This window comes from Actinomyces sp. Marseille-P3109 (genome assembly GCF_900323545.1).
Taxonomy (GTDB): Bacteria; Actinomycetota; Actinomycetes; order Actinomycetales; family Actinomycetaceae; genus Actinomyces.
Genome location: NZ_OOHN01000008.1, coordinates 1,555,376 through 1,670,718, shown reverse-complemented (window position 1 = coordinate 1,670,718; position 115,343 = coordinate 1,555,376). Strand labels below are relative to the sequence as shown.

At 68.2% G+C, this 115,343-nt stretch carries 94 protein-coding genes and 3 tRNA genes (2 of these 97 running past the window's edge); 53 read left to right on the top strand and 44 right to left on the bottom strand.

The genetic code is table 11. The features are described 5' to 3' along the window. The 6 genes from BQ8008_RS07395 to glgX form a co-directional block, all read right to left on the bottom strand. Positions 1 to 177, bottom strand: the beginning of a protein-coding gene (locus tag BQ8008_RS07395) for a phosphotransferase (RefSeq protein ID WP_108833451.1). The gene continues 1,437 nt to the left of window position 1, outside the view; only the first 177 of its 1,614 coding nucleotides appear in the window; it begins with the start codon at positions 175 to 177; the stop codon falls past the left edge of the window. Next, positions 177 to 2,117 carry a maltose alpha-D-glucosyltransferase gene (gene treS / locus BQ8008_RS07390; RefSeq protein ID WP_108833450.1) on the bottom strand — a complete coding sequence of 647 codons (1,941 nt, stop codon included), beginning with the start codon at positions 2,115 to 2,117 and terminating at the stop codon, positions 177 to 179. The genes BQ8008_RS07395 and treS overlap by 1 nt, the downstream gene beginning before the upstream one ends. Continuing rightward, positions 2,114 to 4,288, bottom strand: a complete 2,175-nt coding sequence (locus BQ8008_RS07385) for an alpha-1,4-glucan--maltose-1-phosphate maltosyltransferase (RefSeq protein ID WP_325048128.1) — start codon at positions 4,286 to 4,288, stop codon at positions 2,114 to 2,116. The genes treS and BQ8008_RS07385 overlap by 4 nt, the downstream gene beginning before the upstream one ends. A gap of 143 nt (positions 4,289 to 4,431) precedes the next feature. Further along, positions 4,432 to 5,544, bottom strand: coding sequence for a tryptophan--tRNA ligase (trpS, locus tag BQ8008_RS07380; protein ID WP_108833449.1), 1,113 nt, complete (start codon positions 5,542 to 5,544; stop codon positions 4,432 to 4,434). 59 nt (positions 5,545 to 5,603) lie between these two features. After that, on the bottom strand, positions 5,604 to 7,331 hold the full coding sequence (locus tag BQ8008_RS07375; RefSeq protein WP_108833448.1) for an alpha/beta hydrolase: 1,728 nt from the start codon (positions 7,329 to 7,331) through the stop codon (positions 5,604 to 5,606). A 29-nt stretch (positions 7,332 to 7,360) separates the two neighbouring features. Further along, the gene (gene glgX, locus BQ8008_RS07370) at positions 7,361 to 9,778 is read right to left on the bottom strand and encodes a glycogen debranching protein GlgX (RefSeq protein WP_108833447.1); all 2,418 of its coding nucleotides are present in this window, start codon (positions 9,776 to 9,778) and stop codon (positions 7,361 to 7,363) included. Positions 9,779 to 9,981: 203 nt separating this feature from the next. On the opposite strand from glgX, the gene BQ8008_RS07365 reads away from it, so the two are divergent. Together BQ8008_RS07365 and BQ8008_RS07360 are read left to right on the top strand one after the other, a co-directional pair. Further along, positions 9,982 to 10,740, top strand: coding sequence for an electron transfer flavoprotein subunit beta/FixA family protein (locus BQ8008_RS07365; protein WP_108833446.1), 759 nt, complete (start codon positions 9,982 to 9,984; stop codon positions 10,738 to 10,740). A gap of 112 nt (positions 10,741 to 10,852) precedes the next feature. Then, positions 10,853 to 11,851: an electron transfer flavoprotein subunit alpha/FixB family protein gene (locus BQ8008_RS07360; RefSeq protein ID WP_108833445.1), complete on the top strand. Its 999-nt coding sequence runs from the start codon at positions 10,853 to 10,855 to the stop codon at positions 11,849 to 11,851. A 72-nt stretch (positions 11,852 to 11,923) separates the two neighbouring features. On the opposite strand, the gene BQ8008_RS07355 is transcribed toward BQ8008_RS07360, so the two are convergent. Beyond that, positions 11,924 to 14,227, bottom strand: a complete 2,304-nt coding sequence (locus BQ8008_RS07355; protein ID WP_108833444.1) for a hypothetical protein — start codon at positions 14,225 to 14,227, stop codon at positions 11,924 to 11,926. A 317-nt stretch (positions 14,228 to 14,544) separates the two neighbouring features. On the opposite strand from BQ8008_RS07355, the gene BQ8008_RS07350 reads away from it, so the two are divergent. The 3 genes from BQ8008_RS07350 to BQ8008_RS07340 are packed head-to-tail and all read left to right on the top strand — an operon-like array spanning position 14,545 to position 16,498. Further along, the gene (locus BQ8008_RS07350; RefSeq protein WP_108833443.1) at positions 14,545 to 14,940 is read left to right on the top strand and encodes a GntR family transcriptional regulator; all 396 of its coding nucleotides are present in this window, start codon (positions 14,545 to 14,547) and stop codon (positions 14,938 to 14,940) included. Next, entirely contained in the window at positions 14,937 to 15,683 is a 747-nt protein-coding gene (locus BQ8008_RS07345; protein WP_108833442.1) for an ABC transporter ATP-binding protein, read from the top strand. The genes BQ8008_RS07350 and BQ8008_RS07345 overlap by 4 nt, the downstream gene beginning before the upstream one ends. Continuing rightward, positions 15,683 to 16,498 carry a hypothetical protein gene (locus BQ8008_RS07340; protein WP_108833441.1) on the top strand — a complete coding sequence of 272 codons (816 nt, stop codon included), beginning with the start codon at positions 15,683 to 15,685 and terminating at the stop codon, positions 16,496 to 16,498. Before BQ8008_RS07345 ends, BQ8008_RS07340 begins: the two co-directional genes overlap by 1 nt. A gap of 46 nt (positions 16,499 to 16,544) precedes the next feature. Here the strand turns inward: BQ8008_RS07340 and BQ8008_RS07335 are convergent, their stop codons facing one another. Both BQ8008_RS07335 and mnmA read right to left on the bottom strand, forming a co-directional pair. After that, positions 16,545 to 16,853, bottom strand: coding sequence for an AbrB/MazE/SpoVT family DNA-binding domain-containing protein (locus BQ8008_RS07335; RefSeq protein WP_108833440.1), 309 nt, complete (start codon positions 16,851 to 16,853; stop codon positions 16,545 to 16,547). Between the two features lie 108 nt (positions 16,854 to 16,961). Beyond that, positions 16,962 to 18,149, bottom strand: a complete 1,188-nt coding sequence (gene mnmA / locus BQ8008_RS07330) for a tRNA 2-thiouridine(34) synthase MnmA (RefSeq protein ID WP_108833439.1) — start codon at positions 18,147 to 18,149, stop codon at positions 16,962 to 16,964. A 285-nt stretch (positions 18,150 to 18,434) separates the two neighbouring features. Here mnmA and BQ8008_RS07325 point away from each other — a divergent pair, with 285 nt between their 5' ends. Together BQ8008_RS07325 and BQ8008_RS07320 are read left to right on the top strand one after the other, a co-directional pair. Next, positions 18,435 to 18,641, top strand: coding sequence for a hypothetical protein (locus BQ8008_RS07325; protein WP_199907954.1), 207 nt, complete (start codon positions 18,435 to 18,437; stop codon positions 18,639 to 18,641). Positions 18,642 to 18,689: 48 nt separating this feature from the next. Continuing rightward, positions 18,690 to 18,986: a hypothetical protein gene (locus BQ8008_RS07320; RefSeq protein ID WP_108833438.1), complete on the top strand. Its 297-nt coding sequence runs from the start codon at positions 18,690 to 18,692 to the stop codon at positions 18,984 to 18,986. Positions 18,987 to 19,319: 333 nt separating this feature from the next. Here BQ8008_RS07320 and BQ8008_RS07315 read toward each other — a convergent pair whose 3' ends face one another. From BQ8008_RS07315 to BQ8008_RS07300, 4 genes are all read right to left on the bottom strand, one after another. Beyond that, entirely contained in the window at positions 19,320 to 20,306 is a 987-nt protein-coding gene (locus tag BQ8008_RS07315) for a DUF418 domain-containing protein (RefSeq protein ID WP_108833437.1), read from the bottom strand. 114 nt (positions 20,307 to 20,420) lie between these two features. Further along, entirely contained in the window at positions 20,421 to 21,119 is a 699-nt protein-coding gene (locus BQ8008_RS07310) for a response regulator transcription factor (RefSeq protein ID WP_108833436.1), read from the bottom strand. 1 nt (position 21,120) lies between these two features. Next, complete coding sequence (locus BQ8008_RS07305; RefSeq protein ID WP_108833435.1) at positions 21,121 to 22,491, bottom strand: sensor histidine kinase; 1,371 nt, start codon at positions 22,489 to 22,491, stop codon at positions 21,121 to 21,123. A gap of 141 nt (positions 22,492 to 22,632) precedes the next feature. Next, entirely contained in the window at positions 22,633 to 23,868 is a 1,236-nt protein-coding gene (locus BQ8008_RS07300) for a cysteine desulfurase family protein (RefSeq protein WP_108833434.1), read from the bottom strand. A gap of 161 nt (positions 23,869 to 24,029) precedes the next feature. On the opposite strand from BQ8008_RS07300, the gene BQ8008_RS07295 reads away from it, so the two are divergent. From BQ8008_RS07295 to BQ8008_RS07270, 6 genes are all read left to right on the top strand, one after another. Beyond that, positions 24,030 to 25,007 (top strand): sugar-binding transcriptional regulator, encoded by a 978-nt coding sequence (locus BQ8008_RS07295; RefSeq protein WP_108833433.1) that lies wholly within the window; start codon positions 24,030 to 24,032, stop codon positions 25,005 to 25,007. 393 nt (positions 25,008 to 25,400) lie between these two features. Next, positions 25,401 to 26,780 carry an L-fucose:H+ symporter permease gene (fucP, locus tag BQ8008_RS07290; RefSeq protein WP_108833432.1) on the top strand — a complete coding sequence of 460 codons (1,380 nt, stop codon included), beginning with the start codon at positions 25,401 to 25,403 and terminating at the stop codon, positions 26,778 to 26,780. 4 nt (positions 26,781 to 26,784) lie between these two features. Then, positions 26,785 to 27,804, top strand: a complete 1,020-nt coding sequence (locus BQ8008_RS07285) for an aldose 1-epimerase family protein (protein ID WP_108833431.1) — start codon at positions 26,785 to 26,787, stop codon at positions 27,802 to 27,804. A gap of 1 nt (position 27,805) precedes the next feature. Then, positions 27,806 to 28,774, top strand: coding sequence for a ribokinase (gene rbsK, locus BQ8008_RS07280; RefSeq protein WP_108833430.1), 969 nt, complete (start codon positions 27,806 to 27,808; stop codon positions 28,772 to 28,774). A gap of 111 nt (positions 28,775 to 28,885) precedes the next feature. After that, positions 28,886 to 30,001 (top strand): NAD(+) diphosphatase, encoded by a 1,116-nt coding sequence (nudC, locus tag BQ8008_RS07275; protein ID WP_108833429.1) that lies wholly within the window; start codon positions 28,886 to 28,888, stop codon positions 29,999 to 30,001. 124 nt (positions 30,002 to 30,125) lie between these two features. Beyond that, positions 30,126 to 32,246, top strand: coding sequence for an ATP-dependent helicase (locus tag BQ8008_RS07270; protein WP_108833428.1), 2,121 nt, complete (start codon positions 30,126 to 30,128; stop codon positions 32,244 to 32,246). Positions 32,247 to 32,277: 31 nt separating this feature from the next. On the opposite strand, the gene BQ8008_RS07265 is transcribed toward BQ8008_RS07270, so the two are convergent. Further along, positions 32,278 to 33,258: a hypothetical protein gene (locus BQ8008_RS07265; RefSeq protein WP_108833427.1), complete on the bottom strand. Its 981-nt coding sequence runs from the start codon at positions 33,256 to 33,258 to the stop codon at positions 32,278 to 32,280. A gap of 269 nt (positions 33,259 to 33,527) precedes the next feature. Further along, entirely contained in the window at positions 33,528 to 34,775 is a 1,248-nt protein-coding gene (locus BQ8008_RS07260; RefSeq protein WP_199907953.1) for a YlbL family protein, read from the bottom strand. A gap of 210 nt (positions 34,776 to 34,985) precedes the next feature. Between BQ8008_RS07260 and BQ8008_RS07255 the strand changes: the two genes are divergently transcribed. Next, positions 34,986 to 36,536 carry a zinc-dependent metalloprotease gene (locus BQ8008_RS07255; RefSeq protein WP_108833426.1) on the top strand — a complete coding sequence of 517 codons (1,551 nt, stop codon included), beginning with the start codon at positions 34,986 to 34,988 and terminating at the stop codon, positions 36,534 to 36,536. A gap of 101 nt (positions 36,537 to 36,637) precedes the next feature. Here the strand turns inward: BQ8008_RS07255 and BQ8008_RS07250 are convergent, their stop codons facing one another. Then, a complete protein-coding gene (locus tag BQ8008_RS07250) occupies positions 36,638 to 37,264 on the bottom strand; it encodes a PPA1309 family protein (RefSeq protein WP_442778235.1) in 627 nt (208 codons plus the stop codon). A 246-nt stretch (positions 37,265 to 37,510) separates the two neighbouring features. Here BQ8008_RS07250 and BQ8008_RS07245 point away from each other — a divergent pair, with 246 nt between their 5' ends. From BQ8008_RS07245 to ppk2, 3 genes are all read left to right on the top strand, one after another. Then, on the top strand, positions 37,511 to 40,690 hold the full coding sequence (locus BQ8008_RS07245) for a UPF0182 family membrane protein (RefSeq protein ID WP_108833425.1): 3,180 nt from the start codon (positions 37,511 to 37,513) through the stop codon (positions 40,688 to 40,690). Positions 40,691 to 40,810: 120 nt separating this feature from the next. Continuing rightward, positions 40,811 to 40,887 (top strand) — tRNA-Met (locus BQ8008_RS07240). 129 nt (positions 40,888 to 41,016) lie between these two features. Beyond that, positions 41,017 to 41,856, top strand: coding sequence for a polyphosphate kinase 2 (ppk2, locus tag BQ8008_RS07235; RefSeq protein ID WP_108833424.1), 840 nt, complete (start codon positions 41,017 to 41,019; stop codon positions 41,854 to 41,856). Here the strand turns inward: ppk2 and BQ8008_RS07230 are convergent. From BQ8008_RS07230 to BQ8008_RS07215, 3 genes are all read right to left on the bottom strand, one after another. Continuing rightward, complete coding sequence (locus BQ8008_RS07230; RefSeq protein WP_108833423.1) at positions 41,853 to 42,608, bottom strand: NAD-dependent protein deacylase; 756 nt, start codon at positions 42,606 to 42,608, stop codon at positions 41,853 to 41,855. The genes ppk2 and BQ8008_RS07230 overlap by 4 nt on opposite strands. A 346-nt stretch (positions 42,609 to 42,954) precedes the next feature. Beyond that, complete coding sequence (locus BQ8008_RS07220; RefSeq protein ID WP_108833422.1) at positions 42,955 to 43,551, bottom strand: sugar O-acetyltransferase; 597 nt, start codon at positions 43,549 to 43,551, stop codon at positions 42,955 to 42,957. Between the two features lie 357 nt (positions 43,552 to 43,908). Continuing rightward, the gene (locus BQ8008_RS07215; RefSeq protein WP_108833421.1) at positions 43,909 to 44,124 is read right to left on the bottom strand and encodes a DUF3107 domain-containing protein; all 216 of its coding nucleotides are present in this window, start codon (positions 44,122 to 44,124) and stop codon (positions 43,909 to 43,911) included. A 251-nt stretch (positions 44,125 to 44,375) separates the two neighbouring features. On the opposite strand from BQ8008_RS07215, the gene BQ8008_RS07210 reads away from it, so the two are divergent. The 3 genes from BQ8008_RS07210 (at position 44,376) to BQ8008_RS07200 (ending at position 52,329) form a co-directional block, all read left to right on the top strand. Then, complete coding sequence (locus BQ8008_RS07210; protein ID WP_108833420.1) at positions 44,376 to 47,993, top strand: PD-(D/E)XK nuclease family protein; 3,618 nt, start codon at positions 44,376 to 44,378, stop codon at positions 47,991 to 47,993. Further along, complete coding sequence (locus tag BQ8008_RS07205; RefSeq protein WP_108833419.1) at positions 47,990 to 51,493, top strand: ATP-dependent DNA helicase; 3,504 nt, start codon at positions 47,990 to 47,992, stop codon at positions 51,491 to 51,493. Before BQ8008_RS07210 ends, BQ8008_RS07205 begins: the two co-directional genes overlap by 4 nt. Positions 51,494 to 51,597: 104 nt before the next feature. Further along, positions 51,598 to 52,329, top strand: a complete 732-nt coding sequence (locus BQ8008_RS07200; protein ID WP_108833418.1) for a hypothetical protein — start codon at positions 51,598 to 51,600, stop codon at positions 52,327 to 52,329. Positions 52,330 to 52,354: 25 nt separating this feature from the next. On the opposite strand, the gene BQ8008_RS07195 is transcribed toward BQ8008_RS07200, so the two are convergent. Next, on the bottom strand, positions 52,355 to 53,623 hold the full coding sequence (locus BQ8008_RS07195) for a phosphotransferase (RefSeq protein ID WP_108833417.1): 1,269 nt from the start codon (positions 53,621 to 53,623) through the stop codon (positions 52,355 to 52,357). A 299-nt stretch (positions 53,624 to 53,922) separates the two neighbouring features. Here BQ8008_RS07195 and BQ8008_RS07190 point away from each other — a divergent pair, with 299 nt between their 5' ends. The 7 genes from BQ8008_RS07190 to BQ8008_RS07160 all read left to right on the top strand — a co-directional run bounded on the left by BQ8008_RS07190 (position 53,923) and on the right by BQ8008_RS07160 (position 58,846). Continuing rightward, positions 53,923 to 55,173 (top strand): CpaF family protein, encoded by a 1,251-nt coding sequence (locus tag BQ8008_RS07190; protein ID WP_108833416.1) that lies wholly within the window; start codon positions 53,923 to 53,925, stop codon positions 55,171 to 55,173. After that, positions 55,173 to 56,024: a type II secretion system F family protein gene (locus BQ8008_RS07185; RefSeq protein WP_108833415.1), complete on the top strand. Its 852-nt coding sequence runs from the start codon at positions 55,173 to 55,175 to the stop codon at positions 56,022 to 56,024. Before BQ8008_RS07190 ends, BQ8008_RS07185 begins: the two co-directional genes overlap by 1 nt. Continuing rightward, positions 56,021 to 56,974, top strand: coding sequence for a type II secretion system F family protein (locus BQ8008_RS07180; protein WP_108833414.1), 954 nt, complete (start codon positions 56,021 to 56,023; stop codon positions 56,972 to 56,974). Before BQ8008_RS07185 ends, BQ8008_RS07180 begins: the two co-directional genes overlap by 4 nt. A gap of 82 nt (positions 56,975 to 57,056) precedes the next feature. Continuing rightward, positions 57,057 to 57,287, top strand: a complete 231-nt coding sequence (locus BQ8008_RS07175) for a hypothetical protein (protein WP_108833413.1) — start codon at positions 57,057 to 57,059, stop codon at positions 57,285 to 57,287. A gap of 31 nt (positions 57,288 to 57,318) precedes the next feature. Next, entirely contained in the window at positions 57,319 to 57,747 is a 429-nt protein-coding gene (locus tag BQ8008_RS07170; RefSeq protein WP_108833412.1) for a TadE/TadG family type IV pilus assembly protein, read from the top strand. 128 nt (positions 57,748 to 57,875) lie between these two features. After that, positions 57,876 to 58,310 carry a hypothetical protein gene (locus tag BQ8008_RS07165; RefSeq protein WP_234415278.1) on the top strand — a complete coding sequence of 145 codons (435 nt, stop codon included), beginning with the start codon at positions 57,876 to 57,878 and terminating at the stop codon, positions 58,308 to 58,310. Next, on the top strand, positions 58,307 to 58,846 hold the full coding sequence (locus tag BQ8008_RS07160; protein ID WP_234415277.1) for a glycosyltransferase: 540 nt from the start codon (positions 58,307 to 58,309) through the stop codon (positions 58,844 to 58,846). Before BQ8008_RS07165 ends, BQ8008_RS07160 begins: the two co-directional genes overlap by 4 nt. Here BQ8008_RS07160 and BQ8008_RS07155 read toward each other — a convergent pair. Beyond that, the gene (locus tag BQ8008_RS07155; RefSeq protein ID WP_108833411.1) at positions 58,738 to 59,094 is read right to left on the bottom strand and encodes a CBU_0592 family membrane protein; all 357 of its coding nucleotides are present in this window, start codon (positions 59,092 to 59,094) and stop codon (positions 58,738 to 58,740) included. The genes BQ8008_RS07160 and BQ8008_RS07155 overlap by 109 nt on opposite strands. A 73-nt stretch (positions 59,095 to 59,167) precedes the next feature. Here BQ8008_RS07155 and BQ8008_RS07150 point away from each other — a divergent pair, with 73 nt between their 5' ends. The 7 genes from BQ8008_RS07150 (at position 59,168) to BQ8008_RS07120 (ending at position 67,128) form a co-directional block, all read left to right on the top strand. Beyond that, complete coding sequence (locus BQ8008_RS07150; protein ID WP_108833410.1) at positions 59,168 to 60,079, top strand: LysR family transcriptional regulator; 912 nt, start codon at positions 59,168 to 59,170, stop codon at positions 60,077 to 60,079. A 93-nt stretch (positions 60,080 to 60,172) separates the two neighbouring features. Next, positions 60,173 to 61,294 carry a peptide chain release factor 2 gene (prfB, locus tag BQ8008_RS07145; protein WP_108833409.1) on the top strand — a complete coding sequence of 374 codons (1,122 nt, stop codon included), beginning with the start codon at positions 60,173 to 60,175 and terminating at the stop codon, positions 61,292 to 61,294. Positions 61,295 to 61,537: 243 nt separating this feature from the next. Beyond that, positions 61,538 to 62,377: a CPBP family intramembrane glutamic endopeptidase gene (locus BQ8008_RS07140; protein ID WP_108833408.1), complete on the top strand. Its 840-nt coding sequence runs from the start codon at positions 61,538 to 61,540 to the stop codon at positions 62,375 to 62,377. Positions 62,378 to 62,804: 427 nt separating this feature from the next. Next, on the top strand, positions 62,805 to 63,488 hold the full coding sequence (locus BQ8008_RS07135; RefSeq protein ID WP_159086780.1) for a CPBP family glutamic-type intramembrane protease: 684 nt from the start codon (positions 62,805 to 62,807) through the stop codon (positions 63,486 to 63,488). Positions 63,489 to 63,713: 225 nt separating this feature from the next. Beyond that, positions 63,714 to 65,396: an energy-dependent translational throttle protein EttA gene (gene ettA, locus BQ8008_RS07130; protein WP_108833406.1), complete on the top strand. Its 1,683-nt coding sequence runs from the start codon at positions 63,714 to 63,716 to the stop codon at positions 65,394 to 65,396. Between the two features lie 354 nt (positions 65,397 to 65,750). Then, positions 65,751 to 66,173, top strand: coding sequence for a peptidase inhibitor family I36 protein (locus BQ8008_RS07125; protein ID WP_087942227.1), 423 nt, complete (start codon positions 65,751 to 65,753; stop codon positions 66,171 to 66,173). Between the two features lie 250 nt (positions 66,174 to 66,423). Then, positions 66,424 to 67,128 carry a M23 family metallopeptidase gene (locus BQ8008_RS07120; protein WP_108833405.1) on the top strand — a complete coding sequence of 235 codons (705 nt, stop codon included), beginning with the start codon at positions 66,424 to 66,426 and terminating at the stop codon, positions 67,126 to 67,128. A 397-nt stretch (positions 67,129 to 67,525) separates the two neighbouring features. Here BQ8008_RS07120 and BQ8008_RS07115 read toward each other — a convergent pair whose 3' ends face one another. The 4 genes from BQ8008_RS07115 to ptsP form a co-directional block, all read right to left on the bottom strand. Beyond that, positions 67,526 to 68,305, bottom strand: coding sequence for an alpha/beta fold hydrolase (locus tag BQ8008_RS07115; protein ID WP_108833404.1), 780 nt, complete (start codon positions 68,303 to 68,305; stop codon positions 67,526 to 67,528). 226 nt (positions 68,306 to 68,531) lie between these two features. Then, positions 68,532 to 68,795, bottom strand: a complete 264-nt coding sequence (locus tag BQ8008_RS07110; RefSeq protein WP_234415276.1) for a hypothetical protein — start codon at positions 68,793 to 68,795, stop codon at positions 68,532 to 68,534. A gap of 127 nt (positions 68,796 to 68,922) precedes the next feature. Beyond that, positions 68,923 to 69,903, bottom strand: coding sequence for an acyl-CoA thioesterase (locus BQ8008_RS07105; RefSeq protein WP_108833403.1), 981 nt, complete (start codon positions 69,901 to 69,903; stop codon positions 68,923 to 68,925). Continuing rightward, positions 69,900 to 71,597, bottom strand: coding sequence for a phosphoenolpyruvate--protein phosphotransferase (gene ptsP / locus BQ8008_RS07100; RefSeq protein ID WP_108833402.1), 1,698 nt, complete (start codon positions 71,595 to 71,597; stop codon positions 69,900 to 69,902). The genes BQ8008_RS07105 and ptsP overlap by 4 nt, the downstream gene beginning before the upstream one ends. A gap of 426 nt (positions 71,598 to 72,023) precedes the next feature. Here ptsP and BQ8008_RS07095 point away from each other — a divergent pair, with 426 nt between their 5' ends. Together BQ8008_RS07095 and malQ are read left to right on the top strand one after the other, a co-directional pair. Further along, positions 72,024 to 72,251 carry a glucose PTS transporter subunit EIIB gene (locus tag BQ8008_RS07095; protein ID WP_108833401.1) on the top strand — a complete coding sequence of 76 codons (228 nt, stop codon included), beginning with the start codon at positions 72,024 to 72,026 and terminating at the stop codon, positions 72,249 to 72,251. Positions 72,252 to 72,655: 404 nt separating this feature from the next. Then, positions 72,656 to 74,875, top strand: a complete 2,220-nt coding sequence (malQ, locus tag BQ8008_RS07090) for a 4-alpha-glucanotransferase (RefSeq protein WP_108833400.1) — start codon at positions 72,656 to 72,658, stop codon at positions 74,873 to 74,875. Positions 74,876 to 75,008: 133 nt separating this feature from the next. Here malQ and BQ8008_RS07085 read toward each other — a convergent pair whose 3' ends face one another. The 3 genes from BQ8008_RS07085 to BQ8008_RS07075 are packed head-to-tail and all read right to left on the bottom strand — an operon-like array spanning position 75,009 to position 76,644. After that, the gene (locus BQ8008_RS07085; protein ID WP_108833399.1) at positions 75,009 to 75,470 is read right to left on the bottom strand and encodes a PTS sugar transporter subunit IIA; all 462 of its coding nucleotides are present in this window, start codon (positions 75,468 to 75,470) and stop codon (positions 75,009 to 75,011) included. Then, positions 75,467 to 75,952: a PTS glucose/sucrose transporter subunit IIB gene (locus tag BQ8008_RS13985; protein ID WP_325048127.1), complete on the bottom strand. Its 486-nt coding sequence runs from the start codon at positions 75,950 to 75,952 to the stop codon at positions 75,467 to 75,469. The genes BQ8008_RS07085 and BQ8008_RS13985 overlap by 4 nt, the downstream gene beginning before the upstream one ends. Further along, positions 75,895 to 76,644: a GntR family transcriptional regulator gene (locus BQ8008_RS07075; protein WP_108833398.1), complete on the bottom strand. Its 750-nt coding sequence runs from the start codon at positions 76,642 to 76,644 to the stop codon at positions 75,895 to 75,897. Before BQ8008_RS07075 ends, BQ8008_RS13985 begins: the two co-directional genes overlap by 58 nt. A 211-nt stretch (positions 76,645 to 76,855) precedes the next feature. Here BQ8008_RS07075 and BQ8008_RS07070 point away from each other — a divergent pair, with 211 nt between their 5' ends. Next, a complete protein-coding gene (locus tag BQ8008_RS07070; protein WP_108833397.1) occupies positions 76,856 to 78,364 on the top strand; it encodes a PTS transporter subunit EIIC in 1,509 nt (502 codons plus the stop codon). A 104-nt stretch (positions 78,365 to 78,468) separates the two neighbouring features. Here the strand turns inward: BQ8008_RS07070 and pepN are convergent, their stop codons facing one another. From pepN to BQ8008_RS07045, 5 genes are all read right to left on the bottom strand, one after another. Beyond that, the gene (pepN, locus tag BQ8008_RS07065) at positions 78,469 to 81,066 is read right to left on the bottom strand and encodes an aminopeptidase N (RefSeq protein ID WP_108833396.1); all 2,598 of its coding nucleotides are present in this window, start codon (positions 81,064 to 81,066) and stop codon (positions 78,469 to 78,471) included. 186 nt (positions 81,067 to 81,252) lie between these two features. After that, on the bottom strand, positions 81,253 to 82,944 hold the full coding sequence (locus BQ8008_RS07060) for an LPXTG cell wall anchor domain-containing protein (RefSeq protein WP_199907951.1): 1,692 nt from the start codon (positions 82,942 to 82,944) through the stop codon (positions 81,253 to 81,255). Positions 82,945 to 83,166: 222 nt separating this feature from the next. Beyond that, complete coding sequence (locus BQ8008_RS07055) at positions 83,167 to 84,255, bottom strand: LCP family glycopolymer transferase (protein ID WP_108833395.1); 1,089 nt, start codon at positions 84,253 to 84,255, stop codon at positions 83,167 to 83,169. 161 nt (positions 84,256 to 84,416) lie between these two features. Further along, positions 84,417 to 85,370, bottom strand: coding sequence for a peptidase (locus BQ8008_RS07050; protein ID WP_108833394.1), 954 nt, complete (start codon positions 85,368 to 85,370; stop codon positions 84,417 to 84,419). A 208-nt stretch (positions 85,371 to 85,578) separates the two neighbouring features. Next, positions 85,579 to 87,765, bottom strand: a complete 2,187-nt coding sequence (locus BQ8008_RS07045) for a M13 family metallopeptidase (protein WP_108833393.1) — start codon at positions 87,763 to 87,765, stop codon at positions 85,579 to 85,581. A gap of 98 nt (positions 87,766 to 87,863) precedes the next feature. On the opposite strand from BQ8008_RS07045, the gene BQ8008_RS07040 reads away from it, so the two are divergent. From BQ8008_RS07040 to BQ8008_RS07030, 3 genes are all read left to right on the top strand, one after another. Next, positions 87,864 to 88,376, top strand: coding sequence for a ribose-5-phosphate isomerase (locus BQ8008_RS07040; RefSeq protein ID WP_108833392.1), 513 nt, complete (start codon positions 87,864 to 87,866; stop codon positions 88,374 to 88,376). A 14-nt stretch (positions 88,377 to 88,390) separates the two neighbouring features. Further along, positions 88,391 to 89,416 (top strand): Fpg/Nei family DNA glycosylase, encoded by a 1,026-nt coding sequence (locus BQ8008_RS07035; protein WP_108833391.1) that lies wholly within the window; start codon positions 88,391 to 88,393, stop codon positions 89,414 to 89,416. 180 nt (positions 89,417 to 89,596) lie between these two features. Next, a complete protein-coding gene (locus tag BQ8008_RS07030; protein WP_108833390.1) occupies positions 89,597 to 90,895 on the top strand; it encodes an alpha/beta fold hydrolase in 1,299 nt (432 codons plus the stop codon). 55 nt (positions 90,896 to 90,950) lie between these two features. Here the strand turns inward: BQ8008_RS07030 and cysE are convergent, their stop codons facing one another. The 3 genes from cysE to BQ8008_RS07015 all read right to left on the bottom strand — a co-directional run bounded on the left by cysE (position 90,951) and on the right by BQ8008_RS07015 (position 93,915). Further along, entirely contained in the window at positions 90,951 to 91,526 is a 576-nt protein-coding gene (gene cysE, locus BQ8008_RS07025; RefSeq protein ID WP_108833389.1) for a serine O-acetyltransferase, read from the bottom strand. Between the two features lie 125 nt (positions 91,527 to 91,651). Further along, complete coding sequence (gene cysK, locus BQ8008_RS07020) at positions 91,652 to 92,581, bottom strand: cysteine synthase A (RefSeq protein WP_108833388.1); 930 nt, start codon at positions 92,579 to 92,581, stop codon at positions 91,652 to 91,654. 548 nt (positions 92,582 to 93,129) lie between these two features. Beyond that, positions 93,130 to 93,915: an IMPACT family protein gene (locus BQ8008_RS07015; RefSeq protein ID WP_108833387.1), complete on the bottom strand. Its 786-nt coding sequence runs from the start codon at positions 93,913 to 93,915 to the stop codon at positions 93,130 to 93,132. Between the two features lie 155 nt (positions 93,916 to 94,070). Between BQ8008_RS07015 and rpmF the strand changes: the two genes are divergently transcribed. The 5 genes from rpmF to tig all read left to right on the top strand — a co-directional run bounded on the left by rpmF (position 94,071) and on the right by tig (position 96,397). After that, a complete protein-coding gene (rpmF, locus tag BQ8008_RS07010; protein WP_108833386.1) occupies positions 94,071 to 94,235 on the top strand; it encodes a 50S ribosomal protein L32 in 165 nt (54 codons plus the stop codon). Positions 94,236 to 94,269: 34 nt separating this feature from the next. Next, a tRNA-Gly gene (locus tag BQ8008_RS07005) sits at positions 94,270 to 94,340 on the top strand. Between the two features lie 49 nt (positions 94,341 to 94,389). Continuing rightward, a tRNA-Pro gene (locus BQ8008_RS07000) sits at positions 94,390 to 94,463 on the top strand. Positions 94,464 to 94,558: 95 nt separating this feature from the next. Then, complete coding sequence (locus tag BQ8008_RS06995; RefSeq protein ID WP_159086779.1) at positions 94,559 to 94,858, top strand: FMN-dependent dehydrogenase; 300 nt, start codon at positions 94,559 to 94,561, stop codon at positions 94,856 to 94,858. Positions 94,859 to 95,026: 168 nt separating this feature from the next. Then, entirely contained in the window at positions 95,027 to 96,397 is a 1,371-nt protein-coding gene (gene tig / locus BQ8008_RS06990; RefSeq protein ID WP_108833384.1) for a trigger factor, read from the top strand. A 136-nt stretch (positions 96,398 to 96,533) separates the two neighbouring features. Here the strand turns inward: tig and BQ8008_RS06985 are convergent, their stop codons facing one another. The 6 genes from BQ8008_RS06985 to BQ8008_RS06960 form a co-directional block, all read right to left on the bottom strand. After that, positions 96,534 to 97,667 carry a glycosyltransferase family 2 protein gene (locus BQ8008_RS06985; RefSeq protein WP_108833383.1) on the bottom strand — a complete coding sequence of 378 codons (1,134 nt, stop codon included), beginning with the start codon at positions 97,665 to 97,667 and terminating at the stop codon, positions 96,534 to 96,536. A 572-nt stretch (positions 97,668 to 98,239) separates the two neighbouring features. Then, positions 98,240 to 98,608 carry a cupin domain-containing protein gene (locus BQ8008_RS06980; RefSeq protein ID WP_108833382.1) on the bottom strand — a complete coding sequence of 123 codons (369 nt, stop codon included), beginning with the start codon at positions 98,606 to 98,608 and terminating at the stop codon, positions 98,240 to 98,242. Between the two features lie 91 nt (positions 98,609 to 98,699). After that, a complete protein-coding gene (locus tag BQ8008_RS06975; RefSeq protein ID WP_108833381.1) occupies positions 98,700 to 99,473 on the bottom strand; it encodes an ABC transporter permease in 774 nt (257 codons plus the stop codon). Further along, positions 99,470 to 100,552 (bottom strand): ABC transporter substrate-binding protein, encoded by a 1,083-nt coding sequence (locus BQ8008_RS06970; protein WP_108833380.1) that lies wholly within the window; start codon positions 100,550 to 100,552, stop codon positions 99,470 to 99,472. The genes BQ8008_RS06975 and BQ8008_RS06970 overlap by 4 nt, the downstream gene beginning before the upstream one ends. A gap of 84 nt (positions 100,553 to 100,636) precedes the next feature. Further along, on the bottom strand, positions 100,637 to 101,311 hold the full coding sequence (locus BQ8008_RS06965) for an ATP-binding cassette domain-containing protein (protein WP_108833379.1): 675 nt from the start codon (positions 101,309 to 101,311) through the stop codon (positions 100,637 to 100,639). Next, entirely contained in the window at positions 101,308 to 102,312 is a 1,005-nt protein-coding gene (locus BQ8008_RS06960) for a class I SAM-dependent methyltransferase (protein ID WP_325048126.1), read from the bottom strand. The genes BQ8008_RS06965 and BQ8008_RS06960 overlap by 4 nt, the downstream gene beginning before the upstream one ends. 362 nt (positions 102,313 to 102,674) lie before the next feature. Here BQ8008_RS06960 and BQ8008_RS06955 point away from each other — a divergent pair, with 362 nt between their 5' ends. The 4 genes from BQ8008_RS06955 to BQ8008_RS06940 all read left to right on the top strand — a co-directional run bounded on the left by BQ8008_RS06955 (position 102,675) and on the right by BQ8008_RS06940 (position 105,862). Continuing rightward, on the top strand, positions 102,675 to 103,313 hold the full coding sequence (locus BQ8008_RS06955; protein ID WP_009404125.1) for an ATP-dependent Clp protease proteolytic subunit: 639 nt from the start codon (positions 102,675 to 102,677) through the stop codon (positions 103,311 to 103,313). Between the two features lies 1 nt (position 103,314). Further along, positions 103,315 to 103,989 (top strand): ATP-dependent Clp protease proteolytic subunit, encoded by a 675-nt coding sequence (locus tag BQ8008_RS06950; protein WP_075408649.1) that lies wholly within the window; start codon positions 103,315 to 103,317, stop codon positions 103,987 to 103,989. Positions 103,990 to 104,210: 221 nt separating this feature from the next. Beyond that, a complete protein-coding gene (gene clpX, locus BQ8008_RS06945; protein ID WP_108833378.1) occupies positions 104,211 to 105,509 on the top strand; it encodes an ATP-dependent Clp protease ATP-binding subunit ClpX in 1,299 nt (432 codons plus the stop codon). Next, the gene (locus BQ8008_RS06940; protein WP_108833377.1) at positions 105,506 to 105,862 is read left to right on the top strand and encodes a chorismate mutase; all 357 of its coding nucleotides are present in this window, start codon (positions 105,506 to 105,508) and stop codon (positions 105,860 to 105,862) included. The genes clpX and BQ8008_RS06940 overlap by 4 nt, the downstream gene beginning before the upstream one ends. 444 nt (positions 105,863 to 106,306) lie before the next feature. On the opposite strand, the gene BQ8008_RS06935 is transcribed toward BQ8008_RS06940, so the two are convergent. After that, on the bottom strand, positions 106,307 to 108,208 hold the full coding sequence (locus BQ8008_RS06935; protein ID WP_108833376.1) for an AMP-dependent synthetase/ligase: 1,902 nt from the start codon (positions 108,206 to 108,208) through the stop codon (positions 106,307 to 106,309). 37 nt (positions 108,209 to 108,245) lie between these two features. Beyond that, complete coding sequence (locus BQ8008_RS06930) at positions 108,246 to 110,135, bottom strand: AMP-dependent synthetase/ligase (RefSeq protein WP_108833375.1); 1,890 nt, start codon at positions 110,133 to 110,135, stop codon at positions 108,246 to 108,248. A 324-nt stretch (positions 110,136 to 110,459) separates the two neighbouring features. Between BQ8008_RS06930 and BQ8008_RS06925 the strand changes: the two genes are divergently transcribed. From BQ8008_RS06925 to BQ8008_RS06910, 4 genes are all read left to right on the top strand, one after another. After that, a complete protein-coding gene (locus tag BQ8008_RS06925; RefSeq protein WP_108833374.1) occupies positions 110,460 to 111,752 on the top strand; it encodes an ABC transporter substrate-binding protein in 1,293 nt (430 codons plus the stop codon). A gap of 94 nt (positions 111,753 to 111,846) precedes the next feature. Further along, on the top strand, positions 111,847 to 112,884 hold the full coding sequence (locus BQ8008_RS06920) for a carbohydrate ABC transporter permease (RefSeq protein WP_108833373.1): 1,038 nt from the start codon (positions 111,847 to 111,849) through the stop codon (positions 112,882 to 112,884). Then, positions 112,881 to 113,744: a carbohydrate ABC transporter permease gene (locus BQ8008_RS06915; protein ID WP_009404148.1), complete on the top strand. Its 864-nt coding sequence runs from the start codon at positions 112,881 to 112,883 to the stop codon at positions 113,742 to 113,744. Before BQ8008_RS06920 ends, BQ8008_RS06915 begins: the two co-directional genes overlap by 4 nt. A 148-nt stretch (positions 113,745 to 113,892) precedes the next feature. Then, positions 113,893 to 115,343, top strand: partial view of a glycoside hydrolase family 13 protein gene (locus tag BQ8008_RS06910; protein WP_108833372.1) — the 5' portion only. Its footprint extends 310 nt past the window's final position; only the first 1,451 of its 1,761 coding nucleotides appear in the window; it begins with the start codon at positions 113,893 to 113,895; its stop codon lies beyond the right edge, outside the window.

Here is a 115,343-nt window from a genome sequence, read left to right as displayed (position 1 = left end):
CAGGGGCGGTGCGGCGTCCCCCTTGAGTGGGAACCAGCGGCGCTCAAGCATCCACGGGCCCAGGGCCGCCAGGATCTCGGCATTGGTGGGCCAGGTCGACGGGGCCTGGGCGCTGCGCAGGGAGTGTGCCGGCACGGTGGCGGGCTGCGGTGCGGCGGAGATCGGTTCGTTTGGCATCAGACTTCCTCGGTCGGGTGGTTGTCGTGGTCGCCCTGGGGGGCGTCGTCGGGCTCAGTCCGGTCAACGGACAGCCAGTAGTATCCGCGCGCTCCCAGCGTCAGGGTGAGGCGGCCGCGCTCGTCAACGGGCGGGAAGGCGCAGCCCCCGAACAGATCCGTGGTGCCCCTGCCCGCCAGCTCAGGAACCTCGATCGTCACCGACCGGGGGGTGGCCGAGAGGTTGGAGACGCACAGAAGGGTCTCTGCCCCCTCCACCGGCGCCTCGTCGCAGCGCGTGTGCGCCAGGACGGCGTCATCGCTGGTGGGGCGTAGGAGGAAGTTCCCGCGACCCAGCACGGGATGGGCGCGGCGCAGGTGCAGGATCCGCCGGGTGAACTGCAGCAGCGAGTCGGGCCGGGCCATCTCAGTGGCCACCGTCAGGTGCGCGTAGCCGGGGGCCTGGATGAGCGGAAGCGTCAGGGCGCCCGGGTCGACCACTGAGGAGAAGCCCATGTTGGGGGAGTCGTCCCACTGCATGGGGGTGCGCACGGCGTCGCGGTCCTCCAGCCAGATGTTCTCGCCCATGCCGATCTCGTCGCCGTAGTAGAGACAGGGACTTCCCGGCAGCGACAGGAGCAGGGCGTAGGCCAGCTCCACCTCGGCGCGCGAGGCGTCTAGGAGTGGGGCCAGGCGGCGCCGGATCCCGATGTTGGCGCGCATGCGCTCCTCGGGGGCGTACCAGGCGTACATCTGGTCGCGCTCGGCGTCGGTGACCATCTCCAGGGTCAGCTCATCGTGATTGCGCAGGAAGGTCCCCCACTGCCCGTGGGCGGGGATGTCGGGGGTCCTCTCCAGCACCCAGCGGATGGCCTCGGCCGAGCCCTGCCGCAGTGCGTAGAAGATGCGCGGCATGACCGGGAAGTGGAAGCACATGGTGCACTCGGGCGCCTCCTCGGTGCCGAAGTACTCCACGACGTCCTCGGGCCACTGGTTGGCCTCGGCCAGCGTGATGGTCCCGGGGAACTCCCGGTCGAGCATCTCGCGGATGCCCGCGATGATCTCATGGGTGCCGGGCAGGTTCTCGCAGTTGGTGCCCTCCGACTCGGTCAGGTAGGGGACGGCGTCGAGGCGGAAGCCGTCCACCCCGGTGCGCGCCCAGAAGCGGATGACGTCGTGGATCGCCTCGATGACCGCCGGGTTGCGGTAGTTGAGGTCGGGCTGGTGGGAGAAGAAGCGGTGCCAGTAGAACTGGCCGCGCTCGACGTCGTAGGCCCAGTTGGACTCCTCGGTGTCCACGAAGATGATGCGGGCGTCGTCGTAGCCGGAGTCGTCGTCGGCCCACACGTAGAAGTCCCCGTAGGGGCCCTCGGGGTCCGAGCGGGAGGCCTGGAACCAGGGATGGGCGTCCGAGGTGTGGTTGACGACCATATCGACGACGATCCGGATCCCGCGCTGATGGGCCTGGTGGACCAGCTCGCGGAAGTCCTCCATCGTCCCGTAGCGCGGATCGATGGCCGTGTAGTCGGAGATGTCGTAGCCGCCGTCGCGGATGGGCGAGGGATAGAAGGGCGGGATCCACACGCAGTCCACACCCAGCCACGCCAGGTAGTCCAGACGGGAGATGAGCCCGCGCAGGTCACCGATCCCGTCGCCGTCGGAGTCGGCGAAGGAGCGCAGCAGCGCCTCGTAGAAGACGGCCGTGCGGAACCACTCGGGGTCCGCGCTGATGCCGGGGCGGGCCTGGGCGGGCAGGACCGGAACTCCGGGGATCGGCGGCGCGACCGTCATCGGCATGGGGATCCCGCCGCTGGGCGTGGGTATCGCCGCCATCTGGGCTGCCACCGGGGCCGTCGCCGGGGCTGGCTGAGCGAAGGGGCCGGGCTGGCCCGGCTGCATGGGCGTGACGGCGGGCGCCGCAGCCGGAACCTCGCTGCCGGTGGGCATCGGGTCCGTGCTCATAGCGGCTCCACGGAGAAGACGTGGGCGACCTGCCCGGAGAAGGGATCAAGACGCACGTAGTTCTGCCCCGACCACTCGTAGGAGTCCCCGGTGAGCACGTCGGTCACCCGCACGACCGGGCGTGAGGCGTCGACCCAGCCGGGCAGGCCCAGGGCCTCCAGGTTGAGGTAGACTTCGCCGGCCCGGGCCCCGTGCGGGTCGAGGTTGACGACGGTCAGGACGACGTCGTCCTTGCCCGTGGGGCTGTGGAAGGCGTCCACCCGCTTGGAGTAGGCGATGATCTGGTTGTCGCTGGTGGGGTGGAAGTAGATGTCCCGCAGCTGACGCAGGGCCGGGTGGGCGGCCCGGGTGGCGTTGAGACGGGTGAGCAGGTCCTCGATGCCGTTGCGGCGCGCGGCGGCGAAGTCGCGTGGCTTGTACTCGTACTTCTCGTTGTCGATCTGCTCCTCGTAGCCCGGGCGCGGGGTGGACTCGGCCAGCTCGTAGCCGGAGTAGATGCCCCAGGTCGGTGAGAGCGTGGCCGCCAGCACGGCGCGCAGCTTGAAGGCCGGCACCTTCCCGTTGGTCATGAAGGGCGTGAGGATGTCGTGCGTGGTGGGCCAGAAGGCGGGGCGCAGCAGGTGGGCGGTGTCCTTGCTGAGCTCCATCATGTACTCGATGAGCTCTTCCTTGGTGTTGCGCCAGGCGAAGTACGTGTAGGACTGGTGGAAGCCGATCATGCCCAGGGCGCGCATCATGGCCGGGCGGGTGAAGGCCTCGGCCAGGAACAGCACGTCCGGGGACTCGGCGTGGATCTCGGCGATGAGCCGCTGCCAGAAGACCAGGGGCTTGGTGTGGGGGTTGTCCACTCGGAAGATCGTCACCCCGTGGGAGATCCAGGTGCGCACGACCTCCAGGATGGCCTGGTAGATGCCCTCGGGGTCGTTGTCGAAGTTGAGCGGGTAGATGTCCTGGTACTTCTTGGGCGGGTTCTCCGCGTAGGCGATGGAGCCGTCGGCCAGGACCGTGAACCACTCGGGGTGCTCGGCCACCCACGGGTGGTCCGGGGAGCACTGGAGCGCCAGGTCCAGGGCCACCTCCATGCCCAGCTCGCGCGAGCGGGCCACCAGGGCGTCGAAGTCCTCGAAGGTGCCCAGGTCGGGGTGGATGGCGTCGTGGCCGCCGTCGGGCGAGCCGATGCCGTAGGGGGAGCCGGGATCCCCCGGCCGGGCCGTCAGGGTGTTGTTGCGGCCCTTGCGGTTGGTGGTGCCGATCGGGGAGATCGGCGTGAGGTAGAGGACGTCGAAGCCCATGGCCGCGATGCGGTCCAGGCGCTCGGCGGCGCTGCGCAGCGTCCCCGAGTGCCAGGTGCCGTCCTCACTGACCCCCGAGCCCAGTGAGCGCGGGAAGATCTCATACCAGGAGCCGGTCAGGGCGCGCTCGCGGTCCACCTGGAGGGGGTACTCGGCGGTGGGGGAGACGTGGTCGCGCAGCGGCAGACGCTCCAGGGCCGCCTTGACCGAGTCGGCCAGACCGGCCGCCAGGCGGTCGCTCACGGGGTTGGAGGGGTCGCGCATGATCCACACGGCGTCGTTGAGGGCCTTGACGCCCTCCTCGTCCCGGCCCTCGACGGCCACTGCCCGGTCCAGGACCCGGGCGCCCTCCTCGAGCATGAGCTCGACGTCGATGCCGGCCGGCACCTTGATGCCGGCGTCGTGGCTCCAGGTGGCGTACGGGTCCGACCAGCCCTCGACGCGGAAGCGCCAGTCCCCGGGGGCGTCCGGCGCCAGGGAGGCCTCGTAGCGGTCCAGGCCCGGGGCGATGTCGTGCATGCGGGCGCTGGGGCCGTCTGTGCCGTCGGGGCGCACCAGGACTGCAGTGGCTCCGTAGCGGTCGTGCCCCTCGCGGAAGACGGTGGCACGGATCGGGATGACCTCCCCGACGACGGCCTTGGCCGGCCAGCGCCCGTCCTCGACGACGGGGAAGACCTCGATGACCGGGATCCGGCCGATCAGCGAGTGCTGGGCCGGCTGCGGTCCGCTCGCCACGGTCGGTTCGGCCGATGCGGGCGCTGCATCCGTCACGGACGCTGACTCAGGCGCCTGGGCGGGCGCCTCGGTCGGTGCGGCAGCGGACTTGGAGGGACGGGTGGACTGCTTCTTGCCGGCCTTGGGCGTCGTGTTAGGAGTCACAGGGGCAAGACTACGGTGAGAAACGACCCGAGTCACATATCCGACCGCACGACGCCGATCGGCCCGGTACGCGCGTCGCGAACCGGGCCGATCGGGGCGGTTGAGCCGCGGGCTCAGTGTCCGTCTGCGGCTGTCAATGGCCTTCAGTAGTTCATGTGCATGGCGGTGCGGACGTCGTCGAGCGTCTTCGCAGCGACCTCGTTGGCCCGGGCGTTGCCCTGCCCCAGGACCTCCAGGAGGTAGTCCTCGTTGGCGGCCAGCTCGGCGCGACGGGCCCGGACGGGGGCGAAGAACTCGTTGACGGCCTCCGTGGTGACCTTCTTGAGCGTGCCGGCGCCGCCGTCGCCGATGCGCTCGGCGATCTCCTCGGGTGTGCCCGCCCCGCACAGGGAGGCCAGCATCAGCAGGTTGGAGACCTCCGGGCGTCCGGCGGGGTCGTAGGTGATGACGCGGTCGGAGTCCGTCTTGGCCTTCTTGAGGAGCTTGGCGGTCTCATCGGCACTCATGCCCAGCTCGATCGTGTTGCGGCGGGACTTGCTCATCTTCTCCCCGTCCAGGCCCAGCAGCATCGGGGCCTGGCTGAGCAGGGCCTCGGGACGGCGGAAGACCGGGTGGTCCTTAACGGCCCGCCCGTAGCGCTTGTCGAAGCGCTGGGCGATGAGCCGGGCCTGCTCCAGGTGGGGGAGCTGGTCCTTGCCGACGGGGACGAGGTTGGCCTGGCAGAAGAGAATGTCGGTGGCCTGGTGGACGGGGTAGGTGAGCAGCAGACCGCTCATGGCGCGCCCGTCGGTGGCCTCCAGCTCGGACTTCACCGTGGGGTTGCGGTGGAGCTCGGACTCGGTCACCAGGGACAGGAAGGGCAGCATCAGCTGGTTCTGGGCCGGGACCGCCGAGTGGGCGAAGATCGTCGAGCGCTGCGGGTCCACGCCCACGGCCAGGGCGTCGGTGACCAGGGACAGGACGCGTTCGCGGATGGGGCCGACGCCGTCGCGGTCGGTGATGACCTGGTAGTCGGCCACGAGGATCCAGGTGTCCACGCCCGCGTCCTGGATCGTCTTCCAGGAGTGCATGGTGCCGAAGTAGTGGCCCAGGTGCATGTTCCCTGTGGGACGCACCCCGGTGAACATCCGGTAGCGGCCGGGGTTGACGGCGATATCGGCCTCGATCTCTGCGGAGCGGGCGATCGATCGGGCCAGGGAGGCTTCATTGGTGGCGTTGGCCAGGGCCTCCTCGGCCGCGGTAGGGGTCTGAGTCATGCCCTCATCCTAGGGGGTGCGGTCACTAAGGCCTTGACGGTGGCGGCCTGGCCCGTGTCTCAGTCGTCGGCGGGCTGGGTGGCCAGGGCCCGCTCCAGCTCCTGGCGGGCCTGGGCGACGCGTTCGGCAGTGAATGAGCTGTTGTGGCCGACCAGGGCCAGCCCGTCCAGGATCTCGGCGCCGTAACGGTGCCCGTGCCCCGCGGGCACGTTCATCGCGCGCGGTAGATCAGCGCTCACCTGGAAGAAGGTGATGTAGGGCATCCAGCGCATGGTGGGGGAGCGGTCCTTGCCCGGCCGCTCCAGCAGCCAGTCGGGATTCTTCCGGATGAGCCGCGGCGACCACCACACCACCGGATCGCTCGCGTGCTGGATGTAGAGGATGCGCTGATCTCCCCAGGTCGAGTCGCCCGCGAAGGCGTTCATGTCCGCCTCGTCCTGGGCGAAGCGAATCGTCAGGCCCGCCGAGTAGGTGGGATCCACCTCCCGGGTGCCGGGATCGCGCCGCGTCACCAGATCACGCCACAGCCTTGAGGAGTTGGGCGGCCCCACCCATAGGACGCCGTCGACCGAGTCCAGGACGTCGGCCAGGTTGCTGAAGGCCGCCTCGCCGGCCAGGACCCCCATCGACTCCCCGTACAGCAGGAGCCGGGGACGGCCGGCCTCCGGAAGCGTCTTCCACCAGGAGACGACCGCAGTCACCAGTGCCTTGCCCGAGGCCCGAGCCTTGTCCGTATCGGCGATGAACTGCACACCCGAGGGCAGGTAGGAGTACTGGGCGGCGGCGATGGCCGTGTCGCCGTCGTACAGCACCTCCAGGGACAGGGCCGCCACCGGGTCCACCCAGCCGGTCCCCGTCGTCGGGGCGATCATGATCGCCGAGCGGGTGGCCGCCCCGGTGCGTTTGAGCTCCTCGACCACCAGCGCGGCACGTGCCTCGTCACTGCCGGCGCTCTCCAACCCTGCGTAGACGCGGATCGGCTCACTGGCAGGCCGGGAGGTCACCTCCTCAAGGCCCTGGGCGCTCAGACCCCGGCCCACAAAGCGCTTGCCATAGGCTCCCAGGGTCTCCCAGCCCACCAGCGAATTCGGAGAGCCCGAGCGCTCGGCCGCCGTCGGCCGCGGCGTCGAGGGCGGATCGGCGCTGTTGCGCACGGAGAAGGCCGACTCCGCACCCCGGATGATGACGCCCGGGATCGCCTGGTTGACCAACGCGAAAACCAGCACCAGCACCATGATCCAGGAGAACCCGGACCGCACCGGCAACGGCAGCCGCTGGGGCAGGTGACGGCGCAGCCAGGTCTCCAGACGCAGGAAGCCGCGTCCCACCATCACCAGGGCCATCCAGATGCCGAAGCCCACCGGGAACACCGTCAGGTACTGCGCCGGCGTGTAGGCGCGGGAGTCGGTCAGCGCGGCGACCTGCTGCTGCCAGTGGACCGCCCGCAGCAGGATCACATTGAGTCCCAGGACGACCGTGACGCTCAGCGCGACCTCCACACGCCGCCTCCACCGGGGCACCCAGGACGGCAGGCGCTGACCACTGGTCTCCCACAGGACCCGCACCACTGTGCTCACCCAGGTGCGCCAGTTCCACGACAGCCAGACGCCCACGAGGTAGCCGGTCGCCGCGCACAGCCCGCAGGCCACCCCCTGGAAGAGGATGTCGCGGGGGATGAGGGAGGGCGTCAGGGCCAGGACGAAGAAGACCGAGCCCAGGACCATCCCGGCAGGATCAGGGCGCAGGCGGTCCCAGGCGCATTCAACAGGAGGAGGAAGAGCCGGCATCGGGCACCAGCCTATGACTAGACCCAGCCTCAGTGAGCCGCGACCTGTCCACTGCGTTCAGCCTGGGCGCCCGCCGTCAGGCTCTCCAGGGGCTCGCCGGAGAAGTAGACCCGCAGGGACAGCGGCTCCAGCATCGTCGTGTCTCCCGGACGGTCCTGATGGCATTCCGTGAGGTCCTCGTTGGTGTGACCGGCCGGGATGCCGGCTGCAGCCTTGACCGCCTTCACCTCGCCCGAGCCATCGGTCTCGACGACGACGTCGGCCTCTATGTCCTGCGGGCTACGGCTGACGCGGCGCGCCTGGGAGAAGGGAGCCGTGTGGGGCTGGGGGACCGCCCAGGTCGAGTCCCAGGCCAGGTGCCAGTCGGTGCCGCGGCCCTCGGGCAGGACGACGTCGACCTGGTCCAGGGCGCCGTTGATGACCACGAGCATGTCGTCATCGTTCCAAGGCTGCCCCGAGCGCAGCATCTGGACCACCCGGGTGTGCGGATCGTGCCAGGAGTCCCCGTCCATCGGGACGGCGTCAACTCGGTACCAGGCCAGGTCCGGGATGATGTCGCCCTCGAGGACCTGCCCGGTGGCGAAGCGCGAGGGGCGCACCACCGGGTGGGTCTGGCGCAGGTGAATGAGGAAGCGAGTCGTGGCGACCAGGTCGCGCTGCCAGACCTCGAGGTTCCAGTCGACCCAGGAGAGCACCGAGTCCTGGCAGTAGCAGTTGTTGTTGCCCTGCTGGGTGCGGCCTATCTCGTCGCCGCCCAGCAGCATGGGGGTCCCGGCGCTCAGCAGCATCGTGGCCAGCAGGTTGCGCATGGAGCGACGGCGCAGCACCTCGATCGGCCCGCCGTTGATCCCCTCGACGACGTTGCCCTCGAAACCGTGGTTCCAGGAGCGGTTGTTGGAGGTGCCATCGCGGTTGTCCTCCTTGTTGGCCAGGTTGTGCTTGTGGTCGTAGACCACCAGGTCGCGCAGGGTGAAGCCGTCGTGTGCTGCGACGAAGTTGACCGAGCCCAGGGGGCCGCGCCCACCAGGGAACTCCCCGTGGCTGAACAGGTCCGCGCTGCCCGACAGGCGCGTGGCCAGATCGCGCAGGTCCGAGCCCAGGCGCCCCTTGGAGATCTCCGAGGCGTCGTGAAGCCAGAAGGAGCGGGTGGTGTCGCGGAAGTGATCGTTCCAGTCCTGAAAGGGCTCGGGGAACTGACCGGTGCGCCAACCGCCGGGTCCCACGTCCCACGGCTCGCTGATGAGTTTGACGGTGCTGAGCACCGGGTCGGTGGCGATTGCTGTGAGCAGCGGGTGGCGTGGCGAGAACTCCGCGGCATGACGCCCCAGCGTGGTGGCCAGGTCGAAGCGGAAGCCGTCCACACCGACCTCGGTGACCCAGTATCGCAACGAGTCCAGGACCATCCGGATCGCCCCCGTAGCACGGAAGTCCACCGTGTTGCCCGTGCCGGTGACGTCCATGTACTGCGCCGGAAGGTAGGGGGCGTGCAGGTAGTAGTCCAGGTTGTCCAGGCCGCGCAGGCTCAAGGAGGGGCCGTCGACCCCGCCCTCACAGGTGTGGTTGTAGACGACGTCGAGCACGACCTCCAGACCGGCCTCGTGGAGCATGGAGATCATGCCGCGCACCTCGTCCAGGACGGCCTGCGGGCCGGCTGCGCGCGCTGCGGCCGTGGCGTAGGCGGGCTCCGGCGCGAAGTAGCTCAGTGTGGAGTAGCCCCAGTAGTTGGTCAGCTCCCGCTTGGTCAGAAAGGGCTCGGTCACCGAGGCGTGGATCGGCAGCAGCTCGATCGTGGTGACCCCCAGGCCCTTGAGGTGCTCGACCGTCACCGAGTGGGCCAGGCCCGCATAGGTGCCGCGCAGCTCCTCGGGCACTCCGGGCAGCTTGTAGGTCAGGCCCTTGACGTGGGCCTCATAGATGATGGTGCGCTCGCGGGGCACATGCGGGCCCGGCACCACCGGAAACGTGTTCCCGGTGATGACGCCGACGACGGTGTGGCCCGCCGAGTCCAGGTGGGAGGGCTGCCACGGCTCGGCCGCGGGAACCAGGTCATCAGTGACCTCGTGGGCGTAGACGGCCGGGCCCAGATCCACCTGTCCGTCCAGGGCGCGGGCGTAGGGATCCAGCAGCAGCTTGCGGGGGTTGTAGAGCAGGCCCTCGTGGGGGTTCCAGGGCCCGTGGGCGCGGTAGCCGTAGCGCTGACCGGCGCCGATGCCGGGGACGTGGGCGCTCCAGACGCCGCGCTGAGGGCCGTGCATCCCGATCCGGGTCTCCTCCGCCACCGCGCCGTCGGCGCCCATCGTCAGCAGGCACAGGTCCATGGCCGTGGCATGCGGGGCGTGAACGGCGAAGTCCGCGCCGTCACCGGCGAGAGCGACGCCCAGTCCGTGGTTGGGAGCTGCTGGCAGCTCGGCGCGCGGTGCTGGAGCGGGCTCTGGCGTCGAAGGCATGGGTACATTGTCCTAGCGGCTGCTGGTCGCTACCACTTGAGGGGCAGTGAGGTCTCACTCGTGCGAGTGCGCCGCGTCGCGTTTACCAGTCGTGCCGATGTGACAGGGCCGGTGCCATGCCGGTGCCATCGACGCGCTGACACCGTGTCAGGGTGACTCAGCGCTCAGTGGCGAGATGCTGCTGTTATGGCAACCTTGAGCCCATGAGAATCGTGGTCTGCATCAAGCACGTTCCCGACGTGCAGTCCGAGCGCCGCCTTGAGGACGGCCGGCTCGTGCGCGGTGAGGAGGACGTCCTCAACGAGCTCGACGAGAACGCCGTCGAGGCCGCCGTCACCCTGGCCGAGGAGGCCGACGGCGAGGTCATCGCCCTGACCATGGGACCCGAGGACTCCGAGGACGGGGTGCGCCGCGCCCTCCAGATGGGAGCCGACTCCGGGATCGTCGTGGCCGACGACGCCCTGGCCGGAGCCGACGTCGTCACCACCGCCCGGGTCCTGGCTGCCGCGATCGAGCGCATCGGTGAGGTCGACCTGGTCGTGACCGGCATGGCCTCCCTGGACGCCATGACCTCCATGCTGCCCGGCGCCCTGGCCGCCGCCCTGCACCTGCCGGCCCTGACCCTGGCCAACCGGCTCGAGGTCGACGGCGGCGCCGTGACCGTCACCCGCACCGTGGGCACCGTCCGCGAGGTCGTCAGCGCCCCGCTGCCCGCCCTCGTCAGCGTCACCGACCAGGCCAACGAGCCCCGCTACCCCAACTTCGCCGCCATGCGAGCCGCGAAGAAGAAGCCCGTCGACTTCTGGGACGCCTCCGAGCTCGGCCTTGAGGTCACCGAGCCGGCCGTAAGAATCATCGACGACGAGGCCCGACCCGCCCGCGAGGCCGGCATCATCCGCACCGACGCCGGGGAGGCGGGCCGTGAGCTCGCCGCCTGGCTCGTGGAGAACAAGCTCGTCTGACGGTGAGCCGCAGCGCCCGCCCACTTTCCTCGACACCGCCCTCAGTCAGGGCGCATGAGTTGGGCGCGCTGCCCCACCCGCCTCACACCACCCGCGAAAGAAGCTGATTCCCATGCTCGATGCCCCCCTCCTCGTCCTCGTCGACCTCGAGACCACCGAGGCGGCGCCCGTCCCCACCGGCCCCAGCCTGGAGCTGCTCACCGCCGCTCGGGACCTGACCAGTGGCGGCGTCGTCGCCCTGGCCCTTCAGCCCCTGGATGATGCAGTCTCCGCGTCCCTGGCCGGCGCTGGAGCCACCCGCCTGCTGACCGCCGACCTGGGCGAGTCGGCCCACCTGCCCGCCGCCGCGGCCGACGCCGTCGTGGCGGCTGTCGGCACCGTCCAGCCCGCCGCGGTCCTGGTCGTCTCCGACTACCGCGGCAAGGAGCTGGCCGGGCGGGCCGCCGTCCTGCTCGGCTCGGCCTGCGTCTCCGACGCCACCGCCCTGGAGGCGGCCGGTGCGGGGAGCGACTCCGTACTGCGCGCCTCCAAGTTGGTCCTGTCGGGCTCCTGGTCCACTACCGTCGCCGTCGGCTCGGCCGGCGGAGCCCCGATCATCGCCGTGCGCCCCGGGATCACCGAGGTCGCCGCAGCCGACGGCGCAGCGTTGACCGCCGAGCCCCTCGAGGTGCCCGTCAGCGCCGAGGCCGCCGCCGTGCGCCTCGTCTCGCGCGAGGCCGCCTCCGTCGCCACCGGCCCGGCCCTGACCGAGGCCCGCACCGTTGTCGTGGGCGGCCGCGGCGTGGACGGCGACTTCGACCTGGTCCGCTCCCTGGCCGAGCCGCTCGACGCCGCCGTCGGCGCCACCCGCGTCGCCTGCGACGAGGGCTGGATCGAGCGCAGCGCCCAGATCGGCCAGACCGGCGAGACCATCTCCCCGCGGCTGTACATCGGCCTGGGCGTCTCCGGCGCCGTCCACCACACCAGCGGCATCCAGGGCGCCGGGACCGTCGTGGCGATCTGCGACGACTCCGAGGCCCCCATCTTCGAGATGGCCGACTTCGGCGTTGTTGGCGACGTCACCGACGTCGTGCCCCAGCTGGTCGAGGAGCTCGCCAAGTTGCGCGGCTGAGCGGCTTCTCCCATAACAATGCGGGGGTGCACCGTCTCATCGGCGGTGCACCCCCACAACGCTCACGGGGCGTCAGCTGCTCCGGTGTCCCAGTCCGGTGACCTTGAAGCCCTCCTCACTTGGAGTGATGATGAGCCAGGCCCCGTACTCGAGCTGGGAGGTGCGGGTGGGAACAGGCTGCATCCAGGGCTTGGACTGATCCTCCGAGGTGATCGGGCAGAGGATCGACCCCGGCGCCAGGTCCTCAGCGATCACCATTGACGCGAACGTCGAGTTCTTGGGGCCCGCCAGCATGCAGGTGGCCACCTTGCCTCCCTTGGGCAGGTAGGCGCTGCGTGCTGTGGCGTCACCTGCCTGCGTGGAGCCGGCCGGCTGATCCAGGGAGGAGAGCACCGCGGGGTCGACCTGGTCGGTGACCTTGTTGTCCTCCTTGGCGGCCAAGGCGTCGTAGACGGTCTGAACCTTGACCAGCGACGGGCGGTGGATGTCCTGGGTCGGAAGGTGGTAAACGACGTCGAACAGCTCCAGGGAGTCACCGTCCCACTGAGCGGCGACAACGGCTGTTCCCGAACCGGTGCAGGCCTTGCAGTCCATGTCTCCGGCGACCATGAACTGAGGCATGTTGAAGAGCGCGGTTCCGCCCACGACGCGCAGGTTCTCCATATGCGTTGCCGGGGTGTAACCGATCTCGTTGGCGCCCTCCATGATGAGGGAACCGACCATCTGCTTGTCCCCGTCGTAGGCGGCCATGACGTCGAAGGCCGCAGGGGTGCCGCTGTTGCACTCCAGAACCGCGACCGTCACCGGGGAGGAGCCGAAGAATCCCGGTTGCGCCTCCTTCAGCGCGACGGTGGAGTTGCTTCCGCCAAGACCGTTGGCCCCCGCCCCGGTTGCGGTTCCATCGGAGAAGGTGACGCCGGTCTTCTCATCCTTCATCTTCTCGGCCACCTGCGCCTTCGTTGTGCCTCGGACCACGGAGGCGAATCCGTCCGCACAGACGGTCGGGATGTCGAGGGTGGCGCTGCCCAGGTCCTCAAGGCTGGGAGCGGGCGTGGCCGTGGAGGTCGGGGTCGAGGTCGGCAGCGCCGTGGTGCGGGTCGAGCTCGAGCCGGAGTCGAAGGCCAGGACTGACGTCGTCGAGCCGTTGAAGACCACGACGTAGCCGTCACCGGCCGCCCAGGAGGTCACCGGGGAGGAGACCTGCCAGATCGCGGTGCCGTCGATCGGGTCGAGGGCGCGCAGCGAGTCGGGGTGGGCCATGACGATGGCGCCCTTGCTCATCTGCCAGCGTGGCGGTGTATCGCTTCCCAGGCCGTTGAGGGCGCCCGCACCATCGGGCAGCTTGTTCGACCACAGCACGGTGCTGCCATCGAGGGCGGCCACACTGACTCCGTCGCTGACGACCCAGACCTCGCGGCTCGACGGCAGTTTGACGCCGACGATCTTGCGGGGTGCCTCAACCCTGGCCGCCCATACCGGCTTGGTGCCGTCGAGGGTCAGTCCGGAGACCTTGTCCTTGTTGACGCTCACGGTGCCGTCCTCGCTGACGGACAGCGGCACGTCGGCAGTGGGCGCGTGACCCAGTCGCACCGAGGTGGGTGCTGATGACGAGGTCGGGGCATCCGATGCCGAAGGTGCGACGGAGCCGGTGGAGGAGGTCGTCGTGGAGGCATCGGGAGACGGGACGGTGGATGCGGTGGAGGAGGCCTCCGAGGCGCGCTCAGGAGAAGCATCAGCGGACGGTGCTGTCGATGAGGTCGGATCACCGGCCGACGCGCGGGAGTCGCCCGGCTCCTGCGAGGGGGAGGTCGTGAGCTCGGCGGCCGAGAACGTTGACGGCTTGGCGGGGCTGTTGATCCCGGAGGCCAGGTCGATGCTGATCCGCTCTCCGCAGTCGAGGGTCTTGGTGCTCATCGTGCAGTTGAGGTTCTGTCCCGCCAGCTCGTCGGGGACGGGGGCCTGCCAGGCGGCGTGGGAGGCCGAGGAACTCAGGCTCAGGGCCACCAGGGTCTCGCGGCGGTCCGCGATCACCCGCAGGATCATCAGCTGCTTGTTGACCAGGGCCGTTGTGCCGCTGGAGTCGAAAGAACCCGACGTGGGCTCCTGGCCGAGGTTGGACAGGTCCTGCTGCGCCTTGAGGATCGGGGCCTTGACCAATGAGAGCGGGTCGGAGCCGCGCGTCAGCGCCCAGAGGCCTCCTGTGCCGAGCGCGAGAACCAGGGCGATGACGACGCCGAGGATGATCAGACGTCCCTTGCCGCGTCGTGCGGGCGTTGGTGGAGCGATGGGAACGGAGCCGGCTCCAGAAGGTGTGGTTGGGGATGGGGATTCAGGGGAGTGGGATGTGGGTGAAGGAGATTCGGAAGACGGAGACATGGGCACAGCGTAGAAGGAAACGAGCCGAACGAAAGGCGAAATAGATGATCGATCAACTGGTGGATATTCAGCAATCACTTTTCTTGGTAATTCTCAGGGGAATATTTGTTCTTTTTTGTTTCTCGGCTCGGAGGGCGTCTGCTGCTCGTGCGGCTGCATGTCGCGTGCGCTCGAGTCGGTGCGGCAGGTCGGGGGTGATCCGACTTGACGTCGCTATCCGTCTGTGTCACTGTATTAGTGCAGTAATACAGACGGTCTGATGAGGTCGCCTGTGCTGCGCTCATGAGCAGTACCCGTCCCCGAGCACCAGGAGAGCCATGGATCTCGACGACTCCCGTCCGATCTGGGTCCAGCTGGCCGATGACTTCCGCCGTCGGATCGTCTCCGGCCAGTGGCCCCCGGGCTCCAAGATCCCCAGCGTGCGCGAGCTCGCTGCGGACACCGGAGTCAACCCCAACACCGTCCAGCGAGCACTGGGCGCGCTGGACGGTGAGGGGCTCACCGCAACAGAACGCACCGCCGGACGCTTCGTCACCACGAGGGCGAGCACCATCGACTCTGTTCGTCGGAGCCTGGCCTCGGGGGCCACGGACGCCTACATCGACACCCTCACCGCCATCGGCATGGACCTGGACCAAACCACGGCGCTCCTCACCGAGCGCTGGTGGGCTCCGGACCGCCAGGGCCGCCAGACAACAGGAGATGCGTCATGAGCGCACAGACCCTCAGCAAACCCACCACTATTCCCTCTCTCGACGGCGCCGAACCACTCGTTGTCGTCGAGAACCTCACCAAGACCTTCCAGGGGCGGCCCGCGCTGGACTGGCTGAGCCTCGAGCTCCCGCCCGGGCGGATCGTCGGCCTCATGGGCTCCAACGGATCGGGCAAGACCACCCTGCTCAAGATCCTGGCCGGAGTCCTGGCCGACTACGACGGCCGGGTCCGAATCGCCGGGCACGATCCCGGGCCCGAGTCCAAGGCGCTCGTCTCCTTCCTGCCGGATACGAACTTCCTGGCCACCAACCTGACCGTCCCGGCCGCCATCGCCCAGTACCGGCGGTTCTTCGCGGACTTCGACTCAGGCAAGGCCGCCGAGCTCGTGCGCTTCTTCAACCTGCCGACCGACCGCACCCTGAAGGAGATGAGCAAGGGCATGGGGGAGAAGCTGCGCGTCAGCCTGGCCATGTCGCGCCGGGCCCGCGTCTACCTCCTCGATGAGCCCATCTCCGGCGTCGATCCCGCCGCCCGCGACGTCATCCTCAGCGGCATTCTGCGCGACTTCGACTCCGAGGCGCTCATGCTCATCTCCACCCACCTCATTGCCGATGTCGAGTCCATCATCGACTCCGTCGTCTTCCTCAAGGACGGCCGTCTGCTGCTGGCAGGCGACGCCGACGATCTGCGCCAGGACCGCGGTATGAGCCTGGACGCCCTGTTCCGGAAGGAGTACCGCTGATGTTCGCCACACTACTCAGGGAAGAGGTCCGTACCCAGGCTCGGCGCAATGCCGGAGCCGTGGGGATCGTGGCGGTCATCGCCGTCGGCTTCACGCTCCTGAGCCTGCTCGACCTTCCCGCGGTCTCCTCGCTGCTGCTTGCGGGCGCGTTGGCGGCTCTCGGGGCCATGCCCGCCGTCGTGAGCGTCCAGGTCGGTATCGAGTACTGGGCCTCCATGTACGGTGCCCGCGGCTACCTCACCATGAGCCTGCCGGTGAGGGGGCGCGTGATCTTCGCTGCCAAGACGCTGTACGCCGTCATCGCCGGGCTGGTGTCGGCCGCGGTGGCCGCGCTCCTCGGCGTCGGCTGGCTCGCTACCTACGTGCACCTGCGCGGTACCACGCTGGAGGAGCTTCTTCAGGCGGTACGTCAGATGATCAGCATGGTGGGAGCCGGCATACTCGTCTTCTACGGGCTGGCCGTGGTTGGGGGCGCCGTCGTGACGATCATCGAGGTCGCAGCGGTGATGAGCATTGGAGCGCAGGGTCGCTGGAACCGCCTCGGCTTCGGGGCGCCCGCAGTCGGCTTCGTCATTCTCTACGCGGTCAACCAGATCGTGTCTCTGGTCGCCGCGCTGCTGCTGCCGCTGTCGCTGGATCTGACCAGCGGGCGGATCGTCACACGCATGATGCTTCCGCAGTTCATCGAGGCCGTCCAATTGGACCAGGAACCGCAACTGGTGGGAATCGGTTCCGTCGTGGTGGCGCCGATCCTGGCCGCGATCCTGGCCTGGTGGGCGGTGCGCGCGATCGAGCGGCACACCTGCCTGCGCTGAACAGGGGCTGCAGGAGCCCGGTGCCCGGGCGCCCGGGGTGCGGTGACTATGCCGTGGCCCCGGGCGTCGCTGTATCGCCGGTCTTGGGCGCGGCCGCGTCGAAGGCGGCAGCGACGACGTCGGCATAGTCGGCCGGGTTCACCAGGGCGATTCCATGGGTGCGGTCCGCCAGAAGGAGCAGGTTGTCCCCCGGGGCCAGGTCGAAGATGTCCCGGACCTCCTTGGGGATGACGATCTGCGACTTGGGACCGAGCTTGACGGTGGCGATGTAGCGCTCCGGATCCTGGGCGGGGAGATCAGGCGGGGAGCCGGGCTGTGTGTCCGACGGAGAATCGGCGGGCGTCTCGGCTGGCATGCTGGAGGATCCCTTTCCTGCTGGTTCTGCTGGGCGCCGGGGGTGTCTCAACCCTAGCCCTTTTGCGCAGCGACGGCGCGACGGGAAACCGAGGATTGGAGCCTGATTTCAGGCGACGGCACGACTGGGGGCCTGCGCGGAGGCGACGGTCGCCTGGGCGAGGACCTGGTCGCCGTCGGCGCCTCCGTAGATGACCAGGCTCTGGCCGGCGGCGACGCCTCGTAAGGGGGCGGCCAGCTCGGCGTGCAGGAGGCCCTGTGCCTCATCAACGCGGACTTGCGCCGGGACCGGGCGACCGTGGGCGCGCACCTGGACACCGGCCTCCTGCCAGCCGACGGCGGGGGAGCCTCCGAGGTCGGAGTTGTCGCCAGTCAGACCACCGGCGAGCGGCTCGGGATCGGCCAGCAGGACGAGTCCGTCACCGTCGACCGTGGTGCGGCTGAGCAGCTCCTCGGGGCCGACGACGACCTCATTGGTGGCCGGGCGGGTCTCGATGACGTAGCGCGGACGTCCGTCGTCCGCCGGGCGGGACAGGCCCAGGCCCTTGCGCTGACCGACGGTGAAGCCGAAGTAGCCCTGGTGGGTTCCCAGCACCTCGCCGTCGGGCGAGACCATGGAGCCCTCGTGGGCGCCGAGCGAGCGGGTGAGGAAACCGCGCGTGTCGCCGTCGGCCACGAAGCAGATGTCGTAGGAGTCCGGCTTGGAGGCCACCGGCAGGCCGCGGGCCTCGGCCTCGGCGCGCACCTGCGCCTTGGAGGGCGCGTCGCCCAGCGGGAAGAGAGCCCGGGCCAGCCCCTCGCGGCCGGAGACCGCCAGGACGTAGGACTGGTCCTTGGCGGTGTCGACGGCGCGGCGCAGTATGAGGCCGTTGGTGTCCCCGGGGCGGCCGGAGGATGCGCCGCCGCTCAGGCGCGCGTAGTGTCCGGTGGCGACGGCGTCGAAGCCCAGGGCCAGACCGCGCTCCAGGAGGGCGTCGAACTTGACGCGCTCGTTGCAGCGCACGCACGGGTTGGGGGTGCGCCCGGCGCGGTACTCATCGAGGAAGTCGGCCACGACGCGCTCCTCGAACTCCTCGGACAGGTCCCACACGTAGAAGGGGATGCCCAGGATCTGGGCGGCCCAGCGGGCGTCGGCGGAGTCCTCGATGGAGCAGCAGCCGCGTGAGCCCGTGCGGGTCTGGGCGCGGTTGCGGGTCAGGGCCATGTGAACGCCCACGACCTCGTGGCCGGCGTCGACGGCGCGCGCCGCGGCGACGGCGGAGTCGACTCCGCCGGACAGGGCGGCCAGGACGCGCACGAGGGTCTCCTTCAGGCAGGCGGGTAGCTGTTGCTACAGCCGTGGCAGGCTACCGCAGGTCGACCGCGACGGGGCAACCGGGAGAATCCAGGAGACGTTGTGGTTCCCGGCATAGGGTGATACCGAGGAAGGAGCGGTCATGACTGACGAGTACACTACTGATGCCCGCAGTTTCGCCCAGCCCTTGCGCGATCAGTGCCGATGCTCGGCGTTCTTCATTATCCGTCGAGGAGCACAAACGTGTTCCCAGCATGGTGGGCGGACACGAGGCGGTAGAGCCCGAACATGTTCCAGCAGTGCCTGGACAACGGCATCATGCCGTTCATCGTGCTCGACTCGAAGGCCTTCTACTACCGGGGCCTGAGCGAGTACGAGCAGGAGCCGGGATTCCTGCGAGAGACCTTCAGATCCCTCCAGGACGACTACGATCGCTTCGCCAGACTCGTTGAGGTAGTGGGCACGAGGAGTGAAGGGTTATTGCTCCGGGGGTAGTTGTCCGTGTCAGAGTTTTCATGCCTGTTCGTTCACGAAGGAGCTGCAATGTCTGATATCTGGTTATTTTTCTTGGCCATTACTGCCATGCTGCTGCTCGTCTGGAGGCTGGCAAACGGCCATGAGCGCCCGATGACGAAGCGTGAGCAGGAACGAATGTTCTTCCGACAGGCTTACGGTCTGTCGATCGATCGCATGCTCTCGGAGACCCCGCTGGATCGTGCCGAGGTGCGGCGCCTGCGCGACTCCGGGAGAGGAGTCGGGCGTGCGCGCGCCATCAGTTACGTACGAAAATGGGACCCCGTCCCTCAGGAGATCGCCGCTCAGTTCGTCGATCGCGTGTGAGCCCCCGGACCCGTGAACAGATAGTCGGCCGAATGGCGCCGTTGCGCTGCTGTTGAGGGCCGATCAACGGGTGGCGAACTCGTCACCGGCACGAATGAGGTCTCTGAGCCAACCGCTCTGCGCGGCCTCCATCGTCTTGACGACGACGTGGTGGTTCCACTTGTTCGCGCTGATCTGGCCGACGCGATGGAAGCGCTGATCCTCCAGGGGCGGTCTCTTCGTTGTTCTCCTGCATGGAAGAACGTCGGGATCCCGAGATACGGAGGGCGGGGTCTACATTTCCCCGGTCGTCGGTAACCGAGCGTACCCGTGTGGGCCTGACTGATTGTCAGGCTACTGTGACTGCTGGCGCTGCAGCGGAATCCTCCGCCACCAGGTGATGCTGCGCCACGCCCACTCCAGGGGGCCGTAGGCGAACCGGGAGAGCCAAAGACGGCAGAACACCCATTGGATAGGCAGAACCGTGGCAGCGACAATGAGGCCGGGGATGACGTCGTGGGTGGAGCGTGAATCGAGCAGCACTCCCGCCGGTACCATGACGAAGGAAGCGGTGACGTAGCAGGTCAGCGCCATGCGGCCCAGGGGCTCGAATACCGCGCTCAGGGCCCGCCGCACCGGGGTGCGCCAGAGCAGCGCCAGAAGGGAGATGTAGAGGCAGGCCATGAGGCCACCGGCAATACCTCCTGGCGTGGAGAACCTGGGATCACCGCCCTCGGCGGCCTGCCAGGGGATCGCGGCCGCGCTGGCGGCTGCGAATACGAGCGTCGCCGCCCCGATCCGACGGTCGGCGTGCTCGAGCCGTGCCGGAAGGCCGTAGGCCTGGGCCGCCGATCCCAGAAGGAACAGCCCGGGCAGCGATAGTGCCCCTCCTCCTGTGAATGCGTAGGCGCCGACCGTCGCCAGCAGACCGAGTACCAGACGCACGGAGCGCGGGACCTTGAGGGCGAATGGCAGGAGGATGGCTCCCGCAACCGCGTAGTCGCGCAGGATCTCACCGGGATAGAGGATCGAGTGGAGTAGCCCAATCACCAAAAGCGCGGCCAGGCGGCGCAGCAGGATTTTCCAGGCGGGGGCGCCCCGGCGGATCGCGGAATCGATGACGAACCCCATGCTCATTCCGAACATGAAGGAGAAGATCGGTACGAAGCGGGTCGCCACCAGGAAGTTCAGGACGTTCTCCGCCAACGGGACGGCTTGGAAGGGCTGGACCGGGGTGTCATACCCCAGGCACATGAGATCGGCGGCATTGACGAGGAGAATGCCCACGATGGCGAAGCCGCGTAAGGAATCAAGGAAATGGAATCGGGTGCTGGTGCTCATGGAATCGACCGTAGAGCCCGACGGAGGTCATCGTGTCCGGTGGGGGCCAGTTTCCACCCGAGGTTGGAAGGTATGAGATCGATTTCCAACTGGGGGACGTGCAGCCGGTGCGTCTCATTCACCCACGCGCACGAGCCCGCTCTCGTAGGCCAGCACAATGAGCTGGGCACGGTCCCGCAGTTCCAGCTTGTGCAGGATTCGATTGAGATGGGACTTGACCGTCGACTCGGCCAGGACGAGGTGCTGCGCGATCTCGGCGTTGCTCATCGCGCGTCCCACCAGGGTGACGATCTCCTTCTCCCGATCAGTCAGTGCACCGATGGAGCCGACGTAGGTTGAGACAGCATCGTGCTCCGAGGAACCACCGGGAGTACTGGGAACAATAGGGGGTAACCATCGATTCAGCAACCGGCGTGTGGCCGATGGCGCCACCACCGAGTCTCCTCGGGCCACGGCGCGGATCCCGGCCAAGAGCTCGGGCGCCGTCGTGTCCTTGAGCAGGAATCCCGAGGCTCCGGCCCGCATTGCTGCCACGAGATAGTCGTCCAAGTCGAAGGTGGTCAGGATGAGCACCTTGAGGTCGGGGCCGGTACCCAGAACTGCACGAGTGGCGGAGATGCCGTCCAAGGTGGGCATCCTGATATCCATGAGGACGATATCGGGGTGAGTGGCCTTGACCATGTCCAGCGCGCCGACGCCGTCGGAGGCCTGACCGACCACACACATGTCCTTCTGGGCATCGAGAATCATACGGAAGCCGGAACGGACCAGGTCCTGATCGTCCACCAGCGCGATGCGCAGTGGTCGGGTCATATCAGCTCACCTCCGAGAATGTGAACGTCGACTGCGAGGCTTCGGTGGGAATACGGGCACGCACGATGAATCCCCCATCGGGGTCGGGGCCCGCCTGAAGGGACCCTCCGACCGCTGCCAGGCGTTGGCGCAGGTTCACCAGCCCCTGGCCTCCGCCGGTGACTGCCGGTATCGCCTCAGGCGAGAGGTGAATGCCGACCAGCGGGGGAGAGGTCCCACTACTGGCCGTGCCGGGGTGATCGGTAATGGTCAGGACCACGTCCTTGTTGGGCGCGTTGTCACGGTACTCCAGCCTTACCTCGGCCGTGGCGGCCTTCGCGTGCTTGAGTATGTTGGTCAAGGACTCCTGCGCTGTCCGGTAGAGGGCGAGCTGCGCCTGCGCGCTGAGCAGACTGTGGTCTCCCGTCTGCTCGTCCTCACTGATCATCCGGTCGTCCACTGACAGGGTGACTGGCAGTCCGGTCGCGCGGACGTCGTCAACGAGTTCGGGAAGATCGGCGATCCTCGGGACTGGGTGCAGCGGTTTCTCAGTGATTGGAGAGGCGGGTCGGGCACCGTCAGGCTCAGCGGAATCCGCAATGCCTGGTGGTCCTCCCGGTTGTGGAGGGGAGGCTAGGGTCTGGGTGAGACCGCGGGTGTCGGCCAGCGCCGAGCGCGCTGTCGCCCGGATCTGCCCGAGCGCCTGGGCCGCTTGTTCCAGTCGCTCCGTGGCTGAAACATCGATGTCCTCCGAGCCGGTCGCCAGGTAGTGACCCGCTTCGGCCTGCACGGCGATCAGCGCCAGGGAGTGTCCGACAACATCGTGAACCTCCCGGGCGATCTCGTTGCGCAGTGCGGCGTCGTGCGCCGCCTGGCGCTGCTTCTCCGTGGCCAGACGGCTGGCCCTCAGCTGGCGGCGTTGCGTCATCAAGCTGCCCAGGCCCCAGGAGACGGCGGCGATGCACAGCTGCGCGAAGATCGCCTGTGCCATGTCCTGAGCCCACAGGGAGGTTGGGACGATGCCCAGTTCATCCTGGTTCCAGTCCCATGCGCCCAGTGCCGCGCCGACGACGACGGCCGCCGCCCATGCAGGTGTGAACTCGCGTCTACCCCACCGACCGACCGCGTAGAAGGACACGGTGGCCGCGAGGTCCGCTGGAACCGGGGAATCGACGACGCCCAGCTGAAGTGCGCACAGGACAAGGTGGGCGCCGAGGACGGCATCGGAGTGCTCGCGGCACCAGCGCAGGACGATGAAGGCCAGGGCTGCGCCCGCTGTGATGCCCCAGGAACCGGTGACGGACCAGGTGCCCGCGATCGAGACAAGTCCCAGGGCTACGGCGCCCAGGACCTGCGCGCAGCGGATCACAACGCGTTTGTTCTGCCTGAGCATGTCCCCACTATGACAGAGAGCACCGGCCTGTTTTGCGCTTTCTCCAGGACGATGACAGCGACCGCCTCCTCAGGCTCGTCAAGAGGCTATTGGAGGCAAGAGGGCTGGATGCCTCAAAGAGGGGAACGGATGCCCGGATAATCACCCTTCACGATGCAGCCTGTGCGTCACCTTCCAGGCGTGTCCGGCACTCTCCAGGGCGGCGGGCAGGGCGGTGAGTAGGCGCTCGACGTCGTCGGGGCTCGTGTCCTGGCCCAGGGAGCAGCGCAGCGTGGAGCGGGCCGGCCCCTCCTCGAAGCCCATCGCCAGGAGCACATGGCTCGGCTGGGCGACCCCGGCGTGGCAGGCCGATCCCGCTGATGCGTCGATCCCCGCCAGGTCCAGGGCCATGAGCAGTGCCTCGGCGTCGGTCTCCTCGAACCACAGGTGCGCCGTTGAGGCCACATGATCGGCGTCCTCGGGCAGCGTGGCGTGAACCCCCCGAAGCGCCCCGGCACCCTCCAGGAGCCGGCGCCGCAGCACCGCCAGCCTGGCCTCCTGCTCCTGCTGTTCGGCCACTGCCAGCTCCACCGCCAGGGCCAGCGCGCGGGCCGCCACCACGTCCTGCGTGCCCGAGCGGATACCCCGCTCCTGACGGCCCCCGCCCGTGGCCGGCGTCAGCACCAGGTCGCGGCGAGCCACCAGTGCCCCCACGCCCACCGGCGCCCCCAGCTTGTGGCCCGTCAGGCTCATCGCATCCAGGCCCCAGCCGTGGAAGTCCACGGGAACCTTCCCCAGGGCCGCGACGGCGTCGGAGTGAACGGGCACGTAGCCGGCCTCGTCGGGGCGTTCGGCCCCGCTCGCCTCCCGCACGCCCGCCACCAGCGCCGCCATGTCCTGAACCACGCCGGTCTCGTTGTTGGCCGTCATGACCGAGACCAGGGAAGCGGGGGAGTGGTCGGCGTCGGCTGTGGGCATCACCGCCCGGGCCACCGAGTCGAGCACCACCCGTCCGGCGGCATCGACCTCCAGCAGGCTCAGCTCCGCGCCCAGCTCGGCCGCGGCGGTACGCGCGGAGTCCAGGACCGCCGGGTGCTCGATCGGCGAGACCACCAGCCGCCCGCCCGGCACCGCACGCGCCCGGCCCGAGACCACCAGGGCATCGGCCTCCGTCCCGCCGGAGGTCAGCAGCACCTCGTGCGCATCCACCCCCAGGGCGCTGGCCAGCCGGGCGCGAGCCTCAGCCAGCAGCGCCCCTGCCCACCGGCCCGCAGTGTGCTGCGCGCTCGGATTCGCCCAGCCGCCGAGCCCACTGGCCAGATCCTCGGCGACCTGCTGGGCCACCTCGGGACGGACCGGGGACGTGGCGGCGTGATCAAGATAGGTGCGCGCGGGCATGCCTCCACCCTAGTTGCACATCTTCGGATCGGGGGCTGACGGGATCATGCGGACAACTCGGGGTTGGCCGGCCAGAACCCGCCTGGAGATGCGCAGCGGGGCAGGGGCGGGCCATTAGGCTGGGCGGGCTGGAGCAGGGCACCGAGCGCGGGGAGGCAGACATGACGGCATATGCGCCGGGGCTGTCGGCCAAGGAGGTCCAGGCCCTGGATGCGGCCAAGCTCTACTACGCCGGGCTCAGCCAGCAGGAGGTCGCCCAGCGCCTGCACGTCTCACGGCCCACCGTCTCCAAGCTGCTGGCCTACGCCCGCCGGCGCGGCTTCGTGCGCATCGAGATCCACGACCCCCGCGAGCAGGATCCCATGCTCCTGGATACCCTGCGCGAGCGTTTCGATCTGCTCGACGTCCGGCTGGTCAGCCCCGTCGGCCCGGGGGAGGACCTGCTGCGCGCCGCCCTGGGCCGGGAGGGCGCCCGCCTGCTGTCCTCCCTGGTCCGTGACGGGGATCGCATTGGGGCCGTGGGTTCACGCACTCTGGTCGAGCTCGCCCGATCCCTGGAACCCGTGCACCGTCACCACGTCGAGCTCATCCAGATGGCTCGCGGCCTGCTGCCCGCCGAGCGGGGGCTCGATGAGGAGGCCTGCCTCGTGCGGATGGCGCAGGCCTTCGACGCCCACCTCCACCTCCTGGACATGCCGCTGGTGCTGGGGAGCATCGCCGAGCGCAACGACCTGCACCGCACACCCCGGGGGCGCCGCGTCATGGAGATGGTCGACCAGGCGCGCATCGCGCTGTTCACCGTGGGGGAGATCCACTCCGACCTCCAGCACCTGGGGCACGAGGTGCTCAGCGCCGTCGAGCGCGAGGCCCTCATCGAGCGCGGCGCCGGGGACCTGTGCTCGCACTTCATCGACGTCCACGGCCGGATCTGCCTGCCCGACCTCACCCACCGCACCACCGGCATCACCCTGGCCGAGCTGCGCAGCAAGGAGCAGAGGATCCTCGTGGCCGGGGGCGAGGCCAAGGCGCCGGTGATGCGGGCGGCCCTGGCCAACGGCTATGTCAACCGGCTCATCACCGACGTCTCCGCCGCACGCGGCGTCCTGGAGATCGACGACGCCCTGGCTCCCCAGCAGTGAGCCTGCCGGCCGCCGGCGGGCGCCCGCGACCGCGGGCACATATGTTCCAAGTGAGCACCTCTGCGCCAGAACCCCACCCCTTGCGGCACCTTCAGGTCGATCTTTCGCTGCAATAGCAACAAAGTGTCCGCGGAACATTCGTTCACCGGGGGCTCGTGCCGGCCCCCGGCGGATTGCTACCTTCCCCTTACGGTTCCCATCACGCCCGGCAGCGCAGAAGGCGCCGCTGGGGCGGCGTCATCGGCGTCATCGAGGCGCTGCTGTGCATTCGGACAAAGGAGTTCCCGTGGTACCACTGTCGCGCATTATCGATCACACCTCGCCAGGGTCGCAGGCGACCACTGCTGCCCGGCGCACCGGCCACTCCCGGCGAGCCTTGACGGGAGGCAGTTCATGAGCAGCACCACGACCGCGCCCAGCGGCACCGCCCGCACCACCCCACCGTCCTGGGGGCTCATCAAGGACCCCACCAACCAGCTGTCCGACGGCTACCTAGACCGCACCCCGATGTTCCAGTACGTCCTGCTGTCGATCTGCTTCCCCATGTGGGGCGCCGCCGCTAGCCTCAACGACATCCTCATCACCCAGTTCAAGTCCGTCTTCACTCTGTCGGACTTCGCCTCGGCCTTCGTTCAGTCGGCCTTCTACGGCGGCTACTTCCTCATCGCCATCCCCTCCTCACGGATCATCCGGCGCACCAGCTACAAGACGGGGCTGCTCATCGGCCTGGTCGTCTACATCGTGGGCTGCACGCTGTTCTTCCCGGCCTCGCATGTGGCCACCTACTCGGTGTTCCTGGCGGCCCTGTTCGCCATCGCGGTGGGCCTGTCCTTCCTGGAGACCTCCGCCAACACCTACTCCTCGATGATCGGGCCCAAGCGCTCCTCGACGCTGCGGCTCAACATCTCCCAGACCTTCACGCCCCTGGGCTTCCTGGCCGGCGCGGTGCTGGGCAAGTACCTCATCTTCACCGGCGGCGAGTCCCTGCACAGCCGCCTGGCCTCCCTGACCGGGCTGGAGCGCCAGCAGGTGGCCGAGGCCGCCCTGCAGCGCACCCTGGCGCCCTACCGGGTCATCATCGTGGTGCTGGTCATCCTGGCCGTCGTGGTGGCCATCACCCAGTTCCCCCACTGCAAGCCCCTCAACCACCGCCATGAGGAGGCCAAGGCCACCATCGGGGAGACCCTGTCCTACCTGGCGCGCAACGGGCGATTCCGCATGGGCATCCTCACCCAGTTCCTCTACGTGGGCATGCAGACGGCCGTATGGTCCTTCACCATCCGTCTGGCATTGAACCTGGATCACACGCTCAACGAGCGCACCGCCGCCAATTTCGTCATCGCCGCCTTCGTGGCCTTCTTCGTGGGCAAGTTCATCGCCAACGTCCTCATGACCCGCTTCAACGAGGATCTGGTCCTGGTGGCCTACTCGATCCTGGGGGTCGCCACCCTCCTGTGGGTGGTCCTGGCGCCCAATATGTCCTCCGTCTACGCCGCGGTGCTCACCTCGGGCCTGTTCGGCCCGTGCTGGGCCACCATCTACGCCCGCACCCTGGACAGCATCGAGGACAAACGCCACACCGAGACCGGGGGCGCCGTCATCGTCATGTCGATCATCGGCGGTGCGGTCGTCCCGGCCATCCAGGGCCTGGTCTCCGACACCATCGGCTCCCTGCAGGTCTCCTTCCTGGTCTCCCTGCTGTGCTTCGCCGCCGTCCTGGTCTACTTCCTGTCCGAGTACCGCGCCTCAGCGCGCCGTGAGAAAGCCGAGTGAGAACATGACCACCATTCCCCTGCACCCGGAGCTGTTCACCACCGAGCCGCGTACCATCCTGCGCTCCCGGGACTTCGAGGCCCGGGCCCTGCGCTACCCCTCCGGCGTGGCCTCGTTGAGGCTGACCAACTCCCGGGGCCTGATCGAGGTCCTGCCCTTCATGGGCCAGATCATCTGGGATGTCCAGATGGACGGCGTGAGTCTGCGGATGGACAACATGTTCTCCCAGCCTCGGCCCGCCCAGGAGATCGTCGGCACCTACGGCTGCTTCGCCTTCCACTCGGGCCTGCTGGCCGCCGGCTGCCCCTCGCCGCAGGATGACCACCCCCTGCACGGGGAGTTCCCCTGCGCCCCGATGGACGAGGCCTGGTTGGAGGTCGAGGGTGACGCCGTGCGGATCGTCTCCTCCTACGAGTACGTCATGGGATTCGGCAGCCACTACCGGGCCCAGCCCCATGTGGAGATGCGCGTGGGCTCCTCCATGATGACCATCGGCATGCGGGTCGCCAACCTCTCGGCCTACGCCCCGATGCCGCTGCAGTACATGTGCCACATGAACTATGCCTTCGTGCCCGATGGCGTCATGAGCCAGTCCCTGCCCGAGGGCTCCTTCCAGCTGCGGCGCACCGTACCCGCGCATGTGACCCCCAATCCCGAGTGGGACAGGATCAACGAGGACATCCTGGCCGGGAAGATGGACGCCGACTCCCTGGAGGGGGCTACCGCCTTCGACCCCGAGATCGTCTACTTCGCCGATGGTCTGGAGCGCTACGACGACGAGCTCGTCTTCGAGCTCGCCTCCCCCCAGGGGCATGTCTTCCAAACCCGCTTCTCGGGCAAGGATTTCCCCGCGGCCACGCGCTGGATCCTGCACAATCCTGACCAGAAGGTGGCCTCCTTCGTCCTTCCGGGCACCTCCCGGCCAGAGGGCTTCATCGCCGCCCGAGAGGCGGGCACCCTCATCATGCTCGGGGCGGGCGAGAGCCGGTCCTTCACTGTGACCACGGGACTCAAGGAGAACTGACATGGCAGCCGATCGCACCAATCTCACAGACGCCGCGAGCAGCGCCGGCGGGGGCGGCAAGGACATCGCCGTCATCGGTTCCAGCAACATGGATCTCATCACCTATATCACCCGCATGCCCAGCGAGGGCGAGACCGTGGAGGCGCCCGACTTCGCCATGGGCTTCGGCGGCAAGGGCGCCAACCAGGCGGTCAGCGCCTCCAGGCTGGGCTCGCGAGTGCTCATGCTCACCCGGGTCGGCAATGACCTCTTCGCCGAGAGCACCATCGAGAACTACCGGCGCAACGGCATCGATACCACCCATGTCCTGCCCACCGAGGCCGCCAGCGGGGTGGCGCCCATCTTCGTCGATGAGGAGTCGTGCAACTCCATCCTCATCGTCAAGGGGGCCAACGCCCTGCTCAGTCCGCAGGATGTGCGTCGTGCTGAGGACCGGATCGCTGCCTGCCGGCTCATCGTCCTGCAGCTCGAGATCCCCCTGGAGACGGTCTACGAGGCGGTGGCCCTGGGCAAGCGCCACTCCATCCCCGTGCTGCTCAACCCGGCCCCGGCCCAGCCCGACCTGGAGCTGGAGAAGGTGCGCGACTGTCAGTACATCGTGCCCAATGAGAGCGAGCTGTCCCTGCTGACCGGCATGCCCGTGGACAGCCTCGACGACGTGCGCAACGCCGCGGCGGTCCTGCTGGAGGTGGGCATCGCCAATGTCATCGTCACCCTGGGCTCGCGCGGCGCCCTGTGGATGACCCGCACCGAGGACCGGCTCATCCCCGGCGTGGCGGTCGAGGCGCGCGACACCACCGGTGCGGGGGATGCCTTCATCGGATGCTTCAGCCACTTCCTGGTCTCCACCGGCGATACGGCCACCTCCCTGGAGATGGCCAACCGCTACTCGGCGGACTCGGTGACCAAGCGGGGCACCCAGTCCTCCTACGCCTCCAAGGAGGAGTTCGAGGCCATCCTCTCGGACTGACTCCGGTACCGTCAGGGCGTCCGGGCGGCACTGCCGGGGGCCGATACTTTTCTCCTATCGGTATAGGTGTGCCCATGTGCACGTCGCACCACAGGATGGAAGAGTGAGGCCATGCGCACCGACCAGCTCGCCCTGTCCCGCTCCGCCACCGACCGCGACGCCGAGCGGCGCAGCGAGCCCGGGCTGCTGGAGCGCCTCGCCGCCGACCCCGAGACCCGCCTGCTGCTGGTCGATGCCCGCGGCCGCGTCGCCCTGACCGGCCCCGCCATTCACCCCGATCTGCCCGACGACGGCCTCACCCCACCCAGCCTCATCGGCAGTCCCGGCGCCACCGTCTGGGAGGGTCCCGGCACCCGCAGCGGCTGGGGCCTGCCCGATCTGCGCGCCGGCTACCTCGGAGCCTCGGCGCCCACCTACTCCCCGGACCTGACCGTCCTCTACATGGGCCGCGAGCTCTCCGACGACGGCGCACCCGCCGGTCCCAGCTGGATCGCCGTCGTCGTGCCCCCGGCCCTGGAGGTCCCCGACGCCCCCGAACCGCCCGCCACCGGTTCCGACGCCGAGGGCACCGCCGTCGACCACCCCGACCTGCGCCGCCTGCTGGAGCGCTACCCGCTCTCCGCCCTGCGGGCCATGGGCGCCCAGATGACCGCCCGCGACGCCGGCCTGGCCACCACCGCCGCCTCCCTGGCCGCCTGGCACGCCCGCTCCGCCTACTGCCCGGCCTGCGGCGGACGCACCGAGACCATCGAGGCCGGCTGGGCCCGCAGGTGCACCGACTGCGCCACCATCCACTTCCCGCGTACCGACCCGGCCGTCATCATGGCGGTCGTCGACGAGTCCGACCGGCTCCTCCTCGTGCGCGGTGCCGCCTGGGCGCCCCGGCGCTACTCGGTGGTGGCCGGCTTCGTCGAGGCCGGAGAGTCCGTCGAGGCCGCCGTCGCCCGCGAGGTGCGGGAGGAGACCGGGCTGCGCGTGGCCGAGGTCGAGTACGCTGCCTCCCAGCCCTGGCCCTTCCCGCGCTCCCTCATGCTCGGTTGTCGGGCGCGCCTGGCCCCCGGCGAGGACCTGCCCCGCCCCGATGGCCAGGAGGTCGTCGAGGCCCGTCTCGTCTCCCGAGACGAGCTCACCGCTGGTGTTGGCGACGGCAGCATCCTTCTGCCCGGTCCCACTTCCATCGCCCGTCTCCTCATTGAGGACTGGTACGGCGGCCCCATCGTCAGCTGACGTCTGCTGAGCCGATCGCACCGACCTGACCGGTCTTGGCCGGCCGGCCCTCGCCGACCGGTTTCCATCGCGGTCTCCTCACCGCCGCCGATTCTTGTCACCGACCCGTGGCAGGCTGGTCCCGATGAGCCCGACCACCTCCCGCCCCGACCCGATCGGCACGCCGACCCGCCGGCCCGGCGCCCAGCTGGATGCCGCCGGCCTTCTGGAGGCCCTCGACCCCGACCAGCGCGAGGTCGCCGAGCACCTCGAAGGTCCCCTGTGCGTCCTTGCCGGTGCCGGCACCGGCAAGACCCGGGCCATCACCTATCGGATCGCCCACGGCGTGGCCACCGGCGCCTACCAGGCCACCCAGGTCCTGGCCGTCACCTTCACCGCCCGCGCCGCCGGTGAGATGCGCTCGCGCCTGGCCGACCTCGGCGTCCCCGGCGTCCAGGCCCGCACCTTCCACGCCGCCGCCCTGCGCCAGCTCACCTACTTCTGGCCCACCGCCATCGGCGGGCGCCGCCCCGACATCCAGGCCCACAAGGCGCCCCTGGTCGGCGCCGCCGCCCGTCGCCTGGGCCTGCCCACCGACCGGGCCACCGTGCGGGACCTCGCCGCCGAGGTCGAGTGGGCCAAGGTCACCATGACTCTGCCCGAGGACTACGCCCAGGCCGCCGTCGCCGCCGGCCGCACGGGCGTGGCCGGGCAGGAGTCGGCCACGGTCGCCCAGGTCCTGGCCCTCTACGAGGAGGCCAAGAGCGAGCGCGGCGTCATCGACTTCGAGGACGTGCTCCTGCTGACCATCGGCATCCTCCTGGACCGTGAGGACATCGCCTCCCAGGTGCGCGGCCAGTACAAGCACTTCGTCGTCGACGAGTACCAGGACGTCTCCCCGCTCCAGCAGCGCCTGCTGGACCTGTGGCTGGGCAGGCGCCGACAGCTGTGCGTCGTCGGCGACGTCTCCCAGACCATCTACTCCTTCACCGGGGCCACACCCGCCTTCCTCACCGGCTTCCCCACCCGCTACGAGGGCGCGCGCACCGTGCGCCTGAGCCGCGACTACCGCTCCACCCCGCAGGTCGTCTCCCTGGCCAACCAGGTCCTCTCCCGCTCGCGGCGCGGGAGAGGCGGCCTGCACCTGCCCGCCGGCGCCGTCGAGCTGGTCGCCCAGCGTCCCAGCGGCCCCGCCGTGCGCTTCGAGACCTACGACGACGACGTCGCCGAGGCCGAGGGCGCCGTCGCCCAGGTGCACCGCCTGCAGGCCGCCGGGGTCCCCCTGAGCGAGATCGCGATCCTGTACCGCACCAACTCCCAGTCCGAGGTCTTCGAGCAGGCCCTGGCCGGCGCCCAGATCGGCTACCTCGTGCGCGGCGGCGAGCGCTTCTTCGAGCGCGAGGAGGTCAAGCGCGCCATGGCCGTCATCCTCGGTGCCGCCCGCACCGAGAGGGCCACCCTGAGCGGCGACCTCGGGCAGGACGCGCGCACCGTCCTGTCCCGCGAGGGATGGAGCGAGGAGCCGCCCGCCCCCCGCGGAGCCGTGCGCGAGCGCTGGGACGCCCTCAACGCGCTGGTGGCCCTGGCCGACGAGATGTCCCAGACCCGCGGCGCCGACCTCGACGCCTTCCACACCGAGCTGCGAGAGCGCGCCGACGCCCAGAACGCCCCCACCGTCGAGGGCGTCACCCTCTCCTCCCTGCACGCCGCCAAGGGCCTGGAGTGGGACGCCGTCATCCTCGCGGGCGCCTGCGAGGGCCTGCTGCCGATCTCCCTGGCCGAGGGACAGGCCGCCATCGAGGAGGAGCGGCGCCTGCTTTATGTGGGCATCACCCGCGCCCGAGAGCACCTCGTCATCTCCTACGCGCGCGCCCGTCACGCCGGAGGCCGGGCCGCCCGGAAGCCCTCCCGCTTCCTGGACGGCCTGTGGCCCACCGCTCACGGAGCCCGAGACACCTCCCGGCGTCAGGGCCGGCAGTCCGCCAGAGAGCGATCCCGGCAGTCCGCCGCCGACTTCGAGGCCAACAACGATCCTCGCACCATCGCCCTGTTCGAGGAGCTGCGGGCCTGGCGCTCTCAGATCGCCAAGGAGCGCTCCAAGCCCGCCTACACAGTCTTCGCCGACGCCACGTTGCGGGACATAGCCGTGGTCAAGCCCACCAGCCTGCCCCAGCTCTCCCTCATCCGAGGCGTGGGAGCCACCAAGCTCCAGGAGTACGGCGGACCGGTCCTCGCCCTCCTGCGGGACTTCGAGGCCGGGAACTGACCGGGTGCGCATCTGAGTGGCTCGGCGCCGCTCACAGCTGGGAGCACAGGCACTCGGGGTGGCGCTCCCAGGACCGGCACCGTCCCAGGGGCTCCTGGCCGGTGACCTCCACCGAGTGCGTGGCCCACCAGGTGGCTGAGCACCCGTTCGGCTCGCTGCCCGGGTCGGCGTCGTCCCCGTTGGCGTTGATGCCAGCCGCATGTCCCAGGACCGTGTCGATGACGGCCCGAGCCGTCAGTGCCGCCGACTCGTGCAGGACCAGGTGCTCGACGTCGGGCATCGCCAGGGTGCGCATCTGCGTGGCCAGCGCAGGCCAGCACGGATCGGCGTCCCGTTCCCACAGGTCCAGGCAGGTCGAGCAGGGGCCGTCACCGCCCAGGACCGGGCCGATGCGCACCCCCGCCTCACCAATGACGACCGGCAGGTGGATGATGCCCTCCTGTGCGAGCCTGCGGGCGAGCAAGGGCTCCACCACGTGCGCATCCACCGTCACCATCACGTCGGGGCGGGTGCGCAGCGGCGCCCGCGTCCTCAGCGCGGGAAAGCGCGCCGACAGGAGCGGCTCCAGGCCGCCGTCCTTGGGGGCCCGCGTGGACAGGATCGTCCCCACCCCGGCCTCCGCCAGCCACAGGGCGGCCTCCTGCGCCAGGGCGTCGACGCCGTGCACCGCCAGAACCGCCTGGGACAGGGCGGTGCCGCGATCCTTGGCGTCAACACCCAGCCGGTCCCAGTAGACGCCGTCGGCCCCGCCGAGCTCACTGGTCGCCGAGGAGACCAAGGCTCCTTGGCGCTCCAGGTCCTCGACGATCTGCCGCGCCCGCACCACCGGCACCCGGCTGCGCCGAGCGGCCCGGTAGACGCCACCGGTCTCCAGGGATCGCGCGAACTCGTCCAGCAGCCGCTGCTCGGCCAGGCTCAGGTCCTTCATGATGGTGCGCCGCCCGGGGGCCGTGCCGATCTGGCTGACGCCCTGCTGGCGCCACAGGACGGCGCACCCGCCTCGAATACGCATCGTGCCTCCTCAAGCCCTCCCCGGCGCCCGCGTGAGGACGCAAGGAACCCGCGGCCCCGACTACCGCGTCAAGACCTGAGCCCGAGCGTGGCACGCCCCGGCCCGCGGCGGCCAGAGGCAACCGCTCACCTGTGGATAACCCTCCCGAGTCGGGCCCCAATGGTCTGCTCAGTCCTCATCATCGGCCCCGGTCAGCAGCCGGCCATCGGGCGGGAAGGAACAAGGCCGGTGAAGTTACCAATGAGGCAAGCGGTGCATGGACATCATGGTCATTGAGCGGAGCAGGTGGCCAGGCCGGACGTGTTGCCCGACGCGATCGCCTCGGTGGCGGTAACGGCCTCGTGCAGGGTGCTCACAGCGAAGACCTGCATCCCCTCGGGCTCATGGCCCTTGACTTCCTCGCAGTTGCTCGCCGGGGCCAGGAAGAATGTCGATCCGGCGTTGCGGGCCCCCGCCATCTTCTGCTGAATGCCCCCGATGGGGCCGACCTGACCATTCATGTCAATCGTCCCGGTCCCGGAGATGTCCTTACCCCCGGTCAGGGAACCGGGAGTGATCTCGTCAACGACCCCCAGGGCGAACATCATCCCGGCGCTGGGCCCGCCGACGTCGGACAGGCCGAAGGTGGCCTCCACCTGACTGTCCACGGAGACCCTGAGGCTCAGCCCCAGCAGCGAGCCGGTGGTTCCCTCCTGCGGTGCGATCGTGGTGAGCGCGGCCGGTACCTGCTGCTCACCACGGCGCACGCCGAGCGTGACCCGCGTCCCCTCCGGGATCGTGGTCATCAGCTCGCGCAGCTGGGAGAAGGAGGTGATCGTGGTGGTCTGGCCGCCCTCCGGCGTGATGGTCTCCAGGACGTCGTCGGCCTGGATCTCGGTGGAGGTCTGCTGCTCGGTCACCTCGGTGACGGTCAGGTGCATGGCGCCGGCCATGCCGGTCTCGATGAGCGCGGCGATGACAGCCGAGTCCTGCGAGGCGGTCATCTGGGCCTTACCGGTCTCCTCGACCTGCTCGGCGCTCTGGTCCTGGGGACACACCTCGTTGCGGTCCACGATCCGCTTGTCCGACGAGAACCAGGCGGCGATGAGATCAGCGGTCGTCACCGGGTAGCCGGGGCAGCCCGACACCGAGACGGTCGTCATCCGCAGTGCCCCCTCGGTCGGATAGGTCTCGGTGCCCGACACCTTCAGGACGTCCTGGTCCGACGACGAACCGTTGTCCAGCACGTTCCAGGTGGGGCCGGGGGCCTCGATGACCGCGTTGACCGGCACCATGAAGACGGCGACGACCAGGGCAACAACCAGGATGAACGTCCCGGCTGCCACGGATCGCCGCAGCCTGCGCCGACGCCGGTCCTCTCCGGAAGGCTCCACGTCCTGAATGCCCGCCTGCCCGGCCTGGCCGGGCAGGCCCTTCTCGTTCGCCCGGGCTGACGTGGGGCGTCCGGAGCCGACTGAGACAGCCGCGTCGGCGGCGCCGTGCTGATCTGGGTGCGTCACGCGCTCATCATGCGACATCTTCCTGGGGAAGAGAGACAGTTATCGATACGAACTTGGCACGAAGTTGACACAATGACGACACGGAGGAGAACGGAGGCATGCCGGGACGGCGGCGGGCACGCCGTTGGCGAACAGAACATGGCCCCGGCACAGGAATGGGTGGGACCATAAGGCCGTTAGAGACAGTGTCCAGACGATGTCCCAGGACGACCCGTTGAGAGGAAACCCGTGAGCGAGGACGCCTTCGACGAGCTCGAGAAGATGCTCGCGTCACTTTTCGGCGAGCAGATGGCCTCTGACGCCGTCGGAGCCCTGCGCTCGTCAGGGGTCGATCCCAGCTCCGTCGCCCAGATGCCGGGCGTGGGCGACATCTCCCAGCTCAGCCCCGCCCAGCTGCTGGCCATGCGCGCCCAGTTCCAGCAGATGTTCTCCGCCTCCACCGCTGAGCCGGTCAACTGGCAGATGGGCCAGGAGCTGGCTCTCCAGCAGGCCCGAGGCGACGGCGACCCCACGGTGACCGCCGCGGTCGCGGATTCCACGCGCCAGGCCCTTCAGGTGGCCGACCTGTGGCTCGACACCGCCACCGAGCTCATGCCCGCCCCCGGGCAGCGGGAGGCCTGGAGCCGCAGCACCTGGGTCGAGCGCACCCTGCCGGTGTGGAAGGACGTGTGCGCCCCCGTGGCAGAGGCCGTCACCACCGCCCTGGCCCGCACCCTGGAGAAGCAGATCCGCGACATGCCCGCAGAGATGAGCCAGGCCGCCCAGCAGATGGGGGCGCTCGGATCCATCATGCGCACCATGGCGGGCACGGCCTTCGGGCTCCAGATCGGCCAGGCCATCGGCGAGCTCGCCAAGGAGGCTCTGGGGGCCACGGACACCGGCCTGCCGCTGACCCGGGAGCCGGGAACCGCACTGGTGCCCTCCAACGTGGCCGCCTTCGCCGAGGGCCTGGAGATCGACGAGGACGAGGTCCGCATGTTCCTGGCGGTTCGAGAGGCCGCCACCGCCCGCCTCTACGCCCACGTGCCGTGGCTACGCGGACAGGTGCTCCAGGCCGTGGCCGCCTACGCCAGGGAGATCCGCATCGACACCGAGACCCTGGAGTCGGCGGTGGCGCAGGTGGATCCCAATGACCCCGACGCGCTGCGCGAGGCCCTCGAGAGCGGACTGTTCGCGCCTCAGGAGACCCCGGCCCAGCGGGAGTCCCTCGAGGACCTGGAGACGCTGCTGGCCCTGGTCGAGGGGTGGGTCGAGGTCGTCACCGCCCGCGCGGCCGCACCTCACCTGCCCCACCTCATGGCCCTGGTCGAGATGATGCGCCGGCGCCGCGCCCAGGGCGGAGCTGCCGAGCAGGTATTCGCCCGGCTCATCGGACTGACCTTCCGTCCCCGCCGGGCCCGCGAGGCCGCCGAGCTGTGGTCGCACCTGGGCGCCCAGGCCGGCGACGCCGAGCGCGACGCCTTCTGGAACCACCCCGACGTCATGCCCACGGCCTCCGAGCTCGCCAACCCCAAGGACTTCCTGACCATGCGGCGCATGGCCCAGGACATCGACGCGGAGATCGACGCCGACCTGGCCTCCCTCCTGGAAGGCACCCTCGGGTACGCCGAGGGAGCGAAAGAGGCCGATGAGAACAGCCCCAAGGGACTGGGCGGCAGGATCCCCGGGGACGCCGACGACGCCTCCCAGGACTTCGGTGAGGCCGGTGAGTCCGCAGTCTCCGACGGCACGGACCGCGATGACCGCTCTGACGAATCCGGCGACCCGGAGACGGACTGAGACGGGACAGACCCCTGCGGCGGCGTCGACCGGAATGAGGCGGCTCAGACCGGGACGAGGCCGTGGAGCCACCAGCCCGCTGGACTCCCCGCCGGTGACAGCTACAGGAAGGTGGTGGCCAGCGCCTCGACCAGGCCGGGCACCAGTTGCTCGCCCTGGTAGATCGAGGCGTCGTCGTCATGGGTGCGTGAGCGCAGCGCGCACCAGGATTCCCCGCTGCGCAGAACCCCCACCACCATGCGGATGTCCTCGCGGTCGGGGCGCGCCTGGAGGAAGGCGAGACGCTCGGCGGCGTCGGTGATGGCATCGGCCTCCTCCTGCGCCGCAGAGGGCAGCACCAGGCGCTCGATGCCGATAGCCACGCCGTGGACGGACTCGGGCCAGGCCAGCTGGGCCAGCAGGTGCTCCAGGTCCGCGGCGGCCGGCAGCCCCTCCTGCTCCACCACCATGAGCAGCTCGGGATCTCTACGAGCCTCCTCCACAGTGGCGGCCTCCAGGAACCCGGCCACGTCCGGGTCCGCCTCCATGGCAGCGGCGATGCGCACCAGAGCGAAGACGCGCACCGGCTGGTCCCAGCCGGAGACGGCCACGTGGACCTCCGTCTCCGTCACCGCTCGGGCCAGGGCCCGGAGGCGAGGGGAGGCCTCCCTGCCCGCGTCGGATGCGGGGGTCTCGGCAGGCGAAGACCCGGGAACGGACGGGCGCGAAGCGGGGTCCGGGGCGGACATCGAGTCAGTCATACCCTCATCGTCTCACCGGTGGTGCTGCCCGCCTGCATGGCACGGACGCCGCGTTGCGAGTCGCTGTTCCGGTCGCATTGCGGCCGGCAGAGGTGGGTTTCTCGTCCTGGAGAAGGTTATGGGCGTGTCAGTGGTGTGTGGGACGATGGCCCAAGCGGCCCTTCCGGCCGATAGCGCCGCGCCGGGCAATGTGCGACGCAGCGCCACCACGTACGTCAGACAGGGAGCAGGATCGTGAGCACCACGCCCGACGACGAGTCCCGAGACACGTCCTCCGACGAGTCCTCGAGCAGGCCTGCCGGTTCGTCCAGGCAGAAGAGAACGGAAGACAGGACCGGACTGTTCGGTCTGGGACGCATGGGCAGAGGCGGGATCCGCCCTCCCCGTAAGCCGCGCGGCAGGACCGGGGGCCGTCGCCCCGGGCCCCTGGCTCTGACCATCTCGATCATCGCCGCGATCGCCGTCATCATCGCCATCATGTCGCAGGTGTGGACCGAGGTCCTCTGGTTCAGCCAGATCGGCTACGCCCGTGTGCTGTGGACGCAGTGGATCGCCGCCATCGCCCTGTTCCTCGTGGGCTTCGCCGTCATGTTCGGGGCGGTCTTCGCCTCGATGACCACGGCCTACCGGGCCCGGGAGATCGGGGTGCCCGACGACGAGGCCACCCGCAACCTCGAGGTCTACCGCACGGTCATCGAGCCTCTGCGGCGCCGTCTGACCTGGGCGGTGCCGGCGGTGCTGGCCCCGTTCGGCTCGGCCTGGCAGCTGGCACCGAGCTGGCGCGAGGTCCTCCTGGCCTTCAGCTCACAGTCCTTCGGCATCAAGGACCCCCAGTTCGGGATCGACATCTCCTTCTACGTCTTCGTCCTGCCCGCCGTGCTGACGCTCGTGTCCTTCCTGTCCGGCGTCGTCCTGTTCTCCGGGGTGGCCTCCGTCGTCGTGCACTACCTGTACGGCGGCATCTCCGTGGTGCGCAGGCCCCACTTCACCAAAGCGGCACGGATCCACCTGGCGGTCTTCCTGGCCCTGTACGCCGTCATCCGGGCGGTGGGCTACTGGCTGGGGCGCTACGGCGCTCTGTACGCCTCCAACTCCAAGTTCGACGGCGCCAACTACACCGACGTCAACGCGGTCATCCCGGCCAACGCGATCCTCGCCGCGATCGGACTGGCCGTGGCGATCCTGTTCATCGCCTCGGTGCGCTCCAGCTCCTGGCGTCTGCCGATCATCGGTGTGGCAGTCATGATCGTCTCCTCCCTGGTGGTGGGGACGGCGTACCCGCTGGTCATCCAGAAGTTCGTCGTCGACCCCAACGCCCAGCGCCAGGAGGCCGAGTACATCCAGCGCAACATCAACGCCACCAAGGCCGCCTACGGCCTGGAGAACGTGGAGACCACGAACTACGACGCCACGACGACCGCGACGGCCGGCCAGCTGGAGAAGGACGCCGAGTCGACCGCCTCGATCCGCCTGCTCGACCCGGGCCTGGTCTCACCGACCTTCCAGCAGCTCCAGCAGAACAAGCAGTACTACTCCTTCGCGGACCGCCTCAACGTGGACCGTTACAAGGTGGACTCCACCAGCCGGGACACGGTCATCGCGGTGCGTGAGTTGAACCTGTCCGGTCTCGGCCAGGGGCAGCGGACCTGGGTCAACGAGCACACCGTCTACACCCACGGCTACGGCGTGGTGAACGCCTATGGCAACACGGTGGCCTCCGGCGGCTACCCCTCCTTCTGGGAGGGCGGCATCCCGTCCAAGGGGGACCTGGGCGAGTACGAGCCCCGGATTTACTTCGGCCAGTACTCGCCGTCGTACTCCATCGTGGGCGGCAAGGACAACGGCTCACCGCGCGAGCTGGACTACCCCGACGACGAGTCCAAGACCGGTCAGGTCAACACCACCTTCACCGGCAACGGCGGACCGAGCGTGTCCAACCCGCTCAACCGGGTGCTCTACGCCGCCAAGTTCCAGGAGCCCAACATCCTCTTCTCCCAGGAGGTGCGCCAGGGCTCCCAGATCCTCTACGACCGGGACCCGGCCAAGCGCGTCTCCAAGGTGGCCCCCTGGCTGACCCTGGACAACAGCCCCTACCCGGCCGTCGTCGACCATGACGACAACCCGGCCACGCCCAAGCGGGTGATGTGGATCCTCGACGGCTACACCACGACGAACAACTACCCCTACGCACAGCACGAGTCACTGGCCAGGGCCACGGCCACCGCGGACGGCCAGGGCGGGCTGCTCGGGGCGCCGGAGGAGTCCAACTACGTGCGCAACTCCGTCAAGGCCGTCGTCGACGCCTACGACGGATCGGTCAAGCTCTACCAGTGGGATGACAAGGACCCGATCCTCAAGGCGTGGCAGAAGGTCTTCCCCGGGTCGGTCACGCCCATGAGCCAGATGAGCGCCGACCTCATCGCGCACATGCGCTACCCGGAGGACCTGTTCAACGTCCAGCGCACCATCATGGCGAGCTATCACGTCAACGACGCCGCTGAGTTCTACTCCGGCGGTGACTTCTGGAAGATCCCGGATGACCCGACCACGCCCGGACAGGACCAGCAGGCCCCCTACTACTTGACCCTCAAGATGCCGGGACAGGAGCAGGCGAGCTTCTCCCTGTCCAGCGCCTACATCATCGGCGGCAACACCAACCGCAACGTGCTCACCGGCTTCCTCGCGGTGGACTCCGAGACGTCCCCCGGCACCGGGAGAAAGGGGGAGCGCAGCTCGAGCTACGGCAAGCTGAGACTCCTGGAGCTGCCGAGGTCCTCGAACGTCTCCGGACCGGGCCAGGTGCAGAACATCTTCGACTCCAACCCGGCGGCCTCCACGACCCTCAACCTGCTCTCCCAGCAGGGCTCGCAGGTCATCAAGGGCAACCTGTTGACGCTCCCCGTGGGAGGCGGTCTGCTCTACGTCCAGCCGGTCTACGTCCAGTCCTCCTCCGGTACGCAGTATCCGCTGCTGCGCAAGGTGCTGGTCTCCTTCGGCGACAACGTCGGCTTCGCCGACACCCTCTCCGAGGCGCTCGACCAGGTCTTCGGCGGCAACTCCGGGGCGACGACGGGGGAGCAGGCCGTCAACGGCGACGCCGGCGCGGCCAATGACACCAATGAGTCCACCGACGGTCAGGATCCGACGGCGGGCGGCGGAGCGGCATCGCCGGCGCCCAGCACCGACCCCACGGCCTCCGCGAGCGCGCCGGCGTCTGCGTCTACGGACCCGTCGGCCTCCGGAGCCTCGGATCCGAAGGCGGAGCTCGACCAGGCCCTCTCTGACGCCCAGACCGCGATGAGTGACTCGGACACCGCCAGGAGCAAGGGTGACTGGGCGGCCTACGGCGAGGCGCAGAAGCGCCTCAACGACGCCGTCAACCGGGCCATCGCCGCCCAGCAGAAGATGGGCTGAGCGCACTCGGGCGGCATCATGAGGGCGTGCCCTGCGACCCGCCTCACCGGGCGGTGAGCAAGGGCACGCCCTCGTTGTTTGCCTTGAGGGCGGCGCGGCGCTTAAAGTTGGTCTCACCGACGCGGGGTGGAGCAGTTCGGTAGCTCGCCGGGCTCATAACCCGGAGGTCGCAGGTTCGAATCCTGCCCCCGCTACCACTCCAGAGGAGCCCGATCCTTCCCAGGATCGGGCTCCTCTGCTCTGTCTGCGCGGAGATTGTCGGGTTGTCTGCGCACTCGGGTGGGATCTGTGCCAAACTCACAAGCATGGCAAAGAAGCACCCCACCATGGACCGTCTCCTGTACGAGGCCGAGCTGCTGAGGCTGCAGGCGGAGCTGGTCGAGATGCAGGAGTGGGTCAGGGCCACCGGAGCCCGCGTCGTCGTCATCTTCGAGGGGCGCGACGCGGCAGGCAAGGGCGGGGCGATCAAACGCATCACCGAGTACCTCAGCCCGCGTGTTGCGCGCGTGGTCGCGCTTCCCATGCCCACCGAGCGCGAGCGCACCCAGTGGTACTTCCAGCGCTACATCGCGCACCTCCCGGCGGCCGGTGAGATCTGCCTGTTCGACCGCTCCTGGTACAACCGCGGCGGCGTCGAGCACGTCATGGGCTACTGCACCCCTGAGGAGCACCGGCGCTTCCTCCAGCAGTGCCCGGTCTTCGAGAGGATGCTCGTTGACGACGGCATCCTGCTGCGCAAGTACTGGTTCTCCGTGCCCCAGAAGGAGCAGTACAAGCGGTTCAAGTCGAGGATGACCGATCCCATGCGCCGCTGGAAGCTCTCACCGACCGACCTGGAGGCTCTGCCCCGCTGGGAGGACTACTCGCGCGCCAAGGACGAGATGTTCGTCCACACCGACATCGACTCCGCGCGTTGGCACGTCGTGGAGTCGGCGGACAAGCGCAAGGCGCGCATCAACATGATCCACCACCTGCTGGAGTCCATTCCCTACGAGCACGTGCAGCGCCCCGAGCTGAAGTTCCCTAAGAAGCCCTCGCTGCCGTCGTCGGGTTACCGCCGCACTGACCGAACCCTCCAGCACGAGGTGCCCGACTACGCGGCCACGCTCAGCGAGGCCGAGGCGCCCGAGCGCTACGTGGACCTCGAGGACCAGGGGATCGGCTAGGGCCGCTGCCCCAGGCGCTCCAGCTCTTGGAAGACCTGGCCGACCGGCTCGCGGACGATGAGGTCGGCGCGGGAGTCGTAGGGTGTGGGGGTCGCGTTCATGAGGACCAGGCGCTCGCCGGTGTAGTAGTCGATGAGGCCTGCCGCCGGGTGGACGACCAGGCTCGTGCCGGCCACGATCAGCAGGTCCGCCTGCGCGATCGCCTGGACGGAGCCCTCGATGACGTCTCCGTCCAGCATCTCCCCGTAGAACACGATGTCTGGTCGCAGTATCGAGGCGCAGGCGGGGCAGTGGGGAACCGCGCCGGAGCGGGCGTCGTCGACGTCGGAGAGCGAGAGTCGTTCACCGCAGCCGGTGCAGGTCAGGCGCGACCAGTTGCCGTGCAGCTCGAGGACCCGCTCGGAGCCCGCCTGCTGATGGAGACCGTCGATGTTCTGCGTGACCACGGCCGACAGCTTCCCGGCTCTTTCCAGGTCGGCCACGAACCTGTGGGCCGCGTTGGGGGCCACGCCCTCGCGGGCGTTCTCCTGAGCGAACCACTCCCAGTACGCCTGCGGGTTCACCGTGAAGAAGTCGATGGAGAGCACCTGCTCCAGGGGAATCTCACGATCCTGGTGGTAGAAGCCCTTGGCGCCCCGGAAGTCCGGGATCCCCGACTCGGTCGAGACCCCGGCGCCACCGAAGAAGACGATGCGCTGCGACTCCGCGATCCACCGAGCGAGCAGGCCCCGTCGGCCGTCCTGCTGGTCCATACATCCCAGCCTAACGCCGGGCGCCGGTTCCGCACGGTGTTGTCAAGAACGCCGAGCACCGCGCCGTACCTGAGGTACGCCAGGGCACATCCGGACCAGGCCAAGGAGAAGGCGAGGTTGACCGGTCTGAGCATGAGAGGGGAGACGGTGTAGGCCCCGCCTAGGACGAACCGTCCCAGAGGAAGTCCCAGGGCCAGCAACAGTTGCAGAACACCGTTGGCGAGGAACGAGCCGGCGCACACAGCCGCGATCACAGGTGACCTCATGAGAGCGACTGTACCGACCGGCTTCCCTACGACGGGAGGGCGAGGGATCAGTGCAGGTGACCTGGCGTCGGGCCGGGGTGTCAGTGGATCGGCCGATAGCCGGTGCGATCGGCGTCGGTCACGTCTCGGATCGCCTGAGCCGGGTTGCCCGCCGCGATGACACCAGGCGGGACATCGCGGGTGACGACGCTGCCTCCACCGACCACACTGCCCGAGCCGATGGTCGTGCCGGGGAGGACCGTGACGTTGCCGCCGATCCAGACGTCGTCGCCGATCGTGATCGGGAGGGCTCTGCAGGCGCCGTCGGCACGCTCACAAGGATCCAGCGCGTGGTTGGAGGTGTACAGGCCGACCTTGGGGCCCAGGAGCACGTTGTTCCCGATGGTTATGGGGGCGCCGTCGAGCATGATGCAGTCGAAGTTCGCGAAGAAACGAGAACCGAGGTGGATGTTGCGACCGAACTCGCACCGGAATGTCGGCTCGAAGTTCACCTCACGGCCCATCGACCCTACGATCCGACGCAGTAAGGGCTCTCGTTCTTCAACGGGCCGGCCATAGGAGCGGTTATACGCGTCGGTGGCTTGGACGGCCTCGACTCGCGCTGTGATGAGCTCGGGCGTCAGGTCGTCATACATCGCTCCGGTTGCCATGCGAGCGAACTGCTCCGTCAGGTTCATGCTGATCGGTCCTGTTTCTGCCGAGTCGGTTCGTCGCCTCAAAGAGCCTCGACCCGACCTGGCCTCGTAGCCGTTGGTGTGGGATCACGGTGAGGAGCCGAGCGGCTGTAACCGCCCGACTCCCCGGCCTTCCGGGATGTTGATCTCAGTGTCCTCGTAGGACGCTGAGCACAACGGTAGGGGCCCAGATCAACGGCGGAGTTGTTTGTTTGCTGTCCGCCAGATCTGGGCTCCTTGCGCGCTTGTCATCCTCACGATTGCTTTTGCTGTACGACTGTCATCCTCACGATTGCTTTTGCTGTACGACGGCGCCGCCTCCCGGCTTGGAAGACGGCGCCGTCGGCGAGAAGAAGAGGTTCAGATACCGAAGCCGACCCGGCGGGGCTCGGCCTCACCGAGCTCGACGTAGGCCAGGGAGCCGGCCGGGACGAAGACCTTCCTGCCCCTGTCATCGGTGAGGGTAACGGCCTTGGTCTCGGCGTCGGCCACAGCGGCCAGCACCTTGTCCTGCGAGTCGGAGGTCTCCAGCGAGAGCTCGCGGCTGACATGCTTGATTCCGATCGTGACCTGCATGGGACTCCTTCACATCGTCTGTGTGCCGTATTGAGCGGCGTGCCGCCCATCAGGGGAGAGGCGGCATGAACCTGCACCGATCCTAGAGGCGCCCGGGGCACGCCAGATGTCCGAGCACCCCTAAACCGCGCCGTTTCGCGCCACGCGGACACGTGTGCCATCGGCTTCTGGAGGGAGGCAAAGGGCTGTCGCCGATGACGATCCGTTAACGGCGTGCGTTTCATGTCAGTGACTCGTGGTGAGATGGTCCCATGTCCCAGGACCCGATCCGTCTCCTCCCACCTCCTGAGGTGCCGGAGCTCCCCACTGCCGACGCCGACGGCCGGAGAGTCCTGGATCACGCCGCCGAGGGCACCAACATCGTCGTCCTGGGGGCGCCTGGGACCGGTAAGACCTCGCTCGCCTTGAGGCTGCTGTCGGAGGCGGTCGCCGGCGGCAGGGACGCCCTGCTGCTCGCACCCACCCGCGCGCGTGCGGACGGGCTGCGCCGCCGAGCCGCCCACCTGCTGCGTGAGGGCTACGGCGACGGCGTCGTGCGGGTGCGCACCCCCGCGGCCCTCGCTCTGACGATCCTGACCACCTCGTTGACCAGGCGTCCCGGCCCACTGCCGCCACCGGTCCTCCTGGCCGGTGCGGAGGAGGACTCCGTCCTGGCCTCGATGATCAGCGCTATCAGCTGGCCGGGGCTCCCCGCCGAGGCGACCGGTTCGCGGGCCTTCCGCTCCGAGCTGCGCAACCTCCTGGCGCGCGCCGGAGAGTTCGGCGTCACCGCTGACGAGCTGGCTGATCTGGGGCGCCGGCTCAACATTCCTATCTGGGGGCCGGCCGCCCGGCTCCTGCGCACCTGGGACGCGCAGGGCAGGCCCAGCGCGGAACGCAGAGCGCAGACCCGCAAGATGGACACCGCCCGCCTTCAGGACCGGTCCGTCGAGGCCCTGCAGACGTGGGTCGCCGACGGCGTCACCGTCCCCCGTCCCGTCCCGGACCTCGTCATCGTCGACGACTACCAGGACTGCACGGCCGCCACCGCCAGGCTCCTGACGGCCCTGGCCACCCCGGACCCCGATGGGCATCGGGCGCAGATCGTGGTCCTGGGAGACCCTGACGTCGCGGTGGAGACCTTCCGCGGCGGCACACCCAGCCTGCTCATCGCCGCCGAGGACCACTCGGGGCTGGGGGCGAGCCGCCTGCAGCTGAGCACCTGCTACCGGGGCAACCCGGTGATTGCGGCGGTGGTCGCCGATCAGAGCGCCCGGGTCCCGGTGACGGGCACGGCCACCCACCGGCAGCCGACCCTAGCCCCCCGTACCGCGGCATCGCGCGTCTCCGGGGCGTCTGACGAGGGCCGAGCGGCGGCACCGACCGGTGTCGAGGCGATCCTGGCCTCCAGCACCTGGCAGGAACGTGCCCACGTTGCCCGGGCCCTCAGGCTCGAGCACGTCCACCACGGCACTCCCTGGTCGCAGATGGCCGTCATCGTCCGCAGCGCCGCCGACGCCGAGTCACTGGCCAGGGACCTGCGCAGACGGGGCGTGCCCCTGGCCTCCCGCACGCCCGCGGTACTCCTGCGCGCGGAACCCGCGTCGGCTGCGCTCCTGGACATCGTGCGCGCCGCCGTCCGCGACCAGCTGGGGGACGACGGTGAACCGCCGCAGCGGGAGGCCTCCGTCAACCTGCTCACCAGCCCCCTGGTAGGACTGACCACGATGGACCTGCGCCGACTGCGCCGCAGACTGCGCCAGGGCCCCGCCGTCGCGGGCAGCAGTGACGGCCGAGCCGAGTCCACTGAATCTCCTGAGCCAGCCGAGTCCACCACGGCCACCGAGGCCACCACCATGCCCGGTGCTCGAACCGGAGCCGACGCCGCCCTCCTGGCCCTGCTGGCCGACGTCGGTCAGACCGCTGCCTTCGCCCGGTCCCTGGACGGGGAGTCCCTCGGCACTCAGGCGAGCCAGCTCCTCACCGCCGCCCGGATCATCGAGGCCCTGCGCACCTGCCTGAGCGGCACACCCGCCCACGCACCCCGTGATGTCGAGGCACTCCTGTGGGCCGCCTGGGCCGCGTCCGGCCGGGCCGAGGCCTGGAGGTCCGTCGCCCTGCGCCCCTCCGGCAGCTCCGTACGCTCGCTGCTGTCCGAGGCCGCCGAGCACGATCTCGACGTCGTCACCACCCTGTTCAAGCGCGCGGAGGTGTGGGCCGAGCGCCACCCGGGCCAGGACGCGTCCAGCTTCCTGGCCGAGCTCGACGCCGAGGTCCTGCCCTCGGACTCCGTCGCCCCCCAGGGGCGGCGCCCGGGGGGCGTTGCCGTCATGACACCGGCGCGCTGCGCGGGCCAGGAGTGGGAGCTCGTCGTGGTCACCGGGCTGGAGCGCGACCGCTGGCCGGACCTGCGCCTGCGGGACTCCCTGACTCGCACCGGCCTCCTCGTCGACGCGGTTACCGACCGTCTGCCGGAAGGAGGTGACGGCCCGGAGGCCGCAGGTGAGGGCAGTGGGGCCATCGCGGCCGCCCGGGCCCAGGTGCGCGCCGACGAGCGACGCATGCTCATCATGGCCCTCTCCCGCGCCACCCGCCGTCTTCTGCTGACAGCCACCGCCGACGCCGAGCACGCCCCCTCACCGTTCCTGACAGAGATCGCCCAGGCCACCGGGATCCACCTGACCGACTCCGACGGCGCCCCGATCCTCACCCCGGATACCGGAGACCTCACCCTGCGCGGCCTGGTCGGGGAGCTGCGCCGTGCGGCCGTCGCCGGAAACCTGGAGACGGCCACCCCCACCGAATACCGGCGCGGCCGAGCCGCCGTCGAGCTGCTGGCCGATCTCGCCCGCCAGGACGTGCCCGGGGCCGACCCCTCCACCTGGATCGGTGCGGCAGGTCTCACCTCCACCACCCCGCTCGTCGCGGAGGGGGAGAGGATCCAGGTGAGCCCCTCCGACGTCGAGGGCCTGGCCGCCTGCCCGCTCAAGTGGTTCCTGAGCCGCAACGGCGGTTCGGCCCCCGCCAGCGACGCCCAGGCCCTGGGCAGTCTCATCCACGAGGTCGCTGAACGGGCGGAGAGCGAGCACCTGCGCGGCGCCGCCCTGCGGGAGGCCTTCGAGGAGCGCCTGGGTGACCTCGGTTACCCCGACACCTGGCTGGGGGGCCTGGCCGCTGACCGCGCCCGCGCCATGATCGAGCGCCTCGACGCCTACCTCAGCGACTGCGACGCCCTGGACATCCGCGCCGACGTCGAGCAGCCCGTTCGCGCCGACGTCGACATCCCTGTGCAGGTCCTCAGCCCCGAGCTCCGAGACCGGGCCGGGGCCCGGATACCCACCGCGGGGCTCGGCGTCGTCCCCGTCAGGATCTCCGGGCGCATCGACCGGCTCGAGCACCTGGCTGACCACGGGGGACAGGCCGAGGACCACCCGGACCGCCCGGACAGGAGCGGCAGCGTGCGCGTCATCGATCTCAAGACCGGGCAGCGCGTCCCCAAGGACGTCCAGCGCCACCCCCAGCTGGCCACCTACCGGCTCGCCCTGGCCTCGCAGGGCCGCGACGTCGTCGGCGGAGCCCTTGCGCTCCTGGGCAAGGAGCCCTCCAAGCGGTCCGGCGACGGCTATGTCCTGGCTCCGCCGGGCGCCGCGCTCGACCCCAGCCCCATGGTCTCGGAACCCGCGGACGGGTCCGGAGACGAGCCCAGCGACGGAGGCCTGGACGGCTCGGCCGAGGGCTCCAGCGAGTACTGGGCCGAGGACCTCGTGGCCGGCGCAGCGCTGGCCGGCCTGGGTCCCCTGCTCGAGGCCCGCACCGGCGATCACTGCCGCACCTGCATGGTCAAGGACTCCTGCCCCGTCCAGGTCGAGGGAAGGAGAGTCGTCTCATGACCCCCACTGCCTCCCGCGAGCTCACCCCGCAGGCGCTTGCAGCCTCGCTCGGGATCCACACCCCCACCCAGGAGCAGGCGCGCGTCATCTCCCACCGACTGAGCCCGCTCCTGGTCGTCGCCGGTGCCGGCTCGGGCAAGACCGCCACCATGGCGCAACGAGTCGTCTACCTGGTCGCCACCGGGCAGGTCCGTCCCGACCAGGTCCTCGGCCTGACCTTCACCCGCAAGGCCACCGCCGAGCTGGATCAGCGCGTCGCCTCCCGCCTGGCCAGCCTCGGCGCGGCCGGCCTTCTCCCGACCGCTCCGGAAGATGACGGGAGTGCCGGGGACGCCACCGATGCCGGTGAGCCGATGATCGCCACCTACAACTCCTTCGCCGGCTCCCTGGTGCGTGACCACGGCCTGCGCATCGGCGTCGACCCCGACTCCGCCCTCATCACCCAGGCCCGCTCCTGGCAGATCGTCACCTCCCTGCTCGAGGCGCGCACGTTCCCGCTCCCCAGCGAGAGCCTCATCCACAACGCGAGCGCCGCCCTGGTGCTGAACGACGCCCTGAGCCAGAACCTGCTGACCATCGATGAGGCCGCCACGGACCTGGCCGACCTGACCGAGCAGTTCACCGCGCTGGCAGCCATCAAGGGCTGCAAGACCCTGGTCGATAAGGCCCCTGCCATCATGAGCGAGTGGGAGGCCCTGCTCGACGTCGTCGCCGAGCTGCACGACTACAAGCGCCGCCACGGCCTGCTCGACTTCGGTGATCAGATCGCCCTTGCCTGCACCGTCGCCGAGTCCGTCCCCGAGGCGGCCGCCCAGGTGCGGGCGCAGTACCCCGCCGTCCTGCTCGACGAGTTCCAGGACACCTCGGTGGCCCAGGTCCGGCTCCTGTCCGCCCTCTTCGCCGACTCCGGGGTGACCGCCGTCGGCGACCCCCACCAGGCCATCTACGGGTGGCGCGGCGCCAGCGCCGGGGCCCTGGACACCTTCCACCAGCGCTTCAATCCCACCGGTACCGCCCGCCTCGCCTCCGGGGCGCCGTCGGCCGACGTCGCCCCCGTCCTAGAGCTGTCAACCTCCTGGCGCAACGATTCCACTATCCTCGAGGTGGCCAACACCGTCTCCGAGCCCCTGCGCTCCGGCGTCGTCCGGGACGGCGACCCGGTGGGGGAGCACATCGCCGTCGCCCCCCTGCGAGCCCGACCCGTCGCCTTCGGCCTGGAACCCGGGACGGTGCACGGCGCCTTCCTCCAGGACCCCGTCGAGGAGGCCCGCACCGTGGCCGCCTTCCTCGCCGAGCGCTGGTCGCCCAGCGCCGAGATGGCCGTCCTGTGCCGCACCCGCGCACAGATGGAACCCATTGCGGCCGAGCTGGAGGCGGCGGGCCTGCCCTACACGATCGTCGGCCTGGGCGGGATGCTCTACGTCCCCGAGGTCGCCGACGTCCGTGCCCTGCTGACCGCCGCCTCCAACCCCGAGCGCGGTGACCGGGTGGTCAGGCTCCTGACCGGCTTCGGCATCGGTGCCGGAGATCTGCGCGCCCTGGCGACGCTGGCCAGCGAGGTCGTCCGCTCCGCCCCGGAGACGAGCCGGAACGGTGCTGAGGGCCGAGTCCCCCAGGACGAGGCCGACTCCCCACTGCTCAGCGAGGCCCTGGACACTTTGCTGCGATGGCATGAGGAGGGGAGAGAGGGCGCAGTGCCCGCTGCCGTCGAGCTGACGCCGGCGGGGCTGGCCGTCGCGCTGCGCACCGCACGAGCGATCAGACGCGTCCGGGAGGCCATCGCCCTGCCTCTGCCCGACCTCGTCGCCCTGGCCGAGCAGGTCCTCGACCTCGACATCGAGATCGCAGCCCGGGTCGGCGACCCCATGGGGCACCGGGCCCTCGACTCCTTCCAGGAGACGGCCCTCGCCTTCGCCGCTGACACCGACGCCGCCACGCTCACCGGGTTCCTGGAGTGGCTCGACGCCGCCGAGGAGCACGAGGACGCCATGACCGCCCCCGAGGTCGATCCCTCGCCCGGAGCGGTCCAGCTCCTCACCGTCCACGCCGCCAAGGGCCTGGAGTGGGACGTCGTCGCCGTACCCGGCATGAATGAGCAGGTCTTCCCCTCCTACACCAGCGGCGTCAAGGATGATCTGCGCGTGGTGGAGACCGGCTGGATGGGCAGCACCTCGACCTTCCCCTTCCCGCTTCGGGCCGACGCCGACGACCTTCCCCCCTTCACCGTCGGCGACCTCAACCCTGCGGTCACGGACAAGCCCCTCCTGACCGAGACGATGAACGCCTACAAGGAGGCCCTGGGCCGCCAGAGCCTGCGCGAGGAGCGCCGCCTGGCCTACGTGGCCTTCACCCGGGCCCGCCACGAGCTCCTCCTGACCGGTTCCCACCTGTCCAAGACCGCCTCCAAGCCCCGCCGGCCCTCACGATTCCTCACCGAGCTCCGCCGGCGTGACCTGCTCGCCCCCTACGGAGACGGCTGGGTCGACTTCGATGAGTCCCGCCCCAACCCGCTGACAGCCCTCACCCAGGTGGGCACCTGGCCCCTGGACGCCGGCGAGCCGGAGGCGCTGGGTGCTCAGGAGCCTGGCGCTGGGGGATCGCGCGACGACGGGGGAGCGGATACAGACCGCGCTACCGCCTTGCGCCGAGCCCGGCGCGCGGCTGCCGCCCAGGTCGCAGCCGCCATGGGCGGGGCCCGCCCCACCGAGCAGGCCACTGAGCAGGCTCCTGCCGAGCCTGAGCCAACGCGCCCGGGCCTGGGACTGGAGGCGACTGATGAGACCCTGCGGCGCTGGCAGCTTGAGGCGGGTCTCCTCCTGGCCGAACGCGCACGCGCCTCAGCCGCTGTCCCCACCGTCCGGCTTCCCGAGCACCTGGCCGCCACCCGCCTGGACGACCTGCGCGCCGACCGCAGGCGATTCGTCCTCGACCTGCGTCGGCCGCTTCCACCCGAGCCCCGCGCCGCGGGCCGGCTCGGAACCGTCTTCCACGACGCCGTCGCCCAGCGCCTGAGCGCACGCGGCACCCTGTTCGGCCTGGGGGAGGCGGGTGTTCCCGACAACCTCGACCCCCTGGACCGGCAACGAGTTGAGCGCTGGCTGGAAACGGCCGAGAACCTGCCGCTCCTGGCCGACTACGTCCTGGTCGACACCGAGATCGACAGGGAGATCACCATCGGCGCCACCACTTTGCGCTGCCGCATGGACGCCGTCTTCCGCCGCCTGGATGGGACCGGCTGGCTCATCGTCGATTGGAAGACCGGGCGCCGCCAGGTTCCCGTGGACCAGCTCAGCGTCTACGTCCACGCCTGGGCGGCATCCCAGGGCGTCCCCACCAGCTGCGTGTGCGCCGCCTACGTGTACGTCGACTACCCCGAGGGCCGCGTCGACGAGCTCACCGCCGCGGGCCTGCTCGACCTCGACCAGATCGAGTCAGCTCTGACACCGGGCTCCCCACCCGACGAGATGACACCTCTTCCCGCACCCGAGCAGCAAGGCTAACGTCAACCTCAGGGCCGCCCGGGCTCGGCCGCTCGACCAGAAGCACGGCCGGTCCTGGCCCGGCGCACCGACTCTTCGCACCCGACGCCGCAAGGAGAACCCACATGCTGGTGACCTGGTCGATTGTCGCCTTCCTCATCAGCGCCCTGTGCTGGATCCTCGGCGACGCGCTCATCGTCGGTTTCCGTCGGCCTGACCGGCACGAGCACGGCGAGTTCATCGACCTCATGGGGGACGACGCCTACGCCTTCTACACGCGCGTCAACGAGCCTCGCCTGCGATGGGGCGCGCTGGTCGCCAACTACTCCATCCCGCTCATGCTCGCCGGTCTCTATGCGCACTGGGTGCTGTTGCGCGGATCGCCGGTGGGGATGGCGGGCGCGGTGCTGCTCGGCGTCGGGTTCAGCCTCTCGCCCCTGGCCCACGCCTCCTTCTACCCGCTCGCTCTGGCCTCGGAGCGCGCCCACACCGCCCATCAGGCGTACACAGCCGCCAGGGCGGCGAGCAGCGGGAAGGAGGACAGCGAAGGGCCCGATCCCGCCGCCCTGGAGCACGCGCGCAGGCTCTACCGCTTCCTCATGCAGGCCTGGGGCCCCGCCATCGGGCTGACGGCGCTGGGCTGGCTCCTCGTCTGCATTGCTCTGGGCTCAGGAGCCACCGCCTTCCCTCGATGGTCGCTGCTCCTGACCCCACCGGTGCAGGCCCTCCCGTGGTACGCCCTCACCCGCCTGCCCTATCCCGGCAAGCCACTGCTGGACGGGGCCCTGTTCAACATCGTCAACCTGGTGTGGGCCATCGCCTTCCTGGCACTCATGAGCCACAACCCGCTGACCTGATCCCGGGCGAGGCGCCGACGCGGCGTCAGTCGTCCTCGTCGTCGACGCGCACCATCACCACCGGGTTGGTGACCGCGTCGGGCTCCGCGGGCTCGCGCTCCCCGGGCACCGGCGCCAGCCGGGGCGAGGCCTGCTCCACCAGCGGGGCGTCACCCACCTGTGCGGCCAGGTCCTCCAGCATCGCCACCGCGTCATTGATGACCGGCTTGTCCCCGGTCCTCACCCCGTGCAGCAGCCAGCGCGCCAGGCTGAGCTCACTGACCAGCTCGGCCCGCTCACGCAGGTGCCGGTCGACTCCCTCGGAGCGGGCGATGTCGTAGGCGTCCTCAATGGAGTCCAGGCAGTCCACCGGCGCCGAGGAGTACACCCAGGCCAGGTCCTCGGCCGGGTCGCCCACGTGCGCCTGCGACCAGCCGCGCACGGCCACCACCGAGCCGCCGGCCACCAGCACGTTCTCCTCGGCGAGGTCGCCGTGGACCACGGTGGGGCGGAAGCGCCACAGTGCCGTGTCCTCCAGGGCCTGCTCCCAGCGCCCCAGCAGGGTCGGCGGGGTCTTGCCGGTCGTGGCGGCGTCGTCCAGAAGGCTCAACCAGCGCCGACGCACCTCCTCAGCGTCGTAGACCGGCATCCCCGCCTCGGAGATCACCGTCACCGCCAGCTCGTGGATCTCGCCCAGGGCCTTGCCCAGCCCCGCCGACATCCCCGGGCCCGGACGGAGCGTCTCGACGGGGATCGGCTTGCCCTCCACGTGGGAGCGGACCTGGATGTGGGCGCCCTGCTGACGCAGGGACCCGCTGACGCGAGGTACGTCGAAGGAGAGGCGCCCGTCGTCGACGACCCGGCCGATGCGGCGCAGCACCTCGGCCTCCGCCTCCAGGGACGCGCCGACGGCGTCGGTGCGCGCCTCATGCACCTCCCAGTGCCGCCCCTGGGTGTCGATGACCCCGGTGATGTGCCGCTCCGGCGTCTCGGACTGCGGCAGCGCCAGCCGAGCCGGGTTGAGGCCGGTGACGGCGACCGTCGCCATCGCGGCCAGCGCGAGCGCGGAGTGATGAGGGCGAGGGCCGGCAGCGGGCTGGGCGGCCGGCGGGACCGGCTGACTGTCCTTCGGGGGACCGGCAGACGCGCCGGGTAACGGGGCGACAACGACGGGCGCACGATACTCGCCGTGGTCGTCAGCACTCGGAGCCGCAGCACGCTCGACGTCGGAGGCCGCCTCGTCGGTGAGGCTGTTGGCGCCAGCGGCGACGTCGGTGATGTCGGGGTCGTCCGGGGACTGCGGAGGCTGTGACATGGTCCAACCGTAGGCGACAGGTCCTACATCCCGCAGGACAGCCGCGCACGTCCGCTGGCGGCAAACGTCGAAACCTGTGGGAACCGGCCCGACGAACGCCCAAGGCCCTCCGAGTTATCCACAGGCACTGCCGAGGTAGTGGCCATTTCGTGATCAGGTGCTCTAGAGTTCATTCGTGACACCGGTCACCGACCGTCCGGTGCGTAGGAGTTCACCGCCGAACACCTGCGCCGACCCCGCGAACATCCTCATTCGCCCTACTCATCCCATTCGCACAACCACACGCGCTGAGAGGCATCATGGACGCTGCCGATCTTCTCCTGACGGAGGTTCGTGAGCTGGTTCGCGCTCGCGGAATCGACCCCCTCAGGGACATCTCCGCCCTGGAGCAGCTCGTCACCGAGGCCGAGGACGACTACCTGCGGCGCTCCGACGCCGGACTCGTCCCTCCGCTCATCGACCCCGCCGGCGCCCGCTCCCACGTGCTGGACTCCATGGCCGGACTGGGGCCGCTCCAGAGCTACCTCGACGATGAGTCCATCGAGGAGATCTGGGTCAACGCCCCCGGCCGTGTCTTCATCGCCCGCTCCGGGCGTCCCGAGCTGACCACCACGATCCTGGAGAGCGAGGACCTCGCGGTCCTGGTCGAGCGGATGCTGAGGGCCTCCGGTCGCCGTCTGGACCTGTCCAGCCCCTTCGTCGACGCCCAGCTGGCCGGAGGGCAGCGCCTTCACGTCGTCATCCCGCCCATCACCTCCCAGCACTGGGCGGTCAACATCCGCAAGCACACCTCCCGGGCCTCACGCACCAGCGACCTCGTGCGCATGGGCTCACTGACCAACCAGGTCGCGGCCTTCCTGGACGCCTCCGTGCAGGCCGGTCTCAACATCCTGGTCTCGGGGGCCACCCAGGCGGGAAAGACCACGATGGTGAGGGCCCTCGCCGGCGCCATTCCCGGTGGGCAGCGGGTCATCTCCTGTGAGGAGGTCTTCGAGCTGGCCCTGAGGAACCGTGACTGCGTGGCCATGCAGACCCGGCCGCCCAACCTCGAGGGCGTCGGTGAGATCAGCCTGCGTCGTCTGGTCAAGGAGGCCCTGCGCATGCGCCCCGACCGTCTCCTCATCGGAGAGGTGCGTGAGGCCGAGGCCCTCGACCTGTTGATTGCAACTAACTCTGGACTTCCTTCCATGTGTACGGTCCACGCTAATTCCGCGCGAGAAGCGGTCATCAAGATCTGCACGCTGCCGCTGCTGGCGGGGGAGAACGTCTCCAGCGACTTCGTGGTCCCCACCGTCGCCAGTGCCATCGACCTGGTCGTCCACCTCGACCTGGACCGCCACGGGCGCCGCACCGTCAGAGAGGTCGCGGCACTGTCCGGCCGGGTCGAGAACGGTGTCATCGAGCTCTCCGACGTCTTCCGCCGCGACCCCGCCGGCAACCTCGTGCGTGGTCCGGGCGCGCCCAGCGGCGCTGAGCGCTTCAGCCGCGCCGGACACGATCTCACCGCCTTGCTGAACCGCCACCCCTCCAGCGGCGAGGAGGTCTACTGATGGGCGCGATCGCCGGGCTCCTGGCAGGTGTGGGGATGCTGCTCATCTGGATGGCCTGCACCTCCGACCCGCCCCAGTGGCGCTCGAGGCGGTCCCGTCTCCTGGCCGACATCCTGGTCCAGGCCGGCGCCGGCCGTACCAGCCCCACGATGTTCGTCCTGGGCTCGATCGGACTGGGGCTGCTCGTCGGCATGGTCTTCCTGGGGATGTCTCGGGCGTGGCCGGTGGCGGCCTCCTTCGCCGCGATCTTCACCGTGGTCCCGTTCCTCGTCATCTCCTCCCGCGCCCGCGCCCGCCGCACTCGCCTGCGCGAGGTGTGGCCGGAGGCCGTCGACACGCTCGTCTCCGGCGTCCGAGCCGGCATGAGCCTGCCGGAGGCCCTGACCAACCTCGGCGAGCGCGGACCGGAGGCCGTCCGCCACCAGTTCCGGGCCTTCGCCACCGACTACGCCGCCACCGCCCGTTTCGACAGCTCCCTGGACCGGCTCAAGGCCCGCTTCGCCGACCCCGTCGCCGACCGGATCGTCGAGGCCCTGCGCCTGGCCCACGAGGTCGGCGGCACCGACCTGGGCACGCTGCTGCGCTCCCTGTCCCAGATGCTGCGCGAGGACATGCGCACCCGTGGAGAGCTCGAGGCGCGCCAGTCCTGGACGGTCAACGGCGCCAAGGTCGCTGTTGCCGCCCCGTGGCTCGTCCTGGCGCTGCTGTCCACCCGCCCGCAGGCGGCCGCCGCCTACGCCACCACGACCGGCGCCGTTATTCTCCTGGTCGGCGCTGTCGTCTCGGTCATCGCCTACCGGCTCATGCTGCGCCTGGGGCGGCTCCCCGAGGAGGAAAGGATGCTGCGATGACGCCGATGAACGTGATGCTCGCCGGAGGGCTCGCGGGCCTGGTCGGGGCCATGGGGGTCCTGACCATCATCTCGGCCGTGCGCCGACGCCGCCCCACCCTCATGGCCCGGCTGGAGCCCTACGTCCACCAGCAGCCCAGCACCTCGGGGCTCCTGACCGCTCCGGCGGGCCTGGCCTCCGACGGCCGCACCGTCGTCGGCCTGCTCATGGCCACCACGGCCGGCGTTCTCAACCTGGGCAGGCTGATGGACTCCCTGGGGTCCTCTGCCGAGTCGGTCCGTCGACGTCTGACGCGCTCCGGCTCGCCTCTTGGCCTCGACCAGTTCCGCCTCCAACAGGTCCTGTGGTCGACGACGGCGCTCCTCCTCGTCCTGGCGGTCGGTGGCCTGGTGGCCCTGCTCAGATCCGTCAACGTGCCCGCACTCGTCGTCCTGTCCGCCATGGCCGTCGTGGCCGGGGCGGCCGCTCGGGACTGGTGGCTCAGCCGGGCCGTGGCGAAACGGCTCTCACGCATTGAGGCCCAGCTGCCCGACGTCGTCGAGCTCCTCGCCCTGGCCGTGGGAGCCGGTCAGGGGCCGGTGGCCGCCATCGAGCGCGTCGTCGCGCTCGGGCACGGTGAGCTCATCGACGAGCTGGGCGTCACCCTGACCGACATCCGTTCCGGCACGGTTCTGTCCACCGCCCTGGACCATATGGAGCGCCGGGTCGGCTCCGTCCATGTCACCCGCCTGTGCGAGGCGATCGTCGTGGCCCTGGAGCGCGGCACGCCGCTGGCCGAGGTCCTGCGCTCCCAGGCCACCGACGTGCGTGAGGCGGCACGTCAGGACCTCATGGAGGAGGGAGGCAGGCGTGAGATCGCCCAGATGGTTCCCGTGGTCTTCCTCGTCCTGCCGATCACCGTCCTGTTCGCCCTGTTCCCGGGGCTGTTCGTCCTGCGGCTGGGGGTGTGAAGCGTATCCGACCTCCTTACCGCCGAATCTCCTCGCCCATCGTCCGCTCAACCAGATTCCCGCCTGTCAACAAGGAGTAGCCATGAAGCGCACCATCCTTCCCCCGTCTCGCCCGCCTCGTGTCGGCTCCAGGCCGCGGTGGACCGGCTGCCTGACCCGGATCGACCTGGGTGACGAGCGCGGTGACGTCCCCGGCTGGGTGCTGGTCACCCTCATGACCGCCGGCCTCGTCGTGGCCCTGTGGACGGTCGCCGGCAGCACGCTGACCGAGGTCTTCCTCAACGCCATCGCGAAGGTGACGAGTGCTATCTGACCGGTCTCGGCGCCTCCTCCCGACACTGCGCATGAGCCGCACCACCTCCCGACACCGCCATCGCGTGATTACTCGGGAGGAGTCGGGCTCCGCCGTCGTCGACTTCGTCATGGTCGGCGCGCTCGTCGTCTTCGTGTTCGTCGCTCTTCTCCAGGTCACCCTGGGCGTCTACGCACGCAACGTTCTCACTGACGCCGCCGGCGACGGAGCCAGGCGAGCCGCTCTGGTCGGGGGCACGGAAGCCGAGGCGCAGCAACGGGTACGGGTTCTGTCCGACGCCGCGCTGCGCCACGGCTACGTGGACACCGTGACCGTCTCGCGTGTCCACTCCGGAGACCTGATCATCGTTGAGGTCACGGTCAAGGCGCCCTTCCCAGTTCTGGGTCTCTTCGGCCCCGGAGGGACCCTGACGGTGACGGGGCACGCGATCGACGAGTCCTCCCTGGTCCGAGAGAGGTAGCCGCCGTGGCCGCGCCGAAGGTCCTCGGACAACTCGTCCCAGCGTTACCGGGAGAAAGGTCTGCACCAACGGCCGCTCAGCGGGGACGGCGCGCTGCACGCCGACTCCGAGACGCTTTCACAGACTCCATGCACGACGCCCGGCGGCTCCTGAGCCGGGAGGAGGGCAACGCCATCGTGGAGTTCATCGGGTGGAGCGCCGTTCTGGTGGTGCCCGTCCTCTACCTCGTGGTCACCCTCGCCCAGATCCAGGCCACGACCTTCGCCGTCTCCTCTGCGGCTGATGCCGCCAGCCGCGTCCTGGAGGTCGATGACTCGCCGTCAGCAATGGACAAGGCCCAGGTGGCGACGGAGCTGTCACTGTCCGATCAAGGGCTCGACGCCGACTCCGAGGGCTCCCTGACCGTCACCTGCGCCCACGGCTGCGCCAGGGGGCAGGCCGCGATCGTCAAGGTCGCCGTCGGTGTGGACCTGCCCGGCTTCGCCTCCCTGGGGATCGGCCGCGACGTCGTCGTGGTGGACACCGAACGAGCCATCACCTTGCCGGGCAAGGAGGAGCCATGAGAGCTCGGCCGGTTCCAGCGATGACTCTTCGACGGGCCCGGGAGCTGGCGCGGCGCCTGCGCCGGGAGGAGGACGGTCAGACGCTCCTGCTGGGTGTCGGCCTCATCTGCGTGGTCCTCGCCCTGCTGTTCGTCGCGGCCTCGGCGACGGCCATCTACCTCGACCTCAAGACCCTCACCTCGCTGGCGGACTCGGCCGCCGCCGCAGGCGCCGACGGCCTGGAAGAGGACTCGTACTACGGGGGCAACGGAACAGACACGGCGCCCGCCGCCCTGACCGACGCGCAGGTGCGAACCAACGCCGCCGCCGATCTGTCCGCCCAGCCCTCTGCGGCCAGGCTGGAGGGGGTCACGATGATCAGCGCCCGGGCCGATCCGGTGGCGGTGATGGTGAAGCCGTCGGCGGGGACAAGGCGGAGTGGGCGCCGTCAGGCCTGCTCGACGAAGCTCGTCGAGATGGCGGGGGAGGGGCGTCGGTGCCAGTGCATCCGGGCCCGCAGTTCCTCCTTCTGCCGGCGCGAGAGCTGGGCGATGTAGGCCCGCTTCACCGTGAACAGGATGTTGATGCCCACCAGCAGGTAGAAGGCGTTGGCGATGACGCTGGGCCAGGCCCCGGAGCTCGCGCAGTTGATGGTCAGCAGCACGGAGCCAATGATGTTGAGGGCCTGGTACTTGAGTGAATCTCCCGCGATCGTGCCCTTGGAGACCAGGAAGTAGGCCACGAGGAGCGCAGCGGCACCGATCCAGCCGCCGAGAGAGATGAGGGGGGAGAGCGCGTCGTTCACGGAACCGATTCTTGGCCCGTCCTCCGATGAAGGTCAATCGCATCTCTCTGCATGAGGGATGTAGATTTACTTCATGCGCGTGCTACCTCAGAGGCTATCGGTTCTATTGGCCGTCCACCGAGCCGGAGGAGTCGTCGCAGCGGCGGATATCCTTCACATCACGCCGTCCGCAGTCTCCCAGCAGATTCGCCTGCTGGAGCGCGAGTGCGGCGCCCGGGTCCTGGACCGAGCGCCCGCCGGAGCCGTGCTCACCGCGGCCGGCAAGGTTCTGGCGGAGGCGGCCGAGCGCATTGAGGATGAGCTGACCACCGTGCGCCGTGAGTTGGCGGACCTGGACGACTCCATCCCCTCCGGTGTGGTGCGTGTGGGCAGCTTCGCCTCCGCCGTCCGTGCGCTTCTGCTGCCCCTGCTGACCTCGTTGGCGACCACCAGCCCCGAGCTGGAGGTCGTCGTCGAAGAGGTCGAGGAGCGCAGTGCCCTGTCCAGGCTGCGTCGGGGCGAGCTCGACCTGGTCCTCATTGAGCGTGACGAGCACACGCTGCCGGCCGCACCCCGGGGTATGGCCGACATCCCTTTGCTGGACGAGTCCTGGCTCGTCGTCGTGCCGGCCGAGCAGGCCGCCCCCTCGACTCTGGCGGACCTGGTGCGGGCCACCTGGATCGACCTGGCTCCGGGAACTGCGGGAGCCTTCGCCCTGGACCGTCTGGAGCGCCAGCTGGGGACACCGCTGACGATGCGGCACGTCGCCTACGACTACGACGTCGTTCTGGCCATGGTCAGCCAGGGACTGGGCTGCGCGCTCCTGCCCGAGCTGGCCGTCTACTCCGGGCTCGTGCCTGACGAGCTCAGCGTCGTGCGCCTGCCCGGGCTGGGGGTGCGCCAGCTGGTGGTGCGCCACCGCTCGACCCGCACCGAACCGAGCCCGGCGACGCGCGCAGTGCTCGAGGCGCTGCTCGCCCAGGCCCAGGGGCTCGAGCTGGGATGAGGTTCGACGGCGGGCAGCCTGGAACCGACGAGGGCGACAGACCGAATCCATCCCGACGGCGTCCCCGGCGCGTTCTGCCGTAGACTCGCCTTCGTGGCCACTGACTTCTCCGCTGAGATCGAACGACTCCGACACACCTACGCGTCCATCGCCGCGGTGACCGACCCCGAGGCCCTGCGCGCCCGCATCGCTGAGCTCTCCGAGCAGGCCTCCGCCCCTGACCTGTGGGACGACCCCGACTCCGCCCAGGTGGTCACCTCGGCCCTGTCCCACGCCCAGGCCGACCTCAAGCGGGTCGAGAGCCTGGGGGAGCGCATCGAGGATCTCGAGGCCATGGTCGAGCTCGCCGGTGAGGAGGAGGGCGAGGACGCCGCCGAGATCCTCGCCGAGGCCGAGGCGGACCTGACCGCCATCAGCAAGGACCTCTCCGACCTGGAGATCCGCACACTGCTGAGTGGCGAGTACGACCCGCGCGACGCCGTCATCACCATCCGCTCGGGCGCCGGTGGGGTGGACGCCGCCGACTTCGCCGAGATGCTCCTGCGCATGTACACCCGCTGGGCCGAGCGGCACGAGTACCCCGTCAAGGTCCTCAACACCTCCTACGCCGAGGAGGCGGGCCTGAAGTCGGTCACGTTCGAGGTCCACGCCCCCTACGCCTACGGGACTCTGAGCGTCGAGGGCGGCACGCACCGTCTGGTGCGCATCAGCCCCTTCGACAACCAGGGCCGCCGTCAGACCTCCTTCGCCGCCGTCGAGGTCATCCCGCTCATCGAGTCCACCGACCACATCGACATCCCCGAGGCCGACATCCGCGTCGACGTCTTCCGCTCCTCAGGACCCGGCGGTCAGAGCGTCAACACCACGGACTCCGCCGTGCGTATCACCCACCTGCCCACGGGACTGGTGGTCTCCATGCAGGATGAGAAGTCCCAGATCCAGAACCGCGCCGCCGCCATGCGCGTCCTCCAGTCGCGACTGCTCCTGCTCAAGCAGCAGGAGGAGGACGCCAAGAAGAAGGAGCTCGCCGGGGACGTCAAGGCCTCGTGGGGGGACCAGATGCGTTCCTACGTCCTCAACCCCTACCAGATGGTCAAGGACCTGAGGACCAACTTCGAGGTCGGCAACCCCGACTCGGTGTTCGACGGCGACATCGACGGCTTCATCGACGCCGGTATCCGCTGGCGCAAGCAGCAGGAAACGGCTGAGGACTGATCGGAACGCTTCCTCGGAAGCATCACCATCGTCAGGGATCCCCCGGAGGGATCCCTGATTCCTTTTCTGCCTGTCCCTGATTTTTCCGGCCTGCGATTGAGGGTGCAACATGGTGGGCGTACCGTGAATTTCATGAGCGCATCGCATGGAAAACCTCGGACGGCGGTCAACTCATCAATATTCTCATCTCTCGAGTCTCCGGATCTCAGTGCATATCGATCAGATCAAGATCGTCGACTAACCGTGAGTGGAAAGGTATTGCGCGTCATCGTCGCGATTGCGACGATGTTCGCTTGCGCACTCACACCACCTTTGTTGAAGCAGATTCCTGCGATCCAGTCATTCGTTCTCGCACATGAGAATCCCGATGATCTGTTGGAGTCTTTCGCGGTGGGGGCTTGTGTGCTGTTGATCCATGGGGCAGCGGTGGTCCTCGCTCTTGTTCTGTGCTACGTCCTGCGCCGCACGCTCGACCGAGGCCGTCATGTCCGTTTGTGCCTGCGTATCGATCGTCGCGCCCTGCTCTGGCTCACTGGGATGGTGCTGGCTGCGCTCGTCGTGGAACTCGCAGTGGCCGGCATCATTCATGCGCTCGGTCTTGCCGGTGGTGATCAGCCCACACCGCAAGGGCCGCTGTGGCTCGTGGCCATCGAGTCCTTCTCGATAGCTTTTCTCCTCCAAGGAGCTCCTGAGGAGATCGTATGGAGAGGGTGGCTCTTCTCCTCGCTGGGTGAGACGCGTTTCGCGGCGGCCGCCAGCGTCCTCGGATTCACCGTTCTTCATCTTCTCTCTCAAGGAGGACAGCAGAATCTCCTTGAGCACATCACCTATCTCGCCTTGCCGTGTGGATTCGCGGTGGCGGCGATGATTGTCCGAATCGTCTCCGGCTCGACCTGGGCGGCGATCGGCGTGCACGGAGGGATCCACCTGGTGAACTACTACGTGGAAGGCTCCCTGCATCTTCCCACTGGAACGGTGACCTGGGTGCTTCAAGGCCTGCTCTGGGCTGCGGTAGGTGTCGTGATTCTTGTGTTCCACCGACGTCAGTGGCGGTTGGCTGGATCCTCATTGTCGGAGTTGTGAGGTGTCGATGATCGCCTCAAGCGGGGAGGAGGTCGACGAGAGGACGTGCGTTGTTCATGGATATGTATTGGTTCATGGGATATGAGGATGATGAGGCTGTGACGAAACTGGGTGGGCAGCACATCTTGTGTAGAGCAGGGAGGACTAGCCTGAGTTGTCTCAGGGAGATTCCGAATTTATCTTCGATGCACGATTGGGGCTGATTGTGATAAGCAACACTGCTAATGTTGGGGGCATGAATACCTCGCGATCTCCAGCACCCACCCCTGCCCCAGTAAACGATCTCTCCCAACGACGTCGGTTTCCCGGCCGTTTAGGAACGGTCCTGCGCGTTGCACTCGCAGTAGTTGTCATGGCAGCAGGCGTTCTCGTGCTCCTTCCCCTGGTGCCATTCGGAGTGCTCGGGAAGGCGGATAGCATGGCGGGGGTGGCAATCGAGACTGTGGCGATGTCCGGATCATCCTTGTTCGTTCTGCTTCTGACCTGGTTGGTGGTAACCCGGCTGGATGGGAGGACCCTGAGTGATCTGCGCCTGCGGGTCGATCGGCGCGCCATGGTCTGGATGCTGGCCATGATGGTGGTGGCGGTGGCCAATGTGGTGATCGTGGGGGCTGTGATGAACCTGCTTGGGATCGAGTCCACCGCCGAAAGGATCAAGGATCTGCCCCTCCCCATCGTCGGGGCTCTCGTCCTCCACCAAGTGAATCTTGCGTTTCTGCTCCAGGGGTTCCCGGAGGAGCTCGTGTGGCGGGGCTGGCTCGTCAGGTCGTTGGGTGATGGGCGCATCGCCGGAATCACTTCGGTCATCGGTTTCACGCTGATCCACCTCATCTCCAAAGGCGGGCAGGAGGGCTGGATCGAGCGCATTCTGTATTTGGCAACTCCCTTCGGCTTCGCTGTCGCGGCGGTGGTGGTCCTATGGGTATCGGACTCGACGTGGGCGGCCGTCGGCGTGCACGCGGGCTCCCACATGGCCAATCTGGTTTTGTTTGTCGTGCCGGTCGATAGGACTCATCCTGTGGCCTGGGTGCTTGAGGGTGCCCTGTGGCTGGTGGTGGCCGGTGTGATCTGGTTCCTGGCGCGACGCCGCGCCCTTATTGCCTCCCACTGAGTCATCTGCGCTTCACTCGCGGTACGGCGCTTTGGGTGGTTGGGATGATGGCCGCGCCCGGTGTTACGACGGCGATGGCCCGGCGTGCACCGTCTCACCTCCGCCGTCGTCGCCATTGCTTCAGGGCTCCCTTAGGCTTGGCCACGGTGCGCACGGACGGTCCGATCGGTCGCCGTCGTCGCGCAGAACTTCCGCTCACACCCTGACGAAAGGCGCAGACGAGCAGTGGCTGAGTACATCTACCAGATGATCAAGGCGCGCAAGGCCCACGGCGACAAGGTCATCCTCGACGACGTCACCATGGCCTTCCTCCCGGGAGCCAAGATCGGCATGGTCGGCCCTAACGGCGCCGGCAAGTCCTCCATCCTCAAGATCATGGCCGGCATCGACCAGCCCTCCAACGGCGAGGCCCGCCTGACCCCTGGGTACAGCGTCGGCATCCTCCTCCAGGAGCCCCCGCTCAACGAGGACAAGACGGTGCTCGGCAACGTCGAGGAGGGCGTGGCCGAGATCAAGTCCAAGCTGGACCGCTACAACGAGATCAGTGCCGCCATGGCGGACCCGGATGCCGACTTCGACGCCCTCATGGCGGAGATGGGCACCCTCCAGGACGCCCTGGATGCTGCTAACGCCTGGGACCTCGACTCCCAGCTGGAGCAGGCCATGGACGCCCTGCGCTGCCCGCCGCCGGACGCCGAGGTCAAGAACCTCTCCGGCGGTGAGCGTCGCCGCGTGGCCCTGTGCAAGCTGCTCCTCGAGGCCCCGGACCTCCTCCTCCTGGACGAGCCCACCAACCACCTCGACGCCGAGTCCGTCCTCTGGCTCGAGCAGCACCTGGCCAGCTACCAGGGCGCCGTCATCGCCGTCACCCACGACCGCTACTTCCTCGACCACGTCGCCCAGTGGATCGCCGAGGTCGACCGCGGCCACCTCTACCCCTACGAGGGCAACTACTCCACCTACCTGGAGACCAAGGAGAAGCGCCTCGAGGTCCAGGGCAAGAAGGACGCCAAGCTCGCCAAGCGCCTCAAGGAGGAGCTTGAGTGGGTGCGCTCGTCGGCCAAGGGACGCCAGGCCAAGTCCAAGGCCCGTCTGGCCCGCTATGAGGAGATGGCCGCCGAGGCCGAGCACACCCGCAAGCTCGACTTCGAGGAGATCCAGATCCCGCCGGGTCCCCGCCTGGGCAACCAGGTCCTGGAGGCCACCAACCTCAACAAGGGATTCGACGGACGCACCCTCATCGACGGGCTCTCCTTCACCCTGCCGCGCAATGGCATCGTCGGTGTTGTCGGCCCCAACGGCGTCGGAAAGTCCACCCTGTTCAAGACCATCGTGGGCCTGGAGCCGCTCGATGGCGGAGAACTCAAGATCGGTCAGACCGTCAAGCTCTCCTACGTCGACCAGTCCCGAGCCGGCATCGACCCCAAGAAGACCCTGTGGGAGGTCGTCTCCGACGGGCTGGACTACATCCAGGTCGGTAACGTGGAGATGCCCTCGCGCGCCTACGTCGCCTCCTTCGGCTTCAAGGGGGCCGACCAGCAGAAGCCGGCCGGCGTACTCTCCGGCGGTGAGCGCAACCGCCTCAACCTGGCACTGACCCTCAAGCAGGGCGGCAACCTCATCCTCCTGGACGAGCCCACCAACGACCTCGACGTCGAGACCCTGGGATCGCTGGAGAACGCCCTGCTGGAGTTCCCCGGCTGCGCCGTGGTCATCACCCACGACCGCTGGTTCCTCGACCGTGTGGCCACCCACATCCTGGCCTGGGAGGGAACCGAGGAGAATCCGGCCAGCTGGTACTGGTTCGAGGGGAACTTCGCCTCCTACGAGGAGAACAAGGTCGAGCGCCTCGGACCCGAGGCGGCCCGGCCCCACCGGGTCACCTACCGGAAGCTGACCCGGGACTGACTCCTGAGTGAACGAGTTCCGGCTCGATCCGCCATCTCAGACAGAGACGCCATTCTTTCAGCCGACTGGCTGAGGGGATGGCGTCTCTGTTACGGACAATGAGGGCGCCGAGTCATGGTGCTGGAACCGTTATCGCCGGAGACTCTCAGACCTGCACCAGGAATGGTGGTGCCTGCGTCGGCGCGACTCAATTCAGAAAATTAGTCATAATAGTGTTGGGAGTAGGTGATCGTCAAGGGGGATTGACCGCTCTGGCGTGATTTACAAGGTGGCTTTTAAGGTTTTTTCAGGCGGTAACCTTATGTGGCCGGGTTACCGTCTTGAGCACTCCGCCACTTTGAAAGGACAATTATCATGGGTGCAACAATGGCTCGCCGTATCGCAAGTGCCGGCTCACTTCTCGCACTCGCCGCCGGCGCTCTCCTGATTCCGACCTCGACAGCAAGTGCCGCTGAGAGAGACGGTGTCTGCGACGCCGGAGAGGTCTGCTTCTACTACAACACCGATGGGCATGGATCGATTGCCGACTTCAATGGGTCCATCCCCAACTATGGGGGAAGTCAACCCAACTGCTATGAGTTCAGGGGAGCTGGCAACGGGCAAGGAAAGTGCGTGAAGAACAACGCGGCCGCGGTCTGGAACAGGACGGGCACGCAAGTGGTTGTATACTACAACTCATACTTCTGGGGGGATAATGAACTTATTCCCGATGGTAAGTTGGTCAACCTCAAGCCTGGCCTCAAGAACAACAACGCCTCCCACAAGATCTTCTGGTAAGTTGGTGATCCTCAAGCCTGGCCTCAAGAACAACTCCGCCTCCCGCAAGTTCTTCTATCCCTCGTGGTGATGAAGTGACTGAATGTCCCTCTTCTAGATCTGGTGAAGGGACATTGGTGATAGTGGCGCCAGTCGGCTCCGGAAGGTGTCGGCTGGCGCCACTGTCACGATAAACACCCCGATTGCGTCTCGCGCATCTTGCCCGGCGACATTGACTGTGCATAGAGTGTCGTACGTTGGAAGGTGCGTGATGAGCAGGAAGACGCCCGCCTTCATTCCCGAAGGCGGTGTGATAGGCAGGCTCCCGTTCGACGGGCGGTGGCTGAGCGAGGTCAGTCCCACGCGCCGCGTCCCGAGCCACGGGACCGATCTGTTCGGCACCACTTACGCGCTCGACTTCGTCGCCGTCGACGATGACGGTCGCACGGCGCCTGCGCGCAGCATACGCACGGTCCTCGCCACCGAACCGCCGGAGCTCTTCTACGCCTTCGGGCGTCCCCTGTACTCGCCCGTAGCAGGAACCGTGGTGTCTGTCCACGACGGCGAACCCGACCACGAGGCGCGCCGCTCGATCCTGACGCTCATCCCGTACGGGTTGAGTCAGCCCCGGAGGATTCGGCGGGGACTGACCGCGGTCCTTGGGAATCACGTCATCATCCAGGTTGCGGAAAGCCCTTATTGCGTTGGACTCGTGCACCTTCAGCGAGGCTCTGTTCAGGTGTCGCCTGGTGAGCGGGTGTGCGCCGGCGATCAGATCGGCAGATGCGGCAACTCCGGGAACTCCACGCAGCCCCATCTCCACATTCAGGCGATGGACAGCCCTGATCCCTACGCCGCGAAGGGTGTGCCGCTCCGTTTCGACGAGTTCCGGCAACGCGGTCCAGAACAAGGTGCCCCGTGGTCGCTGTGCGAGCAGGTCTGCCCCGAGCAGGGCTCAGTCATCGCTCGACTTTGATGTGACGCCATAGAATGAACCTCAGATCTGGCGTGATGATCCGTTGCGGGGCTGCTGCGGCCCGATTGCGACGAGAAGTAGGGGATGAGCCTACGGTGCGGTGCGCCGGTTCTGATCCGGGACGTGCTTTTCCGGCGAGGACTGCGTCTTCCTGCAAACCTCTGAGGTCCGGTGGCAGTCGTTTGTAGGAGAAGTACGTCCTGGATGGAAAACGCAGTCCCCAACCCGCACCATTCCGGTGTCCACACAGCGGACATGAACGCTGTGGTGACGTTGGGGGCCAAGCAGAACTCCCGAGATTCCGGGGTCGTCGTCCAACCGCATCTACTGTGGAGTCAGCCATGTCCGCTGTGTGGACACCGAGTCGCTGACGCGACGCGGGAGAAAAACAAAGGCATCAGTTCGGATCATTTAATGAGAGGAATTTTGCGACCGAGGCATGAACTTCTGGATTTCCGGCCCAGTATGCATGCCTGGCGTCCGGAATCATGAATACTTCCGCATTTGGGATTCGATTTCCAAGGATTGCTGCGTTGCCAGGATCGGAGATAGGGTCGTTCGTGCCGTGGAGGATCAAAGTGGGGGCCGTAATGTTTTCTGGGGCCGGCCCGTCAGGGCGGTCTGAGGCCTTGCTGTGGATGCTCATTGCTTCTGGTGAATGAGGCGCGGGGAAGACGCTGGTGGCTTGTTGAGGATTTGCTGCGATCCAAGGATCCGGATAGAAGAGTGAAGCCAGTGCGCTTGGGTCGCCGGATGCTAGGGCCGCTGCTCCAGTGGTAGGGCGAGGTAGTCCAGTTCCGTCACCAGCGCTGGTGCCCCCAATGGTGAGTGTAATAATGCGGTCTGCATGCTCCGCTCCGAGCCACTGAGCAATTCTTCCTCCCATTGAGTGTCCGTAAACGTGCGCCCTATCGATACCTGCGTGATCGAGGATGGTTACTACATCCTTTGCGAAATCTCTCGTCGACCATTCTGAGTTCAGCGGCGCTGTGTTCTGGCCGGTGCCTCTGTGGTCAAGGAGTACGATGGTTCGATTGGTGAATTCGTTGAGAACGGAGTCCCATCCGTGGTGGTCGAGTCCCCTTCCTTGGATAAGCACTAATGGAGCTTTGGGTGATGATGTGTTTCTTATGGAGTACCAAAGGCTGCCGCCGTTTGACAGTGTCACAGAAGTCATGATTCGATCATATCATGAAAACTTAAAAGCTGTTGGCTGGGGTGGCGGGGGTGATGAGATTGTGTTCACGAGTGGGAGATTGTTTTTGCTGACAGTGGCTCTTGCGTGCGGTTCCGCTTGCATTCTTGTCTCGAATCGCCCCCTGAGTCTCACGCCTCTCTCTGTCATTCTGGCGCCTAGACTAACCCTATTCTCTCCTCTTGAGAAAGAATCTGAATAAATGCGTTTATGTCAGCCAGGCTGTGAGGCCGTGGACGATGGCCGCGATCGACGGGCCGATGATCATGGCCACCTCTCTGCGTCGGATACCGATGCCGGCGTCGACGATCTGGACCACCATTGCAGCCATGAGGACCAGCCTCACGGTAGTGATGTCTGAAGCGGCGACAAAAGGTACGGCTGCCGTCACCACGCCGAGGGGAACCGCTCGAGCCGCATACATCTGAGCGAAGAACCTCTCCCCGGCGCTGACCTCTCGCGACTTGCTCATGATCTGAGGTTGGAAGACAGCCAGCAGTGATGACACCGTACTGATTGTTGCGGCGATAGCGTTGAGAATCTGAAGTATGGCAATCGGCACCGTTAATCACCTGAGAGGAGGAAAGGTGGAGAGAGCCTCAGCCGAGGATCGCGCTGCCGTCGTCGTCTTCACCTATGCGGATCCGCCAACGGCCTGAGCCGGCGTCGAACCCTGAGCCCGTGGGCATGCGGACCATGCCCTCCTGAGCGATGGTCGACACGAGCCTGCCGGATGAATCAAAGACCTGGGCGCGCGCCATACCCCGGCCTCCCTGCGAGGAGGGCGAGTCCTGCACGTACAGCAGCCAGTCGCTCATATCCACGTCCCGGTGGAACCACTGGGCATGGTCGAGGGTCGCCAGACTCATGCCCTCGCTGCGCCAGGACAGCCCCTGACTGCGCAGCACCGGCTCCAGCATCACCTGATCGCACACGTAGGCCAGTAGCGCTCGGTGCACGGTCTGGGAGGTCTGCTCCGGGATGCGGCCGCGCGAACGTATCCACAGGTGCTGGACTCCACCCCGTTCCTGAGCGGGGCGCAGGTAGAGGTTGCCCTCCACGTGCCTGAGATCGAAGGCCGCTGTACGACCCAGAAAACGCGCCACCGGATGATCGATGGTGCGGAAGATCTCCAGAGCGCTCGTCAGGTCCTCAGGGCGCGGCACCGAGGGAGCCGCGACGTGAAGATCAGCCCCCTCCTGCTCCTCCTGAAAGGATGTGAGCATTGTGAGAATCTGCGTTCCCTCCTGGGAGGCGGCGGTGCGCCGCTGGGAGAAGGACCTCCCGTCGTGCAACCGTTCGACGGCGAAGTTGATCGGCTTGTCCGGTTGCCCTCCTCGCATGAAGAAGGCGTGGACGGAGTGCGGTAGGCGCTCGCCGTCGCCGTCGTCCTCGACCGTGGTGGCGGCGGCGAGCATTCCCTGGGCAACCACCTGGCCGCCGTAGACCCGCCCCGAGAGCTGCGGCAGGGAGCCGCCGGTGAAGACATCCTCCCCGTCTCCCGCCGCCAGGCTGAGAATCCGGGTCACTGAGCCGAGGGGCTCCTCCGTGGCGGCGGGGACGGGATAGGGGGTGGTCACAGACCGAGCTCCTCCAGGATCGGCAGCTGAGCGCGCACGTTGGAGCGGGCGTCCTCGGCGGTGGGGGAGGCGACGGCGATCTTCGCCAGCTCCCGGCACTCGTCGAGGGTGACGGACTTCAGAACGGCATCGACGTCCGGCAGCGCGCGCGCCGTCATCGACAGCGAGGCGACGCCCAGGCCCACGAGCACGGTGGCCAGCGCCGGGTCCGCGGCTGCCTCACCGCACACACCCACTGGGCGTCCCTTGGGGGAGGCGCCCTCACACGCTGTGCCGATCAGACGCAGCACGGCCGGCTGCCAGGCAGTGGACAGGTCTGCCAGTGAGGACAGCAGGCGGTCGGCGGCCATGACGTACTGGGTGAGGTCGTTTGTGCCGACGGAGGCGAAGTCCGCGTGCTCGAAGAGCTTGTCCGCCATGAGCGCGGCGGAGGGCACCTCGATCATCATGCCGGCCGTCTTCAGCCCGTAGGAGCGGGCCTTCTCCGTGAAGGCCTTGGCCTCATCGGCCGTGGAGATCATCGGGGCCATGACCCACACCTTGGCCTCGGTGGCGGCCTCGGCCTTGGCCAGCGCCTCAAGCTGGTGCTCCAGCACCTCGGGGTCGCGGCGCGTGGTCCGGTAGGCGCGCACGCCGAGCGCTGGGTTGGCCTCGGTGGCGTCGGTCAGGAACGGCAGCGGCTTGTCGGCCCCGGCGTCGAGCGTGCGCACCACGACCTTCTTGCCCGGGAAGGCCGCCAGAACACCCCGGTAGGCCTCCACCTGGGCCTCCACCGTGGGCTCCTCGGGCTGATCGAGGAAGCAGAACTCGGTGCGGAACAGGCCGATTCCCATCGCACCGGCCTCCGCGGCACTGCGGGCGCCGGCCGCGTCGCCGACATTGGCCAGCAGCTGCACCTCGTGACCGTCCTTGGTGGCGCCGTCACCGTTGAAGACACGCACGCGCGAGGCCAGCTCGCGGGCCCGGCGCAGGGCGTCCTCGGAAGGATTGATGGTGATGGTTCCCTTGGTGCCGTCCACCAGGACGATATCGCCCTCGGCCAGCGCGTCGGTGACCTCCTCACCGGTACCGACGATCGCCGGCATCCCCAGCGCGCGCGCCAGGATCGCGGTGTGGGAGGTGGGCCCGCCCTCGGAGGTGATGAAGGCGATGACCTTCTCGGGGTCCAGCAGCGCGGTGTCGGCAGGGGCCAGGTCGGTGGCCACGAGCACGAAGGGCTCGGGCAGGCGGGGGATGCCCGGCATGGGGGAGTCGGTCAGGACGGCGACGATGCGGTCGCGCACGTCCTGTACGTCCCGGGTGCGTTCGGCCATGTAACCGCCCAGGGACTCCAACATGGCGGCCAGCGTCCCGGCTGACTCCCACACGGCGCGCTCGGGAACCAGGCGCTTCTCACGCACCATGGCCTGCGCCGTCGAGGTCAGGGTGGGATCGGCCGCCATCTGCGCGGTGGTCTCGAGGAGCGTGCGGGCCTCGGCCTTGGCCTCGGCGGCGGACAGCTCCAGGCCCTTCTTGACCTGCTGGGCTGCCAGCGCGATGCGCTCGCACTCCTTCTCAACGTCGCGGCTGGGTTCGAGCGTAGCGATCTCGGGCTCAGGAATAGGGGGCGCCATCCTGGCGACGGGGCCGGCCACAAGGCCAGGGCTCACACCGATGCCGGACAGGGATGTGGAAGTGGTGTCGGACGCTGTCATGTGGTGCTCCTCATCGGAGACGAAAGGGGGATCATCGCTCATTGTGCCCTGACTGCGGTGCGAATGAGACGTTTCCGCCAGGGGAATAAAGTTTCCTTCAGCGCCGGCGCCAAGGCATCTATCGCGTTCCCGTAAGGTTACGCGAGGGATCGGTGCTACGCGAGGAGGAATGCCCGGTGGATCGGGCAGAGTCTCTTCATCGTCTCTTCATCGTCTCCTCAGCGTCTCCTCGATGCCCTCGCGGTGTCTCCTCGGCCCATGTCTCCTCGATCTCCTCGGCGTCCTGCTGCTGTCTTGGATCGGCTCCCTCACCGCGAGGGGCACTGAGGTGGGATAAAGTGATCGTGACCACGAGGACCCCAGCCGCCCGGCCGACCGCACGACAGACGGGAACTGCGTGAGGACGGGAACCGAGAAGGAGTAGCCATGAGCACTGCATCAGACATCGTCGCCGGTCTCGGCGGCCAGGAGAACATCACCGACCTTGAGCCCTGCATCACGCGTCTGCGCGTGGAGGTCTCCGACCAGGCAAAGGTCGACGAGGAGGCGCTGCGGGCCGCCGGGGCCTTCGGCGTGGTGCGTTCCGGCCGCATCGTTCAGGTCGTCGTCGGCCCGACGGCGGACACCCTCGCCTCTGAGATCGCCTCCCTCTGACCCGTCCCCAGCGGTTCGGCAGATCGCCTGGCTCCAGCATGCAGCACTGGAGTCGGGCGACCTGTCGCTGCGGGTCCGCAACGTCAGGGCGATCAAGCCCCGACCGGTTGTCTCACCAGCCGTTCGACCGGCTGTGCGGCCCTCAGCACATGATCCCGGCGTTTCCCGATCGCAGGGGCGGGATCCCGCAGCGCGGTAGTGAAACTGTTGCAGCAAAACATCAGGTGACACGGTGCGGCAGGGTGCGCAACCGCGAGCGGCTAGGGCACACTTGGACACTGCTAGTCCCGCTAGCGCCTGCGTCCCGTTCCAACCCGTCAGTCCCCGCCGGGTTGACGGCGGAGCGCAACCGTGCTCCACGGCACTCCACCGCACATCTGCACACGCAAGGCTGACCCACCCACATGAACGAGTTCAACGACGACCAGTTACCTGCCTCTGAGAGCCTCAAGCACCTTGCTGAGGCCTATGGTGTCTCCACCGAGTACTGGGACTACCACGGCAACCTTGCCTCCCCCTCCAGCGCCACACTCAAGGCGGTGCTCACCGCGCTCGGCGTACGGGCGCGCACCGACGAGGAGATCGAGACCTCGCTGAAAGAGGTCGAGGACGCCCCCTGGCGTCGGACGCTCGCCCCCACCGTCGTCACGCGGGGCGGCGTGGAGTCCACGGTTCCCGTCTACGTGCCCGACGGCGCCAGAGTCCGGGTGCGCGTCGAGCTCGAGGGCGGTGAGGTCCGCGATCTGACCCAGACCGAGGACTGGACCGTGCCGCGGGAGGTCGACGGGATCAAGCGCGGTCGCGCCTCCTTCATCCTGGGAGCCGACCTGCCCCTGGGGTGGCACCGGCTCATCGCGGAGGTCAGCCCGGGCTCCGACTCCGGTGACCAGGCGGCGCTCCAGGGCGCGCACGCCGCCCCACCGGCCGACGCCGAGGCCGAGACGGTCACGGTGACCTCCGCCCTCGCGGTCACTCCCAACCACCTGGATCTGCCCGAGGCCCTCGGGGATCGCGGCTGGGGCGTCATGACCCAGCTGTACTCGATCCGCTCGCGGGGCTCCTGGGGCACCGGCGACACTGATGACCTCACCGAGCTCGCCTCCTTCCTGGGGGACCAGGGAGCCGACTTCCTGCTCATCAATCCGCTGCACGCCGCTGAGCCCGTGGCGCCGATGACCCCCTCGCCCTACCTGCCGGTGACGCGCCGATTCGTCAACCCCCTCTACATCCGTCCTGAGAACATCCCGGAGGTGGCCCGCCTGTCCGGTCCCAAGCGCTCATTGGTGCAGTGGGCCTTCGAGGAGGTCGAGGACAGCGACCTGAGTGCCGAGCCGATTGACCGCGACGCGGTGTGGAAGGCCAAGCGCGAGGCCCTGGAGGTCATCTTCGCCGCCGGACGGTCCTACTCCCGCCAGCGCGACTTCGAGCGCTTCCGCGCCGAGCAGGGGGAGGGGCTGGAGCGCTTCGCCCTGTGGAGCGCGCTGATCGAGAAGCACGGCCCTCTGGAGACCTGGCCCGCCACCCTGCGTGAGGCGAACTCCGCCTACGTGGCCAACGAGGCGCACCTGCTGGCCGAGCGCATCGACTTCTTCGCCTGGCTGCAGTGGATCGTCGACGAGCAGCTGGCCCGCGCCCAGGCGCAGGCCCTGGCCTCCGGAATGGCCCTGGGCATCATGGACGACCTCGCCGTGGGCGTGCACTCGCAGGGTGCGGACGTGTGGTCCAACCCCGAGGCCTTCGCCTCCGGCGTCACCGTGGGTGCACCGCCGGACATGTACAACCAGCAGGGACAGAACTGGTCCCAGCCCCCGTGGAACCCCGAGTACCTGGCTCGAAGCGCCTATGCCCCCTTGCGTGACATGGTGCGTACGGTGCTGCGTCATGCGGGGGCGCTGCGCGTGGACCACGTCATCGGCCTGTTCCGCCTGTGGTGGATCCCCGAGGGCATGGGTGCCGACCGAGGCGCCTACGTGCGCTACGACCACGAGGCCATGCTCGGCGTCGTCCTGCTGGAGGCCTACCGGGCCGGCGCCGTCGTCATCGGTGAGGACCTGGGCACCGTCGAGCCCTGGGCCCGCGACTACCTGGCCAGCCGTGGTGTGCTGGGAACCAGTGTGCTGTGGTTCGAGAAGCAGCACGACGGCTGGCCCCTTCAGCCCCAGGACTACCGGCGCCTGGCCCTGTCCACGGTCAACACCCATGACCTCCCCCCGACCGCCGGCTACCTCGCCGACGAGCACGTCGAGCTGCGCGAGCGGCTCGGTCTGCTCACCGAGCCGGTCGAGCAGGTGCGCACCGAGGCCCGTATCGAACGCGACCGGATGACGGCCCGGCTACGCGAGCACGGTCTGCTGGGGGAGGCCCCCACCGAGCGTCAGGTGGTCGAGGCTCTGCACCGCTACGTGGTACGCACCCCTTCGGTCCTGGTCGGCATCGCGCTGGTCGACGGCGTGGGGGAGCGGCGCGCCCAGAACCAGCCCGGTACTGACCAGGAGTACCCCAACTGGAGGATCCCCCTGGCCGATGGTGCGGGTGAGGTCGTCCTCGTCGACGACCTGCCCGAGAACGCCCGCCTGGGCAGCCTCTTGTCCGTCGTGCGCGACGAGATGACGTCGTCGTCCTGACGTCTCCTCGCCGGCTCGACCGGTGGTTGCGACGCCGCGGAAGACAGTGGTCCCGGCCGTTTTGGTGACGGCCGGGACCACGTTCCATTCGTGGAGGCAGTGACCGTAGACGAACGTATACGGCAGCCCGACCTTATGCCCAGGTCATGAGCGGGTCGCCGGCTGCGACCCGCTGCCCCGTCGGAACCGGGGCCAGGGCGGACTCCTCCCCCTCCAGGGCGATGACGGAAACGATCGGGTTGAGCCCACCTGCCTTGATCTGCGCGGGCGACCAGGTGATGACGGGCTGGCCCGCGCTGACCGCCTCGCCCTCGGCCGCCAGCACGGTAAAGCCCCTGCCTTCCAGACTCACGGTGTCCAGCCCCAGGTGGACCAGCACACTGCGTCCCCCGGCGGCCGTGATGACGTAGGCGTGGGGATGGATCTTCGCAACGGTTCCGCTGACCGGCGCCAGGGCGGCGGAACCGCCTTCGGCGGTGTACTCCGGGTTGACGGCCACTCCCGGACCGACGATCCGGCCGGAGAACACGGGGTCGGGAACGTCGTCGAGGGCAACGACGACACCGGCCACCGGCGACCGGACGGCTGGGCTCACCGCAGGTCCTCGATGTCTTCTGCGATGGTGTCGGCGTTGGGGCCGACGACGACCTGCACGATCTCACCCAGCTTGACGACCCCGTGCGCGCCCGCCGCCTTGAGGGCGGGCTCGTCCACGAGGGAGCCGTCCTCGAGCTCGCAGCGCAGACGGGTGATACAGGGCTCGATCTCCACGATGTTGTCGAAGCCGCCGAGGGCGTCGACGATGCTCTGTGCCTGGGACATGGGTTCCTCCTGGTCTGACCGGACGGGTGCCGGGCTCTGGGATGGTGCGTGGTGGTGCCGGAATGGGGCGTCAGAAAGGAGCCGGGAATGCGCTGTCAGGTGCGGCCCCTTCGCCGGTACCGGACTAGTGGTCCATACCAGTAGTCCATGGTACAGGTCGTCATGGGCTTGTCCAGTATCGATCGGCGATGTTTTTCTTAAGGCCGTGGTCGAGAGGGGCGGAATGCGGGCTTGGGGGCGGCCACCGGAACCCACAGGGTGTAACGGTCGGCGCGGAACAGGGTGCGCGAGTAGTCGATCGCGCGGTGCTCGTGGAAGGTGCGTCGAGTGATGTCCAGGGTCGGGGCATCCTCCTGGACGGACAGCAGTGCGGCCTCCTGGGCCGTGGCCGCATGGGCCTCGATCATGTCCTCGCCCCACTCAGGCGCCATGCCGGCCTGGGTCAGCTCTGCGTAGACCGAGAAGTTCGGGCTGGTGCGCAGCAGGTCAGGAAGAAGCGCCGCAGGGATCCAGTTCTCCTCGATGGCCATGGGGATCGCATTGGCGGTCAGCAGGCGACGCAGGTGATGGACCTCGGCGTCCGCCTCGAGCTCCAGCGCAGCCGCCACGGTCTCGTTGGCGGGGACGGTCTCGGCCAGTAGCATGACGACGCCGGGCTCCATCCCGCGCCGCTGCATCTCCTGGGTGAAGGAGGTCAGCCTTACCTGCAGATCGAGCTTTGGGGGCATGACGAACGTCCCCCTGCCCTGGTGGCGCTCCAGGACCCCGTCGACGACGAGGGTGTCGATGGCCTGGCGCACGGTCATGCGGGAGACCTCGAACTGCTCGCACAGCTCGCGCTCGGAGGGAACCGGGGAGCCGCTGGCGAGCCCGTTCCTGACGAGCTCCAGCAGGTGGTTGCGCACGATGACGTACTTCGCCGGTCTCTTGCCTGCGTTCTTGGGCATGGGGCTCCCCTGGTCGACAATGGATGGAAGCGGTCAGAAAGTGAGCTGGTCGCAACCATTGTTTCCGCTCCGTCGCGTTTGCTTGCCTCATTATGGCCGAAGAGTGCACGTAGTGCTTGACATTGAAAGTTCTTTCGGTTTTTCTGGTGCTGCTGGTCCAGACGTGTTCGGCGCCGAGCCGTCCAGACCACCCTCGTCATGGCGGGCAGCCATGGTGGGCAATTCTGACGCGGCAGTGACGCCGCTTGATCCTGAACTGGAGAACATCGTGTCAGACAAGAGGAAGAAGACGAGCGATGCCTTTGCACTCGCTCAGCGGCTGGGGCGATCACTGATGCTGCCGATCGCCACTCTTCCAGCGGCGGGCCTGCTGCTGCGTCTGGGGCAGGCGGACATGCTGGGAGCCGACGGACTGGCCAAGAAACTGCCTTGGCTGCAACCCGTCGCAGACGTCTTCGCAGCGGCCGGCGGAGCGATCTTCGACAACCTGCCTCTCATCTTCGCCGTCGGTGTTGCCGTGGGATTCGCCAGGAAGGCCGACGGCTCCACCGGGGTGGCAGCCCTGTTCGGCTTCCTCGTCTACCGCGCAGTTACCTGGACCATGTCCCCTATCGTCATGGGCAAGCCCGGCCCCCTGAGCAAGGAGGCCGTCGACTGCCTGCACAGCTTCGATCCCGCCAAGGGGGAGATCGCTCAGGTGGGGCCCTGGAACCAGGGCGTCAAGATCTGTGACCTCCCTACCCAGACGCCCATCAACTACGGGGTCCTCGGCGGTATCGTCATAGGCGTCGTCGCCGCCCTGCTCTGGCAGCGGTACTACCGCGTCAAGCTGCCCGATTGGCTGGCCTTCTTCGGAGGACGCCGCTTCGTACCGATCATCACTTCCGGCGCCGCGCTCGTCGTCGCCCTGGTGATGTCGGCGCTCTACCCGGCCTTCAACTGGCTCATCAACGACCAGCTCGGCGGCTGGCTCATCAATGCTGGGAACTCCAAGGGTCTTGCCGGCGCCCTGGCGGTCTTCGTCTTCGGCACGGTTAACCGGCTGCTCATCCCCTTCGGCCTGCACCACCTGCTCAACTCGGTGCCCTGGTTCCAGCTCGGATCCTGCCGGACGGCCTCCGGCGCAACCGCGCATGGCGACCTCACCTGCTTCTTCCAGGGCGTGGACGGCTCGAACTCGTGGACCGGAAGCTTCATGACCGGATTCTTCCCGATCATGATGTTCGCCCTGCCCGCAGCCGCGCTGGCCATCTGGCACACCGCCAAGCCCGGCAAGCGCAAGGTCACCGGTGCCCTCATGATCTCGGTTGCCCTGACCGCCTTCATCACCGGCATCACCGAACCCCTCGAGTACGCCTTCGCCTACGTGGCCTTCCCGATATACGCCGTCCACGCGGTGCTGACCGGGTCCTCCCTGGCGATCGCCAACCTCCTGGGCGCCAAGGACGGCTTCTCCTTCTCCGCCGGTGCAATCGACTACCTGCTCAACTTCGGCAAGTCCTCCGAGCTCTCCGGAGGAGTGGTCCAGGGACCGCTCATGGTTGTCATCATGGGGCTGGTTTACGCCGTCATCTACTACTTCCTCTTCCGTTTCCTCATCATCAGGTTCGACTTCAAGACCCCGGGTCGCGAGGACGACGACGTCGACGCCTTCACCGCCGCACAGGAGGCTGCCGCGAAGTCCACGGGCAAGAAGGCGGAGGAATCGCGCCGGCGCTGAGCGGCTCGGCAACCATCACTCAACCGGCCGGGGCCGGGCACATGATGTGCCCGGCCCCGGCCGGTTCGTCCTTCGATCCCGCTGCGGGCGAGTCGCTGATGCGGCTACTGGACGTCGCCGGTCTCAGCGGCCTGGGCCCTGGCCACACGTCGGGTGTCGTCGAGGTTCTCACGCACGATCCGCCGCAGGGCCGCCGGCGCCTGGGCGTGGGAGTCCAGCCAGCCCTCCAGAGCCGCAGCCGGGTCCGCCCCGTCCAGGCCCACCGTGGTGCAGGACCACAGCCCCGTCAGCAGATTCTCCGCCATGTGGAAGGTGCGAGAGGACCACACGGAGTCGATGATGTCCACGTACTGACCCACGAAGGGCACCAGCAGCTCGGGCCGGCGCTCGACGTTGGTCAGGCCGCGCAGCACACGCACCTGGGTCTCATTGGTCATGGACACGTCGTCGACGAGGGCCCGCCAGGTGGCCCGCTTCGCCTCCGGCGTCGGAATGGCGGCACGGGCCTCGGCGGCGCGCTCGCGTCCCGTGGTCGTGCGGTCCCGGGCCTCCTCGGTGCGGATCTGCTCCTCCCCGAAGCGGCCGGCGGCCACCAGCCCGGTCAGCAGGTCCCAGCGCAGGTCCTGGTCGACCTCGAGCCCGTCAAGGGGGGCGGTCCCCTCCACCAGGCCGGCGACGACGTCGAGCTGCTCACTGGTCACTGCATGGGCGGCCAGGGCTCGCACCAGCTGAAGCTGCTTGTCGCTTCCGGCCTGGGCCGCCCGGGCCAGCTCCAGCAGGCGGTCAGCGGTGCCAGGAGCGAGGTCTCGGCGCACGGCTGGGGGCAGGAAGGTCGACAAGCAGGTGGTGATTCGTCCCAGGAGCCCTTGGATGACCGAGGAGTGCTCCTCCACGCTCAGTGCCCGCAGAGCCGCCTGGAGGAAGCTGGAGGCGGCGAGCTCGCCGTCGCGCACCATGTCCCATGCCGAGGCCAAGACGATCGAGCGCGGCAGGGACTCGGTGAAGATCTCGATATGCGTGAGCCCCTGGGACAGGGACGCCTCGTCGAGGCGGACCTTGGCGTAGGTGAGGTCGTCATCGTTGAGGATCAGGACGTCGGCGCGCCTGGTACCGATCAGCTCGGGGACCTGCGTCAGCTCGCCGTCGACGTCGAGCTCGACGCGGCCGGATCGCTCCAGACGCGCATCGGCGCCCCGATCGGTCGGGTTGTAGGAGCCGATCGCCACCCGGTGCGGGCGCAGCGATGCCGGCGAGTCGGCCGGGATCTCCTGACGGACGGCCGCCTGGGTGATGACGCCGTCAGCGTCGGTGACGATCTCCAGGCGCAGGGTTGTCACCCCCGCCTCCTGGAGCCACAGCCGGGTCCAGGCGCTCAGGTCACGGCCCGAAACCGCCTCCAGTTCCCGAAGCAGGTCGTCCAGCTCGGCGTTGGCGTAGGCGTGTGCCGCCAGGTAGCGCTGGATGCCGGCGAAGAAGTTGTCCCTGCCCACGTAGCCTACGAGCGCGGCCAGGACCGAGGCCCCCTTGGCGTAGGTGATGCCGTCGAAGTTGACCTCGACATCGTGGAGGTCGTTGATCTCCGCGGCCACGGGGTGGGTGGAGCTGAGCTGGTCCTGGTTGTAGGCCCAGCCTTTCTCCAGGGTCTGGAAGGTCGTCCAGGCCTGGTTCCACCGAGTGGTCTCGGCGGTGGCCAGGGTGGAGGTGAACTCGGCGAAGGACTCGTTGAGCCACAGGTCGTTCCACCAGGTCATGGTCACCATGTCGCCGAACCACATGTGGGCCAGCTCGTGCAGTATTGTGACGGCTCGCCGCTCCACGCGGGCCTCCACGGGTCGGGACCGGAAGATGTAGTCGTCGCGGTGGGTGACGCAGCCGGCGTTCTCCATCGCCCCGGCGTTGAACTCGGGAACGAAGATCTGGTCGTACTTGCTGAAGGCGTAGGGGGTTGCGAACAGGTTCTCGTAGTAGGCGAAGCCCCGCTTGGTCAGGTCCAGGATCTCCTCGGCATCCATGTGCTCGACCAGGCTCTTGCGGCAGTAGACGCCCAGAGGAACGATGCGCCCGTCGTTGGCGATGTACTCGTCGGTGGCGCCGACGTATGGGCCGGCGACAATCGCTGTGACGTAGGAACTCATCGGCTCGGTGGGTGCGAAGGCGAAGGTATGGGCATCTCCTGAGCCGTCCGACGCCTTCGCCGGAGTCGGCTCGGGGGTGGGGGAGTTGGACAGCACTGTCCAGTTCACCGGGGTGGTGACGGTGAAGGTGAAGGAGGCCTTGAGGTCGGGCTGCTCGAAAACGGTGAAGACCCGCCGGGAGTCAGGCACCTCGAACTGGGAGTAGAGGTAGGTCTCGCCATCTGCGGGATCGGTGAAGCGGTGCAGACCCTCCCCGGTGTGCATGTAGGCGCAGTCGGCGTTGACGACCAGCTCGTTGTCCGTGGCCAGGTCCGTCAGCGCGATGCGGGAGTCGGCATAGACCTCGGCCGGGTCGAGGGTGCGTCCGTTGAGGGAGACGGAGTGGACGGTCGGTGCGATCAGGTCGATGAACGTGGAGGCTCCTGGTGTGGCCGTGAACCGTACGGTGGTGGTGGAACGGAAGACCGACTCACCGTGCGTGAGGTCGAGGACGACGGCGTAGCTCTGGGTCCGCACCGTCGCGCTGCGCTCAGCGGCCTCGAGACGAGTCAGGTTCTGACCGGGCATGAGAACTCCTGTCTGAAAGGGATGTTTGTCGCTCATGGGCGCCGAGTGATTGTCTCATCTCAACCGGGCGCCGGGTGGAAGCGCCCGTAGCGCACGGAATCGCCGGGGAGACGACATGACGTGTGTCGTCTCCCCGGCGATGGGAGGCAGTCCCCGAGAGATCAGGAACGTTGAGGAGCGAGTGGATCAGGCCTTGTTACGACGGCGCAGGAGCATCACGGCCCCTCCGATCACCACCAGGAGGGCGGCGATTCCGCCGAAGATCAAGCCGTTCGCACCGGTGTGAGCCAGTGACCGGTCGCTGTCGCCGGTCTTGGCCTCACCAGCGCGCTGGTCGGTTGCGGCTTTGTTGTCCTTGCCTTTACCCCCGTTGTCACGGTCGCCGTTGTCACGGTCGCCGTTGTCGCGGTCGCCGTTGTCGCGGTTGACCTGGTTGTTGATCTTCTGGTCGGCTGCGGCATTGTTGTTGCCGCCATTGGCCTGGTTGTTGGCGCCAGCGTTGGCCTGGGCCTCGCCGCCACCGTTAGCGTTGCCGCCGCCGTTGGCGTTGGCGCCGCCGTTGGCGTTGGCGCCGCCGTTGGCCTGGGCCTCGCCACCGCCGTTGGCGTTGCCGCCACCGTTGGCCTGGGCCTCGCCACCGCCGTTAGCGTTGGCACCGCCGTTGGCCTTGCCGCCGCCGTTGGCCTGGGCCTCGCCGCCACCGTTAGCGTTGCCGCCGCCGTTAGCGTTGGCGCCGCCGTTAGCGTTGGCGCCGCCGTTGGCGTTGGCGCCGCCGTTGGCCTGGGCCTCGCCGCCACCGTTGGCCTGGGCCTCGCCACCGCCGTTGGCGTTGGCGCCGCCGTTGGCCTGGGCCTCGCCGCCGCCGTTAGCGTTGCCGCCACCGTTGGCCTGGGCCTCGCCACCGCCGTTGGCGTTGGCGCCGCCGTTGGCCTGGGCCTCGCCGCCACCGTTAGCGTTGCCGCCACCGTTGGCGTTGGCACCGCCGTTGGCGGTGGTCTCACTCTCAGAGGTGGAGCGCTGGCTGCCCTCGATGGTGAAGGTGCGTTCCGACACCGTGGTCACGGTCTGGCTCGTGGCCGTCTCACTGTGGTGGGAGCCGGTCAGAACCAGTACGTACTCCCCGTTGGCCGCATCGGTAGGAGCGGGCAGATTGCCCACCAGGTTGCCGTTGGCGTCAACCGTCAGCTCGCCAAGGGTGTAGTAGATGCTGGAGTCGCTCTTGTTCTTGAGGAGGACGGTCACCGTCTCGCTGGCGTAGAACCCCTGGGCATTGAAAGTGAAGGTCTGGGACTGGTTCTCCGCGCGCGCGGAGACCTCGTAAGAGCCGGAGATGCGCGTGTCGTCGAAGAAGATCTGAGTCTGCTGCTGAGTGGTCGTCTGAGCCGTCTCCGTCTTGCCGCCGTAGGTCATGCAGCTGGCGCCGATGGTCCATCCATCGGTGGTCGTTGCGGTCGAGGAGCCGATGGACTTGATGAGTGCCGCCAGGTCGAGGTCCTTGGACCAGCTGCCGTCCGAGGTGGCCTCGGTCTTGATGACGTCGGAGGCGGTGCCGTCAGGGGCGTAGAGCGCGATGCCGACGGTCGCCTGTTGTCCTGAGCAGCCGGTTCCGGAGACGGTGAAGGACGTGTTGGTGCTGGCGGAGACGAATGTCTTCTCCTGAGTGATCCTGAAGCTGCTGCTCGAGCTGGTCTCGGTGGAGCTGCTGCTTGAACTGCTGGGGGTTGGGCTGGTCTCGCTGGGGCTCGGGCTGCTGGAGCTGCTCGGGCTGCTAGTGCTGTTCCTGTTGGAGTCGTTGGCGAGAGCGGGGGAAGCAATGAGAGAGGCTCCGGTCATTGCGGCCACTGCGCTCGCTGCGGCCAGGGGACGTCCAAGACGCATATCTCCTCCTAGGTCTACGGGGAACGATGGCTGCCGGCGATCCTATTCTTCACCGGCTCGTTATCTACCGTAACGAGGAATAGGGGGAGGGTGCGGGTCTGGAGCGTGATGCCAGCCACTTTGGTAGGTGTCCTCACTCACGTGAAAAATGCGATGTTTGCGGAGGGGGGTTGTCAAACACTGCGATGACGCGGAATCGTCCCCAACTCGAGCGGAGGGCGATCAGGTGCCCGTGGGATGGCAGGTCTTGGGGGAATATCCGTATTGGGCCAGCAGCTCGCGGGACTCATGATTGGGTGAGACGACGATGGATTCGTCTCGGGGTTCCGTCGGAAGATCGATGATCGTGGTGGAGCCGGCCTTCTTGGCCTGCGACGCGTGACGCCCCAGCTCTGCCAGGTCTCTGAGACCGGTGTTCGAGTCCAGTGTGATGTTGCCGGCCACTGTATGTGCCAGCTGGTGGAGAGCCAGAGGGTTGCTGAAGCGTTTCTCGACGGCGGACAGGACCGCTTGCATCACCCTGGCGGTGGACTCGCTGCGTCGCTGGGCGCCGTCGGCCTCGCTCATGGCCACCCAGGTGCCATCGCGCAGGATCTCCGGGTGCCGGGATCGGACGAGGGCGAGTGCGTCGATGCCCGTGAGTCTGTGGGGTCCGGCGGAGGTGAGGTTCAGGCCGGTGTAGGCGTCCCGTACCGGCTCGGGGATATCCACCTCGATGCCCCCCAGCGAATCGATGATGTCGGCGAACTGGGCCATGTCGATGGTGATGAGATGGGTGGTGGGGATTCCCAGGCCGGTGCACAGGGCGTTGACCGTGTTCTGCGGTCCGGAAACGTAGGTGGTGGCCAGGCGGTCCAGCTCCCTGCCCTTGCTGTTGATGGTCAGGTCCCGAGGTAGGTTGATGACCGTGAGTCCCATCTCCGATGGGCGCACCAGGGTGATGATGTCGGCTCGTGAGCCCCCCACGTCCTGGGTGGTTCCGTACCGACTCTGCTCGCCTGGAACGGTAGCGCGTGAGTCCGTCCCCAAGATGAGCCAGGTCTCGCCCGCTGCAGAAGAGGACGTCGATGGCATCGCAATACCCACACGTTCGGGGCGGTGGGCCAGGACCGCGACATCGGCTCCCAGGGCGAGAGAGGCCGTGGCCACCGTGGCGATCAGTGCCACGGTGATCTTCCGGCGTCTGGGCCACAGTCGCGGCGCTCGGCTCCGAGGAGGTCGCCCGGATCGAGGAGGAACGCCGTCGGTGGAGCCTTCCGCATGCTCGGAAGCGGGGGAGTCGCCGGTGTGCTCGTCGCAGGTGGAGTCCATAGTCCCAGTGCCAGTCTCAGTGTCCGCCCCAGGGAGGCTTGGCCTCATACGTGGTCATCGTGTGCCGTGTGGTGCCCTAAGAAAGCCCGTCGGGGAGACGACACGGCTTGCGTGTCGTCTCCCCGACGGGAAAAAGTCCCAGTCATGCTGGGCAGGTGCTATCAGGCCTTGCGGCGACGCATGACCAGAGCGCCACCACCGATGGCCGCGAGGGCCACGGCGATACCACCGATGAGCAGGCCGTTGGCGCCGGTGCGGGCCAGCGGCTTGTTGGAGGTGGAGGCGGCCTGAGTGGCACCGGTGTTGGCGGGAACGTTCGAGCCACTGGTGCTGGGGGCGGCGGGGGTGGCAGTGCTGTCACCGTCACCGTCACCGGCGATACCGTTACCGCCGTCGGCGACGTCGGCGAGGTCGAAGGCCCCGTTCTGGACCGTGATGACCTTCTGGCTCGTGGCGCTCTCACCGTAGCGGCTGCCCTCAAGAGTCAGCAGGTACTGGCCGTCGGCCACACCGGTGGGGGCCGGCAGGGTGCCGTGCACCTTGCCCTCGGCGTCGGCGGTGATCTTGCCGATGCTGTAGGTGATGCTGGGGTCGTCCTTGCCGATGAGGGAGACGGAGACCTCCTCGTTGGCGGAGAAGCCGGTGGCGTCGACCGTGAAGGTCTGGGCCCCGTTCTCGTCGGTGTAGATCTCGAAGGTGCCGTTCACGTCGGTGTCATCGAAAACGATGGCCTCCTGGTCCTGCCCCTTCTGCTCTCCGTAGACGACGCAGCCGGCGCCGATGGACCAGCCGTCCGACGTGGCCTCGACACCGGTTGACTTGATGAGCTCAGGGAGGTCCAGGGTGGCGGACCAGCTGCCGTCAGCCGAGGGCTCAGCCTTGACGACGGTGGACATGGTGCCATCGGGGGCGTACAGGGCGATGCCGACAGCAGCGTCCGTGCCCGAGCAGCCGGTTCCGGAGACCGTGAAGGCGGTCTCCGAGGCACTGACAATGTTGGGCTGGTCGTCAGCGATCTGGAAGTTGTCGTCGGCCAGGGCGGGGGAGGCGGCAAGGGAGGCGCCGATGGCGGCGGCCGTAACGCTCGCGGCGGCCAGGGGGCGTCCAAGACGCATGAGTACTCCTAGGTGGTGCGGGGATGCAGGTGCCAACCGGTGAGCCGAGGTGTCACCGCGTCGCTGTCCACCCTAGCGTTGAATGAGAGAGGGGTCCATCGTTTTCACCGCCGAGGTGATATCCGAACTGTTATTTCGTCGTGATTCCTCTCACGAGGGTGAGCAGATGCGACGCATATGAATGCCTGTGTGTGAATCCCCGAATCCGTTACCAGATGGATACTCGTTTCTCCGGCGCGAGCCACAGAGCGTCGCCGGGCCCGACCTCGAAGGCCTGGTAGAAGGCGTCGACATTGCGCACGATTCCGTTGCACCGGAACTCGGCCGGCGAGTGCGGGTCCACTGTCAGCAGCAGCTCGGCATAGTCCGGACGGTTCTTGGAGCGCCAGATCCTCGCCCAGGAGTAGAAGAAGCGCTGCAGAGCGGTCAGCCCATCGATGACGGGCGCATCGTCCACCGAGCCGATGCCGGCGTCTGCCAGTGCCAGGGCATAGGCCTTGAGGGCAATCCCCAAGCCGCCCAGATCCCCGATGTTCTCCCCGATGGTCAGAGCGCCGTTGACGTGCGGGATCTCCGTCTCCGCCGTACCTGCGGCCTCGTGCTTGGCGGTGACGACCTCGGGCGTGTAGGCGTCGTACTGGCTGATGAGCGCATGCGTGCGCTCGGTGAAGGCGTCCCGGTCCTCCTGCGTCCACCAGTCACTGACCTTCCCGGTGCCATCGAAGGTCGATCCCTGGTCATCGAAGCCATGGCCGATCTCATGGCCGATGACGGCGCCGATGCCCGCGTAGTTCACGGCGTCGTCGGCCTGCGGGTCGAAGAAGGGCGGCTGAAGGATCGCTGCGGGGAAGACGATCTCGTTCATCGAGGGGTTGTAGTAGGCGTTGACCGTCTGCGGTGTCATGTGCCACTCGTCGCGGTCCACCGGCTTGGTCAGCTTACTCAGGGAGTAGGCCAGGTCGGCCCTCTCCACGCTGCGCACCGACGCCAGGACGTCCCCGGGGACCACCTCGACGGCGGAGTAGTCGCGCCAGCGCATCGGATAGCCGATCTTGGGGGTGAACAGTGCCAGCTTGTCCAGGGCGCGCTCCCGCGTGGCGGGGCTCATCCACTCCAGTGAGGAGATGGACTGGCGGTAGGCCTCGATGAGCCGGCCGACCAGGGCCTCCATCGCCGCCTTGTGCGACGGCGGGAAGTGGCGTCCCACGTAGATCTCGCCCAACGCCTCGCCCAGGCAGGACTCCACCAGGCCGACGCCGCGCTTCCAGCGGGCCCGCAGCTCGTCGGTCCCCTGGAGCGTGCGGCCGTAGAAACCGAAGTTCTCCTCGACGAAGACGTGCGAGAGCAGTGTCGCCCGTGCGTGAACGACGTGCCAGGCCGCCCACGCCTTGAGGTTTTCCACGTCGGTGCCCTGCCAGACCGCCGCGGCGTGGGGCAGGTAGTCGGGCTGGGTGACGATGACCTCGTCGAGGAAGGTGGTCTGCTCGATCCCGGCGGCGCGGGCGGCCGAGAGGATCCCCGTGCGCCACTCCTGCCAGGGCAGACCCGGCGCCGAGTCCACGATCTCCTGCCAGGACATCGGGTTGTTCATCTTCTCCACGTTGCGGCAGGTGACCCGGTCCCAGTGGCCTTTGGCCAGATCGGTCTCCACGGCCATGACCTGCTCGGCGAGGGCCTCGCCGGAGGCGCCGAAGGACTCGGTCAGACCTGCCAGCTGAAGCATCCGGGCCACGTGTGCCACATAGGCCTCGCGCAGAGGGGCCTGAGCCTCCTCGCGGTAGTAGGACTCGTCCGGAAGCCCCAGCCCCGACTGGCCGATCCAGCTCGTGTAGCGCTCCGGGTCATTGATATCGACCTCGACGTCCGCGCCGACAACGCCCATGAACCCGATCGGCGTCATCTCGCCCAGCACCCGGGCCAGCTCCTCCTTGGAGGCGGCGCCCAGCACCGGTGCCAGCTCCACGGCCAGCGGATCAGCCCCGAGCTCCTCCAGGTGCTCCTCGTCCATGAAGGCCGCGTAGAGGGCGCCGACACGGCCTCGGTTCGTCGCCAGAACCTGGGAGGTCGTCTCTGGAGCCGCCGCGGAGAAGCTGTCGGCAAGCTCCTCGACGATCTGGCGGCAGGCCGCCTCGGCCTCATCGCGCAGCGTGGTGAAGGCGCCGCTGCCGGGACGGTCCGCCGGGATCTCGGCAGTGGCGAGCCAGCTGCCGTTGACGAAGCGGAACAGGTCATCCTGGGGGCGAATGGAGGAATCGGTCATGGCCGTCTCCAGGACACCGGCGAGAACCGGGCCGGCGGAGTCAGCCGCGGCGTCCGGCCGCTCGCAGGACCGCGATGGTGAGTCGGTGGAAGGGCCGGAGGAAGGACCGTTGGGCATCGGCGAGGCGTCAGTCATAGCGGACACGCTAACCCGGTGTTGCCCTCCCTGACATATTGACGACGCTCACGCCCTCCTGGTGCGTACCGCTGTTCGCGTGAGGCACAATCCTGCCTATGCGCATCCATATCGCCTCCGACCACGCCGGCTTTGACCTCAAGAGCGCCGTGATCGAGCATCTGCGGGAGGAGGGCCATGACGTCATCGACCATGGGGCCCACTCCTACGACCCCGACGACGACTACCCCGCATTCTGCCTGGCCTGCGGCGAGGCCGTGGTGGCTGACGCCGGAAGCCTCGGCATCGTGCTCGGGGGAAGCGGCAACGGGGAGCAGATCGCCGCCAACAAGGTCGACGGGGTGCGCGCGGCCCTGGCCTGGTCCATTGAGACCGCCCAGCTGGCCCGCCAGCACAACAACGCCAACGTCGTCGCCCTGGGCGGGCGCATGCATGACCTGGGAGCGGGCCTGGCGATCATTGATGCCTTCCTCGCCACACCCTTCAGCGGAGACGAGCGCCATGCGCGGCGCATCGCCCAGCTCGCCGATTATGAGAGGCGCATTCACGACGGAGCCGCCCCTGCTGGAGGCCCCTCCGGCGCTCCCACTGCCACCCCGGCCGGGGCCTGAACCGGGACCGACGTATGCCGGAGGGCCACACCATCCACCGGCTCGCCGCCGCACTGGACGAGCTCTACGGTGGTCAGATGCTTCGCGCCTCCTCACCGCAGGGGCGCTTCACCGACGGGGCGAGCCGTCTGGATGGCCAGGTGCTCCTGGGCAGCCAGGCACACGGCAAGCACCTCTTCCTGCCTTTTGGGGCGCGCGCCGACATGCCCCTTGATGACGCCTCCGTCACCTGGCTGCGGATCCACCTGGGCCTGTACGGCTCGTGGACCTTCGACGGGGACCGTGAGTTCGTTGCTCCCCATGCCATCGGCGCGCCCCGTAGGCGCGTTGGTGAGCGCGGCGAGCACGCCCTCAAGGGCGGGGGAGGATCCGCCCTGTCCGGGCTGAACGGGGGAGCCGCCGACGTCGTCGATCCTCAGGAGGACCGCCGGGAGACGGGTACCTCCAGCCACACCGGTCCTGCTCCTGACGATTGGGAGCCGCCCGAGCCGCGCGGCGCGGTGCGACTGCGACTGCTCGGACAGCACGGGGTGGCCGACCTGACGGGGCCGGCCGCGTGCGAGCTGCTGGACGCCGAGGGCGTGGCCGCCGTGCGCCGCAGGCTCGGGCCGGACCCGCTGCGCGACGACGCCGATGTGGAGGCCTTCGTGGCCAAGGCGCGCTCGCGACGCAAAAGCATCGGCGAGCTGCTCATGGACCAGTCCGTCATCTCCGGGGCCGGCAACATCTACCGGGCCGAGACGCTCTTCCGGGTGGGTGTCTCACCCTTCCGGGCCGGCAACCGCGTCAGCGAGGAGCGGCTGCGCGCCATCTGGGAGGACCTGCGCCCCCTCATGCAGTACGGGGTGGCCACCGGCTTCATCACCACCGTTGACCTCGACGACGTCCCCGAACCCCTGCCGCCGGACGACTCCGAGGCCGGACGGTGGTACGTCTATCACCGTACCGGGCGCCCCTGCCTGCGCTGCGGCACCCCGGTGGTCGAGAGGGAGGTGGCGGCCCGCCGACTCTTCTGGTGCCCGACCTGCCAGGCCTGCTGAACCCGTGGAGTGCCGCCGACCCTGCAGTGACCACACAGCGGACATGGCCGGCTCCACCGACGATACGACTCGCGGACAACCCCGGAACTCTGCGGTTCTTGCTCGACGTGCGACCCCGCCACAGCGTTCATGTCCGCTGCGTGGACACCGATCGCCACTAAGCGCCACTAAGGTGACGGCATGTCGAACGCCTCGCCCCGTCTGCGCTCCTCGAGCTGGTCGTCCTCCACCGCCGGTCTGCTGACACGGGACCACCACCTGAGCGTGCCCCTGGACCGCAGCGGCCAGGCAGACCCCGCCCCCGACGGCGCATCCTCCATCACCGTCTACGCCCGCGAGATCTCAGCCGCCGGCATTGACCCGCTCTCCCGGCCCCCACTCGTCTTCCTTCAGGGCGGACCGGGCTGTGAGGCACCTCGCCCCAGCGCCGATGCCGGCCTGGGTTGGATCGGCGCCGTCCTCGAGCACCACCGGCTCCTCCTCATCGACCAGCGCGGAACCGGTGCCTCCAGCCCCGTGGACCGACCCGACGCCGCCGGCACGCCCACGGCCACCGCCCGCCTGCTCACCCACCTGCGTGCCGATGAGATCGTGGAGGACTGCGAGGACCTGCGCCGCTCCCTGGGCCTGGAGCGCTGGAGCCTGCTGGGGCAGTCCTTCGGCGGGTTCTGCGTCACCCGTTACCTGTCCGAGCACGCCGAGAGCCTCGAGGCCGTCTACATCACCGGTGGGCTGCCCGCCGTCGGGCACAGCATCGACGAGGTCTACGCCCTCAGCTATGAGGCGATGCGCGCCAAGAGCGAGGAGTACTACGGTCGCTACCCCCAGGACCGTGATCGGATGGAGCGCCTGTCCGAGCTGGCCGGCCGGGGTGAGCTGATCACGCCGGGCGGAGACATCGTCGGCCCGGAGCGTCTGCGCTCACTGGGCGCCATGCTGGGGCGGGCCGGAGGAGCCGACGCGATCCACCACCTCCTGGAGCGCGATCCCAGCTCCTGGGGCTTCCGCTACGACCTGGGGCAGTCCCTGGCCTTCGGGGGACGCTTCCCGCTCTACGCCGTCATCCACGAGTCCTGCTGGGCCGACGCCGGCACCACCGACTGGGCCGCCCAGCGCGTGCGTCCCGCAGTCTTCGACGACGACCCCACACTGCTGACCGGTGAGCACGTGCGCCACGAGGTCTTCCTGGAGGACACCGCCCTGCGTCCCTGGCTGGAGGTGGCGGACCTCCTGGCCGCGCATGAGTGGCCGACGCTCTACGATCCGACTCGGTTGAAGACCACGACGACTCCGGGCGCGGCCGCCGTCTACGCGCGCGACGTGTTCGTACCGATGGTCACCTCTTTGGAGACGGCCGCGCTCATCCCGGGCCTGCGAACCTGGATCACCAGCGAGCACGAGCACGACGGCTCGCGGGCCTCCGGAGGCAAAGTCTTCAATCGTCTGCGCGATCTGGCCGCGGGAATGATCGCCCGCTGACCCGCCCGGTCAGCGGACGATCAAACGGTCGGGGGACTGATCAGATGCAGGCCGATCAGATGTAGATGGTCGGGTCCATCATGAGCTCGGGATCGGTGCGAGGATCGCGGGCCCGGCTGGGGACGCCCACCGCGACGTGCCCCCGCGGCAGATTCTTCACCAGTACCGCGTTGGCGCCTACCTTGGCCCCGTCCTCGACGACGACCGGCCCCAGGACCTTGGCGCCGGCGCCGATCTGGACGTTGTTCCCGATGGTGGGGTGCCGCTTGCCCGGGCTCATGGACACCCCGCCCAGGGTGACTCCGTGGAATATGAGGACGTCATCGCCGACTTCCGCCGTCTCGCCGATCACCACGCCCATGCCGTGGTCAAGGAAGAACCGCTCGCCGATCGTGGCGGCCGGGTGGATCTCGATACCGGTGAAGTTGCGGGCGGCCTGGGACAGGGCGCGCGCCGCGAATCGGTGCCCCTTGTGCCACAGCTTATGGGCGGCCCGGTGCGCCCACAGGGCATGGACGCCCGGGTAGAGGAGCGCCACCTCCACGTTGGAGCGAGCGGCGGGATCGCGCTTGCGGGCCGTGGCCAGGTCCTCACGTGCCAGGTCCAGAAGGGACCGTTTGGAGTTGTGCATGATGTGCTCCTCTGATGGGTGACGGTGCGGCCCAGGTTGGCTTGTCGGCCTTCACCTCACCCGCTGCGCCGGTGACAACACCGACGGCGGCCCGCCTGTTCCCAGGAGCGCCGCCGTCGGAGCCGTCAGTCGAGGTAGTCCTTGTACAGGGGCGTGCTCAGGTAGCGCTCACCGGTGTCCGGCAGGACGGTGACGATGGTCTTGCCCTCCAGCTCGGGGCGCTTGGCCAGCTCGCTGGCAGCGGCCAGGGCGGCACCCGAGGAGACCCCCACAAGGAGGCCCTCCTCCGCTGCGGCACGGCGGGCGTAGGTGATGGCGGTCTCCGAGTCGATGTGGAGGAGCTCATCCCAGATGCCCTGGTCGAGGATCTCGGGAACCACGTTGGGGCCCAGTCCCTGGATCTTGTGGGGTGCGGCCTTGCCCTCGCTGAGCAGCGGGGACTCGGAGGGCTCGACGCCGTAGATCTTGACGCCGGGCTTCTCCTGACGCAGCACCTGGCCTACGCCGGTCAGCGTCCCTCCGGTGCCGATGCCGGCCACGAAGGCGTCGATGTCGCCCCCGGTCTGCTCCAGGATCTCCCGGGCCGTGGTCTCACGGTGGACCTTGGGGTTGGCGGGGTTGGAGAACTGGGAGGCCAGGATCGAGTTGGGGGTGGCCGCCTGGATCTCCTCAGCGCGCTTGACCGCCCCGGCCACGCCGCCCTCGGTGGTCAGCACCAGCTCGGCGCCGAAGGCGCGCATGATCGCCCGCCGCTCCTTGGACATGGTCTCGGGCATGGTGATGATGACCTTGTAGCCCAGGGCGGCGCCCACCATGGCCAATCCGACGCCGGTGTTGCCGGAGGTCGCCTCCACGATGGCGCCTCCGGGCTTGAGAGCGCCGGACTCCTCCGCGGCACGGACGATGGACAGGGCGATGCGGTCCTTGACCGAGGATGCGGGCTCGAAGGCCTCGACCTTGGCCAGGACGGTGGCGGGTGCACCATCGGTCACGCGGTTGATGCGGACCAGAGGGGTGTTGCCGACCAGCGCGGTGGCGTCGGATGCGTACGTCATAGTGGTGTCCTTCGGGTTGCGGGTTGGATGAGCCCTCAGCGCCGGTGCCGGCGCGAGACGAGGCGATGCCGGGCCCGTGAGAGCTCGTGAGAACGAAAAAAGATGAGGGAGAGACGGTCCGCGTCCGTCAGGGAGCAGCCGTGTTGCGTTCAACGAACGGCTGAAGCAGCAGGGGTCGCCGCCTGCTCCGGGAGCGCCGGGCATGCGCGCAGCGGTACGCGCACAGATCTCGTGGCCTGGCGCCCTACCGACACCGGCAGCAGCAACACATGGGCACGAAGAATGCAGTGGACGCAGGGGACATGGTGCGCATGACGGTCATGGCCATCATGGGTCCTCCTGTCCTCGGGGCGGGTGACGACGCCTGCCCGCGTCTGAGCTGCTTGTGGCTGCTTGCCATCTGGCCCGGGGCGGGTTCGAAGCCCCGGCCGTTGCCGAAACCCTACCCCGAGTTCCGGGGAGAACCGCAAATTCGGGGGTCGGCCGTGTCACATTCCGGTCATGTCCCGGTCGCGTCGCGGTCTCCTCCGGCTCGGGTCGCAGGCATGTCACGCCGGCAGCGGCACGGGTACCTCGACCAGACAACTGCCGGCGGGCTCGGCAGCGCCTTCACCCCGGGTGAGGGAGGCGAGCGGCTCCTGCAGCAGGGAGGGATCAGCACTGGACGTGGACAGGACGAGGACCGCGTGGGTCGGCCCCCAGATCGTCTCCTCCACCCGGATGGCCGACGTGACGCCGAGACCGCTGCTGGTCCCAGTCGGTCCGGCCGCCACGGCTCTGTCCCGGGAACGCAGATCGGCCTCGATCCTCCCGGCCTGGGCGACCGGGACTCTCAGGTCCCACAGGTGACGCCGGGTCAGGATGACGCGTGAGGCCCGCTCCAGCGCCTGGGTGGTGGCCTCCGAGTAGGCGCGCACCAGCCCGCCGGTCCCCAGGAGCGTCCCGCCGAAGTAACGGGTGACGACGACGGTCGTGTTGGCCAGCCCCGTTCCTCGTAGTACCTCGAGCATGGGCTGGCCCGCCGTACCGGAGGGCTCGCCGTCGTCGTTGGAGCGCTCAGCCGGCTGGGGCGGAGCCGACAGAGACACCGGAGTCTGAGCATCCGAGAGATCGGTGACCGTCATCGCCGAGCAGTGGTGGCGCGCGTCGGGGTAGGTGCTACGCAGGCGCGCGATGAACTCGCGGGCCTCGTCCATGGAGTCCGTGCGGCAGGCGCGCGCCAGGAAGTGGGACCTCTTGATCTCCAGGTCGATCTCGGGCTGGTCGCCGTGAGCCAGCGTCAGCAGGCCAGAGGTTGTCTGAGACGGGTGGCTGGAAGATGCGGGCAAGGCCATGGGACGATCCTCGCATGAGGGAACGCGGGACCGATGTCACACGGCACGATATGGCGATGGACTGGAAGCGGCTGCGCCAATGTCGTTATGGTGTCCCTCGGTCCAGTTTCGAGGGGTCATCCGATCCCTGTGGTTTATGAGAGAGGAGCGGGCCCATGGCAGTGCCGAAGCGGAAGATGTCCCGCAGCAACACCCGCAACCGCCGCTCACAGTGGAAGGCCAAGCTCGCTGAGCTCAACACCATCCGCGTTCAGGGCCGCGAGATCTCCGTGCCCCGCCGTCTGGCGCGGGCCTACAAGGAGGGCCTCATCGAGCAGTGAGGCTGCCGGTGGAGGGTGAGGACCCTTCATCCATGCGGGTGTAGCTCAATGGTAGAGCCTCTGCCTTCCAAGCAGATTGCGCGGGTTCGATTCCCGTCACCCGCTCTGTGAGCCGAAAGGGGCCGCCTCCTCGGCGGTCCCTTTCGTCACGTCACGGGCTGTGGCGCAGTTTGGTAGCGCACCTGCTTTGGGAGCAGGGGGCCGCGGGTTCAAATCCCGCCAGCCCGACTCTTCATCCCGAGGGCGATCGTGCCGTGCGGGCGAATGCTGGCGCCGGGCGAGCGCGCGGGCGCAACCGCGGGACGGGGCTCTACGCTGAGGGCATGCCCTCGTATCGATCGATTCTCACGGTGTCCATGCTCAAGGCTGGGCACGATCCCGGGGACGTCGAGTCCGCCGCACGGGTCGCCGTGCGCCGGACGACCGTTCTGGAGGCCTTTCAGGTCGACGTCGTGCGCGGTGAGCCTCGGGTGACGGTCCGTTTCACGGGTTCTGACGACGCCGAGGCCCGAGGCGTGCACGCACGCGTCGTCGAGGCGATCGGCTCGGTCGCGCAGATCGAGGGGGCCTGGCCGGCCATCGTCGTCGGAGGACGGAGCGTGCCGATAGGGGAGAGGCCGTGACGGACGATGACCCTGTGTCCAGAGTCATGCGCCAGGTACGGACGCATCATCGATCCCACTGGCCGTTTGCCCTAAGATGGCACGGATTGACGCCACAGACGCGCGTCCGCCGAACACCTCCGAACGCTTCGGTGTTACCGCAGAACTCAGACCTTGGGAGCAACCCCCGTGAAGACCACTGTCGAGAATCTTGACCCCAGCCGCATCAAGCTGACCGTCGAGGTCCCCTATGAGGAGCTCAAACCCAGTCTTGATGCCGCCTACAAGGAGATCGGCTCCCAGATTCAGGTTCCCGGCTTCCGCCGCGGCCACGTCCCCAACCGGGTCATCGACCAGCGGGTCGGCCGCGGAGCCGTCATCCAGGAGGCCGTCAACAATAAGCTCTCCGACTTCTACCGGGACGCCATCACCGAGGCCGAGCGGGTCCCCATGCTCCAGCCCGAGGTCGACGTCGTCGAGCTGCCCAACGCCACCGGTGAGAACGGAGGCCAGCTCGCCTTCACCGCCGAGGTCACCGTCCGCCCCGTCATCGAGCTGCCGGAGCTGCGCAATACCGAGCTGACCGTCGACGCCGTCGAGGTCACCGATGAGGACGTCGACTCCGAGCTGGACAACCTGCGCGCGCGATTCGGCTCCCTGAAGTCCGTGGGCCGCAAGGCCAAGACCGGCGACTTCGTCACCATCGACCTCAAGGCCGTCATCGACGGCGAGGAGGTCGACTCCATCTCGGGCGTCTCCTACGAGATCGGCAAGGGCAACATGCTCAAGGGCCTGGACACCGCCCTGCGGGGCCTCAAGACCGACGAGTCCGCCACCTTCACCACCGAGCTGGCCGGTGGTGAGCATGCGGGTGAGGAGGCGGAGGTCACCGTGACCGCCACCGCCGTCAAGCAGCGCGAGCTGCCCAAGGTCGACGACGAGTTCGCCCAGCTCGCCTCCGAGTTCGACACCGTCGAGGAGCTGCGCGAGGACCTCGTCAAGCAGGTCACCGAACGCAAGACCGGCGAGCAGGCCGTGGCTGCCCGCGACGCCCTGCTCGAGCATCTGCGCGGCGAGATCTCCTTCGATGTCCCTGAGGCCGTCGTTGAAGCCGAGATCGCCCAGCACCTCCGGGCCGAGGGCAAGGAGGGCGATGAGGAGCATGCCAAGGAGATCCGCGAGGACATCGTCACCGGCGTGCGCGACCAGATCATCCTCGACGTCCTGGCCGAGGACCTCGAGATCGGCGTGGCTCAGGATGAGCTCCTCGAGTTCCTCTTCCAGACCGCACAGCAGTACGGCATGGAGCCCGCCCAGTTCCTCCAGGGCGCCCAGCAGGCCGGGCAGATCCCGGCCTTCGTCTCCGAGGTCGCCCGTAACAAGTCCCTGGCCATGGCGCTGCGCCAGGCCAAGGTCGTCGACTCCAAGGGCGAGGCGGTGGACCTGTCCGCCTATATCGGCTCCGATGAGGACGACGCCGCCGCTGCCGCTGAGGCTGCTGCCGTTGCCGCCGCTGAGGTCGCCGACGAGGACGGGGCCGACTCCGACTCCGCCGAGTGAGCCACCTGACGCAGTCGCGCCACTGAGGCGGGGCTGCTGCAAACCGGTGGGGCCCACCTTCTCTTGAGGAAGGTGGGCCCCACCGGTTTTGTCCTGTCCGTGACGGTGGCTCGTCGGCGTCGGCGTCGCAGCAGGATCAGCTGGCGGTCACGAGCTCCGTGCGCTTGGGACGAATGACTCCGAAGTTACGCTCAGGAATTGCCATTTTGAAATAGTACGCCACCCCAATGGGCACCACGATAAGACTGACGAAGAGGCAGTAGAAGGGCTGGAAGATGAGCCACTTGTTCCCGTGGTCCCAGTGCAGCCACACGATAGCCGTGTAGTAGATGAACAGGGCCAGTAGAAGCGTCCAACCGGGATGAACCACGGCAATCCACCTGAGCGCGAACATACTGATGACCACGATGCCGCTGTACAGCCACAGGAAGGGGTGCTGGAAGACGAACCGAAAATTGATGATGAAGAGCCGGAAGGATCCACCACTCCAGGCGATCCGCTGGCGCCACCAGGCGTACAGCGTGTCTGGGGCATTGGTGTTGACGTGCGCAAGAATATGGACCGCCTTGTATCCCAGTGCATCTCCGATGATGCCGGCCTCGATGTCATTGCCCTGGAAGAACAACGAGTGACGAGCCATGATCTGGCGCATCACGTCGGTCTTGCCGATATGAAGGGCGCCGCTGAGCAGCCACGGCATGATCCTGCGGGCGCGCATCGAGACCACGTACTCGTGACGCTGCATCTGAACGATGAAGGGGCCCTTCTTCTGGGGGACGATGGTGACTGAGGCGAAGTCGGCCTTGTGTGCCACCAGTGCACCAACGATGCGGGTCAGGGACTCCTGTGCCGTGGTGTCAGCGTCAAGGCACACCGTGTAGGAGTTGAGTGGGGCGGCCAGCAGGGCGTCGCGAACGATGGTGTCGCGGGTGATGCCCGAGGTGCTCCGCTTGCGGCCTACCTTCCGCGGAACGTATTCGCTCCTGAAGATTCTGAACCCGTAGCGAATGGCGATGTCCTCAAGGTCGCGGTAGAACTGCTCGGACTCGCCGGAGGTCGTGCACAGGACCACCCGATCGCCATAGGGGTGCAGGTAGTCCGCGTTCTGGAGGTACTTGACGTTGCCGTAGATCGGTACCAGGACACTGAAGTCATCGGAGATGATGCTCGGGTCGAGTTCCACCGCCTTGTACCATTTTGACGTGATACCGGCCCATATATCAATTCCGATCCAGAATAGGATTCCCACCAGAAGGGTAATGACGATCATGCGGCGGTCCTCTCTGGTGCATGGAATTGTGTGGGCTTGCTGGACACGGGTAACCCCTTACTGGGTGGTGCGGCAGGCGGAAGACGATGCGGACGGGAGCGGCGGAATTATTGAAGGGTAAAAGAATGTGGTGTGATCGCGGCGAGAAGTGCGGCTTTAGGTTGTCATGCGGACAGGTCTTCTCTTGTTCTCGAGGCGGTTAAAATCGATGGTGCCACGCTTGTCCGGCCTATGCCACGGTGTGGGAAGCGAGTCACGCCAAGATCTCGGGCACCCACAACCTAACTGTCGGAAGGTTTAGTTTTCCTACAAAGGTTCGTGAGATGGCTTACCAAGCCTGCTCTTCGTCAGTTCTGCGTGAGGCGCGACACTGCGCGTGATGCTCCGGGTGAGGAGGGCGTGACCCGGTACGGTGAGGTCCCGGGCCGAGGCCACTGATTTTGCGGATGTCACAAGAACGAGGGGTGGGTGCGCACAGCGATCATCGCTGTGCGCACCCACCCCTCGTCGTGGCTGACGGCCTGTCGGTCGGCGTCGTCGTCGGCTGTGGTGCCTTGTCTGTGCTGCTTCTGCTACTTCGCCGACGCGGCTCCAACCTTGTCGACATCGACCATAACCAGCTGCATACGGCACTCCGTCACGGCTGTCAGCGCGTGACGGTCTCCGGGGGCCAGATAGATGACGTCCCCGGCGGTCATCCGCTCGGTGCGCTCGCCGATGGAGAAGTCCATCTCGCCCTCCAGGAGCGTGACGACCACGGCGCGAGGGGAGGCGTGCTCGGTGAGGAGCTGACCGGCGTCGAAGGTGAAGATGACAGTGCGCAGGACGTCGTTGTTGACGACGACGCGTGAGGTGGTGGCCTCCTTCGAGATGGGCAGGGCGTCGTTGAGCCTGAGCTGGAACAGGGACTCAGTGACTGGTGTGGAAGGGGATGCGGACATGTGTGCTCCTTCGGTAGTGGATGGTGAGGATTGTGATCGGTGGACTGGTTTATGGGATGGACTGGTATGCGGACTGTGGTCGCCGTCAGGACTACGACGACCAGACCATGAGGCGCCGGCGCAGCGGCCGCAGAAGGCACAGCTCGAGCACCAGCGTCAGCGCGGCCATCATGGCGGACAGGGCGAATACATCGGCCGTCTCCAGATTGGTGCGCGCCTGCTGGACCTCGGCCCCGAGCCCCGTCGGAGTGCTCAGGAGCTCGGCCATGACCGTGACCCTCACGGACTGACCGACGGCAACCGTCAGGGCAGACAGTACCGGTGGCGCCACCGCGGGCAGAATGACCCTGCGGATCGTCCAGGGGCGGGACTTGGAGAAGACTGTCGCCATCTCCAGCAGGTCGCCGTCGACGTTGAGGACCGCGTCGCGCATGGAGGCCACCAGCAGGGGCAGCGTGACCAGGGTGACCACCAGGATGACGACTCCCGCCGTCGGTCCGAGCCAGATCATCCCGACCACGACCAGCACGATCGGGGGTACCGCCATGAGGACCTGCACCCAGGAGTCCAGCAGCTCGCGCAGCCAGGTCCAGGTTCCCAGCGCCCAGCCGGTCGGGATGCCGATGAGGCAGGACAGCCCCAGTCCGATGACCGCTCTGGAGAGGGTGAGCCACAGTGTCCAGCCCAGGTCGCCGTCGTCGATGAGACCCAGGAAGGCGTGCCAGGTCGACTCCGGGCCGGGCATTGCGTACTCGGGCTGGTCCAGGGCGGCCCAGTACCAGATGAGGATCGCCAGGCCGATTCCGGCCCACCACAGGAGGCGGGCGCGCCACCGTCTGACGGCTGACGACCGGTGCGGACTCACCGCGGGTCTTTCAGGTAGAAGTCGTCGGCTGGCATCTTGCCGCCGACGATGTCCGGGTTGAGAGTGGACAGACGGGTGTAGAAGTCGACGAGCTGGTCCTTGGCCTGGGCCGCCGGAACCAGGTTCAGCTGGAGGCGGGGGATCACCTCGGTGACGACCGGTGCGGGGACCTCGGTCTTCTGGGAGATGGCGTTGACGGTCTCCTCAGCCATCGCGTTGGTGGCCGCGATGCAGGCCTCCACCTCATTGAGCACCGCTCCGACCGCTTGGGGGTTCGAGTCCGTGATCTCCTGGGGCATGACCAGTCCGGCCATGGGGAACTTCGCCTCGCCGCCTGTCACCTCTGCCCACACCTGCTGGAGGTCGGCCGTCCGCTCCAGGGTCTTGCCCTGCTGCTTGGCCTTGGCCAGTCCGGCGCTGGCCGCGTGCTCGGGCAGGACCGCGAAGTCGGCGTTGCCCGCCAGCAGGTTGGACAGGGCCTCCTGGCCGTCGGTGTAGTTCTGGATCGTCAGGTCTGTGCCCGTGTCCCAGCCCTTCTGGCCGAGCAGGTAGCGGAAGACGAGATCGGGCATGTTGTTCGGCATGGGGACGGCCACCGTCTTCCCGCGCAGGGCCTCGAGGCCCTGCTCCGAGGACCCCTCGGGGCCGACGACGTAGAGCATGCCCCACACCTGCATCGCCACCAGGCGCAGCGGCACGCCCTTGTTGAACAGGTTCGCGGCCGCGTAGGAGGGGGTGGCGGCCAGGTCCGTCTGCTTCTGCATGAGCAGCGTCCTCATGGCATCGATGCTCGACCAGTTCTCCACCGTGGCCTTGCCGATCGTCGGGGCCAGCTTGCCCTGGCCGCCGAACAGCGTCATCGGCGCCATATAGGCCAGGGTGGTGGGGACGTGGACGCGCAGGGTGTCGATGTGCCCGCCCGTCCCGCTGGACGAGGCCTTGCCCGAACGCGACGAGCAGGCCGACAGGATCGTCGGTGACAGCAGGCCAAGGCCGGCCAGGGTCATGAGGGAGCGGCGCCTGATCGGCGTTCCCGGTGTGCCTGAGGTGCTGGTTCGAGTATCCACACGGCTGCTCATGACGGTGCTCTCATTCTTTCGTGGTCGGAGTGTGAGGGGAAACGGAGGGGAGGGACCGCCTGGGCCGGCTGGGTGCTCCGCCGGCTAGGCGGACAGGCTCCAGGTGCCCGGGGGCCCGTCGAGATGGAGGTGGAGGTGAGAGACCTCCTCGGCCTCGTCCGGGTCGTGCGTGACCCAGACGCTGACGACGTCCTGGTCGGCGAGCAGTTCGATGAGATCGGCCCTCAGCGCCTTGGCCAGGGGGCGATCCAGGGCGGAGAAGGGCTCGTCCACCAGAAGCAGGCTCGGGTCGGTTGACAGTGCCCGGGCGATGGAGACCCGTTGCCGCATGCCGCCCGAGAGACGGGCCGGCGGGAGGTGACCGGCCGAGGCGAGCCCCACGCGCTCCAGCCATTGGATAGCCGTCAGGTCCGGCGTCGGACCGCCCACCACCAGGGAGATGTTGCGGTGGGCCGAGTACCAGGGTATGAGCCTCGGCTCCTGAAACACCTGGGACAGGCGACCCGCGGGACGTGAGATGCTGCCGGCATCGGTGTCCGACAGCCCCGAGATCGCCCGCAGCAGCGTCGTCTTTCCGGCTCCGGAGGCGCCGGTGACTGCCAGGGTCTGTCCGGGAGCGACTGTCACGGACAGGTCCTCCACCAGGGTCAGGCCCCGGCGGATCATCGTCACGCGCTCCAGCCGGAGCTCGCTGCGGTCCTGCTGCGGGTGCGCGGCCCCACCCGCACGGGCCGAGGTGCCTCTCGCGACGTCCGTCATGATGCCGGGGCCACGTGGTCAGAGACGTCTCTTGCGTCCTCGGTGACTATGGTGTCCTCGGCCCCTTCTGTGGCGTTGGCCGCCTGCTCCGTCGCCCCCTCCGGAGCGGGGGACTCGGGTTTGCGCGCCACCATGCCGATCGCGCTGAGGGCCTCGCCCTGAAGGCGGAAGCTCTGCCGCATGGCGTTGACCCGGTCCCGGGCTCCTGGGGTGCGGCGCATGTTGCGCCAGAAGCGCAGGGCGCCCAGGACGCCCTCGTCCTCGATGATGCGGGAGGGCTCGAGCAGGCTCATGGAGGCGGTGCCGGTCCAGGTCACCTCGAGCCCGGCCTCCCGCAGCAGCGCCTCCCAGGCCGGCGCCGTCAGCGGACGCGCCCCGACCTTGATCGTGCGGGAGATGCTTCTGCGGATCTCCTCGAGCTCCTCGGGGGAGCGGTCTGCGCGCAGGGCCAGCTCGTGGATCGCGTAGCGGCCGCCGGGAGCCAGGATCCGGGCCGCCTCCGCAATGATCTCCCGTTTGTGGTCGTCGGACTGGATCGTCAGCATCGCCTCGCCCACGACGAGGTCCGCACTGCCGTCGGGCAGGCCGGTGCTGGCCGCGTCGGCCACGACGTACTCGGCGTCGGTCTGCCGGGAGTGGGCGGCAAGGATGTCCGCGACCTGCTCGCGCCCCTCGGGACTGGGGTCCACGCCCTTGTAGGAGGCGGGCCGGGTGGCCAGGAGGATCTCAGCGGTCCGTCCGACTCCGGGGCCCAGCTCGATGACGCGGTCGGTCGACGTCGGCCCGGCGGCCTCCAGCAGGCGCCGGGTCAGGCCGATGCCGCCCGGGCGCAGGACTCTCTTGCCGAGCCTGGCCAGCAGCCAGTGGCCCTGCATACGGGAGGCCTCGGGGCCCTGACGGGTCCCGCGCTGCTGAGGGGCGGAGGTTGAGGAGGACGGCTCGGAGGAGCGCCGCTCGGAGGAGAAAGTGGAGTCGGGCTCCGGGACCTGGTTCGTGCTCAAGGGACTCCTCCTCGGAACGCGCACCACCGGGGTGGGCGGAGAAGATCGACATAAATAAGTGATGGAACCATATCGTATTTGTTTGTCGTAGCAAGATGTGTGGTGTGGCACATACGAGTCATGGGTGCCTGGCCACTGCGAGTGACGGTGATGGTGCTGGTGACGAGGCTGGTGACGAGGTCGGTGATGAGGGTGACGACGAGGGGCGGCGGCGCTGGGGCGAGGCGTCCGTCCGGGCTTCATGTGGCCTGCACCGCCTTCGGGGCTCGTACCTGCGCCGTGGGCGAAAAGGGCGTCATGGCGGGCATAGTGAATGGGAGTGCCGCGTTAGCGTTGGCTACACCGACCATGAGAGGACTGACGTGAGCGAGCTCTATACACCCGCCGCGGTCGCCCCGCCCCAGGCAGCCGACGCCAACGGTGCAGGCTTGGGGCTGACCGACTCCATCTACAACCGCCTCCTCAAGGAGCGCATCATCTGGCTCGGCTCCGAGGTGCGTGACGACAACGCCAACGCCATCTGCGCCCAGATGCTGCTGCTGGCCGCCGAGGACCCCGAGCGGGACATCTACCTCTACATCAACAGCCCCGGCGGCTCGGTGACCGCCGGTATGGCCATCTACGACACCATGCAGTACGTCCAGCCCGACGTCGCCACCGTGGCCACGGGCCTGGCCGCCTCCATGGGGCAGCACCTGCTGTCGGCCGGCGCCAAGGGCAAGCGCTACCTCACCCCGCACGCCCGGGTGCTCATGCACCAGCCCTCCGGCGGCGCCGGGGGCTCGGCCACGGACATTCGCATCAACGCCGACCTCATCATCAAGATGAAGCAGGAGCTCGCGGAGATCACGGCGGCCAATACCGGCCACACGGTGGAGGAGATCATCGCCGACTCCGACCGGGACCACTGGTTCTCGGCCCAGGAGGCCCTCGAGTACGGCTTCGTCGACCACATCGTGCGCTCCAGCCGGGAGATCGGCAAGCAGAACGGAGACAACTGACATGTCCTCGACCCGTCCCTACTTCGAGGCCGTCGCCCGCCAGGCCGGCGCCATGCCGCAGGCCCGCTACGTGCTGCCCCAGTTCGAGGAGCGCACCGCCTACGGCTTCAAGCGCCAGGACCCCTACGCCAAGCTCTTCGAGGAACGCATCGTCTTCATGGGCGTTCAGGTCGACGACGCCTCGGCCGACGACATCATGGCCCAGCTGCTGGTCCTGGAGTCCCAGGACTCCGACGGCCTCATCACCATGTACATCAACAGCCCCGGTGGATCCTTCACGGCACTGACGGCCATCTACGATACCATGCAGTACATCAAGCCGCAGGTGCAGACCGTCTGCCTGGGGCAGGCCGCCTCCGCCGCCGCCGTGCTGTTGGCGGCCGGCAGCCCGGGCAAGCGCCTGGCCCTGCCCAACGCGCGCGTCCTCATCCACCAGCCCGCCATGGAGGGCATGCAGGGGCAGGCCAGCGACATCGAGATCGTGGCCGACGAGATCGACCGCATGCGCTCCTGGCTCGAGGACACCCTGGCTGCGCATACGGGTCAGGACCGCGAGAAGATCCACACCGACCTCGAGCGCGACAAGATCCTCACGGCTGCGGCCGCCAAGGACTACGGGATCGTGGACCAGGTGCTCACCTCCCGCAAGGCGCCCGCCTCTCCGCAATCCTCCTGAGGCGCCGTCGCCCTGTGCGGTGCTCCCGCCTCCTTCCGGTGGGAGCACCGACCGGGTGGGCGGTGAAAATGGGAGGCGCAAACGCTGGCAGCGCGGTGCTCAAGATGGCATATTGCGGACTGGACACGCCGCCATGTCCTCGGCGTACCCGCCAGGTCAGCCCGTAGGCTGGCGCAGGGTCGCCCCGGGCACGGGGACCGATGACGAATCTGGAGGAAACTGTGGCACGTAACGCTGAGAGTGTGGATCTGCTGAAGTGCTCCTTCTGTGGCAAGAGCCAGAAGCAGGTCAAGAAGCTCATCGCCGGGCCCGGTGTCTACATCTGCGACGAGTGCATCGAGCTGTGCAACGAGATCGTTGATGAGGAGCTGGGCGAGTCCGGTGCCGGCGTTCCCCTTGAGCTGCCCAAGCCCCAGGAGATCTTCGACTTCCTCAACCAGTACGTCATCGGGCAGGAGTCCGCCAAACGGGCCATGAGCGTGGCGGTCTACAACCACTACAAGCGCGTCCAGGTCAAGGAGCGCTCTGTGGCCGAGGGTGACGGCCTGGAACTGGGTAAGTCCAACATCCTCCTGCTGGGGCCCACTGGAACCGGCAAGACCCACCTGGCTAGGACTCTGGCCCGCCTCCTCGACGTCCCCTTCGCCATCGTCGACGCCACCGCGCTGACAGAGGCCGGCTACGTGGGCGAGGACGTGGAGAACATCCTCCTCAAGCTCATCCAGGCCGCCGACGGCGATGTCAAGCGCGCTGAGAAGGGCATCATCTACATCGACGAGATCGACAAGATCGGTCGCAAGGCGGAGAACCCCTCCATCACCCGCGACGTCTCGGGTGAGGGCGTGCAGCAGGCGCTGCTCAAGATCATCGAGGGCACCACGGCCTCCGTGCCTCCTGGCGGTGGACGCAAGCACCCCCACCAGGAGTTCCTGGAGATCGACACCACCAACATCCTCTTCATCGCGGCCGGAGCCTTCGCCGGAATCGAGGAGATCGTGCGCCAGCGACAGCGCAAGGAGTCCGGCGCCCAGATAGTGGGCTTCGGTGCGCAGCTCTCCGGTGCGGGCTCCCAGGATGTCTTCACCTCGCCGGTGCGTCCCGAGGACCTTCACAAGTTCGGTCTCATCCCCGAGTTCATCGGTCGTCTGCCCGTCATCGCCACCGTTCAGGACCTGGGAGTGCGCGAGCTCGTGCGCGTCATGACCGAGCCCAAGAACGCGCTGGTCTCCCAGTACCAGTACCTCTTCAGTCTCGACGGCGTCGAGCTCGAGCTGACCGATCCCGCCATCGAGGCGGTCGCCTCTCTCGCTTTGGAGCGCAAGACCGGCGCTCGCGGACTGACCTCCATCGTGGAGGAGGTCTTGGGCCAAGCCATGTTCGAGGTCCCCTCCCTGCCTGAGGTGGGACGCGTCGTCGTGGACGCCGACGCCGTGCGGGGAACCGGAAGGCCCCGCTACCAGGCGGGTTCGGGCACGCTCCGGTCGACAGCCAAGGCGGGGGAGCGGAGCCGGACCGCATGACCGAGGGCCGTGATGGCGTCCCCCCGCAGCTGGCGGTCTATCGCGCCACCATCGACAACCTCGACGCCGCCCTCGTCCATCTTCTGGCTGAGCGCTTCCGCTGCACTCAGCAGGTGGGGCTGCTCAAGGCCCAGCTGGACCTGCCGCCGGCCGATCCCGGGCGCGAGCGCGAGCAGGTAGCGCGCCTGCGAGCGCTGGCCGAGGAATCTGGCCTTGACCCGGTCTTCGCCGAGAAGTTCTTCGCCTTCATCGTCGCCGAGGTCATCCAGCACCACGAGGAGATCCGCGACGACCACGAGGCCGAGCGCGCCAGCCAGTCCGGGCTGCCGGATGTGTTGTCTCATGGCTTCTGAGGGTTTCGGGTGTCATGACCTCTGAGACACCGGTGGGGTGGGCTGCCCCGGGCGCCGGGGTCGCTTGAGCGCGTCGCCGAAGGGGTGCGCTTGGTTGCTGTGGTGGTGCTGGGCGTGTACTGCACGAGGTCTGGGTGCTACTGACCGATAGATGGGTGTACTCCACGGGGTTCGGGGTCTCGTGCAGTACGGATAGCCCCTGGCCAGTACATTCCCACCCTCGTGCAGTAGCAGGCCTGAACAGGCTCCGACCTACCGGCGCCCCGGCAGTGAAATCGAGCGGGTCAGGTCTTGCGCACCCGGGCAGCCCGCCCTGCCCGCGCCTCAGAAACCATGACACTCACACGCCTCAGACGTGAGGAGACACGACAGTCCGGGTTGCCGGAGCCGACGGGTGGCCCTGCGCAGCAACCAGGGGTCGTCCGCCCCCGCCTTCGGTCCTTCTCAGTCCTGCGATGGCGCCACAGCGGCGCTGGGGACAAGTGGAGTGCGCGTGTAAAGAGCCTCGATCTCCGCCGCGAAGCGCTTCTCCGCCTCGGCACGGCGCACCTTGAGCGAGGGCGTGAGCAGACCGTTGGCCACCGTGAAGTCCGTGGGCAGCACCTCGAAGGTGCGGATGGACTCTGCCCGCGAGACCGCCTCATTGGTCCGCGCCACCGCCCGCTCCAGCGCTGCGCGTACCCGTGGGTCCTTGGCGGCGTCGACGACGGTCATCTCCTCCAACCCGTGGGAGGACAGCCACAGCGGCAGCATCTCGGCATCCAGGGTGACGAGCGCCCCGACGCAGGGCCGGTTATCACCCACCACGAGCACCTGGCTGACCAGCGGGTGCCCCCGCAGCCGGTCCTCCAGGGGAGCTGGGGCGACGTTCTTGCCACCGGCGGTCACAATGAGTTCCTTCTTGCGCCCGGTGATCCGCAAAAACCCCTCGGCGCCCTCGAAGGAGCCGATATCACCGGTACGCAGCCACCCGTCGTCGGTGAAGGCCTCGGCGGTGGCCTCGAGGTTGTTGTGGTAGCCGGTGAAGGTGCCGATACCCCGCACCAGGATCTCTCCATCCTCACCCAGCCTGACCGCACAGCCGGGTAGCGGTGTGCCGACGGTGCCGATCCGGGTGGCGCCGGGCAGATTGACGGAGCACGGCCCCATGGTCTCGGTCAAGCCGTAGCCCTCCAGGACGGTGACCCCGGCGCCACGGTAGAAGTGCCCCAGGCGCTCACCCAGTGGCCCGCCGCCGGATACGACGTGGCTGACCCGCCCGCCCAGGACGGAGCGCAGGGTGGAGAAGACGAGGCGGTCGAAGGCGGCACGCTGCGCCTTCAGCCTGCGTGAGGGCCCCTCGGGGGTGTCCAGGGCCCGCGAGTAGGCGATCGCGGTCTTGGCGGCCAGACGGAAGACCTTCTGCCTGGCTCCGGTCGCCTTGGCGTCGGCGGCGTTGTAGATCTTCTCGAAGACGCGCGGCACCGCCAGAACCGCGGTGGGCCGGAAGGAGCCCAGATCCGTCACGAGGTTGCGCACGTCGGGCACGTGCCCCAGCACACCCGAGTGGGAGCACACGATCGCGATCTCCACGAACCGGCCGAGCACATGGGCCAGTGGCAGGAACAGCAGGAAGCGAACCTCGGCCCCGCCCAGGACCTCCGGCACGTGCGGGCAGACGTTGACGCACAGATGCACCAGGTTGCCGTGACTGAGCTCGACGCCCTTGGGACGGCCCGTGGTGCCCGAGGTATAGACGATCGTCGCCAGGGACTGCGAGGTCAGGGCCGCACTGCGCCGATCGAGCTCGGCGTCCTCCACACCGCGGCCGGCCTCGATGAGACCCAGGACGTCCTCACGCTCCACGCACAGGACCTGCAAGCCCGACAGCTCAGGGACCGTGGTAGTCAGCGCTCCGATCATGGAGGCCATGGCCTCGTTCTCCACGACGATGAGCCTCACCCCGGCATCGGTGAGGATCCACTGGGCCTGCTCGGCCGAGGACGTCTCGTAGACGGGAACCACCACCAGGCCCGCCTCCCAGGCGGCGAAGTCCAGCAGTGTCCACTCATACGAGGTGTGCGACATGATGCCGATAGCGTCGCCCGGTTGGAGCCCCCTGGCCACCAGCCCCGCAGCCACCTCACGTACCTGGGTGTGGAAGGCACTGGCGCTCATCTCCCGCCAGCGCCGCCCCAGCGGGGACTTGCGGGCAATGAGCCCGCCGTCGGGATTGCGGCGAACGCGCTCGGCCAGTGCCCAGGGCGTTGTCATCCCGTCGTGAACCGGGACCAGGAGCTCAGTGGCGTGCTCCCCGGACGGGGCGGAGGAGGCGTCGTCGGCCGGGAAGGTGGAGGCGTCGGTCATGGTGGCAAGTATGCCCGGCCGGGGCAGCCGATGACGCCTACTCCTGAGGGCCCTTACGCGTGGAGCTGTAGATGTCTGCGATGACGTCCGCGTGGGCCTCCATCACCGGACCGCGCTTGACCTTCAGCGAGGGCGTGAGCAGACCGTTGGCCTCGGTGAAGTCGGTGGTCAGCACCCTGAAGGCGCGGATCGACTCGGCCCGGGAGACCGCGCGGTTCGTACGCGCCACGGCCCGGTCCAGGGCGGCGAGCACCTGCGGGTGGGTGGAGGCCTCGATCACGTCCATCGTCGGCAGCCCGTGGTTGCGCAGCCACTGGGGAAGCATCTCCTTGTCCAGCGTGATGAGCGCGGAGATGAAGGGCTCCCCGTCCCCGACGACGAGCACCTGGCTGATGAGCGGGTGGCCGCGCAGCCGGTCCTCGAGCTGGGTGGGGGCGACGTTCTTGCCGCCGGCGGTGACGATGAGCTCCTTCTTGCGCCCGGTGATACGCAGGTAGCCGTCCTCGTCGAGGGCGCCGATGTCGCCGGTGCGGAACCAGCCGTCTGCCGTGAAGGACTCGGCGGTGGCCTCGGGGTTGTTGTGGTAGGTGGAGAACACACCCAGACCCCGCACCTGGATCTCGTCGTCCTCACCGATGCGGATCTCGTTGCCGCACACGGGCGGGCCGACGGTGCCGATCTTGTTGAGCCAGTCGGTGTTGACGCTGACCGGCCCGATCGTCTCGGTCAGGCCGTAACCCTCCAGGATGACCAGTCCCAGTCCGCGGTAGAAGTGGCCCAGACGCTGCCCCAGCGGTCCGCCGCCGGAGATGATGAAACGGGCATTGGGGCCCATGAGGGCGCGGATCCTGCGGAAGACCAGACGGTCGGCGAGTGTGTGGGCCCGCCGCAGGGCGCGGGAGGGACCGGTGGGGGTGTCCAGGGCGCGGGAGTAGGAGATGGCGACCTTGGCCGCCCAGCGGAACAGCTTGAGCCTGGCTCCGCTCCCGGCCTTGGCGTCCGCGGCGTTGTAGATCTTCTCCAGGACGCGGGGGACTGCCAGGACGTAGGAGGGGGCGAAGGACTGCAGGTCCGGTAGGAGCGTCTTGACGTCGGGGGTGTGCCCCAGCACGCCCTCCCCGGCCAGGGACAGCAGCTGGAGACAGCGGGCGTAGACGTGGGCCAGCGGCAGGAACAGCAGGAGACGCACGTGACCGCCCCACAGGACGCCGGGCAGGTAACGCACCCCGTGGTAGGGAATGCCGACGGCGTTGCGGTGGGTGAGCTCGACGCCCTTGGGGCGGCCGGTCGTGCCGGAGGTGTAGATGATGGAGTAGACGTCGTCGACCTTGAGGGCGTTGGAACGCTGGTCCACCTGCGAGGGGCTGACGCCCGAGCCGGCCTGGACGATGGTGGTGACGGCGTCGGAGTCCAGGGCGAGGACCTCGACCGGGTGCCCGATGCCGGCGACGGCACCGCGCACGAGCTCGGCCAGGGTGCCGCTCTCGGTGATGACCAGGCACACGTCGGAGTCGGAGACGATCCACTCGATCTGCTCGGCCGAGCTCGTCTCGTAGATGGGGACCGAGATCAGGCCCGCTCGGGCGATGGCCATATCCAGCAGGAACCAGTCGTAGGAGGTGTGCGCCATGATGCCGACGGCGCTGCCCGCTTCCAGCCCCATGCCGATGAGGCCGGCAGCCACATGGGCCACCTCCTCACCGAAGGTGCGGGCCGAGACCTCCTGCCAGTCACCCGACACCGAGGACTTTCGCGCTACGAGCGGCTTGTCGCCGCTGCGGGCGATGCGATCGGCGAGCAGCCACGGAACCGACCAGTGGGCCTCGGGCTGGAAGGGGATCTCGGTGCCGGAGACCCCGCCGGTCATGTGGCCGGGGTAGCGCGGCGGCCTGTTGCTGCCGTGGGACGAGGAGGGTCGAGAGCTCACGGAGTCATTGTGTCAGGCCAGTTGAGAGGCGACGCTTCGTTGAGGCGAGAGAACGAGAGGGCGGCTGTGGAGGTTTTCACAGGCCGCCCGAGGCGGTCCTGCGGAGATCACAGAGGAGTCACGGGGGAATCGCGCGGACCGGCGTCCGTGCCGGGGGTGGGGCTCTTGTCACAGGGGCTGGAGAAAACGAAGACGAAACGGTTTGACCGACCGGTTACCGGTGTGTAACGTGAGTCTCATGCCCAGGTCGACGCGCGTCGACGATGTGGGTCCTTCCGGAACGGAGCCGGTTGGCTCCGACGCAGTTTCAAGGAGGAAACACGCATGACACCCTTACCCCGTCGTCAGTTCATCCAGGGCTCGGCCCTGGCGGCGGCGCTGGCCTCGATGGCGGCCTGCTCCACCTCCAGCGGGAACGACGACGGCCCCGTCACCTTTGAAGGCACCGGACCGATCACCTGGGTCCAGGGCAAGGACAACTCGGCCGGCAAGGTGCAGGCCAGGATCGATGAGTGGAACAAGACCAACCCCGGCGAGGAGGTCAAACTCATCGAGCTCTCCGCGGAGGCCGACCAGCAGCGCACGGCATTGGTCAATGCCGTCAGGATCAACTCCAACGCCTACGACGTCGTCTCACTGGACAACGTCTGGGTCTCCGAGTTCGCCGCCAACCGGTGGGTGGTCGAGCTGCCCCAGGACGAGCTCAAGAACGACGACATCCTTGAGCCCGTCTGGCAGACGGGCGTCTACAAGGACAAGCTCTTCGCCGTTCCGTTCCACACGGATGCTCCGGTGATGTTCTACCGCAAGGACTTCCTGGCCGAGGCCGGCGTCGCGGTCCCCACGACCTGGGAGGAGGTCAAGGCCGCCATCGACGCGGTGCGGGCGCTGCCCGGTCATGAGAACATCGGTGGCTTCGGCGGGCAGTTCGCCAAGTACGAGGGGCTGACCTGTTGCGCCTCGGAGTTCATCCACACCGCCGGCGGGGGCTTCTACGACCCCGACAACCAAGTGATCGTCGACTCCGCCGAATCGGTCACCGGTTTGCAGTGGCTCATCGACGGCTTCTCCCAGGGCTACATCCCCAAGGAGTCCCTGGAGTGGAAGGAGGAGGACGGCCGTAACGCCTTCGAGAAGGGCGACCTCCTCTTCTACCGCCAGTGGCCCTACCAGTACGCCAACAGCAAGGACGCCCTGGGGACGGAGAAGTTCGACGTCGCCGCCCTGCCGAGCATCGACGGCAAGGCCTTCGTTCCGACCCTGGGCGGACACAACTGCGCCATCACCAAGGCGTCGAAGAACAAGGCCACCGCTTTGAAGTTCGTCAAGTGGTGGATCAGCGAGGACTCCGAACGCTACCAACTGGAAACTCAGACACTCGCACCGATCCTCGGGTCGCTCTACGAGGACGCCGATCTGCTGCAGAAGTTCCCCTACCTGCCGATCCTCAAGAAGAGCCTTGAGAACGCCAAGAGCCGGCCCCAGGCCGTCTTCTACGGCGACGTTACCGCGAAGATCCAGGACAGCATCTACCCCGCGATCCAGCAGCCGGGAAGCCGGTCCTCTCAGGACGTCATCACTGCGCTGAGCAACGAGCTGAAGAAGTTGGAGGGGTAAGGCCTCCGGCACAACGGCTGCTGCCGTGGGCAGAGCCCTGAGACACACCGGTCATGTCAACAACGACAGTCACAAGGACGGTCAAAGGACACCCATGAGTACAACGACGCACTCCGAACAAGTCGTCAATCACCAGTCCAAGAGCTCCAAGGCGCAGGCCCGTCTGGCCTGGTTGCTCATCTCACCAACGGTGCTGGTGCTGACCATCGTCATCCTCATCCCCATCGCCCAGTCCCTCTACCAGTCGCTCTACGGGCGGCCCCGGCTGGGGGACGATGGCTTCTTCTCCACCACCGAGCCCTTCGTGGGCCTGAAGAACTACACCGACATCTTCACCAGCGCCGGCGAGCGGTTCTGGGTCGCCTTCTACAACACGACCCTCTTCGGCGTGGTCACCGTGGTCCTGGAGACCGTCCTGGGCGTGGCCATGGCGCTCATCATGCACAAGGCGATGAAGGGGCGTGGCGTTGTACGCGCCTCCATCCTCGTGCCCTGGGCGATCCCCACGGCCGTCTCCGCCATCCTGTGGGGCTGGATCTTCAACCAGAACGGCGTTGCCAACGCCATCCTGGGCCAGCACATCATGTGGGCCTCGGGGGACCTGAGCGCCAAGACGGCCATCATCATCGCCGACGTGTGGAAGACGGCTCCCTACATCGGGCTGCTCACCCTGGCCGGGCTCCAGCTCATCCCCGATGAGGTCTACGAGGCGGCCAAGATCGACGGGGCGAGCGCCTGGAAGCGCTTCACCTCCATCACCCTGCCGTTGGTCAAGCCCGCACTCGTGGTGGCCGTGGTCTTCCGCGCCCTGGACGCCCTGCGCATGTTCGACCTGCCCTACATCCTCATCGGCCCCCGGAAGGGCAGCGTGGAGACCCTCTCCATGCTCGTTCAGGACGAGAGCTCCAACTCGCGCTTCGGCAGCGCCGCGGCCTACGCCCTCATCCTGTTCCTCTACGTCTTCGTCTTTGCCATCGCCTTCCTCAAGATCACCAACACCGACCTCAGCGGCAACGATGAGGCTCGACGCAAGCGCAACGAGCGCAAGCTGCCGGTCAGCGCCTTCTTCAAGCGCTCCGGCTCCTCCGCCCCGGTCTCCCAGACGGCTACTGAAAGGAGCCAGCAGGCATGAGCACCTCCACCGCCGTACCGGTCAACAAGACCAAGAGGGACTGGGGAAGCGTCTTCTCCACCGTCGGTATCGTCCTCATCGTCATCTACTGCCTGGCGCCCTTCTACTGGATGCTGGTCTCCTCCCTACGTCCTGACAAGGAGATCTTCGAGAACAGCTGGTGGCCCCGGCACGTCTCCTTCGAGAACTACAAGGCGGTCTTCTCCTCGAAGAACGACTTCGCCAATGGCCTGATCAACTCCCTGGTCGTGTCGATCGTCGTGACGATCGTGGCGCTGGCCGTGGCGACCTTTACCGCCTACGCCCTGGCGCGCCTCGACTTCCGGGGCAAGGGTGTGCTGATGCTCCTCATCATCGCCACCTCGATGTTCCCGCTCGTGGCCATCATCGTGCCTCTGCTGAAGAACTTCGCCGCCTGGGGCTGGACGGACACCTACCAGGCGATGATCGTCCCGGATCTGTCCTTCTCACTGCCGCTGGCCGTGTGGAACCTGACGAGTTTCTTCAGGCAGATGCCCCAGGAGCTGGAGCAGTCCGCCATGGTCGACGGATGCACCCCCGGCCAGGCCTTCCGCAAGGTCATCCTGCCGCTGGCCGCACCGGGCATCTTCACCACCGCCATCATCATCTTCATCGGCGCCTGGAACGAGTTCCTCGTGGCCGTCACGATGATCGTCAACCCCTCCATGCAGCCGGCCACAGTGCTGCTGTCGAAGTTCACCGGGGACTCCCAGTTCAACACGCCCTTCGGGTCCCAGATGGCCGCCGGCGTCATCATGACGCTGCCGTTGGTCCTCATGGTGCTCTTCTTCCAGCGTCGGATCGTGGCGGGTCTGGCCGCCGGTGGCCTCAAGCAATGACGACGACGCTGCCTGAGCCCGAACCGCTCTAGGGCTCGCACGCTGCAGCGTCTCTCTGCGGGGCGGCGGCACCAAGCCGCCCCGCAGGGGCGTCTGAGTTCCTAGCCCTCACCCCGCCGCAGCGCCGCGGCCCGACCAGGATCTGACCATGACCTCGACCGACGACTGCCTCTCCCGGAGCCTCGCACCACGCGCAGACACTGACGCCTGGTGGCGCGATGCGGTCATCTACCAGATCTACCCGCGTTCCTTCGCCGACGCCAACGGCGACGGAATCGGCGACATCCGGGGGATCCGGGAGCACGTCGGCCACTTGGCCGCGCTCGGCGTCGATGCCGTGTGGCTCTCGCCGTTCTACCCCTCGCCCCAGGTCGACGCCGGCTACGACGTCTCCGACTACTTCGACCTGGCCCCCGAGTACGGGTCCCTGGAGGACCTCGATGCCCTCATCGCCGACCTCCACGAGGCCGGCATCCGCGTGGTCATCGACATGGTCCCCAACCACTCCTCCGACCAGCACGAGTGGTTCCGGGCCGCCCTGGAGGCGGCGCCCGATTCCTCCGAGCGCGACCGTTACATCTTCCGCCACCGCGACGACGGCGCCCCGAACAACTGGGGCTCGCTGTTCGGCGGCCCCGCCTGGCAGCCGGTCGAGCCGCTCACCGGCCGCAGCGAGGACCGAGACTGGTACTACCTCCACCTCTTCGCCGCCGAGCAGCCCGACTTCAACTGGTCCAACGAGGACGTCCACGAGCACTTCCGCACCTTCCTGCGCTTCTGGGTGGAGCGCGGCGTCGACGGGTTCCGCGTCGACGTCGCCCACGGACTGGTCAAGGCCGAGGGACTGCCCGACGACGACCTCGGCCCGGACCGCTGGAACGTCATCGCATCGCAGGGTGAGGACGGCGCGGCCGACCGCGAGAAGCTGCCCGACGTCGGCCCCGCCTTCAACCAGCCCGGGGTTCACGACATCTACCGCGAGTGGCGCCGCGTTCTGGACGAGGTCGGCACGGACATCCTCATGGTTGCCGAGGCCTGGGTGCCCACCGAGGCGGATGCCGCCCTGTACGTGCGCGCCGACGAGATGAGTCAGGCCTTCAACTTCCCCTTCCTGGTCGCCGGGTGGGACGCCGCTGAGCTGCGCCGCGTCATCGACGTCTCCCTGGCCGAGTACGGTGCCGTCGGGGCTCCGGCCACCTGGGTGCTGTCCAACCACGACGTCGTACGCCACGCCTCCCGCCTGGCCTACCCCGCCGACATGGACACCGATCCCGGGATCGGACCGAAGGACCCCCAGCCCGACGCCGAGCTCGGCCTGGCCCGGGCGCGCGCCGCGACCCTGTTCATGCTGGGGCTGCCCGGCAGCGCCTACCTCTACCAGGGCGAGGAGTTGGGACTGCCCGAGCACACCACCATGGAGGACGAGGCCCGCCAGGACCCCTTGTGGGAGCGCACCAACTACGTCGTGCCAGGGCGTGACGGTTGCCGCGTCCCCCTGCCCTGGACGCGGGGCGGGGCCTCGCACGGCTACAGCACCACCGGCCGCACCTGGCTGCCCCAGCCCGAGGGCTGGGGCGAGTACTCTCCCGAGGCTCAGGA

Coding starts and splice junctions, on each gene's coding strand:
- BQ8008_RS07210 (WP_108833420.1), top strand. CDS start 44,376: ATGTCCCAGGACCCGATCCGTCTCCTCCCACCTCCTGAGGTGCCGGAG.
- BQ8008_RS07060 (WP_199907951.1), bottom strand. CDS start 82,944: ATGCGTCTTGGACGTCCCCTGGCCGCAGCGAGCGCAGTGGCCGCAATG.
- BQ8008_RS07345 (WP_108833442.1), top strand. CDS start 14,937: ATGAGCGCACAGACCCTCAGCAAACCCACCACTATTCCCTCTCTCGAC.
- BQ8008_RS07175 (WP_108833413.1), top strand. CDS start 57,057: ATGAAGCGCACCATCCTTCCCCCGTCTCGCCCGCCTCGTGTCGGCTCC.
- BQ8008_RS07185 (WP_108833415.1), top strand. CDS start 55,173: ATGGGCGCGATCGCCGGGCTCCTGGCAGGTGTGGGGATGCTGCTCATC.
- BQ8008_RS06985 (WP_108833383.1), bottom strand. CDS start 97,667: ATGATCGTCATTACCCTTCTGGTGGGAATCCTATTCTGGATCGGAATT.
- BQ8008_RS07315 (WP_108833437.1), bottom strand. CDS start 20,306: ATGAGCACCAGCACCCGATTCCATTTCCTTGATTCCTTACGCGGCTTC.
- BQ8008_RS07095 (WP_108833401.1), top strand. CDS start 72,024: ATGAGCACTGCATCAGACATCGTCGCCGGTCTCGGCGGCCAGGAGAAC.
- BQ8008_RS07320 (WP_108833438.1), top strand. CDS start 18,690: ATGTCTGATATCTGGTTATTTTTCTTGGCCATTACTGCCATGCTGCTG.
- cysK (WP_108833388.1), bottom strand. CDS start 92,581: ATGACGTACGCATCCGACGCCACCGCGCTGGTCGGCAACACCCCTCTG.
- glgX (WP_108833447.1), bottom strand. CDS start 9,778: ATGCCTTCGACGCCAGAGCCCGCTCCAGCACCGCGCGCCGAGCTGCCA.
- BQ8008_RS07190 (WP_108833416.1), top strand. CDS start 53,923: ATGGACGCTGCCGATCTTCTCCTGACGGAGGTTCGTGAGCTGGTTCGC.
- BQ8008_RS07205 (WP_108833419.1), top strand. CDS start 47,990: ATGACCCCCACTGCCTCCCGCGAGCTCACCCCGCAGGCGCTTGCAGCC.
- BQ8008_RS07270 (WP_108833428.1), top strand. CDS start 30,126: ATGAGCCCGACCACCTCCCGCCCCGACCCGATCGGCACGCCGACCCGC.
- BQ8008_RS07170 (WP_108833412.1), top strand. CDS start 57,319: ATGAGCCGCACCACCTCCCGACACCGCCATCGCGTGATTACTCGGGAG.
- nudC (WP_108833429.1), top strand. CDS start 28,886: ATGCGCACCGACCAGCTCGCCCTGTCCCGCTCCGCCACCGACCGCGAC.
- BQ8008_RS07375 (WP_108833448.1), bottom strand. CDS start 7,331: ATGCCGGCTCTTCCTCCTCCTGTTGAATGCGCCTGGGACCGCCTGCGC.
- BQ8008_RS06920 (WP_108833373.1), top strand. CDS start 111,847: ATGAGTACAACGACGCACTCCGAACAAGTCGTCAATCACCAGTCCAAG.
- pepN (WP_108833396.1), bottom strand. CDS start 81,066: ATGCCCGGTCAGAACCTGACTCGTCTCGAGGCCGCTGAGCGCAGCGCG.
- BQ8008_RS07160 (WP_234415277.1), top strand. CDS start 58,307: ATGAGAGCTCGGCCGGTTCCAGCGATGACTCTTCGACGGGCCCGGGAG.
- BQ8008_RS07195 (WP_108833417.1), bottom strand. CDS start 53,623: ATGTCACAGCCTCCGCAGTCCCCGGACGACCCCGACATCACCGACGTC.
- ppk2 (WP_108833424.1), top strand. CDS start 41,017: ATGGACCGTCTCCTGTACGAGGCCGAGCTGCTGAGGCTGCAGGCGGAG.
- BQ8008_RS07265 (WP_108833427.1), bottom strand. CDS start 33,258: ATGCGTATTCGAGGCGGGTGCGCCGTCCTGTGGCGCCAGCAGGGCGTC.
- BQ8008_RS07220 (WP_108833422.1), bottom strand. CDS start 43,551: ATGAACCTGACGGAGCAGTTCGCTCGCATGGCAACCGGAGCGATGTAT.
- BQ8008_RS06965 (WP_108833379.1), bottom strand. CDS start 101,311: ATGACGGACGTCGCGAGAGGCACCTCGGCCCGTGCGGGTGGGGCCGCG.
- rbsK (WP_108833430.1), top strand. CDS start 27,806: ATGGCAGCCGATCGCACCAATCTCACAGACGCCGCGAGCAGCGCCGGC.
- BQ8008_RS07115 (WP_108833404.1), bottom strand. CDS start 68,305: ATGACTTCTGTGACACTGTCAAACGGCGGCAGCCTTTGGTACTCCATA.
- BQ8008_RS07165 (WP_234415278.1), top strand. CDS start 57,876: ATGCACGACGCCCGGCGGCTCCTGAGCCGGGAGGAGGGCAACGCCATC.
- BQ8008_RS06940 (WP_108833377.1), top strand. CDS start 105,506: ATGACCGAGGGCCGTGATGGCGTCCCCCCGCAGCTGGCGGTCTATCGC.
- BQ8008_RS07295 (WP_108833433.1), top strand. CDS start 24,030: ATGACGGCATATGCGCCGGGGCTGTCGGCCAAGGAGGTCCAGGCCCTG.
- cysE (WP_108833389.1), bottom strand. CDS start 91,526: ATGCACAACTCCAAACGGTCCCTTCTGGACCTGGCACGTGAGGACCTG.
- malQ (WP_108833400.1), top strand. CDS start 72,656: ATGAACGAGTTCAACGACGACCAGTTACCTGCCTCTGAGAGCCTCAAG.
- BQ8008_RS07070 (WP_108833397.1), top strand. CDS start 76,856: ATGGTGGGCAATTCTGACGCGGCAGTGACGCCGCTTGATCCTGAACTG.
- BQ8008_RS07035 (WP_108833391.1), top strand. CDS start 88,391: ATGCCGGAGGGCCACACCATCCACCGGCTCGCCGCCGCACTGGACGAG.
- BQ8008_RS07125 (WP_087942227.1), top strand. CDS start 65,751: ATGGGTGCAACAATGGCTCGCCGTATCGCAAGTGCCGGCTCACTTCTC.
- BQ8008_RS07045 (WP_108833393.1), bottom strand. CDS start 87,765: ATGACTGACGCCTCGCCGATGCCCAACGGTCCTTCCTCCGGCCCTTCC.
- BQ8008_RS06935 (WP_108833376.1), bottom strand. CDS start 108,208: ATGACCGACGCCTCCACCTTCCCGGCCGACGACGCCTCCTCCGCCCCG.
- BQ8008_RS07030 (WP_108833390.1), top strand. CDS start 89,597: ATGTCGAACGCCTCGCCCCGTCTGCGCTCCTCGAGCTGGTCGTCCTCC.
- BQ8008_RS07250 (WP_442778235.1), bottom strand. CDS start 37,264: ATGTCCGCCCCGGACCCCGCTTCGCGCCCGTCCGTTCCCGGGTCTTCG.
- BQ8008_RS07055 (WP_108833395.1), bottom strand. CDS start 84,255: ATGGACTCCACCTGCGACGAGCACACCGGCGACTCCCCCGCTTCCGAG.
- BQ8008_RS07365 (WP_108833446.1), top strand. CDS start 9,982: ATGAGAATCGTGGTCTGCATCAAGCACGTTCCCGACGTGCAGTCCGAG.
- BQ8008_RS07325 (WP_199907954.1), top strand. CDS start 18,435: ATGTTCCAGCAGTGCCTGGACAACGGCATCATGCCGTTCATCGTGCTC.
- rpmF (WP_108833386.1), top strand. CDS start 94,071: ATGGCAGTGCCGAAGCGGAAGATGTCCCGCAGCAACACCCGCAACCGC.
- BQ8008_RS06980 (WP_108833382.1), bottom strand. CDS start 98,608: ATGTCCGCATCCCCTTCCACACCAGTCACTGAGTCCCTGTTCCAGCTC.
- BQ8008_RS06950 (WP_075408649.1), top strand. CDS start 103,315: ATGTCCTCGACCCGTCCCTACTTCGAGGCCGTCGCCCGCCAGGCCGGC.
- BQ8008_RS07305 (WP_108833435.1), bottom strand. CDS start 22,491: ATGCTCAGGCAGAACAAACGCGTTGTGATCCGCTGCGCGCAGGTCCTG.
- BQ8008_RS07015 (WP_108833387.1), bottom strand. CDS start 93,915: ATGGCCTTGCCCGCATCTTCCAGCCACCCGTCTCAGACAACCTCTGGC.
- BQ8008_RS06925 (WP_108833374.1), top strand. CDS start 110,460: ATGACACCCTTACCCCGTCGTCAGTTCATCCAGGGCTCGGCCCTGGCG.
- BQ8008_RS07120 (WP_108833405.1), top strand. CDS start 66,424: ATGAGCAGGAAGACGCCCGCCTTCATTCCCGAAGGCGGTGTGATAGGC.
- BQ8008_RS07180 (WP_108833414.1), top strand. CDS start 56,021: ATGACGCCGATGAACGTGATGCTCGCCGGAGGGCTCGCGGGCCTGGTC.
- BQ8008_RS07230 (WP_108833423.1), bottom strand. CDS start 42,608: ATGGACCAGCAGGACGGCCGACGGGGCCTGCTCGCTCGGTGGATCGCG.
- BQ8008_RS07110 (WP_234415276.1), bottom strand. CDS start 68,795: ATGAGCAAGTCGCGAGAGGTCAGCGCCGGGGAGAGGTTCTTCGCTCAG.
- BQ8008_RS07335 (WP_108833440.1), bottom strand. CDS start 16,853: ATGCCAGCCGAGACGCCCGCCGATTCTCCGTCGGACACACAGCCCGGC.
- treS (WP_108833450.1), bottom strand. CDS start 2,117: ATGAGCACGGACCCGATGCCCACCGGCAGCGAGGTTCCGGCTGCGGCG.
- BQ8008_RS07200 (WP_108833418.1), top strand. CDS start 51,598: ATGCTGGTGACCTGGTCGATTGTCGCCTTCCTCATCAGCGCCCTGTGC.
- fucP (WP_108833432.1), top strand. CDS start 25,401: ATGAGCAGCACCACGACCGCGCCCAGCGGCACCGCCCGCACCACCCCA.
- BQ8008_RS07300 (WP_108833434.1), bottom strand. CDS start 23,868: ATGCCCGCGCGCACCTATCTTGATCACGCCGCCACGTCCCCGGTCCGT.
- BQ8008_RS07075 (WP_108833398.1), bottom strand. CDS start 76,644: ATGCCCAAGAACGCAGGCAAGAGACCGGCGAAGTACGTCATCGTGCGC.
- BQ8008_RS07355 (WP_108833444.1), bottom strand. CDS start 14,227: ATGTCTCCGTCTTCCGAATCTCCTTCACCCACATCCCACTCCCCTGAA.
- BQ8008_RS07260 (WP_199907953.1), bottom strand. CDS start 34,775: ATGTCGCATGATGAGCGCGTGACGCACCCAGATCAGCACGGCGCCGCC.
- BQ8008_RS07050 (WP_108833394.1), bottom strand. CDS start 85,370: ATGCGTCTTGGACGCCCCCTGGCCGCCGCGAGCGTTACGGCCGCCGCC.
- trpS (WP_108833449.1), bottom strand. CDS start 5,544: ATGACTCAGACCCCTACCGCGGCCGAGGAGGCCCTGGCCAACGCCACC.
- BQ8008_RS07350 (WP_108833443.1), top strand. CDS start 14,545: ATGGATCTCGACGACTCCCGTCCGATCTGGGTCCAGCTGGCCGATGAC.
- BQ8008_RS07150 (WP_108833410.1), top strand. CDS start 59,168: ATGCGCGTGCTACCTCAGAGGCTATCGGTTCTATTGGCCGTCCACCGA.
- BQ8008_RS06995 (WP_159086779.1), top strand. CDS start 94,559: ATGCCCTCGTATCGATCGATTCTCACGGTGTCCATGCTCAAGGCTGGG.
- BQ8008_RS07285 (WP_108833431.1), top strand. CDS start 26,785: ATGACCACCATTCCCCTGCACCCGGAGCTGTTCACCACCGAGCCGCGT.
- BQ8008_RS07310 (WP_108833436.1), bottom strand. CDS start 21,119: ATGACCCGACCACTGCGCATCGCGCTGGTGGACGATCAGGACCTGGTC.
- BQ8008_RS07215 (WP_108833421.1), bottom strand. CDS start 44,124: ATGCAGGTCACGATCGGAATCAAGCATGTCAGCCGCGAGCTCTCGCTG.
- BQ8008_RS07340 (WP_108833441.1), top strand. CDS start 15,683: ATGTTCGCCACACTACTCAGGGAAGAGGTCCGTACCCAGGCTCGGCGC.
- BQ8008_RS07360 (WP_108833445.1), top strand. CDS start 10,853: ATGCTCGATGCCCCCCTCCTCGTCCTCGTCGACCTCGAGACCACCGAG.
- BQ8008_RS06915 (WP_009404148.1), top strand. CDS start 112,881: ATGAGCACCTCCACCGCCGTACCGGTCAACAAGACCAAGAGGGACTGG.
- BQ8008_RS07040 (WP_108833392.1), top strand. CDS start 87,864: ATGCGCATCCATATCGCCTCCGACCACGCCGGCTTTGACCTCAAGAGC.
- BQ8008_RS06970 (WP_108833380.1), bottom strand. CDS start 100,552: ATGAGCAGCCGTGTGGATACTCGAACCAGCACCTCAGGCACACCGGGA.
- ptsP (WP_108833402.1), bottom strand. CDS start 71,597: ATGACAGCGTCCGACACCACTTCCACATCCCTGTCCGGCATCGGTGTG.